Source organism: Rhodovulum steppense (genome assembly GCF_004339675.1).
GTDB lineage: Bacteria > Pseudomonadota > Alphaproteobacteria > Rhodobacterales > Rhodobacteraceae > Rhodovulum > Rhodovulum steppense.
On record NZ_SLVM01000005.1, the window covers coordinates 1 to 114,530 of the forward strand.

Here is a 114,530-nt window from a genome sequence, read left to right on the forward strand (position 1 = left end):
CGCCCTTCTCGCGCACGATCTGGCGGGCGGCGTGCAGAAGCTCGTCATGCGTCCGGTCGGCGCTGTAGCCGTCAGGAATGGTCTGGTCCTGACGGTGCCGCCCGCCGTCGAAGGGCACCTGCCCCAGATCCAGCGCGCCGAAGGACACGACCTTGGGTTGCCGTTTCAGGTAGGACAGGAACCAGTCCTTCCGGGTCGCGGTGGCGCCCTCGGAAAAGCTGACGGTCTCGGTATCGTCCAGGCTGGCCGCGAAGGCCACCAGCTCGTCCTTGAACACGGGCAGCACCCGGCCTTCGGCGATCAGCTCTTCCACCTCGCGTTCGCGCACCTGGCGCCGCAGCCGGGCCAGCTCGGTATCGGCCGCAGATGCCGGGGCGGCGAAGGCGTCCTGGTAGAAGGGCAGGCTGTCCCCGCCCGTGTCCGCGAACTTCACCGGCATGAGCCCCGGCACGGCGGGCGCCGCCGCACCGAGGAAGCCCACATGCTTGAGGTAGAACGATCCGGGCTTGGGATTCGCGGCCGCGTTGGGCACGAAGAGCGAGATCGAGACCTTCTTGAACCGTCCCGCCTGCACGGCGTCAGCGAACTCGGCCGCGGTCTGTTCCAGCGTGGCCTTCAGCACCCCGCGTTCCACATAGAGCGCTTCCACCCACCCGAAGGCCGGGGTATCGGTCTGCGGATGCCCGATCACGACCGGCGCCGGTGCCGTGTCGCGGTCATAGCCCGAGGCGATTTCCCGAAGGGTCGCCTCGGAGATCGTATGGCGCCCCCCGGTCATGTCGGTGAAGCTGCCCGCCCGGAACACCTCGACCGGGCCGAACTTGCCCGCGCCGCTCATCACGCAGGCTCCACGATGTTCTGGAACAGGAAGCCCGAGGCGATGCCCGTGAGCACCGGCTTGCGCTCGTAGGTCACGCCATAGACCCACGACCGGCGCCCGCCTTCCCAGCGCGGCGGCTCCACGAAGGGGTGGCCCTTGAGGGTGTAGGTGTAGCCGAACGAGGGCTGTTCCTGGGCGGCGTCCTGCGTCGGCACATAGGCCAGCACGGCGGCGTTGCCCCACGCCTCCTTGAACGGCGCGTCAGGCGCATCGCTGTCCACATAGGTGGCCTTGCCCACGGCCAGCTCGTCCAGCTCGAACAGGCCCGCCAGCATCTTGGTGGTGATGCTTTCGGACGTGGTGTACTTGAACCGTTCGATGATACGGGGGTGGTTCTTCAGCGCCCGGAATCCCGCGCTGCTGACCACCATGCGGTTCGGGTCGACGCCGCAGGTGGTGTGCACCCGCTCTTTCGCCTCTTCGATGTCCATGATCGGGTCGGTCGTCGCGCTGTTCCAGCAGCTCGACCCCGCCAGGGTGAGCTGGTTCTCGACCGGATAGTTTGCCGGATCGAGCGCAAGCTCGGCCTGTTCGATTTCCAGCGTCAGCGTCAGCGCATCCATCACGAGGTTGACGGCCCGCTTGCCCCCCGCGCCCGGCCCGTGCCAGATACTGGTCGATGAGACCGCATTCGTGCCGACGATGAATGCCCATGGCGGGGTGGTCTATTGCGGCGCCACGATGGCCTTTACCGCGGCCTACTGGGCGCTCTGGACCTGTCGGCCGCGGGTGATCGCGATGCTTGGTTGCGACATGGTCTACCCGCAGAGCGGCCCCACCCATTTCTACGGCACCGGCCGGGCCGATCCCTTGCGCGACGACATCACCCTGCAATCGCTGGAGGCGAAATCCGCGCGGCTGATGGTGCTGGCCGCAGCGGCGGGCTGTGCCATGGTCAACCTCTCGACCGGCAAGAGCCGACTGGTCTTTCCACATGCGACCCCGGCCAGCCTGCCCCGCGCGCCCGGCCGGTTCGACGCCCGCGCCGCGTTGGACCGCGAGGCGGCGCTTGGCTACCGGGCGCCGGAGGGGCTCGGCTGGAACGATCCCGCGCGCTTCGATCCGGCCGAGCTTCGCGCGCTTGACGCGCTGTGGCTGGCCGCGGCCGGGCAGGACGCCGATTGCATGGACATTCCCCCCGCAGCCGCCGATAGTCCGGCCGGGACCGGACGGCGGGCGGAGGGCTGATGCGGATTGCGACCTACAACATCAACGGGGTCAAGGCGCGGATCGAGACGGTGCTGGCCTGGCTCGACGACTCCGCGCCCGATGTGGCGCTGTTGCAGGAGATCAAGTCGGTTGACGAGGCGTTTCCGCGCGCGCCCTTCGAGGAGCGCGGCTATAACGTGGAAACCCATGGCCAGAAGGGGTTCAATGGCGTCGCGATCCTGTCGAAACGGCCGCTGGAGGACGTGACACGCGGCCTGCCGGGCGATGCGGGGGATGAACAGGCACGCTGGATCGAGGCCACCGTGATGGGGGCGCGGGCAGTCCGGATCTGCGGCCTCTACCTGCCCAATGGCAACCCGGCGCCGGGGCCGAAATACGATTACAAGCTGGCCTGGATGACACGGCTGGAGGCCCGCGCGAAGACTCTGCTGGCGAGCGAGGAGCCGGTGGTTCTGGCGGGCGATTACAACGTGATCCCGCAGGACGAGGACGCGGCGCGGCCCGAGGCCTGGGCAAGCGATGCGCTGGCCCTGCCGCAGACACGGGCGGCGTTCCGGCGGATCGTCAACCTGGGCTATACCGAGGCGTTCCGGGCGCGGGTGCAGGGGCCCGGGCATTATTCCTTCTGGGATTACCAGGCGGGCGCGTGGAGCCGCAATGACGGCATCCGCATCGATCACCTGCTGCTGAGCCCGCAGGCGGCCGATCTTATGACGGAATGCCGGATCGAGGCGGAGCAGCGCGGCCGCGAGAAGCCGTCGGACCATGTGCCGGTCTGGGTGACGCTGGACGCCTGAGCCGAAGCGGCGGGGTGCTCCCGCCCCCGGCCCGCGCGGGGCTTTCGCCCCGCTTGTCCGGGGTTGGGCGTGGCGCGGCCTTATGGCCGCGTGCCTCCGGCGGGGGTATTTCGGCCAAGAAGAAGGTGCCGGGGCAGGTTCTCAGGGCATCGGGGCGGCTGTCAGGGGGTAGCGGGCGGCGACGTCATGGGCATAGACCCAGTCGAAGCGCTTGAGCGCGCCGCCCGGGGCAAGCGCACCGCCCAGCCGCAGCGCGGTATGGGCAAGCGCGCGCAGGGGTGGCGAGCTGAGATGGTAGTTGCGCGCGTTCTTCGACGCCATGTCGACGATCTTCATCGTGCGCGGACGGCGTTCGGCCTGGTAGGCGGCGAAGGCGGTTTCGGTGTCGGGATGGCGTTCGAGGCAGGCGGCCAGCACCCAGGCATCCTCGAGCGCCATGTTCGCGCCCTGGGCGAGGAAGGGCAGCGTGGGATGCGCTGCATCGCCGAGGATCGCCGCGGGGCCCATATGCCAGCGCGCCGCCACGGGATGGCGGAACAGTCCCCAGAGGTTCACATGCGTGACCCGGGCGAGAAGCTCGGGCACCCCGGCGCCGAAATCGGCGAAGGCGCGGCGCAGGTTCACGGGAGCGTCATCATGGTTCCAGCCCTCGTCGGCCCAGGTTTCGCGTTCCTCGACGCCGACGATGTTGATCAACTCGCCACCGCGCAGCGGGTAATGCACAAGATGCCGCCCTGGCCCCATGAAGACCTGGGCCACCGGCGCGACCGGTCCGGTGGCGGGGACCAGCGCACGCCAGGCGACCTGCCCGGTGAAGTCGGGCGCGGCCATGCCGTTCAGGGCGCCGCGCACGACCGAATGCAGCCCGTCCGCGCCGATCAGCAGGTCTGCGCTCACCTGGGCACCATGGGCAGTCGTCAACTGGGCACGGCCCCGCTCGATCGCGACACCCATGACGTCGTGCAGCAGCCGGATCTGGACCCCGGCCGCCCGGGCCGCCCCGGCCAGCAATTCGACCAGGTCCGCCCGGTGGATGAAATGATAGGCGCCCGCGCCGGTCGAGAGATCGAGCCGGAGGACCTCGCGCCCCGCGCGGAAATCGCGCAGGTGGACCGCGCGCGCCCGCACGCCATGTTCGGCCAGCGCCGGGCCGAGGCCCAGCGCCTCGAGTACGGCCATGCCGTTGGGACTGATCTGCAGGCCCGCGCCGACTTCCCGGATCGCGTCGGCGCGTTCCAGAACCACGACCTCCGCCCCCCTTCGGGCCAGCGCTGCTGCCACCGCGAGGCCCGCAATCCCGGCCCCGAGGATCGTCACCTTCCGCCCAGTCAGGGGCATGCGCCCTCCCCCGTCGTCGTCTCAGTCGTCGCGATGCACCCGTTCGCGGCGTTCATGCCGTTCCTGCGCCTCCAGGCTCAGGGTGGCGATGGGGCGGGCATCCAGCCGTTTCAGCGAGATCGGCTCGCCCGTTTCCTCGCAATAGCCGTATTCGCCATTTTCGATCCGGCGCAGCGCCGCGTCGATCTTGGCGACCAGCTTGCGCTGGCGATCCCGCGTCCGCAGTTCCAGCGCGCGGTCGGTCTCCTCGCTGGCGCGGTCGGCGACATCGGGGATGTTGCGGCTGGAATCCTGAAGCCCTTCAAGGGTTTCGCGGCTTTCGTTGAGAAGATCGTTCTTCCAGGCAATCAATTTGCGGCGGAAATATTCGAGCTGGCGCTCGTTCATGAAGGGCTCGTCTTCCGCGGGACGGTAATCGTCGGGCAAGAACACTTCGGCTTTCATCCCTGCTCCCTTGTCTGGACCGGGCGAAAACTCATTCATCGCAATCTCTCCCCGGCACGTCACGGGGCTGGCTATAGCCCGATCGCCGCACCGTGTCACTAGCGTTGTGGCCTCATACATGGTGCTTGCCTGTTTTGGAAGGGGCGCTAAGGTCCGCCGGAATCGGTCCGATCTGGCGGGGGAGTGTCATGGCGTTCAACTCGACGGAGAGCTACATCGCCTCGGAAGATCTGCGCGTCGCGGTCAATGCCGCGGTCGCGCTGGAACGGCCGCTGCTGGTAAAGGGCGAGCCCGGCACCGGAAAGACCGAGCTAGCCCGGCAGGTTGCCCAATCCCTGGGCATGACTCTGATCGAATGGCACATAAAATCGACAACCCGCGCCCAGCAGGGGCTGTACGAATACGATGCGGTCAGTCGGCTGCGCGACAGCCAGCTTGGCGACGAAAGGGTGCATGACATCGCCAATTACATAAGGCGCGGCAAGCTGTGGCAAGCCTTCGAGGCGCCCGAGAGGGTCGTGTTGCTGATCGACGAGGTCGACAAGGCCGATATCGAGTTTCCCAACGACCTGTTGCAGGAACTCGACCGGATGGAATTCCACGTCTACGAGACCGGCGAGACGGTGAGCGCGCGCCATCGCCCGGTGGTGATTATCACCTCGAACAACGAGAAGGAACTGCCCGACGCCTTTCTGCGGCGCTGTTTCTTCCATTACATCCGGTTCCCCGATGTCGAGACGATGAAGAGAATCGTCGAGGTGCATCACCCCGGCATCAGGCAGGACCTGCTGCATGCCGCGCTGACCCGGTTCTACGAGATCCGCGAGATGGACGGGCTGAAGAAACGGCCCTCGACCTCCGAAGTGCTGGACTGGCTCAAGCTGCTGCTGGCCGAGGATCTGAAGCCCGAGGATCTGCGCCGCGACGGGCGCAGCGCCCTGCCCCGGCTGCATGGCGCGCTGCTGAAGAACGAGCAGGACGTACAACTGTTCGAGCGGCTGGCCTTCATGGCGCGGCGGGGCTGAGGCGAACCGCCACGACGCGGACACGGAACACGTTTCGGTTGCGGGCGCCCTTGTGCCGGGCCGCGCGCTCGCCCAAGATGGGGCGCGGGCGGCAGCCCGCCCTGCTTGCGAAAGGCCTCCCCTTGTCCGACGTCACCATCCGCCCGCTGCGCCCCGAGGACATGCCCGAATGGCGGCGCCTGTGGTCCGGCTATCTCGACTTCTACGAGTCGGCGGTGGCGCCCGATGTCTACGAGACGACCTTTGCGCGGCTGTTGCACGGGGGCGATCCGGATATGGGCTGCCGTCTGGCGCTGATCGGCGGGCGGCCCGCGGGGCTCGCGCATTTCATCTTTCACCGCCATTGCTGGAAACCCGAGGGGGTCTGCTATCTGCAGGATCTGTTCGTCGAGCCGCAATTGCGCGGCCGGGGCATCGGGCAGGCGCTGATCCGGGCGGTCTATGCGGTGGCGGATGCGCGCGACGTGCCGACCGTCTACTGGACGACGGCGGCCGACAACGCGGCCGCGCGCGCGCTGTATGACCGGATTGGACGCCTGACCCCCTTCATCAAATACGAGCGGGGCCCGCGGTGACGCGCCGCGCGGCGCTTCTGCTGGCCGCCTGCCTTGCGCTGGCGGCCTGTGCAACGCCGGTTGCGGAACTGCCCGACCGGGTGCCGCCGCTATCGGCCGCGCTGCCGCCAATGAAGAGCTTTCCGGTTCGACCGGCCGAGCCGCCGACGCGTTCGAACGCCCAGATCGCGCAGGATTTCCTGGACCTGTCCTTCCGCATGGAAAGCGGTCGGCCGCTGGCGGTGATGTCGCGTTTCGAGGGGCCGGTGCGGGTGCGGGTAACAGGGACGGCGCCGCCCAGCCTGGGCCCCGATCTTGCGGCGCTGATCGCACGACTGAGACGCGAGGCCGACATCGACATCACCCGCGTCGCCCCCGACCAGCCTGCCGAGATCACCATCGAGGTGCTGCCGCGCGCCCGATTGCAGCGCGCTGTGCCGCAAGCGGCCTGTTTCGTCGCGCCAAGGGTGTCGAGTTGGGAGGAATACCGCCGCGCCCGCCGCAGCGCGACCGTGGACTGGACCACACTGGTCACGCGCGACCGGGTGGCGATCTTCCTGCCCGGCGATGTCAGCCCGCAGGAGGTGCGCGACTGCCTGCACGAGGAACTGGCCCAGGCGCTGGGGCCGCTCAACGACATGTACCGGCTACCCGATTCGGTGTTCAACGACGACAATTTCCACACGGTCCTGACCGGGTTCGACATGCTGATCCTGCGGCTTTACTATGCGCCGGAACTGCGCTCGGGCATGACGCGCGCCCAGGTTGCGCAGATCCTGCCCGGGCTTCTGGCGCGGATGAACCCGCGCGGCGAAGGACGGCCGGGCGCGCCGCTGGCTCAGACCTCGCGCGACTGGATCGAGGCGATCGAGACCGCGCTTGGGGCGGGCACCTCGGCGCCGCGCCGACGCGCGGCCGCCGAGCGCGCCGTGGCCATCGCACGCGCCCGAGGCTGGCAGGACGGGCGGCTTGCGTTCAGCCTGTTCGCGCTGGGGCGGCTGTCGATCGGCGAGCGGCCCGAACTGGCGCTGGCGGCCTTTCTGCAGGCGGGCGAGATCTATGCCGCGCGCCCCGAGACGCGGATTCACCTGGCCCATGTCGGCATGCATCTGGCCGCCTTCGCGCTGTCGGCGGGCCAGCCGCGCGCCGCACTGGACATGGTCAACGCCAATCTCGCCGCGGCGACGCGCGGGCAGAACGCCGCCCTGCTGGCGACGATGCTGCTGATCAAGGCCGAGGCGCTGGAGGCGCTGGGCCGCACGGGCGAGGCGCGCACGGTGCGCCAGGACGCGCTGGGCTGGGGCCGCTACGGGTTCGGCAGCGACAACGAGGTGCGCAGCCGGATGGAGGAGATCGCGGCACTGAACCGCGCGCGGCGCAGCTGAGCCCCCTTCCCTGCGCGCCGCCGCCGCCCTATCCTGCATCCCATGTTCCTGCCGTTCTTCCAGTCGCTGCGCACCGCTGGCATCCCCGTTTCGCTGAGGGAGTATCTGGGCTTTCTCGAAGGGATGAAGGCGGGACTGGTGACCTATGACGTCGAGGGGTTCTATTACCTCGCCCGCACCGTGATGGTGAAGGACGAACGCCTTCTGGACCGCTTCGACCGCGCCTTTGCCGAAAGTTTTTCAGGGCTCGAGGAAATCGGCCCGGACGATGTGCTGGAGGCACTGGACCTGCCCGAGGACTGGCTGCGCAAGCTCGCCGAAAGGCACCTGTCCGAGGAGGAGCGCGCCGAGATCGAGGCGCTGGGCGGGTTCGACAAGCTGATGGAGGCGCTCAAGGAGCGGCTGAAGGAACAGCAGGGCCGCCACCAGGGCGGCAACAAGTGGATCGGCACCGCAGGCACCTCGCCCTTCGGCGCCTGGGGCTACAATCCCGAGGGCGTGCGCATCGGACAGGACGTCTCGCACCACCGCAAGGCGGTCAAGGTCTGGGACCGGCGCGAGTTCCGCAATCTGGACGACTCGGTGGAACTGGGCACGCGCAACATCAAGGTCGCGCTGAAACGGCTGCGCCGCTGGGCGCGCGCCGGGGCACATCACGAACTGGACCTAGAGGAAACGATCCGCGCCACCGCCGATCACGGCTATCTCGACGTGCGCACCCGGCCCGAGCGGCACAATGCGGTCAAGGTGGTCCTGTTTCTCGATGTCGGCGGGTCGATGGACGACCATGTGGGCGTGGTTGCGGAACTGTTCTCGGCCGCGCGCTCCGAGTTCAAGCACCTGGAGCATTACTATTTCCACAACTGCCTTTACGAAGGCGTCTGGCGCGACAACCGCCGCCGCTGGTCCGAGGTGATCCCCACCGCAGAGGTGCTGCGCACCTACGGGCCGGACTACAAGTGCATCTTCGTCGGCGACGCCAGCATGAGCCCCTACGAGATCGCCTTTGCCGGCGGCGCGAACGAGCACTGGAACGCAGAACCGGGCCGCGTCTGGCTGGAACGAGCCCGTGCGCAATGGCCGGACAACCTGTGGATCAACCCGGTGCCGGAACGCCACTGGCCCTATACCCAGTCGATCGAGATGATCCGCGGGATCTTCGAAGGGGCGATGGTGCCGATGACGCTGGACGGGATCGAACGCGGGATGAAGGCGCTGGGACGCTAGGCGCGTCCTCAGCCCGGGAAGATGCTGTCGATCTTGGCCGAGAACTGCGCCCAGGTCATGGTGGCCCGGTTGCCCGCATAGCCGTGGTAATGCGACTTGCCGCTGGAATTGGGAAAGCCCGCCCAGATCTTGGCGAGGTTGTTCATGAAGCTGCGCCGGTCGATGCTGCCCGCCAGGAACGCGCCCATCCCCGCCTCTTCAAGCAGCAGATCGGCCAGGCGGTCCTGCACCTCGGGCGAAAAGCGCGTGCGTTCGTCGATGCCAAGTTCATTGACCAGTCGGCGCAGGGTCGAGGGGATGAACTGATAGCGGCCGATGGCGTGGGGCTGGCGCGGGGTGGCCTTGATCCAGGCATAGATCTCGGCGATGGACATCTCGGTCGGGCGCCGGGGTGGCGGGATGCGCGCGCCATGCTGGACGGCATCATAGCCCTTGGACCCGGCCTCGGCCCGGGCGATCAGGTCGCGCACGCTGGCGGCAAAGAAGGCGCTGGTCCCCGAAAGCCGCAGCCCGGCCGGTCCATGGCCAAGCCCGTTCCGCCCCTCGCGCATGCGCATCCGCTCGGCCCGCGGGGTGCCGGGGGCGAACAGGCTTGCACCCTCGCGCCCGGCGAACAGGCTGGGACCAGCCCCCTCGTCCGTATCGGGCGCGTCCTGCATCACGGGCGGGGCATGTCGCACCGGCACGAGTGCGCTGCCCGCGCCGAAGATCCCCCCCTCGCCCAGAAGCGACACGGCCTGCGCGAGCGCCGCAGCGGGCAAGCCGGTGCAGACCGCCAGCAGGGCGAGTGCGAGTATCTGTCTGCGCAAGGGCGTGCGCCTCTCGTTCTGAGCGGGTGACATCGCGGCAAGGATCGGGGCAAGAGGTTCACATTTCGTTGCCGGTCGCGCGAAAGTCGTTGGCACCCCGGATTGCCAGCGCCCCCCGACTGCCCCATATCTGGCCCATGCTGAAGTTCACACCGATCCTTCTGGCGGTTCTCTACGCACTCGCGATGTATCATTTTTCGGTCTGGCGCACCGCGCGCGAACTGGATGCGCGGTCGTCCGAGCTGGCCGATGCGCGGCTCAAGCGGCTGACCGACCGGATGGCCGAGGCGCTCGATCTGCCGCGGGTCCGGGTGCATATCTACGAGATCGCGCCGGTGAACGGGCTGGCCGCCCCCGACGGACGAATCTTTCTGACGCGGGGATTCTACGACCGCTACCGGGCAGGCGAGGTCAGTGCCGAGGAACTGGCCAGCGTCATCGCGCACGAACTGGGCCATGTGGCGCTGGGGCATACGCGGCGGCGGATGATCGACTTCTCGGGGCAGAACGCGCTGCGCACGGCGCTGGCGATGGTGCTGGGCCGGTTCCTGCCCGGCATCGGGGTGATGATCGCGAACGCGCTGGCCTCGCTGCTGGCGGCACGGCTAAGCCGCCAGGACGAATACGAGGCCGATGCCTATGCCGCGGCGCTGCTGACCAAGGCGGGGATCGGGACCGGGCCGCAGAAATCGCTGTTTCACAAGCTCGACGAACTGACCGCGGGACGCGGCGGGATCATGCCCGCCTGGCTGATGAGCCATCCGAAGACCGAGGAGCGCATCAAGGCCATCGAGGCCCTTGAGGCGCGCTGGACAGCCGTCACCGGCCAGTGACGCCCGGCGCCAGGCGCGCGCTAGGCCAGCGCCTTGCCCAGACGCGGCAGCCGCGCGCGTTTCATCAGGGCGCGCAGGGGCAGCACATCGCCCGACAGCCGTTCGGCCTCTGCATGCACCCGCGCCACGACCGCCTCGACCGCGGCGGGCTGGGCCTGCCATAGCTCGCGCAGCATCTGGTCGGGGTCCACGCGCCGCAACCCTTCGTCGGCAAGGGTCTGGCGCGGGAAGTCCTGCGCGTTGAAGGTCACGATCAGGTCGGCCCCGCCGACGATGGCGGTGGCCAGAACGTGAATATCGTCCGGATCGGGCAGCCAGAGCCGTGCTTCGAGCCCCGGTTTCGGCGCGACCTCGGCCCCCGGCCAGGCGGCGCGCACCAGCGCGATCTCGGCGCGGGCCTGAATCTCGCCCGCCGGTCCCAGCTTGCGCGCGGCGCGTGCCCATTCCTCCAGGATGCGCGCCGACCAGAGCGGGGTGAACAGCCCCTCGGCCGCGACGCCCAGCAGGATTTCCCGCAGCACCGTGGGATAAAGCACGCAGGCGTCCAGCAGCGCCTTCATGGGGCCAGCCGGAACACCAGCGCCTTGAGATAACCCGACTCGGCCAGTTGCGGCAGCACAGGGTGATCCGGCCCGGCAAAGCCCGTGAAGACGATCTGCGAGCGCCGCCCCGCCTTGCCGATGCCGCGGGCAGACGCCGTGCGGAACCGCGTCAGGTCCGCCGCATGGGAACAGGAACACAGGCAAAGGAAACCGCCCGGCGCCACCAGCACCGCCGCCAGACGCGCCACCCGTTCATAGGCGCGCAACCCGGCCTCGAGCGCCTGTTTCGATGGCGCGAATGCGGGCGGGTCGCAGATCACCATATCGAACCGGGCACCTTCGGCCGCCAGCGCGGCCATCACGTCAAAGGCATCGCCCCGGCGGGTCTGGAACCGCTCGGCCGCACCCATCGCCGCCGCGCCCTGTTCGGCCAGGGCCAGCGCCGGGGCAGAACCATCCACCGCCAGCGCATGCACCGCCCCACCGGCCAGCGCCGCCAGCGCGAAGCCGCCGACATGGGAAAACACGTCCAGCACCCGCGCGCCCCGCGCCAGCCCCTGCACGAAGGCATGGTTGGGCCGCTGGTCATAGAACAGCCCCGTCTTCTGCCCGCCCATCAGATCGGCCATGTAGACCGCCCCGTTCATCGGCACCGGAACCGGACCCTCCAGCGTGCCGCGCAGCACTACGGTTTCCTCGGCCAGCCCTTCCAGACCACGGGCGCGGCCGGTGCCGTTCTTGACCACGGTCGCGACACCCGTGACCGAAACCAGCGCCTCGGCCAGCGCGTCCAGATGGGTTTCGGCCCAGGCGGCGTTGGGCTGGATCACCGCCGTCTCGCCGAAGCGGTCGATCACGACGCCGGGCAGCCCATCGGCCTCGGCATGGACCAGCCGGTAGAAGGGCGCGTCATACAGCCGCTCGCGCAGCGCCAGCGCGCACGACAGCCGCGCCGCCAGCCAGTCCGGCCCGATCACGGCCCCGGGATCGGGATCCATCACCCGCGCGATGATCTTCGAGGCCGGGTTGACGGTGACAAGTGCCAGCGGCTGACGCTCGGCATCCTCGATCCGGGCGAAACTGCCCGGCGCCAGCGCACGGGTGCGCCGGTCGGTCACCAGTTCGTCGGCATAGATCCAGGGAAAGCCGTGGCGAATGGCGCGGGCCTCGGCATTGGGGCGCAGGCGGACAGTGGGAAGCGTGTCGGTCATGCCCTCCCATACGCGCTTCGCCCGCGCGGGGAAAGAGGCGGCGCGGCCTTTCCATGTTAGCGCTAACCGGCTATATCCCCGGAACAGAGCGTTTCCCCAAGGAGTCAGGCCCATGGCGCTGAACCCCGTGCTGGCCGCGGTGACCGAGGCGATCGCCGCCCGCTCGCGCCCGACCCGCGCCGCCTATCTGGACCGGATCGCGCGCGCCGCCGAGCAGGGCCCGGCGCGCGCGCATCTGACCTGCGGCAACCAGGCCCATGCCTATGCCGCGATGGGCGCGGCCAAGGACCGGCTGGCCGAGGGGCGCGCGCCCAATCTGGGCATCGTGACGGCCTATAACGACATGCTGTCGGCGCATCAGCCGCTGGAAAGCTTCCCCGACCTGATCCGCGCCGCCGCAGCCGAGGCAGGCGCCACGGCGCAGGTCGCAGGCGGCGTGCCCGCCATGTGCGACGGCGTCACGCAGGGCCAGCCGGGGATGGAGCTGTCGCTGTTCTCGCGCGACGTGATCGCGCTGTCGGCGGCAGTGGCGCTGTCGCATGACTGCTTTGACGCGGCGGTGTTCCTGGGCGTCTGCGACAAGATCGTGCCGGGGCTGGTGATCGCGGCCGCCAGTTTCGGCCATATCCCGGCGGTGTTCCTGCCCGCGGGGCCGATGACCTCCGGCCTGCCGAATGACGAGAAGGCGAAGGTCCGCCAGCGCTTCGCCACCGGAGAGATCGGGCGCGAGGAATTGATGGCGGCCGAGATGGCGTCCTATCACGGGCCGGGCACCTGCACCTTCTACGGCACCGCGAATTCGAACCAGATGCTGATGGAGGTGATGGGCCTGCACCTGCCCGGCGCCAGTTTCGTCAACCCCAACACGCCCTTGCGCGATGCACTGACGGTGGCGGGGGCGAAACGTGCGCTGGAGATCACCGCGCTGGGCAACGCCTATACGCCTGCGGGCCATGTGCTGGATGAACGCGCCTTTGCCAACGGGATCGTGGGGCTGATGGCGACGGGCGGCTCGACCAACCTGGTGCTGCACCTGCCCGCGATGGCGCGGGCGGCAGGGATCGTGCTGGATCTTGACGATTTCGCCCGGCTGTCCGAGGTGACGCCGCTGATGGCGCGGGTCTATCCCAACGGGCTGGCGGATGTGAACCATTTCCACGCGGCCGGCGGGCTTGGCTACCTGATCGGCGAGTTGCTGGAGGCCGGGCTTCTGCACCCTGACACCCTGACCGTCGCGGGACCGGGCCTTGACCGCTATACGCAGGAACCGCGGCTGATCGACGGCGCGCTTCATTGGGTTGCGGGCGCGGGCATCAGCCTGAACAACGCGATCCTGCGCCCCGCCGCCGATCCCTTCCAACCCAGCGGCGGGCTCAAGGCGCTGTCGGGCAACCTTGGCCGCGGCATCGTCAAGACCTCGGCCGTCGCGCCCGAGCGCCACATCGTCGAGGCCCCCGCGCGGATCTTCGAAAGCCAGGAGGACGTCAAGGCCGCCTTCAAGCGCGGCGAGTTCACCCAGGATACCGTGGTCGTCGTCCGCTTCCAGGGGCCGCGCGCCAATGGCATGCCGGAACTCCATTCCCTGACCCCGACGCTCGCCGTCCTTCAGGATCGCGGGCTCAAGGTGGCGCTGGTCACCGATGGGCGGATGTCGGGGGCCAGCGGCAAGGTGCCCGCCGCCATCCACCTCACGCCCGAGGCGGCCGGGGGCGGCCCGCTTGCGCGGCTAAGGGATGGCGACGTGATCCGGCTGGATGCCGTGGCGGGCACGCTTGATGTCACGACACAAGGCGCGCTTGATCGCCCGCCCGCAACCCCCGACCTTTCGGCCAATGCGACAGGGATGGGGCGCGAGCTCTTCGCCGCCTTCCGCGCCCATGCCGGCCCCGCGACCGAGGGGGCAAGCCCGATCCTGTGACTTCTTCTTGGCACAAATACCCATGACCCGCCCCGCCATCCCACGAAAAGGCCCGCCATGACGCCCCACGCCGCCAGCGAGATCCTTGAAACCCTGTGCCGCCAGGCCCCGGTGATCCCGGTTCTCGTGATCGAGGATGCCGCCCAGGCCCGCCCGCTGGCCGAGGCGCTGGTCGCGGGCGGGCTGCCGGTTCTGGAGGTCACCCTGCGCACGCCCGCCGCGCTGGAGGCGATCCGCGCGATGACCCGCGTAGCGGGCGCGATCGTCGGCGCGGGCACGCTGATCACGCCCGAAGATGTCGAGGCCGCGCAAGGCGCCGGCGCGCGGTTCGGCGTGTCGCCCGGGGCGACGCCTATGCTGCTGGACGCGGCGCGGGCGGGCGCGCTGCCGCTGTTGCCGGGGGCGGCCACGGCGACCGAGGCGATGGCGCTGCTGGAACGCGGCTTCAGCGTGCAGAAATTCTTTCCCGCCGAGGCCGCGGGCGGCGTCGCGGCGCTGAGGGCGCTGGGCGGTCCCCTGCCCCGCATCCGGTTCTGCCCCACGGGGGGCATCGGTCCGGCAAATGCGGCCGACTACCTCGCCTTGCCGAACACGCTTTGCGTGGGCGGATCCTGGGTGGCGCCCGGGGCATTGGTGGCGGCGGGCGACTGGGCGGGGATCACGGCGCTGGCCCGCGCGGCCGCCGGGCTGGGGCGCTAGCCGCTGCGGTCGGGCTTTCGATCAGCTGCGCCGACCCCGGGCCCCGCCCCGCCGCCGCGCAATCGGACCGTCGTCGAGCCCGGCACGCAGCACAGCCGTCATCGGATGATCGGGCGCAGCCGCGCCATATTCCGCGATGAGCCGCTTCAATGCCTGCCCTGCGACGACCTCCGCGGGCAACGACAGCGCCCAGTCGAGAAAGATCGAGCGGCATTCCTCGGGCCCGATTCCCTCGATCCGGTAGGCCTCGCGGATCAGCCCCTTGGGGTCGGCCGCTTCAATCCGCATCGCGCGCTTCCACCGGGCCGCGTGCGATCACCGCCTCGATCACCTCTGCCGCCTTGGCGCGCCCCCGGTCAAGCAGCGCCTCGAGCGCTGCCGCATCCTCTGCCCCGGTGCCGCGCAAAAGGAAGGTCAGCCCGCCTTCGCCGAGCCGGGCCGGATCGAGCGGCGCCTCGGACATGAGCCGGGCCGCGCCCTGCACCTTTCGCGACAGCGTATAGGTGTCGCAAAGCGCCTGCGCCTCGTCCGCGCCCAGCCATCCGGACGCGACGCCGGCCTCCAGTTGCTCGGCCACCGAGGTCGCCGGGCTGGCCGCGATCAACGCCGCGGCCGAGGCGATCAGTTCGATATCCTGCCCCCGCCCCGGCCCCTGCTTGCCGTCCCAGGCGGATGTTGCGGGTCTGGCCTCGGCCAGCCTGCGGCGCATGTCGACCACACCGGCGAGCACCCGGCCCGGATCCGCCTTGTCGGCCAGAAGCTCGCGCCGGAACGCCTCGACCTCGTCGGCCAATGCAGGTTCGCCTGCCACGGGCCGCGCCCGCGTCAGCGCCAGATGTTCCCATGTCCAGGCCTCCTCGCGCTGGTAGTTGCGGAAGCTCTGGAGCGAGGTCGCCACCGGCCCCTGATTGCCCGAGGGGCGCAGGCGCATGTCCACCTCGTAAAGCTTGCCCTCGGCCATCGGCGCGGTCAGCGCGGTCACCAGCGCCTGGGTCAGCCGGGCGTAATAGGCCCGCGCGGCCAGCGGGCGACGGCCCTCGGACGCCTCGACCCCGTCGGCATCGTAGATCACGATCAGGTCCAGATCGGATTTCGCCGTCAGCGACCCCGCCCCCAGCGAGCCCATGCCCAGCACGACAGCCCCCTTGCCCGGCGGCGCCCCGTGCTTGGCCGCGAACCCCGCCACCACATGCGGCCAGAGGGCTGCCAGAACCGCCTGGGCCAGATCGGCATATTCGCGTCCCGCCTCGGCCGCGTCGATCAGCCCGCGCAGAAAATGCACGCCCACGCGGAAATGCCATTCCTTGGTCCAGGCGCGGGCGGCATCAAGCTGGCGTTCGTAATCCTTCAGCGCCGCCAGACGCGCGGACAGCGCCCCCTGCAATGCCGCGCGCCCCGGCCAGGGCTGGAAGAAATCGCCACCAATCACCGCGTCCAGCACGCCCGCATTGCGCGAAAGATACTGGGCAAGCTCGGGCGAGACGCTGGTGATGTCGATGATCAGGTCGATAAGCTGCGGATTGGCCTGGAACAGCGAGAAAAGCTGCACCCCAGCAGGCAGTCCCGACAGGAAACCGTCGAAGGCGGCGAACGCCTCGATGGGCCGGGGGGCGGCGGTCAGCCGGGTCAGAAGGTCGGGTTTCAGCCGGTTGAAGATCTCGCGCGCGCGGGCCGAGCGCAGACAGGGGTAATGCGGCCAGCGCTCGACAAACTCGCCTGCATTGTCGGGCAACTCGGGCAGGGACTGGTCCGTGCCGGGACGGCCGGGCTGAAAGAACCCCTCGGTCAGGCCCGAGACGCGGCCCAACCGGGCGGTCAGGTCGGCACGCCAGGCGGCAGGATCGCCCCAACCGCAGAAATGCGCGATCCGGTCCAGCCCCTCGGCCGTGGCGGGCAGTTTGTGGGTCTGGGCGTCGTTGACCATCTGCAAGCGGTGCTCGACCTCGCGATGGGCGCGGTAATCCGCGCTCAGCGTTTCGGCCACGCTCGGCGGCACCCAGCCCTTGGCCGACAGCCGCGCCAGCCCCTCGACCGTGCCGCGCACACGCAGGTCGGCATCGCGCCCGCCCGCGATCAACTGGCGGGTCTGGGTGAAGAATTCGATCTCGCGGATGCCGCCCTGGCCCAGCTTCATGTCATGGCCTTCCAGCGCAAGCGCGCCATGCAGCCCCTTGTGGTTGCGGATCTTCAGCCGCATGTCATGGGCGTCCTGGATCGCGGCGAAATCCAGATGCTTGCGCCAGACGAAGGGGCGCAACCGGTCGAGATAGGCCCAGCCCGCCGCGATATCGCCCGCGCAGGGCCGCGCCTTGATATGGGCCGCCCGCTCCCATGTCCGGCCAAGGCTTTCATAATAGCGTTCGGCGGCCTCCATCGACATGCAGACCGGCGTCACGCTGGCATCGGGGCGCAGCCGCAGATCGGTGCGAAAGACGTAACCCTCGCCGGTCATTTCGGACAGAAGGGCGGTCAGCCGCCGCGTGATCTTAACGAAACCGGCGCGAACCTCGTGGAAATCGGCCTCGTCGAAACGGTCCTGATCGAACAGCATGATCAGGTCGATATCCGAGGAATAGTTCAACTCATGCGCGCCCTGCTTGCCCATGGCCAGCGCAACCATGCCGCCCGCGGTTTCGGCATCGGCATCGGCCTCGGTCAGGCCGGGCAGCTTGCCGCGCGCGATCTCGGCCGCGACCAGGCGTTTCAGCGCGGTATCGACGCAGAGATCCGCCAGATCGGTCAGCGCGCCGGTGACACGTTCCAGCGGCCAGGCACCGCCCGCATCGGCCAGCGCGATCAGCAGCGCGGCGCGGCGCTTGGCCTGCCTGAGCCCCGATTTCAGCCCGTCGAGCGGCAGCGCGAGGATCTCGTCCAGCAGCGCGGTGAACATGGCATCCGGGTCGGCGGCCAGCGCCTCCTCCAGCCAGGCGGTTTCCTGCACCATCAGCCCCCACAGATAGGGGCTGCACCCGGCGGTTCCGGCCAGCAGCGCGCGGATCTCGGAGGGCTGCGCCGCAAAACGCTCGGCCGCCTCGGCGGCGCGGTCGGGCTCGTGCGGGAGGGGCGAACGGGTCAGGCGGGCGGCTAGGGTCATGGCGTCTTGATGCCGGGCGCAGGCGCGGGGGTCAACGGGGTTGCGCCCTGCCCTGCACGCGGCTAGTCCGGCCGCGAGAACGGAGGGCAGCGGATGAGCAAGAGCCTGAAACGGGTGCGCGCGGCGCTGGAGGCGGCGGGGCTGTCCGCCGATATCCGCGAGTTGGGCCAGACCCGCACCGCGCAGGAGGCCGCCGATGCAGTGGGCTGCGCGCTGGACCAGATCGCCAAGTCGATCATCTTTCGCGGCGAGCGCTCGGGCGAGGCGATCCTGTTCCTGACCGCGGGCGGCAACCGGGTGTGCGATGCCAAGGCGTCCGCGCTGGCGGGCGAACCGCTGGGCAAGGCCGATGCGGAACTCATCCGCGCCCAGACCGGCTTTGCCATCGGCGGCGTGGCGCCGGTGGGCCATCTGACCCCGATCCGCGCCTTCCTGGACCCAAGGCTGCTGGAGTTCGGCACGGTCTGGGCGGCGGCGGGCACGCCGCGCCATGTCTTTGCGCTGGACCCGCATGTTCTGCCCGCCCTGACCGGGGCAAGGCTGGCCGATTTCACGCTCTGACAGCGCCTATGTGAAAAAGGTTCACATGCCCCCTTGAACGGGCCGGGCGGGATACCGATCTGCGATCATGTGAAGGACATTCACATCGTGACCGAGGAGACCGCCCATGACCACATTCGCCACCTGGCCCGGACGGGCCGAAAGCTGGCTCGACGAGCGCGGCAAGGGGGCCTGGATCGCCGCCATGGTGATCGGGTTCATCCTGTTCTGGCCCGCGGGCCTTGCCCTTCTTGCCTACATGATCTGGAGCAAACGCATGTTCAACGGAAAGTGCCATTCCCGTCACCGCCAGTTCCGGCAAGCGCGCGATGCGTTCCGGTCCTCGGGCAATGCCGCGTTTGACGCCTACAAGGCCGATACGCTGCACCGCCTGGAAGAGGAACAGCGCGCCTTCGAGGAGTTCCTGCACCGGCTGCGCGAGGCCAAGGACAAGGCCGAGTTCGACCAGTTCATGGAAGACCGCGCCCGCCGCGCCCGCGAGACGCCCCCGGCGCCCGAAATGCCCGTGGGTGCCTGATTGCACCACCCGCGCGCCCGGCCAAGGGCGCGCGCCCCTTGCCCCGCCGGAAAGGTCCGCCCAAATGTTCGACATGACCGACCAGCCCGATCCCCTCTGGGGCCTGCCCGACCCCGTACTGCATGCCGAGTTCTACAGGAACGTGCCCGCCAAGCGCCTTGTCGCCTGGGTGGTGGACACGGTTCTGATCCTGCTGATCGCGCTGCTCGCGCTGCCCTTCACCGCCTTTGCTGCGGTCTTCGTGCTGCCGCTGTTCGTGGCGGTGGTGGGTTTCGCCTATCGCACGGTGACGCTGGCGCGCGGCTCGGCGACCTGGGGGATGCGGCTTGTGGCGATCGAGATCCGCAATGGCCGGGGCGAGCGGCTGGACCTGCCCACCGCGGCGCTGCACACGCTGTTCTATTCGCTCTCCATGGCCTTCGTGCTGCCGCAGGTGGCCTCGGTCGTGCTGATGCTGACCGGCGCGCGGGCGCAGGGGCTGCATGACCTGCTGCTGGGAACGGCCGCCATTAACCGTCCTGCAAGGTTCTGAGCCCGTTCCCCTTGGCAGCGCGCGCAATCGGGTGTTAGCTTTGTGACGAAACCACGACCGAATTTTGTCCGACCCCGAGCTTCATGCGCCACACTCTTCCGCTTGCGCCGCAATTCTATGTGACGGCTCCGCAGCCCTGCCCCTATCTGGCACGCCGGATGGAGCGGAAGCTGTTCACCGCGTTGCAGGGCGACAGCGCCGAGACGCTGAACGACGCGCTGTCCAAACAGGGGTTCCGGCGGTCGCAGAACGTGCTCTACCGCCCGGCCTGTGCCGATTGCTCGGCCTGCCTGTCGGCCCGCATCCGGGTTGCCGATTTCCAGCCCAATCGCAGCCAGCGCAAGGCGATGGCGCGCAATTCCGATCTGCGGCGGCAGTCAAGCGCGCCCTGGGCCACCGAAGATCAATACGCCCTATTCCGCCGCTATCTTGAAAGTCGGCATGCCAATGGTGGCATGGCCGACATGGACATCTTCGAATTCGCCGCGATGATCGAGGAGACCCCGATCCGCTCGCGCGTGGTGGAATACAGCGCGGCGCCCCTGCCCGGCAGCCGCCACCGTCCTCTTGCCGCGGTCAGCCTGACCGACATTCTCGATGACGGGCTGTCGATGGTCTATTCCTTCTACGAGCCCGACCGGATGCGCGCCTCGGTCGGCTCCTATGTGATCCTCGACCATATCGAGATCGCCCGGGAGGCGGGGCTTCCATATGTCTATCTCGGCTACTGGGTGCCGGGCAGCCCCAAGATGGGCTACAAGGCGAATTTCGACGCGCTCGAGATCTTCAAGAACGGCCAATGGCAGGATATCGGCGACCCGGCCTCGCACACGGGCGAGACCCATCCCCTTTCGGTGGCGCCCATCGCCGAACAGGTCGCGCGCATCACCCTGCCCGATACTCAGCCGATCGGGGGCTGAGCCCGGCCAACGGCGCCCCGGACGCGGTGCGACCTCCGGAATACCCGACCTGCAAACCTGCCCAAGGTAAGGAAAGACGGACCCCCGCGCCGCGCAATTCCGTGCTACAAGTGGAATTGTTCCAAACGAGTTTCAGACCGGTTCGTTCGACCGCAAGCACCTGATTTCAGGGGAGGATATTGCTGTGACCGTAGCTGTTAACCTGAATCCGCACCACGGCCGGGCCGGCCGCCACCCGACCCGCGCCCAGCTTGACCACCTGTCGGGGCATGACGATCCGGGCAGTTTCGGGCGCATGTTCCCCGGCCTGCCCGGGCTGCATGTCGATGACGACAAGCTGATGGCGCTGGCCGAGGCGATGATGGATGATGGCGGCCAGACCGACGACAACAAGGCGATCCCGACCGGGTTCACCTATCTGGGCCAGTTCGTCGACCATGACATCACGCTGGACCTGACCTCGCTGGGCGACAAGATGCGCGACCCGACCGCGGTGCGCAATTTCCGCAGCCCCGCGCTGGATCTCGACAGCGTCTACGGGCGGGGGCCGGACGGCAGCCCGCATCTTTATGCCCGCGACCCTGCCACCGGGCAGCCGACGCCGAAGCTGCTGATCGGGCACAACATCACCGTGGGCTTCGGCAATGTCACGGGCGAGTTCCGCAACGACCTGCCGCGCAGCCCCGAGGGGCAGGCACTGATCGGCGATCACCGCAATGACGAGAACCTGATCGTCGCCCAGACGCATCTGGCCTTCCTCAAGTTTCACAACAAGGTCGTGGACCTGCTGGCGGCGCAGGGCGTCGAGGGTCGCGCCCTGTTTCAGGAGGCCCGCCAGATCGTGACCTGGCATTACCAGTGGATCGTGCTGCATGATTACCTGGACCGGCTGGCCGGACCCGGCGCGGCCGAGCGCATCCTGCATGACGGACGCAAGTTCTACCGGTTCAAGAAGATGCCCTACATGCCGGTCGAGTTCTCGGGCGCGGCCTATCGGCTGGGTCATTCGATGGTGCGGCAGGATTACGACTACAACCGCGTCTTCCCGAACGCGACATTCGACCTGCTGTTCGGCTTTACCGGGCTGTCGGGCCGGATCCTCGGCGAGCTGGCCCCCGAACCGCCGCCCGCCGCGCCGCTGCCGGTCTCGCATCTGCCGTCGAACTGGATCATCGACTGGCGCCGGTTCTACGAGATCGAGGCAGGCCGCAGCCCGCAGGCCTCGCGCAAGCTCGATCCGATGCTGGCCGAGGAATTGCACCGGTTGCCCGGCGGTGGCGGCAACCTGGCCTTCCGCAATCTTCGGCGCGGGGTGCAGATGGGGCTGCCTTCGGGGCAGATGGTGGCCGAGGCCATGGGGATCGTGAACCGGATCACCGCCGACGAGATCGCGACCGGTCCCGATGGCGCGGTGGCGGCCCAGCACGGGCTGCACACGCAGACGCCGCTTTGGTACTACATCCTCAAGGAGGCCCAGGTGAAGAGCGGCGGCGCACGGCTGGGTCCGGTGGGCGCCACGATCGTCGCCGAAGTGCTGGTGGGCCTCGTGCATGGCGACCACCAATCCTACCTGTGGCAGCGCGGACCGGGCTGGAAACCCACCCTGCCCTCGGCGCAACCGGGCGATTTCACCATGGCCGACCTTCTGCGGCTGGTGGACGACATCAACCCCATCGGGGACGGCTGAGCGGCCCGCGCCCGGATCGGCCCCGGGCGCAAGGGCATGCCGTTCCCGGTCGGAGGGCAGCGCCAGCCTTTGGGGGTGGGCGGGTGCTGCCCGACGGCGCGGATCAGCCTGCGGGCAGCAGATTGGGCACGAGGGTCACGATCCCGGGGAAGGCCCAGAGGATCCCCAGCCCCACCACCTGGATGATGACGAAGGGAATGACGCCGCGATAGATATGCATCGTCGTGACCTCCCTGGGCGCCACGCCGCGCAGGTAGAACAGCGCAAAGCCGAAGGGCGGCGTCAGGAACGAGGTCTGAAGGTTAACCGCGATCATGATCGTGACCCAGGCCGGGTCGAAGCTGCCGCCATAGATCACCGGGCCGACGATCGGCACCACGATGTAGATGATTTCCAGGAAATCCAGCACGAAGCCCAGCACGAACAACACCAGCATGACGATCAGGAACACCTTGAACTCGTCATCGAAGCTGCGCAGGAATTGCTGGATGTAATGCTCACCCCCGAACGAGATCACCACCAGGTTCAGAAGCTGCGAGCCGATCAGGATGGCAAAGACCATCGTGGTGACCTTGGCCGTCTCGCGCACCACCGGCGGCAGGACCCCCGCGCGCAAAAGCACCCAGCAGGCATAAAGAATGCCGAACATCGCGAAGTGATAGGCGCCCTGCGCGACGAAGAAGGCCACCCAATCCTCGAAGGGCACGGTTGCGCGCCCCATCCGCAGGTCGAAATTCACGCCCACAAGGATCATGATGACGATGGCGAAGGACGCCCAGAGGATCAGGCGGCCCGAACGGTTCTCCTCGCGCAGCTTGCGATAGGCGGCCAGCATCAGCGCCCCGCCCGCCCCCAGCGCGGCGGCAGGCGTGGGGTTGGTGATGCCGCCCAGGATCGAGCCCAGCACCGCCACGATCAGCACCAGCGGCGGAAAGACCACGCGCAACAGATCCGACTGCGCCAACAGGCCGACCGCATGGCGCAGCCCGTAAAGCGCAATGCCGAGCGGGATCGCCAGCAGCAGGAACATCGCACCGGGCGAGGTGACGGGCGAGATCAGCACCGCATCGACCGCCAGCGCCAGCAAGAGCCCCCCCGCCCCAATCAGCAGCGGTCGGGGATCGGCCCCGGGCACCACCCCGCGCGCCGTGCTCAGTAGCAAACCCAGAAGCACCACGACCACCATCAGCGATGCGGACAGCGGTGCCGCGGCTGCGATCCTGGCCTCGCGCGCAAGGGCGCGTTCCTCGGGGCTCAGTTGATGGGCCTGCACCTCGCCGCCTGCCGCCTCGATGGCGCGTTGCTGTTCGACCGCGCGATCCCATTTTTCCTGCCCATGCAGCGCGATCATCGACGCCTTGCACTGGTCCGAGACATTGGTGCGCAGCACCGCGCCCTCGGTCTGCTCGGAAAAGCCGCTGACCGTGACATCCTGGCTGCCCACGATGCCCACCGCCCCCAGCAGGAAGGCGCCCCCGATCAGCGCCAAGGGCGCGGCCAGGAACCACCGAAATTTATCGCCGCGCGACTTGGCCGGGCCCGAGGCCGCTGCGAAGGACACCGGCGGCGCCTTGGAGGGGTAGAGCAGCGCGAAACCGAAGGCATAGGCGGCATACAGCACCGCCAGCAGGATGCCCGGCAGGATCGCCGCCTGGAACAGCGTGCCGACCGAAACCACCGCCGCCTTGCCCAGATAGGTCAGCGCATCGGTGCAACCCGCCACCTGCGCCCGGCTTTCCTGCGAGGTCGCATAAAGATCGCCCGCCAGCGTGCCCAGCAGCACGATCACGATCGAGGGCGGGATGATCTGGCCCAGCGTGCCGCTGGCCGCGATGACCCCGGTGGCCAGTTCCGGCGAATAGCGGTTGCGCAGCATCGTCGGCAGCGACAGCAGCCCCATCGTCACCACCGTCGCCCCCACGATGCCCGTAGAGGCGGCAAGGAAGGCACCCACCACCACCACCGCGACCGCCAGCCCGCCCGGCAGCGGGCCGAAGACCCGCGCCATGGTGGTCAGCAGGTCATTGGCGATCTTCGAGCGTTCCAGCGTGATGCCCATCATCACGAACATCAGCACCGCCAGCAGCGTCTCGATCGACTGGCCGGCCAGAACGCGCTCGTTGATGCGGTTGACGATGAAGCTGACATTGCGATCCATCGCCACTTCCCAGCCTTGCGGGAACAGCGCCGTCTCGTAGCGCGGCAGGTCTGGAAACCGGAACACGGATATGTCGTTGGGATGGATCCCCTGCGCGGTCAGCGCCGCATAGGCCGCGCTGCCGGTATCCACCGCCTGGTGGATCAACAGCCCCGCACTGTCCAGCGCGGCAATGATCCCGAACGAGATGACCGCCGCGCCGCCGATGGCAAAGGCCACCGGAAAGCCCGACAGGATCCCCGCGAACAGGCAGAGAAAGACGATGATCAGGCCGATCTCGATACCGTCAAGTCCGAACAACATGCGCCCGCCCTGCCCCCTTAATGTGTGGCTTCACGGGCGTCTTCGCCCGGGCCCAGACTGTCCCTGTCAAGGTATTTGCCCGCGCCCTCCTCGCCTTCCAGATATTCGAGCAGGGCCCGGTAGAAGACCGCGATGGCCTGAAGGAACACGAGCCCCGCAAAGGCCACCAGCAGCACCTTGAACAGGAAATAGCCGTTGAAGCCGTTGGGCGAGAAGCCGATCGTCTCGACATTCCAGCGCAGCGCCTGCGCCTTCGTCAGAAGCCGGTCGAGCGATTCCGAGGCCGAGGGCTTGGGCGTGATGAGGTGGCGCCAGAGGAAATACCAGGAATACAGCCAGACCAGCACCGCCATCGGCATCATGAAGACCAGCGCACCCGCCATGTCGATCAGCCGCCTGGTGCGGTGGCTGACATGGGCATAGACCAGATCGACCCGGACATGGCCCGACTGCACGAAGGTATAGCTGATGCACAGGCAGACGATCATCGCGTTGTAAAGCTTCAGCTCCTCGGACCACCAGCTCAGATCCTTGGAAAACGCATAGCCCAGCGGGCCAAGGCTGATCTCGGAGACGCGAAAGATGCGTTGCAGGAACACGATCATGATCTGTTGCAGCACCATCAGAAGCCCCGCCCAGGCAAAGAACCGCCCGATGGTGTTGGCAAAACCTTCCAGCACCCGCACCGATCCCCACATGATCGACCGCCGCCAAAGCCCCAGCCCGGTCAGCACCACAAAGGCGGCAAGCACGACGAAGAAGAACTCGGTCGAGGCGCCGTAATAGACCACGCGCATGATCGCCTGCGGGTTCGACCAGTCGAGCCACAACCCCGGATGGGCGATTGCATAGCCGAAATTGTAGAAGGCCAGCGCAAGGTTCTTGAAGAACCACAAGACCCCGCCACCAAGCGCGCCCAGCACCCCGGCCGATCCGGACCCGTCCATCTGCGCCCCCTATTGCCCAGCCGTCGCGGATCGACCCCCGGTCGGGGCGGATGCGGAAGGGCTGGCGCGGCGCCCCCGCTGCGAACGGGGGCGCCAGCCGGATTTCGGATCAGAGACCCATCACGCGGTTGCGCTGGGCGGTGAATTCCGCCTCGGCCCGGCCATTCCAGGCCGCCGAGCTTTTCAGCGACGCCATGTAGCTGTCATGGCATTTCTTGTAGAGCGGATCGCCCATCGGCTCGGCGATCACCTCGAGCGAGGCGGCGCCAAAGGCATCCCACACGCTGTCGGGATATTCGAGAACCCGCACCCCGCCCGCCTGAAGCCGGGTCAGCGCGGCGGCGTTGTTGGCCAGGAATTGCGACATCGACCAGATGTTGCAGGCCCCCGCCGCCTGTTCGATGGCCGCCCGGTGCGCCGGGGCCAGATCCTCGAACACGTCCAGATTGACCGTCAGGTTCAGGTTCGGCCCGGGTTCGTGGAAACCGGCGGTGTAGTAGATCTTGGTGATCTCCTGGAACCCGGCCTTCTCGTCCGCCCAGGGGCCGATCCACTCGGTCCCGTCGATGGCACCCGAGGCAAGGGCCTGATACACTTCGGATCCCGGCAGGTTCTGCACGCTCGCGCCCAGCTTGCCCAGCACCTGGCCGCCCTGGCCGGGCATGCGGAACTTCAGGCCCTGGAAATCCTCGGGGCTGTTGATCTCCTTGCGGAACCAGCCACCGGCCTGCGCCCCGGTATTGCCCGCCGAGAACGCCTTGAGCCCGAAGATGCTGTAAAGCTCGTCCGCCAGTTCGCGCCCGCCGGCATGGTGGATCCAGTTGTTGTATTCCTGAAACGTCATGCCGAACGGCACCTGGCTGAAGAAGGACAGCGCCGGGTGCTGGCCGAGGAAGTAGTAATCGACCCCGTGATACATGTCGGCCTGACCGGCCGAGACGGCGTCGAACACCTCGAATGCGCCGACCAGTTCGCCCGCGGCCTTGAGGTCGATGGTCAACTGCCCGTCGGTGATCGCAGTGATCGCGTCGGCGCAGTACTGCGCCGCGTCATGCACCCCCGCAAGGCCGCGGCCCCAGGTCGTGACCAGCGTCAGCGTCCGCCTGCCCTGGGCATAGGCGGGCGCGGCAAGGGTTCCGGCGGCGGCCGCGCCGCCCAGCGCGGAACTCCTCAGAAAAGAACGGCGATCCATCAATATTCCTCCCGGTAAGGCGCCCGCACCTTGGCGGGCGGATCGTTTGAGTGGCCGAAATCTAGCGGCAGGTTTGCCCCAGATAAATAGCCGCGAGCGGCTGACCGGTCTTTTTCGCGATGTCGAATGGCCGCGCCCCGACCACGCTCGCCCCGCCAGCGCCTGCAAAAATGCGGCTGCGACCGCCACTGTTTTCCGATCCATGCGCAAACGCCCCACTGCAAGCAACAAACGGAAAGTATTTCTTGCCGCGGGGCACGAAAATTCTGACCTTTGCGGGTTGACCCCCATCCGGCGCGCACCTAATGTCCCGCGCACGCAAGCAGGGGAACCCCGATGGCGGTCGTAGATGTAGCGGTGAAGGACAGGCGCATGGGCCGGTAGGGACCGACCCAGGGTAACCACATGCGCCCCCGCCTTGACCGGGGGTTTTTTTATGCGCTGCGGATGCACGGACGGACGCGGAAGGTACGGAGAGACAGATGACACAGATGACCGGCGCGAAGATGGTGGTTCAGGCGCTCAAGGATCAGGGCGTCGAGGTGATCTTCGGCTATCCGGGCGGCGCCGTGCTTCCGATCTATGACGAGTTGTTCATGCAGAACGACATCCAGCACATCCTGGTCCGTCACGAACAGGGCGCAGTCCACATGGCCGAGGGCTATGCCCGCTCGACCGGCAAGCCCGGCGTCGTGCTGGTCACCTCGGGGCCGGGCGCGACCAACGCGGTCACCGGCATCACAGACGCGCTGATGGATTCGATCCCGCTGGTCGTTCTGACCGGTCAGGTGCCCACCTTCATGGTCGGCAACGATGCCTTCCAGGAGGCCGACACGGTGGGCATCACGCGGCCCTGCACCAAGCATAACTGGCTGGTGAAGGAGACCGACCGTCTGGCGCACACGATCCACCAGGCGTTTCACGTCGCCACCAGCGGCCGGCCCGGCCCGGTTCTGGTCGACATCCCCAAGGACGTGCAATTCGCCACCGGCAGTTATGTCCCCCCGCGCGAGGCGGGCAACGCCCATTACCAGCCCCAGGTCAAGGGCGACCGCGAGATGATCACGCGCCTTGTCGAGGCGATGGAAACCGCCGAACGGCCGATCTTCTACACCGGCGGCGGCGTGATCAATTCGGGCGATGCAGCGACGCAATTGCTGCGCGAACTGGTCGAGGCCACGGGCTTTCCGATAACGTCCACGCTGATGGGTCTGGGCGCCTATCCCGCATCCGGCAAGAACTGGCTGGGCATGCTGGGGATGCACGGGCTTTACGAGGCCAATCTTGCGATGCATGATTGCGACCTGATGATCAATATCGGCGCGCGGTTCGATGACCGGATCACCGGGCGGGTGGCCGATTTCAGCCCCGGCTCGCGCAAGGCCCATATCGACATCGACCCCTCCTCGATCAACAAGACGATCCGTGTGGACATGCCGATCATCGGCGATGTCGCCCATGTGCTGGAGGACATGCTGCGGATCTGGAAATCGCGCGGACGCAAGATCAACAAGGAGGGCCTGGCGCGCTGGTGGGCGCAGATCGCCGAATGGCGGGCGGTCGAGTGCCTGCGCTACCGGAACTCGGACACGGTCATCAAGCCGCAATACGCCCTTCAGCGGCTGGAGGCGCTGACCAGGCACCGCGCCGACCGCTACATTTGCACAGAGGTCGGCCAGCACCAGATGTGGGCCGCGCAATTCCTGGGCTTCGAGGCGCCGAACCGCTGGATGACCTCGGGGGGGCTGGGCACCATGGGCTACGGGCTGCCCGCCTCCATCGGCGTGCAGATCGCGCATCCCGAGGCGCTGGTCATCAACGTGGCGGGCGAAGGCTCGTGGCTGATGAACATGCAGGAGATGGGCACCGCGATCCAGTATCGCACGCCGGTCAAGCAGTTCATCCTGAACAACGAACGCCTTGGCATGGTGCGGCAATGGCAGTCGCTGCTGCATGGCAACCGCTATTCGCACAGCTGGTCCGAGGCGCTGCCCGATTTCGTCAAGCTGGCCGAGGCGTTCGGCTGCAAGGGCATCCGCTGTTCGGACCCGGCCGATCTGGACGACGCCATCGCCGAGATGCTGGCCTATGACGGGCCGGTGATCTTCGATTGCCTGGTGGAAAAGCACGAGGACTGCTTCCCGATGATCCCCTCGGGCCGGGCGCATAACGACATGTTGCTCGCCGCCGATGCCGAAGCCTTCAAGCAGGGCGCAGCACTGGTCTGATGCGTGCGCAAGGGGGGCTTTCCGCCCCCCGTCCCCGCCTTGCGGGGACTCCCCCCGAGGATATTTGGAGCCAGAAGAAAAGACATGGCAGCAGCACTCAACATCCAGAAGGGCACGTCGAAGCATTCCGCCTACGACCTGCGCGACCCCAATTCGGACGTGATCGAGCGGCACACGCTGGCGGTGATCGTGGACAACGAGCCGGGCGTGCTGGCGCGCGTGATCGGGCTGTTCTCGGGGCGGGGCTACAATATCGACAGCCTGACCGTGGCCGAGGTCGACCATACCGGCCACACCAGCCGCATCACCATCGTCACCGTCGGCACGCCCGCCGTGATCGAGCAGATCAAGGCGCAGCTTGGCCGGATCGTGCCGGTCCACGAGGTGCATGACCTGACCGTCGAGGGCCCCTCGGTCGAGCGTGAACTGGCGCTGTTCAAGGTGGCGGGCGCGGGCGAGAAGCGGGTCGAGTCGCTGCGGCTGGCGGACATCTTCCGGGCGAATGTGGTGGATTCGACGCTGGAAAGCTTTGTCTTCGAGATCACCGGCACGCCGCAGAAGGTGGACGCCTTCGCCGAACTGATGCGCCCGCTGGGGTTGGTCGAGATGGCGCGAACGGGAATCGCGGCGCTCTCGCGCGGGGCCTGACGCCGACGCCCCCCCCCCCCGTCCGATGCATGAAAAGGGGCCCCCTCGGGGGCCCCAGTTTCGTGACCGGCACTCATCTTTTACCGCCCGTTTCTTGCCTGCGGCGCGGGCCACGTCTGGGGCGAGCGCACCCACCCCGGGATTTGTGCATTGAACTGATATCGCTAAGCCCCTCAGTTCTCCTGCAACTTTGAGAGCGCGATCCGTACAACCGGCTCAGTTACGCCGAAGTATTTAGCGAGTTTCTTGATATCCCCGCCAAGCAGCCCGTGTGCAGCAGCAAGCTGTCCTCCCCCGAAAAGGAGCGCCTCGGCGAAGGCATTGGCTTCCCGCTCTGCCTGGGTATCGACGTAGAAGGTTTGCCCGGTCGGATCAAAGTGCTCGTCCCAGCCCAGAGGATCCCTATGCTCTGTGTGCAGAAAATAGTGTGCGATTTCATGCAACACTGTGAACCGCTTGGCTTCAATGGAGAGGGAACTGTTCACTTCGATCACAAAGCCGTTTTCACTCCAGGGATCCCGCGCCAGTCGACCATTCATTCCACGCGGCAACCGGCGCTCCACAATGGCGAAACCCAAGTCCTCAGCAAAGGCTTTCACGGAACGCGCGCGCCCATCGACACGCGGGTTCAGGGTAAAGTTGCGGACCTTGTGCCGCAACTCCCCGTCTGCGGGAAGCGCTCGCATCGCTTCCCGCACGTCATACGGGAGGTATTCTCTCAGCTGCATCCGCTCGTCGCCCCGCAGGTGTTGCATTTCAGGCAGGTGCCGTTGCGGACCAGCGTGTAGTTGCCGCATTCGCCGCAGGGGTCGCCCTCGTAGCCCTGCATGCGGGCCTTGGCGCGGGGGTCGAGGGCGGCGACGGCGGTGGCGGTGCCGGTCTGGGGCGCGAAGCCCGCGACCGCGGCCAGCGGGTCGGAGGCATCCAGCGCGGTGGCGCCGACCCCGCCTTGCAGCACCACCAGTTCCTGCGGCAGCCGCTTGCGCAGATAGCCGGTCGAGCTGATCTGGCGCAGCACCTCGAGCGATTTCGAGGCCGCGCTTTCCGAAACCGGCTTCACGTTCGGCTTGCCCTCGGCATCGCCGCCGCCCAGATCGTCGAAGGCCGCGCCCAGCGGCTTGACATGGGCCAGATCAGTCCGGTCGAGATAGCTGACCGCCAGTTCGCGGAAGATGTAATCGAGGATCGAGGTCGCGTTCTTGATCGTCTCGTTGCCCTGCACGATGCCCGCGGGCTCGAACCGGGTGAAGGTGAAGGCCTCGACGAATTCCTCGAGCGGCACGCCGTATTGCAGGCCCACGCTGACGGCGATGGCGAAATTGTTCATCATCGCGCGGAAGCCCGCGCCTTCCTTGTGCATGTCGATGAAGATCTCGCCCAAGGATCCATCGGCATATTCGCCGGTGCGCAGATAGACCTTGTGGCCGCCGACAATGGCCTTTTGCGTGTAGCCCTTGCGCCGCTCGGGCAGCTTTTCGCGGTTCGAGCGGACGATCTCCTTGACGATCACCTTTTCGACGATCTTCTCGGCGATGACCTGGGCCTTTTCGGCGGGGGTGCCGGTGGCCAGGATTTCCTCGGCCTCCTCGTCATCCTCGACCAGCGATGCGGCCAGCGGTTGCGACAGTTTCGAACCGTCGCGGTAGAGCGCGTTGGCCTTCACCCCCAGCGACCAGGACAGTTCATAGGCGTTCAGGCAATCCTCGATGCTGGCATCGTTGGGCATGTTGATCGTCTTGGAGATCGCGCCAGAGATGAAGCTTTGCGCCGCCGCCATCATGTGGATGTGGCTTTCAACGGACAGGAAGCGCTTGCCCTTCTTGCCGCAGGGATTGGCGCAGTCGAAGACATGGTAATGCGCGGGGTCGAGATGCGGGGCGCCCTCAAGCGTCATGGTTCCGCAGACATGGTCGTTCGCGGCCTCGATCTCGGCCTTCGAGAAACCCAGATGGCGCAGCATGTCGAAGCCGGGATCGTTCAGCTTCTCGGCCGGGATGCCCAGCACCTCCTTGCAGAAGCCCTCGCCCAGGGTCCACTGGTTGAAGACGAAGCGGATGTCGAAGGCCGAAGGCAGCGCCGCCTCGATCTTGTCCAGTTCCGCCCGGCCGAAGCCATGGCCGATCAGCGCGGTGTGGTTGATGCCGGGGCAGTTGCCGAGCGAGCCGTGGCCGACCGCATGGGCGACGATTTCCTCGATCTGCGCCGGAGCGTAGCCCAGCGTTTCCAGCGCGGCGGGCACCGAGCGGTTGATGATCTTGAAATAGCCCCCGCCGGCCAGCTTCTTGAACTTGACCAGCGCGAAATCGGGCTCGATCCCGGTGGTGTCGCAATCCATCACCAGCCCGATCGTGCCGGTGGGCGCGATCACGCTGACCTGCGCGTTGCGGTAGCCGTGCTTCTCGCCCAGCGCCAGCGCCTCGTCCCAGGCGCCGCGGGCCAGCTCGATTAGCCGGGCATCGGGGCAATTGGCGTGATCAAGGGCGACCGGGCTGACGGCCAGCCCTTCGTAGCCCTCGGTCTGGCCATGGGCGGCGCGGCGGTGGTTGCGGATGACGCGCAGCATGTGACCCGCATTGCGCGCATGGCCTGGGAAGGAACCCAGTTCGCCGGCGATCTCTGCCGAGGTGGCATAGGCGATCCCGGTCAGGATCGCGGTCAACGCGCCGCACAGCGCCCGGCCCTCGGCCGAGTCATAGCCCAGCCCCATGTTCATCAGAAGCCCGCCAATATTGGCATAGCCAAGGCCCAACGTGCGGAAATCATAGGAAAGCTGGGCGATTTCCTTCGACGGGAACTGCGCCATCATCACGCTGATTTCCAGAGTCAGCGTCCACAGACGGGTGGCGTGGATGTAATCCTCGGCCCGGAACACGCCGTCGCCCTGGAAGGTCAGCAGGTTCATCGAGGCCAGGTTGCAGGCCGTGTCATCGAGGAACATGTATTCCGAACAGGGGTTCGAGGCGCGGATTGCACCATCCTCGGGGCAGGTGTGCCAGCCGTTGATCGTGTCGTGGAACTGGATGCCCGGATCGGCACAGGACCAGGCGGCATGGCCCACCTGCGCCCAGAGATCGCGCGCCTTGACGGTCTTGGCGACCTTGCCATCGGTGCGGCGGACCAGTTCCCAATCGGCATCCTCGCGCACGGCGCGCAGGAAGGCATCGGTCACGCGCACCGAGTTGTTCGAGTTCTGGCCCGACACGGTGGCATAGGCATCGCTGTCCCAGTCGGTGTCATAGGTCGGGAACTCGATCGAGGCATAGCCCTGACGTGCGTAATCCAGCACGCGCTTGACATAGGCTTCGGGGATCAGCGCCTTCTTGGCTGCGCGGATCGCGGCTTTCAGCCCCTCGTTCGCCGCGGGATCATAGGCGCTGGCCTCCTTGCCGTCCCAGGCCCGGATCGCGGCGAAGATCGCGTTCAGATGCTTTTCGTGCATCTTCGAACCGGCAACGAGGCTCGCGACCTTCTGTTCCTCGATGACCTTCCAGTTGATGAACTGCTCGATATCGGGGTGATCCATGTCGCAGATCACCATCTTGGCCGCGCGCCGCGTGGTGCCGCCCGACTTGATCGCGCCCGCCGCCCGGTCGCCGATGCGCAGGAAGCCCATCAGGCCCGAAGACTTGCCGCCGCCCGAGAGTTTCTCGCCCTCGGCGCGCAGGCTGGAGAAGTTGGTGCCGGTGCCCGAGCCGTACTTGAACAGCCGCGCCTCGCGCACCCACAGGTCCATGATGCCGCCCTCGTTCACCAGGTCGTCCTTGATCGACTGGATGAAGCAGGCATGCGGCTGCGGGTGTTCATAGGCCGAGGCCGACCGGGTCAGCTTGCCGGTCTTCCAGTCGACATAGAAATGCCCCTGCCCCGGACCGTCGATACCATAGGCCCAGTGCAGCCCCGTATTGAACCATTGCGGGCTGTTGGGCGCGGCCATCTGGGTGGCCAGCATGTAGCGCATTTCGTCGTAATAGGCGCGGGCGTCGGCCTCGGTGGTGAAATAGCCGCCCTTCCAGCCCCAATAGGCCCAAGCGCCCGCCATCCGGTCAAAGACCTGCTTGGCCGAGGTTTCGCCGCCGAAGCGGGCCTCCTCGGGCAGATCGGCCAGCGCCGCCTCGTCGGGGACCGAGCGCCAGAGGAACTCGGGCACATCCTTTTCGCGCACGCGCTTGAGCCGCGCAGGCACGCCCGCCTTGCGGAAGTATTTCTGCGCGATCACGTCGCTGGCCACCTGGCTCCAGCCCGCGGGCACCTCGACGGCATCCAGACGAAAGACCACGGTGCCATCGGGATTGCGGATCTCCGAGGTGGTGGTGGTGAACTCGATCGCGCCATAGGCGGCGGTCGCTTCGGTGGTGAATTTGCGTTCGATCTTCATCTGTCTGCCCCGTTCCTTCTGTCGCGAGCCGGAGGCAAGGGCGCCCCATCCGCGAATTCCGTGCCATCGGGAAAGGACATCCCGACCCCGGCCGTCCCTCGCCGCCGGGTCGCGCGCCCGCTGCCCGGGCTGCGCCATCTGTCTGCTGTCCTGTCCCGCTCTACGCTGACACTAGATATTGTGTTCCTGCGCTCAGCCAGCACAAATTGGCGTAGATCGCCATAATTGGTCAACGGAAATTTCATACTCGTCCCCAAGTTTTTCAGCTTGACCGCGCAAGCGAGTCCGGGTTGGGCGATTCACCGCCAGCGGGCGGCGTCGCCCCGGGTCGGGGGCAGTTGGGGAAAACCGCACGGATAGAGGGGCTTACACGCCAAGGCTGTATATCGCACTCGGGACAGGCCAATTGCCGGTAAGGAAAATTAACGCGGGCTCAAGGGGTTAACGCGGATGCCTTGGGCGGCATTTGCGCGGGAATCGGGCGTCCCGCGGACCCTGAAAGGGGCTGGTCGGGGCGGCGGGATTCGAACCCACGGCCTTCGGTACCCAAAACCGACGCGCTACCAGGCTGCGCTACGCCCCGTGCGCGCCTCAATAGCGTCCGCCGCGGCGCAAGGGAAGCGAATTAGGGACAGGGCCAGGCCGCATCCGGGCCAAAGGCGGGGTGGCGCAACTCGCTGCCCGGGCCGATCCCCAGCCGATCCGCCAGCCCGCCATTGATTTCCAGCACCGCCAGAACCCCCTCGCCCCCGTCGATCGGCGTGCGGTCGAGCGGGCGGGCGTTCTGATGCACCCTCAGCACCAGCCCCTCGGGGCCGACGAAGATCATGTCGAGCGGAATTAGCGTGTTCTCCATCCAGAACGCCACGCGCTGCGGCTGATCATAGACGAACAGCATCCCCGCCGAGGCGGGCATCGTCTCGCGATGCATAAGCCCACGGGCACGAGACATCTCGTCATCGGCGATCTCGACGGAGAAGCGCGCGCTGCCCCAGTCACCGCGAAGATCGACATGGTTCTCGGCACAATCCGCTGCCGCGGAGCCTGCCAGCGCAAGCGAAAGTCCAAGGATCAGCCCTGCGAATTGCCCGAGACTGCACTTTCCCATGGCCCCACCATCACCGCCAATTGTCCGCGCTGGCCTTCGGTCACACGGATCACGATCGCCTCGCCGGGCTGCAGATCGGCAAGACCTGATCGGCGCAGCACCTCTATATGGACAAAGACGTCCTGCTGACGGCCGAACACATTGGCAAAGCCGAAGCCCTTGGACTTGTCGAACCATTTGACCCGCGCAGGTTCCAACGGCAGCGCCGCGAGTTCCTCGGGTTCGAGCCGCAGCGCGTCCTCGAAGACCGGGCTGTCGCCATGCACGGGCGGGTCGATGCGCAAGACCTCAGTCGCCTGAAGCCCCCGCGCCGTCTCCTGTACCATCAGTTCCACGCCAGCCCCGTCGGTCACCGAACTTTGTCCGAAGTTCCGCAGGACATTGGCGTGAAGCAGGATGTCCGGCCCGCCGGTCTCGGCCACGACGAAGCCAAACCCCTTGGTCGGGTCGAACCATTTCACATGCCCCTCGACACGCCGGGGTGGCAGTTCGTTGTCCCTGGTCATGATCCCTTAACCGGATGCACCGATCCCCCCCGGGCACTCCCTTTTCACAGACCCGGACGACGATGCAAGTCGATTCCCGAGCCCCGCGCAGAAGCCTGCCATTCGCGAAGCGCGAATGTCAGGGGTAAAGCCGCGTAATCTGCCAAGCCGCATCGACCGTATCGCGTCGCCAACAAAATCGATCATGCAGACGGAACGCCCCGTCGGCCCAGAACTCGATTTCCAGCGGCCTGAGCCGGATACCGCCCCAGAAGGGCGGCCGACTTGGCGCCATTCCCTTCCGTGCCGTCACCCGCGCCACTTCGGCCATCAACGCACCCCGCGACTCCAGCGGCCGCGATTGCCGCGAAGCCCATGCGCCAAGACGACTTTGAAGCGCACGCGACGCAAAATAGGCATCCGCTTTCTCACCGTCTTCCCGTTCGGTCACGCCCCTCACCCGCACCTGACGTCTGAGCGTTTTCCAGTGTAGCACGAATGCGGCCTTGCCGGATGCGGAAATCTCGGAGCCCTTCGCGCTCTCGTAATTCGTGTAGAAGACGAAGGCATCCGCCTCGATCTCGCGGAGCAGGACCATGCGCACATTCGGCAGGCCATCGGCATCGACTGTCGCCAGCGCGATCGCGTCGGGGTCGTTCGGCTCGGTCTTCGCCGCCTCGGCCAGCCAGTCCCTTGCAATCCCGAAAGGGTCATCGCCGGCGAAAATCCCCTGCCTGTCGGTCATTTCCTATGCGCTCCTGCCCCGGGTCTGGCGGTCTTGATAGGTCGGGGCAATTGCCCTACACCCGCGTCAACTTCTTGCAAGGTGATCGAGGGACGCCGGATGTCAACGAAACTCTTGGAAGGCAAGCGTGGCCTTATCATGGGGCTTGCCAACGACAAGTCCATCGCCTGGGGCATCGCGCAGCATTGCGCCGCCCATGGGGCGGAACTGGCCTTTTCCTATCAGGGCGAGGCGCTGAAGAAGCGCGTTGGCCCGCTGGCCGAGAGCCTGGGCTCGGACATCGTGCTGGAATGCGACGTGTCGGAAGAAGCATCGCTGGACAACCTGTTCGACGGGCTCTCGGAACGCTGGGACCGGCTGGATTTCATCGTCCACGCCATCGGCTTTTCCGACAAGGAACAGCTGCGTGGCCGCTATGTCGACACCACGCGCGACAATTTCGCGATGACGATGGACATCTCGGTGTTCTCCTTCACCGCCGTCGTGCAACGCGCCGCGCGGATGATGACCGAGGGCGGGTCGGCGCTGACGCTGACCTATTACGGTGCGGAACGGGTGATGCCGCATTACAACGTGATGGGGGTGGCCAAGGCCGCACTGGAGGCCTCGGTGCGCTATCTGGCCGAGGATCTGGGCAAGGACGGCATCCGCGTGAACGCGATCAGCGCCGGGCCGATCAAGACGCTGGCGGCCAGCGGCATCGGGGATTTCCGCTACATCATGAAGTGGAACGAACTGAACTCGCCCTTGCGGCGCAATGTCAGCCAGGACGAGGTGGGCAAATCGGCGCTGTACTTGCTGTCCGATCTGGGCAGCGGCGTGACCGGCGAGGTGCACCATGTCGATGCGGGCTATCACGTCGTCGGCATGAAGGCCGTGGACGCGCCCGATATCGACGCGGTCACCGGGCGCAAGTGACGCGAGCCAGAGAGGAACGCCCATGTCGCCGTCCGACCGCCTGCCCCACGAGAAGGGCTTTCACGTCAGCTGGGACCAAATCCATCGCGACTCGCGCGCGCTTGCCTGGCGGCTGGACGGGCACGGGCCCGATTCCGGTGCCTGGCGAGCGGTGGTGGCGATCACGCGCGGAGGCATGGCGCCCGCGATGATCGTGGCGCGAGAGCTGGATATCCGGATCGTCGACACGATCAGCGTGAAATCCTACAATCACCAGACCCAGACCGCACCGCGCGTCATCAAGACCCCCGACATGGACGTAATTGGCGACGGTACAGGCGTTCTGATCGTCGACGATCTCGTCGATACCGGCCGCACGCTGGAGGTCGTGCGCCAGTTGATGCCCAAGGCACATGTGGCGACCGTCTATGCCAAGCCGATGGGCAAACCGATGGTCGACACATTCATCACCGAGGTCAGCCAGGACACCTGGATCTTCTTCCCTTGGGACATGGCGCTGCAATATGTGGAACCCTACCGGGGCACCTGAGCCATGCCGCGCCCGATGAACCCACGCATGGCAGCCACCTTTGCGCCCCCGGTGATGGAGGCGCGGCGCTGGTTGCAGGGGGTCGCCTTTCCCGCCCACCGACCGCTGATAAATGTCAGCCAGGCCGCCCCGATGGAGCCCCCACCCGAGCCGCTGCGCAAGGCCATTGCCGAGGCCGCACTGACCGATCCGGCGGCGCATCTTTACGGCCCGGTCCTTGGCCTGCCCGAACTGCGCGCGGAAGTCGCGGCGCAATGGTCGTCCGCCTATGGCGGCCGGATCGGTGCGGGACAGGTGGCGATCACCCAGGGCTGCAACCAGGCGTTCTGCGCGGCGATGGCGACGCTTGCGGGCGACGGGGACGAGGTCATCCTGCCAACTCCCTGGTATTTCAACCACAAGATGTGGCTGGACATGGCCGGGATCCGCACCGTGCCGCTGCCCACCGGCGACAGCCTGATCCCCGAGGTCCAACGCGCCGCGCAACTGATAACCGGGCGCACCCGCGCCATCGTGCTGGTGACGCCGAACAATCCCGCGGGTGTCGAATACCCGCGCGAACTGATCGCCGATTTCCTGGCGCTGTGCCGCCGCCACGGCATCGCGCTGATCCTTGACGAGACCTATCGCGACTTCCATTCCGGCACCGGCGCGCCGCATGATCTGTTCGCCGATCCCGACTGGTCCGATACGCTGATCCAGCTTTATTCCTTCTCCAAGGCGTATCGGCTGACCGGCCACCGCGTCGGCGCAATGGTGGCGCATGAGGACAGGCTGGCCGAGGCCGAGAAATTCCTCGACACCGTGGCGATCTGTCCGAACCAGTTGGGCCAGCGCGCGGCACTCTGGGGGATGCGCAATCTCGGGCAATGGCTGGCGGGGGAACGGGCCGAGATCCTTGAACGGCGCGCGGCGATCGAGGCAGGGTTTGCCGCGCTGGAGGGTTGGACCCTGATGGGGGCCGGTGCCTATTTCGCCTATGCCGCCCATCCCTGGCCGATTACGTCCGACGACCTTGCCCGTCGGCTGGTGGCCGAGGCGGGCGTTCTGCTGCTGCCCGGCACGATGTTCCTGCCCGAGGCTGATACGGGCGCACGCCAGCAGGTGCGGATCGCCTTCGCAAATATCGACCTGCAGGGCATCGGGCGGCTCTTCGAGCGGCTCTCGGCCTTCCGCCCCTGACGCTTGCGGGGATGGCCGCAAACCCCTACACAGCGTCGGAAACGCGCCAGCGCAGGGAGGCGAGACCCATGTCCAAATCCGTCGGAAAACAGGCATCCCGGGCCGCCGTCTGGGTCCTGATGGGGCTTCTGATCCTTGGGCTCGGCGGCTTCGGCATCTCGAATTTCGGCGGCTCGATCGACTCCATCGGCGAAGTCGGCGATGAGAAGATCGCCGTGGACTCCTATGCCCGCGCGCTTCGGCGCGAGTTGAACGCCCAGCAGGCGGAAACGGGGCGGGTCGTCACATTCGCCGAGGCCGAGGCGGGCGGGCTGCTCGAACAGGTGCGCGCGCGCCTGATCGGCGATGCCGCGCTGGACAACGAGACGCGCCGGATCGGCATCTCGGTCGGCGACGCGCGGATCGCCCGGGAGATCCTGGAGGTGCCTGCCTTTCAGGGGACCGATGGACAATTCAACCGCGAGACCTATCGTTTCGTGTTGCAGCAGAACGGGCTGACCGTCGCCCAGTTCGAGGAGCAGATCCGCAAGGATACCGCGCGCTCGCTGTTGCAGGCGGGCGTGATGGCGGGGCTTGGCGAGCCCGAGACCTATGCCGACACGCTTTACAATTTCATCGCCGAACGGCGCAGCGCTAGCCTGATCCGGCTGGACGCCGCCGCGCTGGACGCGCCCGTTCCCGACCCGACCGAGGCCGAGATCGCCGCCTATTACCAGACGAACCCCGCCGCCTATACCGCGCCCAGCATCCGCCAGATCACCTATGCCTGGCTGACGCCCGAGATGATGCTGGACCGGATCGAACCCGACGAGGCGCTGCTGCGCGAGCTTTACGAGGACCGGATCGACGAGTTCGTGCAGCCCGAGCGCCGTCTGGTGGAACGGCTGGTCTTCCCCACCGAGGAGGAGGCCGCTGCCGTCATGGCGGCGATCACGGCGGGGGAAAGCACGTTCGAGGCGGCGGTCGAGGCGCGCGGGCTGCGTCTGTCGGATGTCGATCTGGGCGATGCCACCGAGCTTGGCATCGGCGGCGCGGCGGGGGCGGCGGTCTTTGCGCTGGACGGCCCCGGCGTCACCGGCCCGCACCTGTCCGATATCGGCCCCGCGATCTTTCGCGTGAACGGCATCCTGGCCGCGCGCGAGACCAGCTTCGAGGATGCCCGCGAAGCGCTTGTCGACGAGTCGATCCGTGACCGCGCGGCCCGGATGATCGGCGATCTGGTCAACGATTACGACGACCGTCTGGCCGCCGGGGCGACGCTGGAGGATCTGGCCGCCGAGACAGAGATGGAGCTGGGCCGCATCGACTTTACCGGCGAACCCGCCGATGGCATCGCGGCCTATGAATCCTTCCGCGATGCGGCCGCCGATCTGGCCGCGGGCGATTTCCCCGAGCTTCTGGAACTTGAGGATGGCGGCATCTTTGCGCTGCGGCTCGATGCCGATCTGCCGCCCGCCCTGCGCCCGCTGGAACAGGTCCGCACCGAGGTCGCTGCCGACTGGCGCGCGGCCGAGACGCGCGCGCGGCTTGGCCGGCAGGCCGCCGCACTTGCGGGCCGCGTTGCAACGGGCGAGGCGTTCGACGCGCTGGGCCATCCGGTGGAGACCGAGGCGGCGCTGTCGCGGGGCGGGCTGACGCCTGCGGCACTGGGCGAGGCGCTGTTCGACATGGCCGCGCCGGGGGAAACCCGCGTCGTCACCGCGGGCGAAGGGGCTTGGCTGATCCGGCTGGACGCGATCCTGCCGCCCGATCCCGACGACCTGGCCGCGGGATTCCTGCGCGACACCATCGCCGCGCAGGCCGGTCAGGGCATGGCACAGGATCTGTATGGCTATTTCGCGCAGGAACTGGTGAACGCCGTCGGCCTGACGCTTGACCAATCGGCGCTTAACGCCGTTCACGCCCAGTTCCGGTAGGCCCATGGCGAAGATCGTTCCCGAATTCGCGGCATTCGAGGCCGCCTACGAGGCCGGCAAGGCGCAACTGGTCCATGCAAGGCTGGCCGCCGATCTGGACACGCCGGTATCGCTGATGCTGAAGCTTGCAGGCGCGCGGACCGACAGCTTCATGCTGGAATCGGTCACCGGCGGCGAGGTGCGCGGGCGCTATTCGGTCGTGGGCCTGAAACCCGACCTGATCTGGGAATGCCGGGGCGAAACCAGCCGCGTCAACCGCCACGCCCGGTTCGACGCGGCTGCGTGGGAACCGATGGCGGGCAGCCCGCTGGACACGCTGCGCGCGGTGCTGGCCGAAAGCGCGATCGAGATCCCCGACGATCTGCCGCCCATCGCGGCGGGGCTGTTCGGCTACCTGGGCTATGACATGATCCGGCTGGTCGAGCGGCTGCCCGATGTCAATCCCGACCCGCTGGGCCTGCCCGATGCGGTGATGCTGCGCCCTTCGGTCGTCGCGGTGCTGGACGGGGTCAAGGGCGAGGTGACGGTGGTCTCGCCCGCCCGGCCCGAACCAAGGCTGTCGGCGCGCGCGGCCTATGCCCAGGCCGCCGAGCGGGTGATGGACGCGCTGCGCGATCTTGACCGCGCGGTGCCCGCCGAGACCCGCGATTTCGGCGAGGCGCGCGAGGTGGGCGAGCCGGTCTCGAACTTCACCAAGGACGGCTACATGGCCGCCGTGGAAAAGGCCAAGGAATATATCCGCGCGGGCGACATCTTTCAGGTCGTGCCCGCCCAGCGCTGGACGCAGGATTTCCCGCTGCCGCCCTTTGCGTTGTACCGAAGCCTACGGCGCACGAACCCCTCGCCCTTCATGTTCTTCTTCAATTTCGGCGGCTTCCAGGTGATCGGCGCCAGCCCCGAGATCCTTGTGCGGCTGCGCGACGGGCAGGTGACGATCCGGCCCATCGCCGGAACCCGTCCGCGCGGCGCCACGCCCGAGGAAGACAAGGCCCATGAGGCCGACCTGCTGGCCGATCAGAAGGAACTGGCCGAACATCTTATGCTGCTGGATCTGGGTCGCAACGATGTGGGGCGCGTGGCCAGGATCGGCACCGTGCGGCCGACCGAGGAATTCGTGATCGAACGCTATTCGCATGTCATGCATATCGTCTCGAACGTGGTGGGCGAAATCCGCGAAGGCGAGGATGCGCTGTCGGCGCTGCTGGCCGGGTTGCCCGCGGGCACGGTGTCCGGCGCGCCCAAGGTCCGCGCGATGGAGATCATCGACGAGCTGGAGCCCGAAAAGCGCGGCGTCTATGGCGGCGGCGTGGGCTATTTCTCGGCCGGGGGCGAGATGGACATGTGCATCGCGCTGCGCACGGCTGTCGTCAAGGATGACAAGCTCTATATCCAGGCGGGCGGCGGCGTGGTCTATGACAGCGACCCCGAGGCCGAGTGGCAGGAGACGGTGAACAAGGCCCGCGCGCTGCGCACCGCCGCCGCCGAAGCCGCCCGTTTCGTGCGCAGGGGCAATGGCTGAGGCGCCGCGCTGTCAGGTCAGTAATCGCGTTCGTAGAAGATGCCGATGCCTGTATCGCCTTCGGCCCCCAGCCGTCCTCGCACCGTGACCTGGGGCGAAAGATCGAAATTCAGCTCGATCCGGGTCTGGCCCGCACCATCGACCGTCACCTCGGAGTAAAGATCGTCCGACAGATACTTGCCCACGCTGACCTCGGTTTCGCCATCGGCGGTCTGGCGCAGGTCTAGATCATCCAGCCCGGTGCCCTCGCGGACCCGGCCCAGCAGTCCGCCGCCATTTCCGCCCGCCAGCCCCGCGACCGCGGTGGCGAGTTGCACTGCCTGGAACGCCGAAAGCTGCTCGATGCCGCGCCCGAACAGAAGCCGCGCCAGCACCTCGTCCTCGGGCAGGTCGGGATCCGACAGGAAGCGGATTTCCGGCGCACTGGCCCGGCCGTCAAGCTGGATCCGAGCGGTGATGTCGCCGGTCTGCGTCGCCGCCACGAAGCGCAGATAGGGGTCGAGCGCGCCCTGGAGCGAGACCTGTCCCTCGGTCAGGTCGAAACGCCGCGACAGGATGTCGAGCCGCCCGCGGATCAGGTCGAACCGGCCATCGGGGATCATATCGGCCGTGGTGCCGCGCAGTCGCAGCGTGCCGCCCACCTCGGCATCAAGCCCGCGACCGCGCACGAAGACCTGCCCCGGCGCAAGGATCGTCAGGTCCAGCGGATAGGGCCGCCCGCCCCCTTCGCGCCCCGCCCCGCCCAGCAGCCCGGCACGCGCGCGGGTGGCGCGCGAGGCCGCGCTTTCGCCGATGTGGACGACGTCAGGAATCGGACCGCTCGCGGTGGCCCCGCCGGAGGGCACCGCGATCTCGGTGCGGCCAAGGTCGATCCGGCCCGCGATCCCCGCCCCGCCTGCAAGCGGCCCGCGCATGCTCAGCCGTGCATCAAGGCGGGTTTCGAAGAGCGTGTCATAGCTGATCCGGGCGCGGTCGAGCGCGATCGCCAGATCGCCGTCGAAGGGAGCGGCCAGTATCACCGGCCCCGCGACAGTCACGCGGCCCCGCCCGTCAAACGCCCCGCCAAGGTCGATCTGCGCTCTCCCGTCCGCAAGCGCGACCGAGCCGGCGATATCGGTCACGGCAAGGCCCAGCGTCGGCAGCGCCAGTCGCGCCCCCTCGGTCACCGCCCGGCCCGACAGCGAGGACAGCGCCAGCGGCCCGCGCAGCGCAAGATCATAGCGCGCCTGCCCGTCCAGGCTGCGCGGCGCGATGAAGCCGTTGGCCAGCGCAAGCGGCGCCGTGCCCGATGCGGTCAGATCGGCCCGCGCGCCGTCCAGCGCGAGCGACCCCGCCAGCCGCGCGGTTGTGCCGCCCGGCCCGGTCGCGTCAAGCGCAAGCCGCACATCGCCATTGCCGGGCTGCGCCCGGCCCGTGACCGTCAGCGGGCCGGGAAAGCCGGGGGCCAGCAGCGCAAGATCGGACAACCGCCCCGACAGGGTCAGCGCGCCGCCCCCGGCTTCGGTCGCGCTCACGCGCAGGACCGGCGTGGACAGATCCAGCGCCTCGATCATCGGCGCCCCGTCGCGGCGCGCGCCGCGGGCCGATATCCGGCTTTCGCCGCCGATCAGCCGGTCGATGGCGCCAAGCCCCAGCGCCAGCCCCTGCCCGCGCGCGTCAAGCTCGGCGCGCAGATCGCCGCGCAGCGCACCCGCCCCGGTCAGCGTGGCATCAAGCGACCCGCGCAACGGACGCCCGGCAAGCCCCGAGAAGGGTGCAAGATCGCGCGCGGCAAGCGTGACGCGCCCTTCGCCGGGCAGCGCCGGATCGTCGGGGCTGACCGCGCCCGTGGCCGTCAGCCGCGCGCCCGCGCCCGTCGCCTCCAGCCGGTCTATGCGGATGCGGCCGCCCTCCTCCCAGCCAAGGCCCGCCTCGATGCTGCCCGGCCCGGACAGCCGCCCATCGACCCGCGCCAGATCGCGGACCTCGCCCGACAGGCGCAGGCCCGCCGCGGCGGTGGACAACTCACCCTCGGCCGTCAGGCGCAGCGCGGACATTTCGATGGCCAGCGCGCGCAGCGCGGTCCCCGCAGGCCCCCGCGCGGCCGCAAGCGACAACCTGCCCACCCCGGCCAGCAGCGGATCGAGTCGCGGCGTCCCGGTCGTCAGATCGCGTGTGTCGGCCGCAAGGCGCAGGTCGAACACCCCGTCGAGCAGCCCATAGCGGCCCTGAACCCGCGCCTCGGCCGCGCCACCCAGCGCGGCGCCTGTCAGCGGCGCGATCCGGGCCAGATCGTCCAGCGCCAGTTCGGCCTGTCCATCCAGCGGCAGGCCCGCCCGCAGCGCGCCAAGCGTGCCGCTGGCCGTGGCGCGCAGCCCGCCTGCATCCAGCCGCAGCGCGTCGAGCCGCAGATCGGCCCCTTCGGCATGGACGATCCGCGCGGTGCCGCGCAGCGCATCGCCCAGCGCCCGGGCAAGGGCGGGATCATCATGGGCAAGGCCGGTCGCGACAAAGGTCAGATCGGCGGTCAGCGCGGTGGGGCTGACGGGCCGGATCGTGCCGCTGCCCGCAATCGCGGCCCGGCCAAGCGCCAGCCCCTCGCGCGCAAGCCCGTCCAGAACCGCCTCGGCCTGCCATTCCTCGCCCAGCGCGGCATCGAAACGGGCGGTCAGCTGCGCACCATCGACGCGGGTTTCAGGGCCCGCAAGCGGCAGCGCGACGGGGCCGGTCAGCGTGCCGTCCAGCGCCAGCCGCTCGGGCAGGCCCGACGGGGCCAGCGTCAGCGTGCCGCCCAGCGTCAGCGCGCCGGTTTCCAGATCGAGGCGCGAGAGTTCGGTGCCGCCATCGGCCCGCCTTGTGCCCGCAAGCTGCACGCGCGCGGCATCGCCAAAGAAGGGCCGGGCCTGTTCGGCCACCAGCGGCGCGACATCGCCCGCGATGTCCAGCGCGAAACGCGCGGTGCCGGGGCTGTCCGCGGGCTCGTCCAGCGTGAAGCGGCCGGTCACGCGCTGAACCCCGTCGGTCGCCAGCGCAAGATCGGCGCCGAAATTCGTCAGCGGCCCAGCCCCCGCCAGCGTCAGCGCAACCGGCGGGCCGCCCGGCAGCCCCAGAAGGCCCGAGACCAGCCCCCCCGCCCCCTCGGTCAGCGCGATGTCGAGCGCAAGGTCGCGGCTTTCGTTGGCATAGGAAGCCACCACCGCAAAGCGCCCCTCGGCATCGCTGCGCGTCGCGCTCAGATCGACCGCACCCGCCCCGCCCGCCAGCCGCAGCGCGGCCGTGATCGCAAGTTCGGCCGACTGGCCCAGCACTGCCTCGCCCAGTGCCAGCCGGGGCGTCGCGACCTCGCCGATCTGGATCGCAACGGGCAGGTCCGGCAACTGGAAGGGCTGCGCCTCGGCATCCTCGACCCGGGCGCCCTGATCGCCCACGGGGAGCCGGGTCAACTCGATCTCCTCGGCGCGCAGGCGGTTCACCTCGACCCGGCCGCGCAAGAGCGCAGCGCGCGACCAGTCAAGCTCGGCCCCGCGGATCGTCAGCCAGACCCCTTCGGCATCGGCAATGGTCAGCGTATCGAGCCTAGCCTGCGACGAGAGCGCGCCGCGAAAGCCGGTGATGTCGATCTCGCGCCCGGCCGAGGACAGCCGGTCGGCCAGGAACCGCTCCAGCAGGCTGCGGTCATCGTCTTGCGCGGCCAGCGGCTGGGCGGCGGCGATCATCAGGACAAGGGCAAGCCGCAATCGCATCAGAAGGCCTGCCCGATGCCGATATAGATCTGCACGCCATCCCCAGTGCCGCCGCCCACGGGTGCCGCGATATCCACCCGGATCGGGCCGATGCCGGTATCGTAGCGCAGCCCCAGCCCCGCGCCCGAATGCCAGTCGCCCTCGCCAAGCCACGACTCCGCGCCGACGAATCCCGCATCGGCAAAGGCCACCAGACCGATACTGCCGCGCACCGCCACCCGCGCCTCGGCCGACAGCCCGACGAAGGACCGCCCGCCGATCCGCTCGCCGCCGGGCAGATCGACCGCCAGCGACTGGTAGGGCTGGCCGCGCACCGTGCCGCCGCCGCCCGAGAAGAACAGCAGCGCGGGCGGCACGCCCTCGGCCCCCGCGCCGAGGATCGAGCCGAATTGCAGCCGCCCCGCCAGAACCACCCGTTCGCCCATGCCGCGATAGAGCCGTGCATCGGCCGTCAGCCGCGCGCCGCTTTCGGCCTCGCCCCCCAACGCGAGGAAGGGCATCACGCCAAGGCCCAGATAGCTCCCGCCCGTGGGGTTCAGCAGGTTGTCACGGTCGTCCCTTGTGGCCGAGACCGGCAGCATCGCATGGGTCATGCTGCGGCTGCCCAGACCGTCGCGCACGTCGGAATAGCTGAACAGCAGGGCCGCCTCGCCCGCCAGGCGTTTCGACAGCGTGCGCGTCAGCCCGATACCGAACCGGGCGGTATTCTCGCGGGAATCGGGCTCGTCCAGACGCTCGATGGCGGCCAGCGCAAAAAGTCCCGTATCGGGGCCGATGAAGGCCGGGCGGTCAAGGCGCAGGGCCAGCCGGTAATCCTCGCCGCCGCCTTCGGTGCCGCCGATCCCCGAGATCGCAGCGTCGAAGCGCAGCCGCTCGGCCCCGCCCATCAGGTTGCGATGCAGCCAGAAGGCCGACAGCGCGACACCTTCGAGCGAGGACAGCTCGGCGCCGAAACCCAGCCGACGCGGCTTGTCGTCGGTGACGTTCAGCGTGATGTCCATGCGCCCGTCCGGGTCCAGCGTCTCGGCCTCGGCCAGGCTGATCGAGCGGAAGGCGCCTGTGCGGCGCAGCCGGTCGGCGCTGCGCTCCAGCGCCTCGGGATCGAAGCGTTTTCCAGTGGGTAGCCCGGCAATCGCCCGCAGCCGTTCCGGCCTTACCGCCGTGCGCCCGGCGATCACCAGATCGCCGAACTGCACCACCGGCCCGGGCACCAGCCCCAGCCGCGCATCAAGCGTGGCACCGGGATGATGCGCGGTGATGCGCTGTTCGCCCACGCGTGCCTTGGCATGGCCTGTCGCGCGCCAGCCCGTGACGCCCGCCGTTGCGGCATCGCGAATCGCGGTGCTGCGCGCGCGCTTGCCTGGGGCGAAGCCCTCGGGCAATTCGGTGCCCCGCGCCAGTGGGGCGATCTGCGCCGTGGAAAAGGCGAAGGGGCGGCCGGTTTCGATGTCGATCTCGACGCGCGAAATCCTGTCGGGCAGCGACAGCGGCGAGATCTCGGTCGCCTCTCGCCCGTCGAGCCGAATGCGGATGATCGGTGCGTAATAGCCGCGCGCATAAAGCGCCCCGATCAGCCGGGCGTAATCGGCCCGGGCGGCGGCAAGGATGTCCTGCGCGCTGGCATCCGCCCCTTCGGCAGCCTCAAGGCTGAGCGCAGAAGCCCTGAGCGCGTCGCGCAACCCGTCCGATGCGCCGGGCGCGGACAGCCGCACCTCGGCCGCCAGCGCGGGCGGCGCGGCGAGCGCCAGCGCAAACAATGCTGCAAGCGTTGGGGATTTGTTCGATTCGGCCAAGTCGCGCCCCCTGTCGCCGCCCATACTGGTCCAAGCGGCGCAGGGATTGAAGGCCGAAGCGCGGAAACGTGATGCCGCTCAGGTCGAGCGACGCTCGGCACCGAAAACCTTTTGCGCAACAAGCGGGTAGGCCACCACGACCGTCACGACAAGAAACAGCAATTCGGCCCCATAGACGAAGAAATAGGGCGTTGCCGGGCCGAACAGCCCCGAGAAGGGCGACAACAGGATCAGGTCACGCGCGATCCCGCCCAGCGCGATCGCCACGCCTGCCGACGTGGCCTGCACTGCGCCCCAGGCGCCCAGCGCAAGGCCGACCTGCTCCTTCGGGGCGGCGCGCATGGTGGCGGTCAGGGTGCCGTGACTGAACAGCCCCGCCCCGAACCCGGCCAGCCCCGTGCCGATGATGAAGATGGCCGGGCTTTGCAGCGTGGCCGAGAAGGTGATCAGCGCAAAGGCCGGCACCCCCACCAGCGCCCCCGCACCCGCCATCACCATCGGATCGGCGCCGCGGCTGAGCACGCGCGAGGCCAGCGCAAAGCCGATCAGCCCGCCCATCGCCAGCGTTGCGGTCAGCCGCGTGGTCGAGGCGACGGACATTCCCAGCACCTCGCCGCCATAGGGCTCCAGCAGCACCTCGGCCAGACCGAAGCCCATCGTGCCAAGCCCGATGATCCACAGCAGCCGACGTGGATTGGCGCCGCGCATGAACAGCCCCCAGGCATCCGAGAAACTGGGGTCGGGCTCGGGATTGACGCGCTGGCGATAGGCCCGCTCGCGGTCGCGCGCCTCCATCTTCCAGATCGCAAGAACGTTGAAGACCAGCGTCATCACCGCCGCGCCCTGGATCACCTGGATCAGCTTGGGATGGCTGAAATCCTCCAGCAACCTGCCGAAGATAAGAGCACTCACGATCATGCCGACCAGCATCATCACATACATCAGCCCGACCACATTGGGCTGATCCTCGCGGGGTGCCAGATCGGTGGCCAGCGCAAGCCCGACGGTCTGGACGATATGCACGCCCGCCCCCACAAGCAGGAAGGCGAGCGCCGCGCTGACAAGACCGACCCAGAGCGGCGCATCGGCCGCGAATTGCTGTTGCGACAGCACGATCAAGGCCAGCGGCATGATCGCGAAGCCGCCCCATGCCAGCAGCGTGCCCTTCCAGATATAGGGCACGCGGCGCCAGCCAAGGGCAGATTTGTGGGTGTCGGACTTGAACCCGATCAGCGCCCGGAACGGCGCGAACAGCAGCGGCAGCGCGATCATCACGCCGACGATGGTGGCAGGCACCTCGAGTTCGACGATCATCACGCGGTTCAGCGTGCCGACCAGCAGCACCATGGCCATGCCGACCGACACCTGGAACAGGGCAAGGCGCAACAGACGCGACAGGGGCAGATCGTCGCTGGCCGCCTCGGCAAAGGGCATCACACGCATGCCTGCGTTAGCGATACCCTGGATCGCCATCCGGCTAAGTCGATTCATGCGGTCGCTCTCCGCACGGCGCGACGCGTCGCGGCCGTATTCCGATTGCCCGCGGGCGCGCGTTTCCACGTGTCAGGCCCTGACGGGAGGGCCGAGATGCGAAGGCCGAGGACTGATCCCCGGCCTTCGCCGTGTTCGTTACACGGATCGCAGACCCTTAGGCCGCGTCGGCTTCCGTGGTGGTGACCACGGCGGCGTCTTGCTTGTAGTAGTCGGCGAAGAAGCCGGACTGGGTCACGAGGCCCAGGTGGACCAGGAACGAGCTGATGGCAACGGCGCTCAGGAAGAGCGGGATGCCGACGGTCGGCTTAACGACGAGCCAGAGTTTCGCGTTGTTCATGAGTTGGTACTCCTCTTAGCCGAGCCACGGCGTGCCGACGGCAGCCAGGAAGTGCGCGACGAGCGCGATGGCGCCGAACACGCGGGTGCCATCGATCACTTGCTTGTGGACTTCTTCGGCTTCGGCCAGCGTCAGGCCGGTCGGCCAGACTTTGTTGGGATCGTCAGTCATATTGTCGTCTCCCCAATATGGTTTCGACTGCGTTGGCGTGCAGAACCTGCACCTCTTCGACAACACCAGACCGGTCAACCGCTTCCACTTTCATGTCCGCGACGCTGCCGGTCCAGCCTCGTCACTTAGAAACGATGTCACAAGCGATTGACGTTGGCAATGTCAACGTAGGCTTACAGAGGCCCCGGATCGTGCGGCATATTGAGCAGCCCTGACAGCCTGTCGCAGGAGTCGCAGCCCCACGGCCTGCGACCCTGCGGACCCTTGATCTTGGCGCCTGCGGATGGGGTAATCGGGGTGCCAAACTGCAACTGTCGTTCTTGTTGGACCGGAACCAAGCTTTCGCATCCGACGGCGACACAGACCCTGAAAAGAACTCTGGAGGAACGATGAACACCTATCCCTGGGACGCCTGGATGCCGAAACTCGCAGCCAACCAGCACATGACCGATGTCAAGATCGACCGCAGCAAGAGCACCACGATGTTCTCGGACGCGTTGGGCGTCGCGCTGCTGTCGGACAAGAAACCGAACATCGAGTTGAAGACGTCGAACCCGACGCCGCTGTCCAGCAAGATGGGCTGGGATCTTCTGGGCGGTAAGGGCGAAGGCAATGTCGTGCTGACCACCGCCGAGCCCTACCCGCTGTCCGCGCGCATGGGCTGGAAGCTGCTCAGCGAGCGCAAGTACTACGCCATCGCAGCGCACCAGCAATAAGCCTGAACGACGCCCCGACGCCCGCGCCGACCCAAGGTCTGCGCGGGCGTCTTGCATCTGGTCCCCCGGACAAGCCGCAAGAACCGGGGATTGACCATGGGAACGGGCCGACCCAGGCGGACCGGCCCTTCGAATTTTCTGGCCTGTTTCCGAAGGCGGCCGCGCCCTCAGCCGACCAGTTCGAGGCCCGAGAAGAAATAGGCGATCTCGACCGCGGCGGTGTCCTCGCCATCCGAGCCATGCACCGAATTCTCGCCGATCGACAGCGCGAATTCCTTGCGGATCGTGCCCTCGGCCGCCTCGGCGGGGTTGGTGGCGCCCATCACTTCGCGATTCTTCGCGACCGCATTCTCGCCTTCCAGCACCTGCACGACGATCGGTTCGGAGGCCATGAACTCGCACAGTTCGTCATAGAAGGGGCGCTCCTTGTGGACGGCATAGAACACGCCGGCCTGCGCCTTGGTCAGGTGGATGCGCTTCTGCGCGACGATGCGCAGGCCCGCTGCTTCGAGTTTCGCGTTGATCGCGCCGGTCAGGTTGCGGCGCGTCGCGTCGGGCTTGATGATCGAGAAGGTGCGCTGGATCGCCATGTCGGATGTCCTTGTGTGCTGCGGCACCCCCGCGCGGGGGTGCGGGAAAAATCGCGGCCCTGCTAGCATGGGGCCTGTCCGGTGAAAAGCCGCGATTGACGGCACGCGGCGGGGCTGGCACTGACCGCGCATGCTGCGCATCGACGAGATTTCCTTTGCCATCGAGGGCCGCCCGCTGTTCGAGCGCGCCTCGGCGGTGATTCCCGATGGCCACAAGGTCGGGCTGGTGGGCCGCAACGGGGCGGGCAAGACCACGCTGTTCCGGCTGATCCGCGGCGAGCTTGCGCTGGAATCGGGCGAGATCGCCCTCCCCGCCCGCGCCCGGATCGGGTCCGTTGCGCAAGAGGTACCCGGCAACGAGGTCTCGCTGCTCGATACGGTGCTGGCCGCCGATACCGAACGCGCCGCGCTGCTGGCCGAGACCGCGACCGACCCCCACCGCATCGCCGAGATCCAGACGCGGCTGGCCGATATCGACGCCTGGTCGGCCGAGGCCCGCGCCTCGGCGATTCTCAAGGGGCTGGGCTTTACCGAGGCCGAACAGGCGATGCCCTGCTCGGCCTTTTCGGGCGGCTGGCGGATGCGGGTCGCGCTGGCGGGGGTGCTGTTCGCGCGCCCCGACCTGCTGCTGCTGGACGAACCCACCAACTATCTCGACCTCGAAGGGGCGCTGTGGCTCGAATCCTATCTCGCGCGCTATCCCTATACGGTGATCCTGATCTCGCATGACCGCGGGCTGCTGAACCGAGCGGTGGGCCATATCCTGCATCTCGAGAATCGCAAGCTGACGCTTTACGCGGGCGGCTATGATGCCTTTGCCCGCGCCCGCGCCGCCGCCCGGGCCGTGCAGGCGGCCGAAGCCAAGAAACAGGAATTGCGCCGCGCCCATCTTCAGGGATTCGTCGACCGTTTCCGCTACAAGGCGTCCAAGGCGCGTCAGGCCCAGGCCCGGCTCAAGATGCTGGAGCGTCTGGAGCCCATCGCCGCCCCCGAGGATGCCGCGCGCACCGTCTTTACCTTTCCCGAGCCCGAGGAATTGTCGCCCCCCATCCTTGCGATGGAAGGCGCCGCGGTCGGCTATGACGGCAAGCCGGTGCTGTCGCGCCTGAGCCTGCGAATCGATCAGGACGACCGGATCGCGCTTCTGGGGCGCAATGGCGAAGGGAAATCGACCTTTTCCAAGCTGCTGGCGGGGAAACTGCCCGCGCTGTCGGGGCGGGTGACGCGGGCGGCCAGGCTGCGCGTGGGCTATTTCGCCCAGCATCAGGTGGACGAGCTGCATCTGGACGAGACACCGCTCGACCACCTGCGCCGCGCCCGGCCAGACGACGCACCCGCACGGCTGCGCGCGCGGCTGGCGGGATTCGGTCTGGGGGCCGATCAGGCCGAAACAGCGGTGGCGCGGCTGTCGGGCGGGCAGAAGGCGCGGCTGTCGTTGCTGCTGGCCACGCTGGATGCGCCGCAATTGCTGATTCTGGACGAGCCGACCAACCACCTGGACATCGAAAGCCGCGAGGCGCTGGTCGAGGCGCTGAGCGCCTATACCGGCGCGGTGATTCTGGTCAGCCATGATATGCACCTGCTGTCGCTGGTGGCGGACCGGCTGTGGCTGGTGAAGGATGGCCGGGTCAGCCCCTATGACGACGATCTGGACGCCTATCGCCGGATGCTGCTGGCAAGCGAGGCCCCCGAAACGGCGAAACCCGCGAAACCCGCGGCGAAGAAACCCTCGCGCGAGGCGGTGATGGCGGCCCGGGCCGAGGCGCGCAAATGCGAATCACGGGTCGAGACGCTGAGCGAGATGCGCGAGAAGCTGGCCGAGAAGCTGGCCGATCCTGCGCTGTACGATCCTGCGCGCCAGAACGACCGGATCCTGTGGCAACGCAAGTTCGCCGAGGTCGAGGAGGCGCTGGCCCGGGCCGAGGCGCTTTGGCTTGCCGCGATGGAAAGCCTTGAACAGGCCGAGGGCTGACTTGGACCCGACCTTCTACATATCGGCCTTTGTCACGCTGTTCGTGGTGATCGACCCGATCGGGCTGGCGCCGCTCTTCGTGGCGCTGACCCAGGGCATCGACTCGCGCGCGCGCCGTGCCATCGCGTTCCGCGCCGCCGCCATCGCCATCGGCCTGCTGACGCTGTTCGGCATCTTCGGCGAACAGGTGCTGGGATTCGTTGGCATCTCGATGCCCGCCTTCCGCATCGCGGGCGGGATCCTTCTGTTCCTGACCGCGCTTGACATGCTGTTCGAACGGCGCACGAAACGGCGCGAGGATCAGGCGCACGAGGATCGCCCCGATCCGTCGGTCTTTCCGCTGGCAACGCCGCTGATCGCGGGGCCCGGCGCAATGGCGACGATGATCCTGCTGATCGGCGCGGCCGGGCGCGAACCGGTCGCGATGGTGCTGATCCATCTGGTGATGCTGGCGGTGATCGGGGTCGTGCTGCTGATGTTCCTGGCGGCCGGGCTGATCGAACGCGCGCTGGGGCGGACCGGAATCAACGTGGTCACGCGGCTTCTGGGGATGCTGTTGGCGGCCTTGTCGGTGCAGTTCGTGCTGGACGGGTTGCGCGATTTCGGGCTTGCGCCGGTCTGACACCCTCGCGATTGCGGGGCCGGTCCCTATATCCGGAAAAGGAACCAGAAAGGAAGGCCATGGACGGCGACAGCCTTGCAAGACTGCTTTACCTCGTGCTGCTCGGCTCGGCGATTGCCGGGTATTTCTTCGTCGCGAACCGCCACCGTCTGGGCCAGGTCGCGCAACAGGCGGCGATCTGGGGGCTGATCTTCGTGGGCGTGATCGCGGGTTTCGGGCTGTGGTCGGACATCCGCCGCGACGTGGCCCCGCGTCAGGAGGTGTTCGCCGATCAGGCCCGTGTCGAGGTGCCCCGCGCGCCGGACGGGCATTACTACCTGACGGTCCGGATCAACGGCGCGCCGGTACGATTCGTGGTCGATACCGGCGCGACGGACGTGGTCCTGACCCGGCGCGATGCGCAGCGGGTGGGGCTTGACCCCGATGCGCTGGACTATATCGCCGAGGCGCGCACTGCGAACGGTGTGGTGCGCACCGCGCCGGTGCGGCTGGATCTGGTGGAACTGGGACCGATCGAGGATCGCGGCGTCCGCGCCTTCGTCAATTCGGGCGAGATGCGGGAATCGCTGCTGGGCATGGGCTATCTCAACCGCTTTGCACGGATCGAGCTTGTGCGCGACCGGATGATCCTGACCCGCTGAGGGTGCTTAGCCCCCGCTGTCGCGCCGAATCTCCCAGCGCCCCGAGTCCTCGGACCAGTATTGCGCGCGCAGCCCTGCCCCGGTCAGTGTCCGCCATTGGCCGCGCGCCGCCTCGACCGCGCCGGGATCGTTGCCGTCGAACAGGATGCAGACCCGTTCCATCGCCGCGGCCTCTTGCGGTGTGACCTGCGCGCCATCGACCGCCATCAGGCAGACCGCCCCGTTCGGGATGTCGGCGCCCGTGGTCAGCAGAACCGGCTGATCGGCGTCGAACGCGCCCCCCGCCCGGCCGTGCGGCAAGAACCCGTCGCCCTGCCACAGCCGTTCGTCCAGCCAGTCAAGCCGCCCGGCATCGCCCCCCCGCACCACGACACGCCAGCCCTGCGCCAGCGACTTGTCCAGAAGCGCGGGCAGCGTCGCCTCGATCGGGCGGCGGGTGAGGTGATAGAACATCGCGATGCCCATGCCCCGATGAAAGACCGGCCCGGACAACCGATTGCAAGCGGGAATCGCACGGGGCGCATCCCGCACTGGCCAGACACATTCAAATCTGTCTATGCTTGCGTCAAAAGGGAGGAGACAACCATGATCCGCAAGGCACTATTCTGCGCCCTGCTGGCCGCACCCGCCTTCGCCAGCGAGGACATCCCCGACAAATACCCGCAGTCGGTGCTCTATTCGAAGCCCGTCGAAGTGATCCCCAATGTCTTCTCGGCCATCGGCGCCACCGCGCCGCCCACCTACGAAAACGCGGGCCACAACAACAACCTGTCCTTCCTCGTCACCGGCGACGGGGTGATCGTCGTCAACGGGGGCGCCAACGCGAAACTCGCAGAGGCGCTGCATGCCGAGATCAGGGCCGTCACGGACCAGCCCGTGCGACTGGTCATCAACGAGAACGGCCAGGGCCATGCGATGCTGGGCAACAGCTACTGGGCGGCGCAAGGCGTCGACATCGTGGCTCATGTCGAGGCGAAGACCGTGTTCGAGGACAATTCCTTCCAGATCCTCGAAGGCATGAAGCGTTACGCCCTCGAAAACGCCGAAGGCACCGAAGCGGTGGGCCCCACCATCACCTTCGAAGACCGCTACGACATCGAGATGGGCGGCATGAAGATCGAGGTTCTCTATCTCGGCCCCGCCCATTCCGAGGGCGACGTCTCGGTCTGGTTGCCCGACGAACGGCTGGTGATCGCGGGCGACATCGCGTTCCACGAGCGCATGCCGCCGATTTTTGCCGAGACCTGCACAAGCTGCTGGATCGAGACCTGGGATACCGCCTTCGAACCCCTGGGCGCGCTTTACGTCATCCCCGGGCACGGCCATCCCACCAACATGGCCCAAGTCCGCCGCTATACCCGCGATTATCTGGTCTATCTGCGCGAGCAGATCGCCGAACATATCGATTCTGGCGGAACACTCGACGACGCCTATTATGTCGACCAGAGCCCGTTTGCGCATCTCGACACGTTCGAGGAACTGGCGACAAAGAATGCAGGCATCGTCTACACGGAAATGGAGTTCGAATGATGGCCGTCTCGACCCCCATCTGCGATTTCGGCTGGAAAGCTCCCGCTTTCTCGCTGCCCGGCACCGACGGGCGGACCTGGACGCTGGAGGATGTGCGCGGACCCAAGGGCACGCTGATAATGTTCATCTGCAATCACTGCCCCTATGTGATCGCGGTGCGCGACCGGATCATCCGCGATGCGCGCGATCTTCAGGCGCTGGGAATCGGGGTGGCCGCGATCAGTTCGAACGACGCCGCCACCTATCCTGCCGACAGCTTCGAGAACATGCAGCGGCTTGCGCAGGAACTGGCGCTTCCGTTTCCGTATCTCTATGACGAGGATCAGTCGGTCGCAAAGGCGTATGACGCCGTCTGCACCCCGGATTTCTTTGGCTTCGATGCCGGGCTGGGGCTGCAATATCGCGGGCGGCTGGATGCCTCGCGCAAGGAGGCGGGTCCGCCGGATCTGCGCCGCGACCTTTACGAGGCGATGAAACAGGTGGCCGAGACCGGCCAGGGACCGCAAGAGCAGATCCCGTCGATGGGCTGCTCGATCAAATGGAAGGACGCCGCGTGAAGGCCATCATCTTCGACCTCGACGGAACGCTGATCGACAGCGCGCCCGACATCCATGCAGCCGTCAACCGCACGCTGGCCGAGACCGGCGATGGCGAACTGCCGCTGGACACCATCCGCGGCTTCATCGGCAATGGCGTGCCCGTGCTGATCGAGCGGGTGATAGCAGCGCGCGGGCTGGACCCGGCGCGGCAGGCGGCGATGGTGGAAACCTTCATGCGCCATTACGAGGCCGACCCGGCCACGCTGACCACGCTGTTTCCCGGCGTCAAGGATGCGGTCGAACAGTTCCGCGACGAAGGCTGGGCGATGGGGGTCTGCACCAACAAGCCCGAGGCCGTCTCGCGCGCGATTCTCGACCGGCTGGGGATCGGCCCCTATTTCGGAACGGTGGTCGGCGGCGATACACTGGACGTGAAGAAACCCGATCCTGCCGTCGCGCTGGCTGTCAAGGAACGGTTGGGCGCGACGGTGGCGGTCTATGTCGGCGACAGCGAGATCGACGCGGAATGCGCATGGAAGGCGGGGATGCGCTTTGCCCTCTTCACCGAGGGCTATCACCGCGCCGATGACGTGGACGACATCCCGCAGGATGCGCGCTTCTCGGATTTCGACGTTGCGGTGGCCATCGTCGCCCGGCTGGCCGACGAGCTGCGATGAGCCTGCGGGCGCTGGTCTTCGACGTCGACGGAACGCTTGCCGAAACCGAAGAGGCGCATCGGCGGGCGTTCAATGACAGTTTCGCGGCCTGGGGCCTTGACTGGTCCTGGGACCGCGAGGCGTATCGCCGCCTGCTGCGCACCACCGGCGGCAAGGAACGGATGCTGGCCTTTCAGGCCGGCCTGCCCGACGGGGCGGCGCGGCTGAGCGACGATGAGATCGCGCAATTGCACCGCGAAAAGACCGCCCGCTATGGCGAGATACTGGCCGCGGGCGGTCTGGCGCTGCGCCCCGGCGTGGCCGAGTTGATCGCCACCGCGCGGGATGCGGGGCTGCGTCTGGCGGTTGCGACCACCACCAACCTGCCCAATGTCGAGGCGCTGGCGCGCTGCTGCTGGGGATGCGCGGCGCGCGAGGTGTTCGACGTGATCGCCGCGGGCGACGAGGTGGCGGCCAAGAAACCCGCGCCCGATGTGTTCGACCTGGCCCTTGCGCGGCTGGCGCTGGACCCCGATGCCTGCCTTGCCTTCGAGGACAGCCGCAATGGCCTGCTCTCGGCCATGGGCGCGGGGCTGCCGGTGATCGTCACCCCCAGCGCCTATACCGACCACGAGGATTTCACCGGCGCGGCGCATGTCCTGCCCACGCTCGAGCGCGCGCATTGGCCCGCCCCGCTGGCCGCCATCGCGGGCTGAGGGCTCAGCGCAGCGACAGGAACCGCTTGCCCGTCCTCAGCCGCATCCCCGATTTCCGGCGCGAGATCATCGGGAAATAGAAGAACGACGACAAGGGCGTGGGCCAGTCGGTGTTCAGCCGCGTTGTCGATGCCTTGCGCGACACCATCGGCAGCCCAAAGAAATCCGAGAACGGCGTGGCGCTGTTCCGGTCCAGGTGCCAAGTGTAATCGCTCATCACATAGTCGAAGGGGGCCACACTCTTGATGAAGGTGGAATCCTGCTTGCCTGCCATGGGGTTTCCTTTCGTCTGAACCCTGCCCGAGCGGGGATCAGACTACCTCAGCGTGCGCGTTCCCGAAAGATGCACGATCCGCACAGGCCCGGGTTCAGGCGGCAGGCAGCCGCGCCTCGACCATGCCTGCAAACCAGGACGATCCGAACGGGATCGCCGCGTCGGAAAACTCGTATTCGGGGTGATGCACCATCTGCGTGTCGCCATTGCCGACAAAGATATAGGCGCCGGGCCGTGCGTTCAGCATGTAGCTGAAATCCTCGCCCCCCATCATCGGCGCCACGTCGCGGCGCACCCGGCCCGAGACGGATTCGGCCACCTGCGCGGCAAACTCGGTCTGGTCGGGGGCATTGTCGGTCACCGGATAGCCGCGCCGCCAGGCAATGTCGGCCCGCGCGCCAAAACCAGCCGCAATATGCTCGACGATCCGGCGGAACTGCGCCTCGGCCCGGTCGCGTACCGCTTCCTCAAGGCTGCGCACCGTCCCGCGCATCCGCACATTCTGGGCGATCACGTTGCTGGCCTTGCTGTCGGTCTCGACCGTGCAGACCGAGACGACGACCTGTTTCAGCGGGTCGATGCCGCGCGAGGCGATGGATTGCAGCGCCACGACGATCTGGCTGGCCACCAGCACCGTGTCGATACATTCATGCGGCTTGGCGGCATGCCCGCCCTTGCCGGTGACGGCGATCTCGAAATCATCGGTCGCGGCCATGATCGGCCCGGTGCGGATCGCGAACTCGCCCACCGGCAGGCCGGGCATGTTGTGCATGCCGTAAACCTCGTGGATGCCGAACCGCTCCATCAGCCCGTCCTCGACCATCGCCTTGCCGCCCGCGCCGCCCTCCTCGGCGGGCTGGAAGATCACCACCGCATTCCCGTCGAAATTGCGCGTCTCGGCCAGATATTTCGCCGCCCCCAAGAGCATCGCGGTATGCCCGTCATGGCCGCAGGCATGCATCTTGCCCGGATGTTTCGAGGCATGCGGCAGCCCCGTCGCCTCGATGATGGGCAGCGCGTCCATGTCCGCGCGCAGCCCGATTGCCCGCCCCCGGCTGTCCGTGCGCCCCCGGATCACACCGACCACGCCCGAGCGGCCGATCCCCTCCACCACCTCGTCGCAGCCGAACGCGCGCAGCTTTGCCGCCACCAGTCCGGAGGTGCGCGGCAGGTCGTACATCAGTTCGGGATGGGCATGGATATCGCGCCGCCATTCGGCGATCTCGTCCTGCAATTCGGCGAGGCGGTTCTTGACGGGCATCTGTCTCTCCTGAGGGCGCGGCGTTTGCCGCATCACGGTCGACAAGGTGAGCCGCCCCCCGCCCAAGGTCAAGCCGGGCCGGTTTCGGGGCTGCGGGTGAAATAAGAACGCCCGTCCCGCCCCCGTCCCCCGTGCCGCACCCTGGTTCGCGCGCGGCACCGGCCCGCGACCGCCAGTTCCCGCCGGACCCGCAGGCGCGAACAGCGTTCCGGTCCCGCGCGGCCCGGGGCAGCGCCCGAGGCTTGATCGGCGCGAGCGCGCGGGGCATCTGCGGTCCCACACATCCGGAGTATCCGCCATGTTCGAGACCTTCGGCTTCGAGACCCTTACCGCCCCGCAGGCAGCCCCGTTCCTTGGCCTTGGGCTGGGGCTTATCTTCGGCGTTCTGGCCGAGGTGACGGGCTTCTGCTTTCGCCGCGCCGTCGCCGGCCCGGCCGAGACGCGCCGCCCGGCGCTGGGCATCTGGATGGCCGCGCTTGCCGTCGCGATCCTAGGCACGCAGGGGGCGGTCGCGGCCGGGCTGATCTCGTTTCAGGGCCATCGCTTCCTGTCGCCTGACCTGCCGGTGCTGGCGATCCTTGCGGGCGGGCTGATGTTCGGGGCGGGCATGGTGCTGACGCGGGGCTGCATCGGGCGACTGACGGTGCTGAGCGGCAGCGGCAACCTGCGCGCGGCGCTGGTGCTGGTGATCGTCGCGATTGCCGCGCATGCCACGATGAAGGGCGTTCTGGCGCCGCTGCGGGTTGCGGCGTCCGAGTTCACGCTGCCCGTGGGCGAGTGGGGCCTTGCCGCGTTGCCGGGCGGCGCGCTGCTCTGGGCGGCGATCCTTGCCGCCGGTGCCGGGGCGCTGGCCTGCTGCTCGGGCGCGCCGCGGGGCAAGCTGGCGCTGGCGGTGCTGCTGGGCCTTCTGGTTCCGGCGGGCTGGGTGGGCACGGGCTTCGTGCTGTTCGACGAATTCGACCCGATCCCGCTGGAAAGCCTGTCCTTTACCGCACCCGCGGCCGATGCGCTGTTCTGGTCGGTCGCGTCCACCGCCGTTGCGCCGGGCCTTGGCGTCGGGCTGATCGGCGGCGTTCTGGCCGGTGCGCTGGCATCCGCGCTGATCGCGGGCCGGTTCCGCTGGAAAAGCTTCGAGGGTCCGGCCCAGACCGGCCGCTATCTTGCGGGCGCGGCGCTGATGGGCGTGGGCGGCGTGCTGGCGGGCGGCTGCACGATCGGCGCGGGGCTTGCGGGCGTGCCCACGCTTGGCATGTCGGCCTTCATCGCGCTGGGCGCCATCGCGCTGGGGGCGCGCGCGGCCGAGGCCGCGCTCAGCGCTCCATCCCGCGACGGATCGAACGCACCATCGCCCACACGCCCACAACGACAAGGGGCGTGAGCAGAGCGGTCAGAAGCCCGGTCGAGACCTCCAGCGCATCGGCCAGCGGATAGACCATGTAGGACACAAGGCTGACGGCGTAATAGCTGATCGCCACGACCGACAGCCCCTCGACCGTGCGTTGCAGGCGCAGTTGCAGATCGGCCCGCTTGTCCATGCTTTCCAGAAGCTTCTGGTTCTGCGCCGAACGTTCCACATCGACCTGCGTCCGCAGCAGGTTCGCCGCCCGCACCGCGCGCCGTGTCATGTTGTTCAGCTGCGCCTCGGTCGCCTTGACGGTGCGCATCGAAGGTTCGTAGCGGCGCATCATGAATTCGCGGAAGGTCTGGCGATAGCCGAACCGTTCTTCGCGCAACACCTCGATGCGCTGGTTGACAAGCGCCTCGTAGGCGGTGGTGGCCGAGAACCGGAACGCGGTCTGCGCCAGCAGGCTTTCCAGTTCCGCCGAGACCGCCAGAAGGTTGCGCAGCGTCTCCTCGGGCTGGCGATGACCCTCACGCATCTCGCCCACCAACTCGGTCAGTTGCGGATCGAGTTCGGCCAGCCAAGCGGACAATTGCCGCGCGCGCGGCAGGCCAAGCATCGACATCGCCTTGTAGGTCTCGATCTCGGTCAGCCGCTGCACAATCCGGCCCACGCGCCGCTCGCCCGTGCCCGGCCGCGCGAAGACCGCGAAACGCATGTGCCCGCCCGGGTCGATGCGGAAATCGGTCGCCATGATCCCGGCATCGTCCAGGATCGACGAGGCACACAGGCTTTCGGCCACGAACCACTCCGACAGCCGCGCATCAACATCATCGCGTCCCTCGCGCAACTGTTCCACCCGGATCAGCGCCGAGGTCAGCCGCGCACCCGGCGCCCTTTCCAGCCAGTCCTCGGGAAACACTTCCCATGCGGCTGGGTCGAAGGGTCGCTCGGCCACGCCGGGGGCGAAGATCGTGTAGGTCACGAACTCCGCATGGCTTTCCCACTTGATCTTGTAGCGCCCCATCGCGCCGAAGAAATGCGTGTCGCCGGGCTTGGGATGCTGGGCGCCGAACCGGTCCAACAGGTCCAACAGGTGCGCACGGTCCGCATCCCGGTCACGGCTGACCGCATCCCGCGGCGGCTTGATCGCCAGGAAGGCCGCATGACAGGGCGGCTGAAGCGACGGGAACGGCCGCGCGTGCAGCTCGTTGGTCAGCATGTAGCGCAGCGGGTGGTCTTCGATCGGGGCCATGGCGGGCTCTCGGCTGACTCGGGGCTCACCCAAGCTCTAGCGCATGGATGGGGATTGTAAACGTGACAGGGACGCGCCCCGAAGACATGTCAGGGTCTTACGCCGGGACAGGACTGCTCTGCCTGCCCCTTCTTCTTGGTTCAAATACCCATAACCGCACGAAGTGCCGGAAGGCTTGCGCCGAAGGCGCTCAATTGGAAACGTCAGCGAGAATGCAAAACGCCCCGCCAACCGGGCGGGGCGTCCGGACCGCACTGCGCTCCCGTTCAGCGCAACTGTGAGAGCAGCTTGTCGAGGCTGTCCTTGGCATCGCCGTAGAACATCCGCGTATTCTCCTTGTAGAACAGCGGGTTCTCGATGCCCGAATAGCCGGTGCCCTGGCCGCGCTTCGAGACGAAGACCTGTTTGGCCTTCCAGACTTCCAGAACCGGCATCCCCGCGATGGGAGAGTTCGGGTCGTCCTGCGCTGCGGGGTTCACGATGTCGTTCGAGCCGATGACGATGACCACGTCCGTCGAGGGGAAATCGTCGTTGATCTCGTCCATCTCCAGCACGATGTCATAGGGCACCTTGGCCTCGGCCAGCAGCACGTTCATGTGCCCGGGCAGACGGCCCGCCACCGGGTGGATGGCGAAGCGGACGGTCTTGCCCTGCTTGCGCAGATGCTCGGTCAGCACCGACACCGCGTTCTGCGCCTGCGCCACGGCCATGCCATAGCCCGGCACGATGATGATGCTGTCGGCATCGTCCAGCGCAGCGGCCACGCCCTCGGCGTCGATGGCGATCATCTCGCCCTCGACCGCCGCCGCCGGCCCCCCGGTGCCGCCGAAGCCGCCCAGGATCACGCTGACGAAATGCCGGTTCATCGCGCGGCACATGATGTAGGACAGGATCGCACCGGACGAGCCCACCAGCGCGCCGACCACGATCAAGAGGTCATTGCCGAGGCTGAAGCCGATCGCCGCCGCCGCCCAGCCCGAATAGGAGTTCAGCATCGAGACGACCACCGGCATGTCGGCGCCGCCGATGCCCATGATCAGGTGATAGCCGATGAACAGCGCCAGCAGCGTCATCAGGAACAGCGCCAGGAAGCCGCCGCCCTGGAAGTACCAGACCGCCGTCACCACCGACAGGATCGCCGCGGTAGCGTTGAGCAGATGCCCGCCGGGCAGCTTCTTGGCCGCCGTGTTCACCTTGCCCGCCAGCTTGCCATAGGCAACGACCGACCCGGTGAAGGTCACCGCCCCGATCCAGATCCCCAGCACCAGTTCGACGCGCAGGATGTTGATCTCGACGGGCGTCTTCTTGGCCACAATCGCGGCGAAGCCGTTGACCAGCGCAGCGCGGCCCTCGTCGGTCATCGCCAGAACACGGGTCGTTTCGAAATCCGCGTTGAAACCGACGAACACCGCCGCAAGGCCGACCAGAGAGTGCATGATCGCCACAAGCTCGGGCATCTGGGTCATCTGGACCCTGGTGGCCAACTGGTAGCCAATCGCCGCGCCGCCCGCGATAAGGATCAGCGACATGAGCCAAAGCCCCTGCCCCGGCCCGACCAGCGTCGAGACGACCGCGATGGCCATGCCGACGATGCCGTACCAGATCGCGCGCTTGGCGCTTTCCTGTCCGCTCAGCCCGCCCAGCGCGAGGATGAAGAGGACAGCCGCGACCACATAGGCCGCTGTCGTGAAGCCGAAATCCATTGTCCCCATCCCTCTTTACGATTTCTGGAACATGGCGAGCATGCGCCGTGTCACGAGGAAGCCACCGAAGATGTTGATCGACGCCATAAAGATCGCGAGGATCGACAGCAGGATCACCAGATAGGAACCCGATCCGATCTGCATCAGTGCGCCCAGGATGATGATCGACGAGATCGCGTTGGTGATCGCCATCAGCGGCGTGTGCAGTGAGTGCGAGACGTTCCAGATCACCTGGAAGCCGACGAAGACCGCCAGCACGAAAACGATGAAATGCTGCATGAAACTCGCGGGCGCCACGAGGCCCACGGCCAGCAGCAGAGCCCCGCCCCCGGCCAACAGGCCGACCTGGGTCAGCGTCTGCTTCCTGAACGCGGCCACTTCCTTGGCCCGTTTCTCCTCGGGCGTCAGTTCCTTGGGCTTTTCCTTCTTCGGCGCGGCGGCAATCGCCTTCACCTTGGGCGGCGGCGGCGGGAAGGTGATCTCGCCCTCATAGGTCACCGTCGCGCCGCGGATCACGTCATCCTCCATGTTGTGAACGACCTTGCCATCCTTGCCGGGCGTCAGGTCGGTCATCATGTGACGGATGTTGTTGGAATAAAGCGTCGAGGATTGCGTCGCCATGCGGCTGGGGAAGTCGGTATAGCCGACGATGGTCACGCCGTTGCCGGACACGATCTTCTTGTCGGCCACCGTCAGGTCGCAGTTGCCACCCTTCTCGGCGGCAAGGTCGATCACGACAGAGCCGGGCTTCATCGCCGCGACCATGTCCTCGGTCCACAGCTTGGGCGCGGGACGGCCGGGGATCAGGGCGGTGGTGATGACGATATCCATGTCGGGGGCAAGCTCGCGGAACTTCTCGAGCTGCTTTTCCCGGAACTCGGGGCTCGACGGCGCGGCATAGCCACCGGTGGCGGCGCCGTCCTGGGTGGCGTCCTCGAAATCGAGATAGACGAACTCGGCGCCCATCGATTCGATCTGCTCGGCCACTTCGGGGCGCACGTCAAAGGCATGGACGATGGCGCCCAGCGAGGTCGCCGTACCGATCGCGGCAAGGCCAGCAACACCGGCGCCGACGATCAGCACCTTGGCCGGCGGTACCTTGCCCGCGGCGGTCACCTGGCCGGTGAAGAAGCGGCCGAAATTGTTGCCAGCTTCGATCACCGCGCGATAGCCCGCGATATTCGCCATCGAGGACAGCGCGTCCATCTTCTGGGCGCGGGAAATGCGCGGCACCATGTCCATCGCCAGGACATTCGCGCCCCGGTCCTTGCAGCGCTGCAACAGCGCCTCGTTCTGAGCCGGCCAGAAAAAGCTGATCAGCGTCTGGCCCTTGCGCAGGTTGTCGGCCTCGGCCTCGGACGGCTCGCGCACCTTGACCACGATATCGGCCGCCTGCCACAGCGCGGCGGCCGAATGAACGACCTCGACCCCGGCCTTCTGATAAGCGGAATCAGAGAATCCCGCCTTTTCGCCCGCGCCGGTCTCGATCAGACAGCTATAGCCCAGCTTTTGCAGCTGGAGCGCGCTGTCCGGGGTCATGGCCACGCGGGCCTCGCCCTCGAATATCTCCTTGGGTGCGCCGATCTTCACGTTGTCTGTCCCCTCTCTCAGGCGACGGGACCCGAAGGCCCCGCGTCAAGTCGCAGTCTCTTACCATCGCGCAATTAAGTTTCACAAGCGCATCGCCAAGGATTCCGGAACGCATCCTTTGGTCGCAACGCCGCATCACAGCCAGCGGCGCACCCGCGCGCAATAGGCATCGAAGGCGGGGCCGAAATGCGCGCGCAGCAGCGTCTCTTCATGGCGGATGAATCGCGCCTCGATCACCTTCACGAAAAGCGGCACCAGGATCAGGCTGGGCAGCGCATCCCAGATCAGGATCAGCCCCAGCAGGATCGCGACATCGGCCAGGTAGATCGGGTTGCGCGAGAACCGGTAAAGCCCGGTGGTGACCAGTGTATCGGGCCGCATGCGCGGGATCAGCGAGGTGCGCGCCAGCAGGAACTGGAGCGCCGCCCAGCCCATGACGGCCAGTCCCGCACCGACCAGCCCGGTGCCGATCACATCGCCCGCCCGCCCGGTGACCTCCATCGGGAAAAGCCGCGCCTGCAGCCAGGCCAGCGCGGCGAACAGGGCCAGCCAGACCGGCGGCAGTTCGACATGATGAATAAGATGAATAAGCCGTTTCATGGCAGCCTTCCGCCCATGCGGCGTCCCTGCAACAGTGCCGCGGTTTTCCGCCCTGCCGGACCGCGACAGGACGTGACCTGCCCCCTCTACCCGCCCCGCGCCGCACCGATCAAGGACAGATCGCCCCCTTGCGCGCCAGCCCGCCCGCGGGCAAGGCTGACCGCAAGGAGAGCCCGATGACCGGTTTCGCCGCCACACGCAAACTGTTCCACCTGCCCCGGGGTGTGATCTATCTCGACGGCAATTCGCTGGGTCCGATGCCCGTTGCCGCCGCCGACAGGGTCGCGCAGACCATGCGCGAGGAATGGGGCGAGATGCTGATCGGCGGCTGGAACAAGGCGGGCTGGATGGCGCAGCCGCGCGCGCTGGGCGACCGCCTGGGCCGGCTGATCGGGGCCGAACCGGGCAGCGTGGTGCTGGGCGACACGCTTTCGGTCAAGGTCTACCAGGCGCTTGCCGCGGCGCTTGAGATGCGGCCAGACCGGCGCGTGATCCTCAGCGATTCCGGTAACTTTCCGACCGATCTTTACATGGCCGAAGGGCTGGTCGCCGGGCTTGGCCGCGGCCATCAACTGGTCACCGTCGCGCCCGAGGCGGTCGAGGACCGGATCGGCCCGGATGTCGCGGTGCTGATGCTGACCGAGGTGGATTACCGCACCGGCCGACGCCACGACATGGCGCGGCTGACCCGCGCGGCACATGACGCGGGCGCGTTGGTGCTCTGGGATCTGGCACATTCCGCCGGGGCTTTTGCGGTCGATCTGGCGGGCACGGGGGCCGATTTCGCCGCCGGTTGCACCTACAAATACCTCAACGCAGGCCCCGGCGTGCCCGCCTTCATCTATGTCGCCCCCCGCCATCAGGACGCCGCGCGCCCCGCGCTGTCAGGCTGGCTGGGCCATGCCGCGCCCTTCGCCTTCGAACCGGCCTACCGCCCCGGCGCGGGCATCGAACGGATGCGCGTGGGCACGCCGCCGGTGTTGCAGATGGCCGCGCTCGAATCCGCGCTCGACATCTGGGACGGCGTCGACATGGCCGCGCTGCGCGCCCGCTCGGTCGAACTGACCGAGCTGTTCATCGTGCTGGTCGAGCCGCGCTGCCCCGATCTGCACCTTGCCACTCCGCGCGACCCGGACCAGCGCGGCAGCCAGGTTTCGTTCCGCTTCCCCGACGGATACGCGGCCATGCAGGCCCTGATCGCGCGCGGCGTGATCGGCGATTTCCGTGCGCCCGACATCATGCGCTTCGGCTTCGCCCCGCTCTATATCGGCGAGGACGAGGTGCGCCGCGCCGCCGATATCCTGGCCGATGTGATGGAGAACAGGCTGTGGGACGACCCCGCCTATCATGTCCGCGCGGCCGTGACCTGATCGCGCCCCGGCTGCGCATGCGCCCCGCCCGGCCAGGCGACGGGGTGGCCGCGCATGCGGTTTTCTATGCCGCTGTCCATCACGGCACATCCGCCGCCTATGGCCCCGAGGAACGCGCCGCCTGGGCCCCCTCGCCCGAGCCCGCCCCGGGCTGGGAGGAACAGCTGCTGGCCGGAACCACCCTTCTGGCCGAGGCCGGGCGAAAGATCGTGGGCTTCATGACGCTGGACGCCGACGGCCATCTGGAATTCGCCTATGTCGCGCCCGACCGGATGGGCCAGGGCATCGGCGCGGCGCTGCATGACGCGATCGTGGCGACCGCGCGCAAGGCCGGACTGGGGCTGTTGACCACCGAGGCCAGCCTGATCGCCCGGCCCTTCTACGCCCGCCACGGCTGGCGCGAGACCGGCCGCCAGAGCGTCATCCGCCACGGCATCGCCCTGACGAATTTCCGCATGGAACTGGCGCTTTGACGCCGCTCAATGGATGCCGTTCGCGCGCTGCACCTCGCGCACGAAGGCGATGATCGCGGCGATCTCATCATCTCTGACACCGGGCACCGAGGGCATGTCGCCGAACGGCCAATGATGCGCGACCACGCCGCGCCGCACGGCCATCCAGAACGCAATGTCGCCGTGATGCGAGGGTTCATAGACACGGTGAATCAGCGGCGGCCCGAGGCCCAGCCGCCCTCCGGCATCGGGGCCATGGCATTCGGCGCAATTCCGGCCAAAGGCCGCCTGACCGACCTGCGCCATGTCGCTTAGCCCGGGCAGGGCCACCTGAACCATCGCCCGGGGCTCGACCGGCGCGGGCGTCTGGCCGAAAGGCACCATCGACACCGCCGCCAGCGCGACCAACGCCACAGCCCCCATCCCCGCGATCCACCAGCGCCGCATCCGCCCACCCTTGTTCGGCTGAACAAGTCTGAGCCTTCCAGCAGGGGGAACCTCAAGTCACAGCGCCGTGTGCCCTGATCTTCTTCTTGGAAAAAATACCCGATGCACCGGCTCAGGCCAGGCGCCGCACCGAAGGGCAATGCCCTGCCGCCCAGGCCGCCACCGCCTGCCCGAACGCCTCGAACAGCGGGCGCGAAACCGGATCGCAGGCGGCCTTGTATTCGGGATGCCATTGCACCGCGAGGGCAAAGCCCGCCGCGCCCTCGACATGCAGCGCCTCGGGCGTGCCGTCGGGCGCCCAGCCCTCGATCACGATGCGCGCGCCGGGCGACTTGATCCCCTGCCCGTGCAGCGTGTTGGTCATCACCTCGGTCGCGCCCAGCAGCCGGTGAAAGATGCCGCCTTCGGTGAATGTCACCTTGTGGCGCAGGGCGAATTTCTCCTCCAGCGTGCCATCGGGCGGCATCCGGTGGTTCATCCGCCCCGGCAGATCGCGGATCTCGGGATGCAGAGAACCGCCCAGCGCCACGTTCACCTCCTGAAAGCCGCGGCAGATGCCGAAGAAGGGCTGCCCGCGCTCGACCAGCGCGCGGATCAGCGGCAGCGCGATCGCATCGCGCGCCCGGTCGAACGCGCCATGCGCCTCGGTCGCGGCCTCGCCATATTCCTCGGGATGCACGTTCGGCCGCCCGCCGGTGAACAAAAAGCCGTCGAAACTGTCCAGCAACTCGGGCACCGAGACGAAACGCGGATCGGCCGGGATCAGGAGCGGCAGCGCGCCCGCCACCTCGGCCACGGCCTCGGAATTCATCGTGCCGCCGGCATGGGCAGGATACTCATCGTTGATCAGATAGCTGTTGCCGATGATGCCGACCCGAGGGCGCGCCATGTTGTCCTCATGTACGGAAGCTACCTCACGATATAGGGCTTTTGGGGCGAGGTGAAGAGCCAGCGTCCCTGGCCCCCCTGGTCCTGCAGCGGTCCGAGCAATAGCGCACCTCCGCCCAGTCCTTCGCCCATTTGCGCCGCCAAGCGAAGGGCCGCCCGCAGGCGGCGCAGGTCTTGGTGGGCAGGTCGCCCTTGCGGCGCATCTTCCCGCTCACAGATCGAGGCTCAACTGCCGCGCGTCGCCCCGGAGCCGCGGGGCGCGGTCGTTGACGAAACGGCCCGCGCGATCCTTGCGCGAGGCGTGGCGTTCGACGATCAGCGCCGCCTCGTCGTGAAAGCCTACCCGCGCCCGCACCGCCCAGACCGCCATCCGCGCCGCCCGGCCCGCGGCGGTCACGTCCACGATCGGCGCCGGATAGCGGCGGCCCAGAAGCCGCCCCGCCCCCTCCCAGCGCCAGGGCTCCTGCAGGAACGCATCCGGCACCGCGGCAAGTTCCGGCAGCCATTCCCGGGTGAACACGCCTTCCGGATCCTGCTCTTGCCCCTGCTTCACAGGGTTGTAGATGCGGATCGTGTTGATCCCCGTGGTGCCCGCCTGCATCTGCATCTGCGGCCAGTGGATGCCGGGTTCGTAATCGGTGAACATCCGCGCCAGATGCGCCCCCGTCGCCCGCCAGTCCAGCCACAGGTGATGGGACGCGACAGAGACCAGCATCGCCCGCATCCGGAAGTTGAGCCATCCCGTCGCGATCAGCGACCGCATGCAGGCATCGACGAAAGGCAGCCCGGTTTCGCCCCGCGCCCACGCCGCCAGCCGCGCGGGGTCGGGATCGCGGGGGCGCAGCCCCTCGTAGGCCGGGTGCAGGCAAAGGCTTTCCAATCGGGGTTCGTCCTCGAGTTTCTGCATGAAATGATCCCGCCATGCCAGCCGCGACGCAAAGCTCCCGAGGCTGCCCGCCCAGCCGTCCCGGGTGCCCCGCGCCTCGGTCCGGCGCCGCGCCGCCGCCTGCTCGACCTCGCGCGCCGACAGCGTGCCCAGCGCCAGATGGGGCGACAGCCGCGAACAGGCGGTGGCACCCGACAGGGGCGAGGCCATGGCGCGGCGATAGTCCTGTCCGCGAACGTCCAGAAAGGTTTCCAGAAGGCCCAACCCCTCGGCCCGCCCGCCCTTTTGCCGCCCCGGGCAGGGATCGAAGCCGAGGCCCAAATCCCGCGCCTCGGGGATGGCGCCGGGCAGCATGCCGGGCAGACCGCGCAGCGCGGCCGGGGGCGGGACCGGCGGTGCGCGCATCCTGCGGTCCCGCGCCGCGGCCCAGCCGTCGCGCCCCTGCAACCGCCGCACCACGCCCGATTGCGGAACTTCCTCCCAGCGCAGGCCGCAGCCCCGTGCCCAGGCCGCCACGCGCCGGTCGCGGGCATAGGTCCAGCCGTTGCCGGTTTCCTCGTGGCTGACCAGCCGCGCCACGGGCAGGCTGCCGGCCAGCGCGTCGAACACCTGGACCGCGTCGCCCACCACCACCTGCAGGGACGCGCCAAGCCCCGACAGCGCCGCCGACAGGTCGCGGAGCGATTCCGCCGTGAAACGCCATTGCCGGGCCGAGACGTCGGGCTGGCGCCAATAGTCCGGCTCGACGATGTAAAGCGGCAGCACCGCGCCCTCGCCCGACGCGGCCAGCGCCAGGGCGGCGTGATCGGCAAGCCTGAGATCGCGCTTGAACCAGAGAATCGTCACGTCCATGGCGAGAACATAAATCGAACATTCGAGGCCGCAATGCGGGCATCTTGCACCCGCCGCGCCAAAGGATAGGTCTTGGGCAGCCCAAGTGGAGAGAGTGATGAAAGACGCAAGCCCCCAGGCGCTGTACCTCGCCGACTACACGCCCCCCGCCTATCTGGTCGACCGGGTGGAGCTGACCTTCCGCCTGCATCCGACCGCAACGCGGGTCGTCTCGCGCATCGCCTTCCGCCCGAACCCGGCCACGACCGACCGTCGGTTCTTCCTGCATGGCGAGGGGCTGACGCTGATCTCGGCGGCGATCGACGGCAGCCCCGTGACCCCGGACATCACCCAAGAGGGGCTGACCTGCGACGTGCCCGACGCTCCCTTCACCTGGGCGGCCGAGGTCGAGATCGCACCTCAGGAAAACACAGCCCTCGAAGGGCTCTACATGTCGAACGGCATGTATTGCACGCAATGCGAGGCCGAGGGCTTTCGCAAGATCACCTGGTATCCCGACCGCCCCGACGTGATGGCGCCGTTCCGCGTGCGGATCGAAAGCGACCTGCCCGTGCTGTTGTCGAACGGCAACCCGGTAGCGCAGGGGCCGGGCTGGGCCGAGTGGGACGATCCCTGGCCCAAGCCCGCCTATCTGTTCGCGCTGGTGGCGGGCGATCTGGTGGCGACATCGGACCGCTTCATCACCTGCGAGGGGCGCAATGTGGACCTGAACATCTGGGTCCGCCCCGCCGACCAGGGCAAGGCCGATTACGCGCTGGACGCGCTGATCCGCAGCATGCGCTGGGACGAAGAGGTCTATGGCCGCGCCTATGACCTCGACGTGTTCAACATCGTCGCGGTGGACGATTTCAACATGGGCGCGATGGAGAACAAGGGGCTGAACATCTTCAACTCGCGCTATGTTCTGGCCTCCCCCGAAACCGCCACCGACCGCGATTACGAGAACATCGAGCGGATCATCGCGCACGAGTATTTCCACAACTGGACCGGCAACCGCATCACCTGCCGCGACTGGTTCCAGCTCTGCCTGAAGGAAGGGCTGACGGTGTTCCGCGACCAGCAATTCGCGGGCGACGCGCGGTCCCACGCGGTCAAGCGGATCGAGGATGTCATCACGCTGCGCGCGCGCCAGTTCCGCGAGGATGGCGGGCCGCTGGCGCATCCCGTGAGGCCCGAAAGCTATAACGAGATCAACAACTTCTACACCGCGACCGTCTACGAGAAAGGGGCCGAGGTGATCGGCATGCTGCGCCGGCTGGTCGGCCCCGAGGGCTATGACACGGCGCTGGCGCTCTATTTCGACCGGCATGACGGGCAGGCCGCCACCATCGAGGACTGGCTGAAGGTGTTCGAGGACGCGACGGGGCGGGATCTGTCGCAGTTCAAGCGGTGGTATTCGCAGGCGGGCACGCCGCGGCTGACCGTGACGGACGACTTCAAGGACGGCACCTATACCCTTAACGTCGAACAGAAAACCCCGCCCACGCCCGGCCAGCCCGACAAGCACCCGCAGGTGATCCCGCTGGCGGTGGGCCTGCTGTCGCCCAATGGCGACGAGGTGGTGCCGACGACCGTGCTGGAGGTGACCGAAGCGCAGCAGTCCTTCACCTTCGAGGGGCTAGCCACGCGGCCGGTCCCCTCGCTGCTGCGCGGGTTATCGGCGCCGGTGATCCTCGACCGCGAGACTACGGCCGAAGAACGCGCCTTCCTGCTGGCGCACGACACCGACCCGTTCAACAAGTGGGAGGCGGGCCGGGCGCTGGCCCGCGATGTGCTGGTGGCGATGGTGACCGAGGGCGCCGCCCCCGCGCCCGCCTACCTTGACGCGCTGGCCGCCATGGCGCGGGACGAGGCGCTGGACCCTGCCTTCCGCGCACTGGCGCTCGGCCTGCCGGGCGAGGACCAGCTGGCCGAGGACCTGCACGGGCGCGGAATCACCCCCGACCCGCTGGCGATCCACGCCGCGCGCGAACGGCTGAGATCGGCGGTCGCGGCGCATCTGAAACCGCTCTGGGTTCCGCTCTACGACCAGATGACCTGCCCCGGCCCCTACAGCCCCGGCGCGGCCGATGCCGGGCGGCGGGCGCTGCGGCTGGCGGCGCTGGGCCACATGGCGCGGCTCGACGGCGGGGCGAAGGCGCGCGGCCACTTTGCGCAGGCCAACAACATGACCGACGAGATCGGCGCGCTGGCGATCCTGCTGGAGATCGGGACGGGCGAGGACGAACTGGCCCGCTTTGCCCGGCGCTGGACCCATGACCGGCTGGTGATGGACAAGTGGTTCGCGCTGCAGGCCTCGCTGGCCGCGCCCGACCGCGCCGTCGACCGCACGAAGATGCTGACGGAACATCCTGATTTCACGTGGAAGAATCCCAACCGCTTCCGCGCCGTGATCGGCGGGTTCACGATGAACGCGGCAGGCTTCCACGACCCATCGGGGGCGGGCTACGATCTGGTCGCGGACTGGCTGATCCGACTGGATGCGGTCAACCCGCAGACGGCGGCGCGCATGTCGACCGCCTTCGAGACCTGGACCCGCTACGACAAGGACCGGCAGGCGAGGATGCGCGCCGCGATGGAACGTATCGCCGGGCGCGAGGGGCTCAGCCGCGACATGGGCGAGATGCTGGGTCGACTGCTGGCCGCCGGGCCATAAGTCGCCGCACAAGGCCGAATCGTTTTGACCGCATGAGGGCGAATCGGCTCTGCTGTCACCGCGACGTCATGCGGGTATGGTGAGAAGCATCATGCAGGACCGAATCGACCCTCTCATCGAGGAACGGGCGCCGTGGCTCTTTGCCAGCCACCCGTGGAGCGCGCCCGCGCGCCGGATTCTCAACAACGTTCTGGGCTATGCGCGCACGGTGGCGCTGGGCGAGGTTCTGCAACACCACCCAGCCCCGGTCATCATGGACGAGATGGCCCGGCTTCTGGCGCGTGACCTGCGCGCCAGCGGTCTCGACAACATCCCCGCCTCGGGTCCGGCGCTGATCGTGGCGAACCACCCCACCGGCATCGCCGACGGCATCATGCTCTGGAGCCTGTTGCGCGAACGGCGGCCCGACCTGTTCTTCTACGCCAATCGCGACATCCTGCGCGTGCTTCCGCAGATGGGAGACATCATCGCCCCGGTCGAATGGCGCGAGGAAAAGCGCAGCCACGCCAAGATGCGCGAGACCATGGCCTATACGCGCGAGGCGATCGAAAAGGGCCGGATCGGCGTGATCTTCCCCTCGGGGCGGCTCGCGAAGCGGCGCGGGCTTTCGCTGCATGAACGGCCCTGGATGGCGTCGGCGGCGACGATCGCGCGAAAGTTCGACCTGCCGGTGATTCCGATCAACATCCGGTCGCGCAACTCGGCGGTGTTCTACCTGTTCGACCTGATCCACCCGACGCTTCGGGACATCACGCTGTTCCACGAGACGCTGAACAAAGACCGCCAGCCCTACCGGGTGACGGTCGGCGCGCCAATCTCGCCGGGCGCGCTGCCGATGCGGTCCGAGGACGGGATCGAGTTTTTGCGCGCCGCGACACTGGCGCTTGGCGGCCGCCACGCACCTCGGGTCAGCCTGTTGCAAGTCACCCGTCGTCCCCGTTGGGCGAAGTCTACGGCACTGGTCTGAACCGCTCCGCTCACACCAGGCCCGACAGGGGAGGCGCCAGGGCGTTGCAGCGCCTGCAGGGTTCCGACGCCATGCAGGCGGTACGGGTGTCGCCCTGGCGATGCAAGCTCCGCGCACAAGGCAAAGGCTACAGCGTCGCGTTCACCGCACCGCCATCGAGCAGGATGTTCTGCCCGACGATGAACCCCGCATACTGCGAGCAGAGGAAGGCGCAGGCCGCGCCGAACTCGGCCGGGGTGCCGTAGCGCCGGGCGGGGATCGTTGCGGCACGCCGGGCGCGGGCCTCGTCAAGCGTGATCGCCTCGGCCTCGGCCACCGCACGGTCCAGCGCATTGGCCCGGTCGGTGGCGTGAATGCCGGGCAGCAGGTTGTTGATCGTGATGCCATGGGGCGCAACCTGCCGGGCCGTGCCCGCGACATAGCCCGTCAGCCCGGCCCGCGCGGCATTCGACAGCCCCAGCACCGGGATCGGCGCCTTGACCGACTGACTGGTGATGTTGACGACCCGGCCCCAGCCGCGGGCGATCATGCCGGGCAATAGCGCCTTCATCAGCGCGATGGGCGTCAGCATGTTGGCGTCGAGCGCGGCGATGAAATCCGCCCGCTCCCAGTCGGTCCACATCCCCGGCGGCGGGCCACCGGCATTTGTTACGAGGATGTCGACCTCGCCCGCAGCCGCCAGCACCCGCGTGCGGCCCTCCTCGGTGGTGATGTCGGCAGCAACCGCGGTCACCGTCACGCCATGTGCGGCGCGGATCGCCGCCGCGGCCCGCTCCAGTGCCTGCGCGCCGCGGGCGTTCAGCACAAGGTCTGCCCCCGCAGCAGCCAGCGCCTCGGCGCAGCCCCGGCCAAGCCCCTTCGATGCGGCACAGACCAGAGCCCGCTTGCCCTCAATCCCGAGATCCATGAACACCCCTCCTTTCCCGCCCGTTCGGCAGAAACGACCCACCCGCGCGACCTATCAGGACGTCAGCGCCCCAAGCAACGGGGTCCATTGCGCGCGCATCGGCGCATAGACCTTCCGGTTGCTGTCGAACACCGTCAGCCCCGTCTCGGCCAGATCGCAATAGGCCACCCGCTCGTGGATCGTCGCCACGGGCACCTGTCCGATCTTCTCGGCAAAGGCGGCAATGCGCTTGGCATCACGCCCCCGCGGACGGACACGGTTGGCCACCAGTTCCACCCCCGCCTTGCCCTTGCGGATGCGCTTGATCCCCGCGATCTCGCGCAGAAAGCGCCGCGTCGCATCGGCATCGAAGAACGAGGGCAGGACAGGCACCACCACCGCCCGCGCCTCGGCCACCAGGGCCGCAGCGTCGTCCTCGTAGATCGAGCCGGGTGCATCCACGATCACCCAGTCCGCACCCTTGGTGCCGCTGCCCAGCGCCCCCGCCGCCGTCCAGTCAAGTGCCCTGATCGGCGCGGCATCCGCGGGGCGGCGACGAAGCCAGCGCCAGGCCGATTTCTGCGGATCGGCATCGGCCAGCGCCACCCGCCATCCGCCATCCGCCAGCGCCGCGGCCAGCGTCACCGCGATCGTGGTCTTGCCGCAGCCGCCCTTGCGGTTGGCGATCAGAACCGTCTTCATGGCGTGCCCCTCCACCCCGCGCGCAGCCGCCAGCATAACGCCTGCGCTCCGCTCCGCAATCGCGCGCCGCCGGTGCGCTTGACAGGTCCGCCCGCGCCGCCCGATCCTTTGACGGCACTCAGACGGAGACCACCGATGCCAAAAACCTTTCTCGTCGCCACCGATCTCAGTCCGCGCGCCGACCGCGCGGTGCAGCGGGCATTCCGGCTGGCGGGCTGGGTCGGGGCCGATCTGGTGCTGGTCTCGGTGATCGACGCCGACCTACCCGCCGAGATCGCGGGCCAGATGAACGCCGCGGCCGAACTGCGGCTGGCCCAGTTCGCCGCCTCGATCCCCTACTCGGGCGAGGTCAGCCACGACACCAGGATCGTCCTGGGCGATCCGTCCGAAGCGATCCCGACGCTGGCGGCGGAACTGGACGCGGCTCTGGTGATCCTCGGGCTGCACAGGCCCCGCGCCTTTCTGGACATCCTGCGCGAAACGACGATGGAGCGGATCGTGCGTCACTCGCCACGCCCCGTGTTGCTGGTCCGCGATCCGGTCGATCACGCCTATGCGACCGTGCTGGCCGCGCTCGACTTCGCGCCTGCCGCGACCGCGGCGCTGGGACTCGCCGCACAGCTTGCGCCAGAGGCCGACATCCATGGGCTGCATGCGCTGCATGTTCCCTATCGCGGCTTTCTCGCGCCCGAGCCCGCGCCCGGCACGCCCTCGCCCCTGCGTGCCGATGCCCTGACGCGGCTGGCCGCGTGGCGCGATAGCCACGTCCTGCCCGCCCACCTGCGCGAGGTCGAGATCGTCGAGGGACCGGCGCATCGGGTGCTGGCAGAGCGGATCGAGGCGCTGCAGCCCGATCTGATCGCAATGGGTGCTCATGGAAGGGCGGGTGCCGCGCCCTCGATCCTGGGCAGCCTTGCGAACGACACGATGCGCGACCCGCCCTGCGACCTGCTGATCGCGCGTTAGGGACGATTGCGCCCCCCTGCCCCCGCCGTTATATCCGCGCCCATGCTGGACGCCCCCAAGAACCGCCCCACCCTGCCCCCGGAAATCGCCCGGCGGCGTACCTTTGCCATCATCAGCCACCCCGATGCGGGCAAGACCACGCTGACCGAGAAGTTCCTGCTTTTCGGCGGCGCGATCCAGATGGCCGGACAGGTGCGCGCCAAGGGCGAGGCGCGTCGCACGCGGTCGGACTTCATGCAGATGGAAAAGGACCGGGGCATCTCGGTCTCGGCCTCGGCGATGTCCTTCGATTACGGGAAGTACCGCTTCAATCTGGTCGACACGCCCGGCCACAGCGACTTTTCCGAAGATACCTACCGCACGCTGACGGCGGTGGATGCCGCGATCATGGTGATCGACGGCGCGAAGGGCGTGGAAAGCCAGACCCAGAAGCTGTTCGAGGTGTGCCGCCTGCGCGATCTGCCAATCCTGACCTTCTGCAACAAGATGGACCGCGAGGCGCGCGACACGTTCGAGATCATCGACGAGATCCAGGAAATGCTGGCGATCCATGTGACGCCCGCAAGCTGGCCGATCGGGATGGGCCGCGATTTCCTGGGCTGCTACGACATGATCAACGAGCGGCTGGAACTTATGGACCGGGCCGACCGCAACCGCGTGGCGGAATCGATCCGGATCGAGGGGCTGGACGACCCGAAACTGGCCGAGCATGTCCCGGACGACCTGCGCGAGAAGCTGATCGAGGAGGTGGCGATGGCGCGCGAGCTTCTGCCCCCCCTCGATCCGCAACAGGTTCTCGAAGGGCACATGACGCCGATCTGGTTCGGCTCGGCGATCAATTCCTTCGGGGTCAAGGAGTTGATGGAGGGCATCGGCGCCTATGCGCCCGAACCCCAGGTCCAGCCCGCCGAACCCCGCCAGATCGCCCCCGAGGAATCCCGCGTCGCGGGTTTCGTGTTCAAGGTGCAGGCCAACATGGACCCCAAGCACCGCGACCGGGTGGCCTTCGTGCGGCTGGCCTCTGGGCATTTCCAGCGCGGGATGAAGCTGACCCATGTGCGGTCGGGCAAGCCGATCACGGTCTCAAGCCCGGTGCTGTTCCTGGCCGCCGACCGGGAACTGGCGGAAGAGGCCTGGGCGGGCGACATCATCGGCATCCCGAACCACGGGCAATTGCGCATCGGCGACACGCTGACCGAAGGCGAGGTGCTGCGCGTGACGGGCATTCCCAGCTTCGCGCCGGAACTGCTCAAGGTCTGCCGGGCGGGCGACCCGATGAAGGCCAAGCATCTGGACAAGGCGCTGATGCAATTCGCCGAGGAGGGCGCCGCCAAGGTGTTCAAGCCGATGATGGGTTCCGGCTTCATCGTGGGCGTGGTGGGCGCGCTGCAATTCGAGGTTCTGGCGAGCCGGATCGAGCTGGAATACGGTCTGCCCGTGCGGTTCGAGCCATCGCAATTTACCTCGGCGCGCTGGGTCCATGGCGACAAGGCCGCGGTCGAGGCGTTCACCCAGAAGAACAAGCAGCATATGGCCACGGACAACGATGGTGACGTGGTCTACATGACGCGGCTGCAATGGGATATCGACCGGGTGGCCCGCGACCACCCGGAATTGAGCCTGAGCGCGACCAAGGAAATGCAGGTCTGAACTCGGGCGCGGGGACCGCTCACGCGGCCCCTGCCGCCTCAGCGGGTCAGCAGCGCGGCGATGACGCGCGGGTTCATCACGCTGTCGGCGCAGCCCGACGTGTCGGGCAGCATGTGACAGGCTTGGAACATGGCCCGCAGCGTCTCGCGCGTGGCGACGCCGTCGAGCGGACCTGCATAAAGCCCCTCGTCGCGCATGCGCTTCTGCAGCAGGTAGATCGCGAAATTCGGGTTGGCGGCGTTGAGCTGCCCCGCGAACCATGTCGAACGCAGCGGCCCGACCATGCCCAGCGCCTCGGCCAGCGGTGCGAAATCCTGCGGCGTGCGCGCCTCGGCCACCCGCAGGCTCAGGCCCAACTGGGCCGCCTCGGTGGGGGTCAACAGTTCGCCGTAGCGGTCCAGCGCCTCGCGGGCCCCGGCCTGGTCGCGGCGCACGTTCATCCCGTTGCCGTCGCGCTTCAGCGCGACCAGCGCCTTAAGCGCCTCGGCATTGCCCCGCTCGACTGCCTCATCAAGCATCGCGAGCGCCGCGGGACCGTTCGCCCGCATGCTGATGCCCCACATCTGCCGCTCGGCCTCGAGCACGGCGACACGGTCCTGACCGACAGCCCGGGCGCGCTCGGCGAAGGCCGGGAACTTGGAGCGCGAGTCTGCGCCCAGGTAGCCATACATCGCTCCCTCCGCCAGCTTGGTCCAAGCCCCCGCCTGCCCCATCTCGGCCGCCCGCCGGAGATAGGCCTCGGCCCGGGAAGGACCCCGCCGAGTCCACATCAGCCATTCGCCATAGCTTTCCAACCCTGCGCCATTGCCGGCCTCGGCCGCCGCCTCGAACTGCACAAGGGCCGCTTCGGGGTCGGTGTCCAGGCCGATCCCGTAAAGCAGAAAACCACCCAGCGCGATCCGCGCATCGACATCGCCCGCCGCAATGGCGCGGTCCAGCCAGGCCCGGCCCGCCATGGCATCGCGCTCAAGTGTCCAGCCGCCGACGAGGTTATCGCCCAGCACCCGCATCGCATCGACATCGCCCGCCTCGGCGGCCGTAGTCAGCAGCGCCCTGGCCCGCGCCGGATCGGCAGGAACCACGATCCCGTCAAGCAACATCTTGCCCAGGCTCGCGCGGGCCGCCACATCGCCGCCCGCCGCCGCCTCCTCGAGCAGGCGCAGGCCCTCCGCAACGTCCTGCCTCAATCCGTCGGTTCCGGTGACAAGCGCCTCGCCGATGACCCGCGCCCCGGCCGCGTCACCCGGAACCGCGGCAACGTCGCCTTGCGCCAGCGCCCCCGGCCCCAAGGCAAAGCCCGCAAGCAGGCTGCCAGCCAGCGCCATCCCCCTGACCGACCGATACGCCATGATACTCCTCCCGGATTGGTGCCTCTTCGATTTCCAATGCCGGTGCGTTCAAACCCTTGTCAACACGCGAAGGTTACAGCGATACCGCACGATCCTTGATTTTGCGCCAAACCGGCGCGACATCGGAAATGGGGTGCCACCGGCCGCCCCGGCAACTGATACCGCAGTTCCCCGGCAGGGCGGCCGAACGCAATGCGTGCTGACGACGACTGGATCATCTCGTCCCTGCTGGAAGACCTCGGCGCGCTGGCGCTTGCCCGCGACCGGGTCAGCGTCCACGATCTGGTCGAGACCATCGGGCCACGCGGCTTCGGTCCGCTGCTTGTCCTGCTGGCGGGGATGCTGATCCTGCCGACGGGAATGATCCCCGGCGTGCCGAACGTGGTGGCACTGTTCCTGATCCTGATCGGCGGGCGCATGATGACCGGCGCCCAGGAGATCTGGGTGCCGGACCGGTTGGGAAGGGTCAGCTTTTCGGGGCACATGCTGGCCGTCTCGGTCGCCCGGGCCCAGCGCTGGGCGCTGTGGCTGCGCCCGCATCTGATGCCTCGCCTCGTCTTCCTGGTCGAAGGCGCGGTGGCGCGCCGTGCGATCGCGCTGATCCTGCTGCTGACCGGGGCGGTCATGACACTGGTCGGCCTGATCCCGGGCTTTCCCTTCGTGCTGTCGTTGCATGTGGTCGTTCTGGGGTTGGCGTTGTCGTCGCGCGACGGGCTGGCCGCGCTGGTCGGCTACACGCTGATACTGGCCGAAATTCTGTTCATCACGGCCTTCTTCCTCTGACGCGGTCAAGCGCCGTTCGGTCGCCGGGGGAGCGAACCTTGACGAAACCGTCCCCATGCCCTAATGACCCTGACACGAGAACGAGACCGGCAATCCGGCCGGTCGGGCCGCGCGGAACGGAGCGGCCATCGAAAGCCGCAACCACGCCAAGGACCCACATGACCACTTTCGCCGATCTGGGGCTTGACCCCAAGGTGCTTTCCGCAATCTCCGACGCCGGCTACACCGAGCCAACGCCGATCCAGGCAGGCGCAATACCTCCCGCTCTCCAGGGCCGCGACGTGCTGGGCATCGCCCAGACCGGCACCGGCAAGACCGCCAGTTTCGTGCTGCCGATGATCACGCTGCTGGGCCGTGGCCGAGCGCGGGCGCGCATGCCGCGCAGCCTGGTGCTGGCGCCGACCCGGGAACTGGCCGCGCAGGTGGCCGAGAATTTCGACACCTACGCCAAGAAGACGAAGCTGACCAAGGCTCTGCTGATCGGCGGTGTCAGCTTCAAGGAGCAGGACGCGCTGATCGACAAGGGCGTGGACGTGCTCATCGCGACGCCCGGCCGCCTGATCGATCATTTCGAGCGGGGCAAGCTTCTGCTGACCGGCGTCCAGATCATGGTGGTGGACGAGGCCGACCGGATGCTCGACATGGGCTTCATCCCCGATATCGAGCGCATCTTCCAACTGACGCCCTTTACCCGCCAGACGCTGTTCTTCTCGGCCACCATGGCGCCCGAGATCGAGCGGGTGACCAACACCTTCCTCTCGGCGCCCGAAAAGGTCGAGGTCGCGCGCCGCGCCACCACCGCGGAAAGCATCGAGCAAGGCGTCGTCCGCTACATCGCCACACGCAAGGACATGCAGGCAAAGGAAAAACGCGCCCTTCTGCGCGCGCTGATCGACCGCGAGGGCGAAGCCTGCACCAACGCGATCATCTTCTGCAACCGCAAGACCGAGGTCGATATCGTCGCCAAGTCGCTGACCAAATACGGCTATGACGCGGCGCCGATCCATGGGGATCTGGACCAGTCCCAGCGCACCCGCACGCTGGATGCGTTCCGTGCCGGAACACTTCGGCTGCTGGTCGCATCGGACGTTGCCGCGCGCGGCCTCGACGTTCCCGCCGTGTCCCACGTCTTCAACTACGACGTGCCCTCGCACGCCGAGGATTACGTCCACCGCATCGGTCGCACCGGCCGTGCCGGTCGGCTGGGCAAGGCGCTGACGATCTGCGTGCCGCATGACGAGAAATACCTCGCCGCGATCGAGGCGTTGGTCCAGAAGGAAATCCCCCGCGTCGAAAGTCCGCTCAAGGGCGGTGATGCAGTTGGTGACCGGCGCGAAAGGGAGGCCTCTCCCCCGACCGCCACCCCGCGGGAAAAGCAGCGCGATGTCCCTCGGCGCACGGCCGAACCCGGTCCCGCCGAGCCGAGACCCGACCGGCCGGACAGAACAGACCGCGCCGGACGCAGCGAGCGGACCGACCGAGACCGCCGCGCCCCCAAGCCCGGCCGGGACGGCCCGGTGATCGGCATGGGCGACCACATGCCCGCCTTCCTCACCCGCTCCTTCAAACCGAGTTCCGAGCCCGCCGACGAGTCGGCCGACTAGAATCCAACGTCGGCCGGATCCTGCGGCGGGACTCACATGACCCTCGCGGCGTTCTGTCTTCTTGTGGCTGGAAGTATCCTGGGGGTCCGGAGGCAATACCCCCCGGCCTCTTTCAGGGCGACCGGACCCGCAGCACCCAGTGGAAATGCCGACGCATTTTTTGGGGTAATGTGATACCTATTTTTCAATTAATTGATAACATTGATTTTTTCGAAGGTCGCCTCCCTTGACTGCACGGCCGAAATGCTTAGAACTCCGCTATCCCGACCGGGGCCGGGCCCTGCCCCGCCCCCTGGACCTCCCAGCAATAGGGCAAGAGAAATGAAGACCTTCACCGCTACCCCGGCGGATATCGAGAAGAAATGGATCGTGATCGACGCCGAGGGCGTCGTTCTCGGCCGTCTCGCCTCGATCATCGCCATGCGCTTGCGCGGCAAGCACAAGCCGACCTTCACCCCGCACATGGACATGGGCGACAACGTGATCGTCATCAACGCCGACAAGGTGCAGATGACCGGCAACAAGCGCGCGGACAAACGCTATTACTGGCATACCGGCCACCCCGGCGGGATCAAGCACCGCACCGCGGCGCAGATCCTCGAGGGCGCCCATCCCGAGCGCGTGGTGACCGCGGCGGTCAAGCGCATGCTGCCTGGCAACCGTCTGTCCCGCCAGCAGATGACCAACCTGCGCGTCTATGCCGGGGCCGAGCATCCGCATGTCGCGCAGAATCCCGAAGTGCTGGACGTCAAGTCCATGAACAAGAAAAACACCCGGAGCGCGTGATGGCCGAAGATCTCAAATCCCTCGACCAGTTGAAATCCGTTTCGGGCGACGCGACCGTGATGGCCGATGCCGAGGCACCTGCCGCTCCGGTCCGCGACGAGCTGGGACGGTCCTATGCCACGGGCAAGCGCAAGGATGCGGTCGCCCGCGTCTGGATCCGCCCGGGTTCGGGCAAGGTGTCGGTGAATGGCAAGGACATGAGCGCCTATTTCGCCCGCCCGGTGCTGCAGATGATCCTGCGCCAGCCGTTTCAGGTAGCCGGTGTGGTCGACCAGTTCGATGTGATGGCCACCGTAAAGGGCGGCGGGCTGTCGGGCCAGGCCGGTGCCGTCAAGCACGGCATCTCGAAGGCGCTTCAGCTTTACGATCCCACCCTGCGCACGCCGCTCAAGGCCGCGGGTTTCCTGACCCGCGACAGCCGTGTCGTGGAACGCAAGAAGTTTGGCCGCCGCAAGGCCCGCCGCAGCTTCCAGTTCTCGAAACGCTAGCACCAAAAGCGTCGCCTGGGTCAAGCAGGAATCGAGAAAGCGCAGATTCCACTGCGCTTTCTCCTTTTCCGGGGCCGGTTGCGTCTCGAATGCGATAGTGGCACACATCATGATGTGGCGCAGGACAAGGCGTGGCGCCTTGCTGACCGTCATGGAAGGTGGGATCCCACTCGAGCTCCGGGTTCACGACCAGAAAACGACATCTGCGGCGATACGGTGGTGGAGGCGAATAATTCGTCGCGTCTGTCATGGCTGGCGCACGCTGACTCTCGCACAGTTGCGCATGCCCGATCGCAACCTACTGAGCGACGCGACGCTTCGTCGATCACGCCGTCAGTCTCCGCCGACTTCGAGCCGCTCAAGAAGGGCACGCAGGGCGCGCTCCGCGGCCTCAAGTTCACCCAGAACCTCCTCGGGGTCGGGCTCGTCGGGACACAACGTTGCGAGCGCCCGCAGATCGCCGGTGACAACATCGCCAGGGTCTCGAGCAGAAAGGCGACAAGCGGCGGCCCGCTGCGGGTGACCGAGTCCCCGGTGTCGGTGGCGTGGTTATGGCTGAAATAGACCATGCCCTCGTCGCGGATACCGACCACCTTGCCGAAGACCAAGGCCGCATTGACCGCGTTCAGCATCGCCTGCGTCATCTCATAGGCCGCTTCGCTTTCGGCCCGAGCGGGAAACACCACTACCATCTGCCAGAGTTCGAGATCGCCATCGACCGAATCGAGCCGGTTGATGCGCAGCACCGGATCGCTGCCGACATCGCTGTCCGGAAACGGCACGGCGATGTGCAGTGCCTCGTCCGGTTCGTCGACCAGAACGGGTCGAAGCCCTACCCCGTTCAGCGCGGCCACGAAATCCCCGATGTCTGCCATCGTTCCCCGTTCCTGCGCCGTCATCGCGCCTTGAGACTGGCAACGATCAGCTTGAGGATCGCCTGCCGCTTGTTGGTCACTCCCGCGTCGTTCCAGACCTGCTGCACGTCGCGCTGAATTCCCAGCGCCTTGAAGAACCATTTCTGTTCGGCATCCGGCGCGCGAAGGATCTCCAGCGCCGCGTGGCGATAGCGGAACGCCTTGTTCGCGGTGCTCTTGTCCTTGTTGAAGGTGCCGCCCATGCGCTTTCCGGTCGCAATCCGGCCCTTCGTCTTTTCCAGGGTTCGGCTGACGAACTCTTCGCCATCAAGCGCGGCAGCCGCGGATTTCTGAGATTGGTGAGCTTGCCCGCCGCCTTGTCGCGGCGATGCTGCTTGAACTTGCGTGTGCCGATCTGCAACAGCTTGGCAATGCTGGACGCCATGCCCAGCCCCGCGCCCATGCCGCTGACGGTCAGCGCGCCCGCGGTCATCGAGGTGGCGGCATGGATCATTTCGATAATCGCGCGCTGGATCTGCTTAGCGAACTTCTCCTTGGTGACGGTGAACGCCTCGAGCAGCGCCTCGCTGCCCGAAACAACCAGTTCGGCCGCCTTCTGCCTGGCTTTCCTGGCCGCTACCGCGACCCGGCCGAGCTTGATCGCCTGCTGCAGAAAGTCGAGAACGCCCTTGATGAGGCCGATGACCGGGATAACGGGCACGCCATTCACCACGCCGCGTGCCATCTCGGTCGCGGCGCCCACCGACTCGGTGGCCACCTGCCCGCCCCCCGCGATCTGGTGGTAGATCTTGATCACGCTGGACACCGTGTCGGCCACCTTGTTGGTGGCGCCAGCGAGGTCATGCACCGTGTCGAACCCGGCCTGGGCGTTCTCGCTGGCGGTGCGGGAATTGCCCTCGACCTTCTTCCAGCGCTTGACCCCGTCGCGGACCATGTCGACCAACGCTGTGACCGAGTCGACTGCCGAAACGAGGATGCCGACACTGTCGCCGACCAGCTTGAAATCGGTGCCGACATCGATACAGCGCTCTGCGTCGCGACCGAAGAAGGCCGATGCGGGAACATTCCCGCTTTCGCCCCCGCGCAGGGCGGTCATGGCGCCGCCCTCTGCCTTGCCCAGCGTGGCCACGAAACCTGGTACGCCAAGTGTCGCAAGACGCATCCGGGCACCGGCGCGCTGCCGCTTGGCCTTCTTGTCGGTCCGGCCCCTGAGCGACTCGAGCAGCGCGATCTCCCTGGCGATCTTCGCGCCCAGATCGCCAGCCATCCACAGCCCCGCGGCGCTGTCCGCCCCGCCGCTCAGCCGGTCCATCGCCGCGGCGTCGTCTGTGTGCAGCCCGCTCATCATGGCGGCCGCGTTGCGCTGGTCGTCGCGTGTGGCTGTCTCGGATTTCCAGTAATCCTCAAGCCCCTCGTTGCCCTTGCCGCCGGTGCCCTGCATGCCCAGCGCATTCAGCGCCTCGCCAGCAAGGCCAATTCCCTCCCCATAGGCCTCGGGCATGCCGAAGTTCGGTCCTTCTGGATCCCTCGGCTCGGTCACGTCGAGGAAAACGTCAATATCCGTATCGGCGGTGTCGAGATAGTCCCTGGCCCTGGCACGAAACCTGTCGCTCTGGCGGCGGCCATAACTGCTTTCGTGGTCAAGACTCTTGCGCGCGGTCACGAGCGAGGTTTCGAAACGCGGAAGATATTTCCCCAACGCCCTGGCGGCGCTGCGATGATTGGCAGTCCAGACGCGAACGCCCAGATGCCGCTCGGCCAGCGCGATCATGACGCTGCAGGCGTCCCACAGGGCATCGACGGGATGATGATCCGGGTCGATGTCACGCACCATCTCGCGCAGGCGGCCGAGACCGTCCACCATCTGTTCCCTCACATCGAGGGGCGCTCGACCGCGAGGATCCGCTGCACCCGCCCCCGGACCCGCGTATAGACATCGTAAGTGAAGGTGGTGCGGGAGCCCCGGCTCTTGCCCTTGGATAGCGTGCGGTCGAGCTTCTCGATCTTCTTTCCGAGTTGGTCCTTCAGTTCCTCCACGGCCTTCGCGCGGCTGCTGTCGATCACCGCCGCCCCGTCCCTGGCCTTGTAGCCCTTGTCCCTGATCCAGTCTTCGATCGCGGTGCGCAGCGCCTCCGCGGCGGTCTTCTGGGTCTGCACATCCTTGTCAATGGTGCCATGATACTCCATCAGCGCCACATCTATCCGCAGCAGCGCATCCGACCGCTTGCGCCCTGCACGACTGCTGAGAGAATGCCACATCTCGGGCGTCATCACCGCCTGCCGCTGGAAGGGCGCACCCCCTTGCGCATCTGCCGCCCTTTGCAGACGGGCCTGGACGGCAACGGCCGCGCTCTGCTGCGCATCCTGTGCCAGAATGGCGAGACCCCGCGGCACGTTGCTCGCAGCGGAGGTTCTGTAGAAATCCGCAAGGCGCGGATCGAGCGCAGCCCGGAACGGGTCAACGCGCGCCGCGTTCCGTCCGGCGGTAGGCCGCGCGACAGACGGCAAGGCCCGGGTCATCTGTTCTCCTTCCTATCGGACCATTATCCCGACCTTCCGGTTGCCGCGGACACCCGTCCGGTCGCAGGCCGCCAGATGTCCGATCTCCCCGTCCCCGCGTCATGGCCTGGGCCCGTTCCGGGCACGTTGGATGACGTCGAAGACCAGGATCGCGCCCAGCAGGAACACCAGCATTCCCAGAAAGACCGGCGGCCAGACCGCCTTGTGGTCGCAAATGCTCAAGAGGACCAGCAGCGCCAGCAAGCCCGCCGTGCCGATCCCGACGACATGCCAGCGAAACGCGATCCGCTCGAAAAGACCGCTGTAATACGAGCGCCAGGTCAACAGCACGACCAGGGAGAAGACCGCCATCGCGACAAGCGTCAGATAGGCGCGGTTCGGACAGGCCCAGGTGCAGACCGCCTGCGCACGATTCTCGAAGACCCCCAGGCTCGATGGCAGGACACCCACGACCCATTGCTCGGAGATGAAGCGAAAGAGTTCGGCGGTCTCGGGAGCGTCCGGATGAGGCACCGGCCAGAAGCCGATCCCTGCGAAATTGTCCTCGAAATAGACCACGTCGTCGCGAAACTGTCCGAATTTCCCGGTCGCCGGGTCCGCCGCCTCGCCGTCGCGCAGACGCGGGAAGACGTTCTCGTGCCCGGCCGGCGGCAGCACGGGAATGATGCTGCGCAGTACCTCGAACCGCTCCGTGCCGCGGAACGCGCCATGATCCATCCGCGCCCGCAGGAGTTTCTTGGCATCGGATGTCGGCCGTTCAAGAAAGATCAGCACCTTGTCCACCGTCTTTTCGCCGTCGTCGCCCTCGATCAGGAGTTCCCTGAGATCGTCCATCAAGGGTTGGGCCCTGCATTGGGTACAAGACGTGTCCAGAAGGGCGAGGTCGAAGGCGATGTTGACGGTTTGACCGCGTGCTTCCAGCAAGTCCTGCACCCGCGAGACCAACCGGATCAGGTTGCCCACATTCGGGTCGGTCGCCGGATTGCCGCGGTAATCCTCGAAGACCAGGATCACCCCGTCGGGTTGCACATCGTCGAAAAGCGTGGGCAGCGCGTCCCCTATCGCCTCCCAGGACGCATTCTCGAAACGGGAAAAGCCCCGCGCGGCAAAGACGATCTGGTTGGTGGCATAGGCAATCTCTGCCTCGCTCCAGTCCGTCCAGTCTCGCAGATCGAAGGCCAGATGCGCCCTGGCCCGATGGCGGTGCGCCGAGGTCACGAAATCCCGCTTCGCGCTTGTCCAGAAGCCGAGGTTGCGCAGAAGGAGGTTGCGTTCGTCGGCAGGCTGACCGGGGAACTCGAACGCGAATTCGAGCCCGTAGAAGGCTATGTCGCTGAAGATCCCGAAATCGACCGGCACCGGTCGGGAGGCGTTCTCGGCCTCCCCTCCGTCCGCCGCTGCGTTCTGATCGCCTCCGGCGGCATCGGGCGCGACCGGGGCAAGCCAGAACGGGTAGAAGCCGAAGACGTGCTGGAAATCTCCGTATTCCCGTTTGGCGACGCAGCCGCAATCCCCGGCGATCGGCGCCGTAACGCGTGGCTTGTCGAGATCGGTCACCTGACGGAAGGCGAGTGCCGTTATCCGGCTGGTCAGTTCCGGTGAGAGCGGGCGGTCGTCCACCCTCTGGCCCGGCTGCCCTGGCACATTACGCAGCGCCGCTTCGAACAGGCGCCTCGTCGGGTATTCCACGCCGACCAGAGGCCGCATACGCTCTGCCAGGTTCGCCGCGCTGGGATCCTCAGCGTCGCTCGCGAACGGTCCGAGCGTTCGGAGCGCCTCCTCGAGTTCAGGCGTTAGCGTCCATGAATCGCGAATGGCCTCGGCGACCAGCGGCAGGCGGTTCTCCACCACCTTGCGTACCTCCGGCTCCACCAGCGGATTCAGCAGTGCCCGGACCCTGCCCCTTATCAATTCCTTGTTGGTCGCCTGCGCGATCAGTTCCTCGTTCAGCTTCTGCACGAAAGCCTCATTGGTGATCGTGTCGAAGACCGCACCAACGGTCGCGTCGGTCACCCCAATCAGCGGCGGCAGATCCAGCGGGTCGAACTGTTCCTCATCGACTCGCGGTTGGTCGAAGACGCCTTCGACCGGCTCGGCGGCCTCCGCGGCTGTGTCGGCGGCCAGCGCCACTTCCTGCTGAAGCACAGTTCGGATCGGATCGGCAAGCGCCGTCTCCAGCCCGGCAAGAAGATCCTCCCGCCGCTTGGCCTGGATCCCCAGCAGGGGCACGACCAGCGGCTCGAGTTCAGCGCGTTCGGGATCGAGCTTGAACTGCGCCACTGCATCCGCGTCCAGCGCAAAGCGGCGGCCAAGCCGGTTGGTCCCGAAGACGACCGCGCGCGCCTGTCCAAGTGTACAATCGTCGATCACCCCTTCCAGCGGCACGCGCAGCGCCCTCCACAGGTCTTCGACGCTTGCAAAGCTCTGCTCACGGAACGGATCGAGGATCTTGTCGTCTGTCCTGCCCGTGAGCACGTCGAGTTGCACCTGGCCGAAGCTGAAATAAGTCAGGGTCCGATCGGTATCCTCGACCAAGCAGTCGGCGAGTGGGGGGCTGGCCGGAATCTGGGGTATGACCAGGGGTGTCACGCCTGCGGGTTCCGGGCGCTGCGCGCGATAGACGTCGATGAGGTGGAGAACCGAATCGCGGGTTCCGATCAGACCCAGCAGACGCTGACGCGGCGCCTCGGCAAGCCAGGTGGCAAAGCGGGGATCCGCCAGGTCGGCCAGCGCACCCGGCCTGAGAGCCTCGATCTCGCCCAGCGATTCGAGTCCGGCGGCGAACGCGGACAGGTCGCCGAGGACCGGCAGCGCGAGACACAGAGCCGACAGCGGCGCCGCACCGTTGGAACGCTGCAGCAACCCGGCTGCCGTGGCGGCTGCCGTACCCAGTTCGACCCTGTCGGCAGACCCGCAATCGGGCGCGACGCCCACCGGCCCCAGCGCCGCCACGCTCATCGGAGGCGTCGCGGCCAGACGCAGGGCGAGCGGCGCCGCCGTCTCGCCCTCGCGCGACACCAGCGTCGCGGCGAAATCCGGCGAGAGGAGGAGCGCAGGCCAGTCCTCCGAAAGCTCGGACAGACGGGCGTATTCGAGGGTCAGTTCCAACGTGCCGATGACATCGGGCACCGACCCCGCCCGTGGTACCATCTGGCAAAGCCGCTGTAATGCATTGCGGGTGTAGCTTCCGATCCTGTCATCCTGCAGTAGTTCATTCCGGTCCTGCAGGGCAGCGCCCACCCCCTTCTGAATCGAACGCACATCATATCCGCGGGGTTCGGCCGACAATTGCAGAAGGTCGGAACAGGCCGCCGCAGCCCGGCCCGCCGACAGCAGCGACAGCATCACGGCCAGGGCAAGGGCACAAAGGGTCGGCAGGAACCGGAGACTGGACTTTGTCATGAGGTCCGTCCTTCCTTGCGCATCTCGCTGGCAATCGCCTGACGCAGGTCGTCGACGCCGATCGAAGCCGCGCCACGCCGCATCGCCGTGATCGCCGCATGGCGCGCGACATTGATGATCGCGCCGCCCACCAGATCGTGACTGCGGGCCAGTTCGGTCATGTCGACATCCTCCGCCAGCGGCACCTGCGCCATAAGCCCGCGCCAGATCCGCTCACGCTGGGCTGCATCCGGCCGGGTGAAGCCGATGGCCATCTGGAACCTGCGGAAGAAGGCGTCATCGATATTGCTACGCAGGTTCGTGGCCAGGATCACCAGGCTGCGACATTCCTCGATCCGCTGCAGCAGATAGGACACCTCCTGATTGGCATAGCGGTCATGGGCGTTCGTCGTCGCGGTGCGCGCCCCGAACAGAGCGTCCGCCTCGTCGAAGAACAGGATCCATTCCCGCTCGGCGGCCATGTCGAAGACCAGCCCGAGATTCTTTTCGGTCTCGCCGATATATTTCGACACAATCATCGACAGGTCGATGCGGTAGACATCAAGCCCCGTGCGCTTTCCCAGAAGCGAGGCGGTGAGCGTCTTGCCGGTGCCGGGCGGGCCGTAGAACAGCGCCTTGAACCCATGGCCGAGATGGCGCGCGAGACCCCAATCGCCGAGGATGCGCTCGCGATTCTCTAGCCAGGCCACGATGTGTCCCAGGCTGTTCTGGATGTCGGGTGGCAGCACGAGATCATTCCATCCCAGACCCGTCGTCAGCCTCTGCGCTGGAAAGTTCGGCGCGAAATCCGGTTTCGGCGCGCCTCCCTCGCACAGCGCCACGACCCGATGCACCGGAATCGTCAGAACCGCGCCATAGGTCGGCCCGGCGGTGCCGACGGCGCCCAGCATGACCCCCGCCCGGCGGCGTAGGGGATGATCGGGATCGAAGACCGCCATGGCCGTGATCCGCGCCGTGGTTTCGGCCCCGGCCAGGAGGAACAGCGCGGTCTCGGCGGTGGGCTGGAATGCGCCTGTTTCGACATGGATCCCTCCGAACTGCGAGAAGATCCGGTCGATCGCCTTGTTTCGCACGAAGAACGGGTCGAGGATCGCCGAATTCACATGAGCCGCGACGGCCAGCGCCAGCACCAGCCGGGCCTCGGTCGTGAGTGACCCCGCTTCGATCAGGGCGCCGAGCGCCGAGCCAGTGATTGGCGCCGGTGCGGGCGGCAAGCGCAGAGGCGTCCCCTGCCCTGCGAAGAAGTGCTTGAGCCGCGCCTCGATGACCTCGCCGAGCCAGGCGAGTTCCGCCGCGATCGCGCGAGCGTGGGGCGAGGTCTGCGGCTCGGCGAGGTCGAGTTGCGGAACGGCCATGACTACCTCCAGTCCACGCGGCAGGGCTGCGCCATCCATGGCAATGCTACGAAACCGATGCTCCAGGGCAGACGGTCCAGCAGCATGTCGAACGGCCCCGGATCGACCGCGAGGCGTGGGCCGTCCTCGGCATGGCGCAGGATGCCGCTGCGGCGGATGAAGGTCTCACGCAACCCTTCGGGCGAGGTATTTCCCAGCGCGCTCCAGCGGTCGGTCAGAGATCGAGTCAGCCCCTCGACAAGGTCCGGATCAGGCCGGTCTTCCGGTTCGGTGCCCGGATGCGTCCAGTCCGGCGGCAGGCCGAGCAACAGCCGTTCGACGGGATCGGTCGGGCGCGGCTCCGATGATGCGCCATCGCCCAGCATCTGCAATGCCGCGCGCGCCAGCAGCAGGCGTTCGGGGCAGATGGCACGGGAGGCGTCCAGCAGTTCGAGCCGCTCGAAGAGCAGCGGCAAGAACGGATGGAACAGGATCAGCCCGGCCCGGATGCTGAACTCTTCCAGGCCGAATTCGCCGCGCGACCGTGGCGCTGGCGCGGTCGGCCTCAGCTGCCCGCCATCGCCCGGTCCGACCTCCAGCGCGACCCGGTCAAGCGCCTCCAGCACCTTCATCCTGAGGGCGGGTGACGTTCCCGGCGCGGGATAGCCCAGCCGTGCAAGGAGATGACGCAGGGCGAAGCGTCGTCTGGCCGGGTCGGGCTCGATGATCCGAAATGCGTCCCGAAGAAAAGCCCGGAGATCGTGATCCGGTCCTCTCGGCGCCAATCCGAGGCGAAGAACCAGTCGCCAGTAACGCGGATCGTCCCAGGCGAGCACAAGGGCATCGCGCGACGGTGCGACCGGTGGACGGACCGCCGCCTCCATGTCGGCGCCATCACCGTCCTGGAACTTCCGGACAGCAGCATTGCTCTCGCCCGAAACGGTTTCGTCGCAGGCCGCCCGTGCCTCTTCCGGCAAAGCCGACCAAACGAGCGCCAGTGCCTCCTGCCAGTCGATCAGGATCGGCGCCGGAAGCGCCCGAAGGACGGCTGCGAAGGTCGGGCGCAACTCGGCAAGAGCGGCGGCAGGCTGCCCGGCCACAGAAACGGCGGGACTGGACGCCCCCGAAAACGGCGTGACCTCCCGCGCTCTGGCGCGCGCATCAGCCTCCGAACCGTCGGGCCGGTCGGGATCGCAGCCGATTACAGGCGCCGCTGCTGCACCCGATCCGGTTGCCGGAATCGTGCGACCACCGTCCCGGCGATCGGGCGAGGCCGCAGTCGGCCGCCCGTTCGGCGCATCACTCGGATCCACGCCCGGAGCTTCGACCGGGTTCCGGACCGACTCGCGCTCGGTAGTTCGCGCGCCGCGCATCGGATCGCTGCCCGGTCCGGGAACCGCCATCGGCGGCTGCGCTTCGAACTCCCTGCCTGAAGACCCGCTATTGGCCTGCGGAATGGACACCCCACCGGAAACCGGCTGTCCGAAGGGTGTAGTCCGCTCCGACGATGGTCCCCCATCGCCGTCATGACGCAAAACATCCTGCGGGCGCCGATCCTTGCCCAGGGGACCGGGCGGACCCGAACTGGCATTACCGAAACCAGGCAGCGCCAGATCCTCGTTCAGCCCGAAAACCGCGTCCAACACCATCGAAGAATGGCCAAGGGACAGGAAGATGCCGCGCCAGGCCCGCATCATATCCTTCGGCTCCGGTGCCGAATATCCGGACGAGCCGTCCCCGCCCTGGTTCGCGGCGCCCTGCTCGGGCGGTTCCCTGCCGGTGCCCGCATGACGCGCAGCCTCGATGTCTACATCGCGACCGTCCAGCAGCGCGGTCAGAACATGACGCAGGGCCAGCACAGGCTTGTCGGCTGTCGCTCGCAAGGCCCGAACGGACTCGACGAACTCCGACGAGTCGGCGGGCGCCAGCGCACCGACCCAGTCCGCGAGCGCACCCGCGGGAAGGCGCCCCATCTCGGCGAGCACCGCCGCGCGGTCGCGAACCCAGGCGCCTCGCAAATCGGCGGTCTTCGTGGTCGAAACAGCAAGGGTTCCGTTCCAGACAACGTCCGACGCCGGGCGTCCGAGTTCAGCGAGCAGGCGGGGAATGATGCGGTCCGGCAACCGTATCGCGGCTTCGTGCCCGTAGCCTACCCCCTGCAGCAGAGCGGCCAATCCGTCCGCCAAGGAGCCCCACCGCTCGGGCGTCATCGGTGGTACGGAAATACGGCGGGCAAGACGGTTGATCCGCACGGCCCGGTCACCAACGGGTTTGCCGAACCGGGGATTGTCCGGGAAGATCTGACGCTCGAGATCCGAAAGCGCGGCATCGGACAAGCCGCTGAAGGCGGCGCGGAACTGACCCGCGAGGGTCATGGCCGTCCTTTCGACTTCCCGTCCCGATCTCTCTTCTGTCGCCAAACGCGCGGCTTGCTCTTCCCGATTTGTCCTGGCCGACGCATCCCCCGTCCTGGTCGCGTCCAGATCGAAACTCTCCGCTGGACGGTACAGCGACCGGCCCTCGAAACGCGAGGCGACCTGCGCCACAACCTCCGGGCCAAGACGCTGGACAAGGAAGGCCGCGCACGCGGGATCCCCCAGGATCGCCTCGCGCAAAGGCGCCCGGTGGTCCGGGTGCGCCCGCAGCGCTTCTGCGACTTCGTCGGGCAGGCATGCACCATCGCCCTGCATCGCGCGCAACAACCTTTCGAGGAGGGCTTCGGGATCCACCTCGGCCCGTTCTGCGGCGGGCGGGTCTTCTGCCGGTAGCAACGCTGCGCGTCCGGGCCAGCCTGACCCGCGCCTGCCCGCCCCTGCCAGCGCCTCGGTCAATCGGTCACGGAATGCGGCATCCGGGTCGGGCCACGAATCCGCATGCCCGGACGGGCCGCCCGTCGCAGCGGCTCTGCCGGTGTCCGAACCTGTCCCGTGCATCTGGTGCGGTTTGCCGGCTCCATCCGGCGCCCCGCCCGGTTTGACCGCGGCACCGTCACGTCGCAGGCCCGTCGGCGCCAGAATGGCCCCTGCTGGCGCTGCGGGGAATTGCTGCTCGGGGTTCTCCTTTGACCTTCGGAGATAGGGTGCAAGCGCGGTTTCCAGTGCCTCACGGAAGGCCGCACGCACCTCGTTCCAGTCCGGATCCGCGGGAAAGGAGCCGAGATCGAGCTCCAGACGCTCCACCTCTGCGGACAGGCCCACCGCCCCAAGCCGGTGCAGGCTCTCATCAAGCGCGGGCAACAATTCGCGGCGGATCGCTGCCAGAAGCGCCTCGGGCGTGGATAGCGGGCCGCGGGCCGAGGTTGCGGCAAATTCGACGACGACCTCGCCGATCCGGTGACGCGGCCCGGCCGCCGCCGCCCGGCCGCCGAACCGTGCCGCGCTCATGACGCAATTCCGGCTGTCGCGCCGATCCCCGGGATCCGTCCCTCCACGGCCGCCAGCCGCGCCACGGCAGCTTCAAGCCGTGTCCGATGCCCCGCGAGGGTCAGAAGCGACCGGATTGCCGCGCCGCGCGCGCGATCGACAGGTCGACCGGTGACATGCAATTCCTCGAAGCGCACCATTTCCCCGAAGGACAACCACAGCGGCCGGATCAGCAGATGGGCCGGGGCAAGGCGTTCGACCAGATTCCCGACATAGGCACGGTAATCTTGCCCGCGGCTGCGACTGGTCCAGCCGGTCAGCACCAGCGTCGCGCCATGCGGTGCGAAGGCCTGCGTGTCGCCGCGCAACAGGATATCCTCGACAAGGTAGACGCCTTCCGCGGCCGCGTGCAGCGCGCGCCAGCCATTGCGGATCCGGTTGGCCATCTCCTGCGCCCGACGCCTGTTGCGGTCTGCGCCGCAGACATATAGTCCCTCCGGATTTCCTGCGTCGAACAAGACGCGCCAGCCCTCGGCCGTAGCACCGGGAGCGACAAGCCAGGCGTCGGGATCGGCGGTCCGGTGGAACAGATCGGGATGAATCCGCCCGTCCGCGACCCAGGGCGCGGCATCCAGAAGCGACCCCGCCTCCAACGGCCGGGCCGCGGGGTCGCGTGGCACGCGCATCTCCAGCGGATTGGCGAGGCGAGGAAGATCTTCACGTCGCAGGCCCGGCGGCGGGATGACGGCCCCGGGATCCGGGTTCAGGTCGGCGCGGCACATCGGCGCGGTCAGCGCGTCGAGGCCTCCGAGGCGCAGATCGGCCAGGATCGACAACTTGGCGAGAAAGCCGCCGGGCTCGGTCCCGTTCGGTCCCGTCCCTCGCGCTGCATTCGCGCGCGACAAGGCCCGAAGATAGCGGATGCGCCATTCGAGTTCGAACCGCTCGCGTTCGTCGCGGCTGCGATAACGGTGCAATCCCGCATGGCGGGTGGGCGGCATCTCCTCACCCTGCAGCGCGATCAGGTAGTCGAGAACCTTGATCCGCTGGCGCCGCTCTGCCGGATCCCGGGTGTCGCGCGCCGTTTCTGCCGCTAGCAGGCGCGGCAGCCCGGCGAGCGTGCCGGACATCCCGGCGAGGTATTCATCGATCGCAACCCGATAGGCTGCAAGGTCAGTCTGCGCAGGAGCGCCGCGCCCCGGCATCTGGCGACGCGCATCCGCTGTGGCGGGCGTCAGTCCGGCATGTCGGCCGCGATAGAGGGCGGGCAGCAGCGAATCCACCGGCACATGGGCGAAGTTGCGTCGGCGACCATCGCGGCGCACCGCCCAGTCCCGTGCATCAAGATGATGCCGCGCCCGGGCCATGTGCTCGGTGGCCACGCGGATATACTCCTCCCGGACCCCCACCGCATCGAGTGGCAGCGCCACCCCATCAAGCCGCAGGATCACCAGCACCGGTTCGCCTTCGTCGGGAAGGACGAGCTCGCGATATTGGCTGCCGTCGGCGGCAGGGCTGCGATCATGGTGGCCCGGTTGCGGATCGAAATCCTCCAGCGAGATCGGGCCGATCTCGGCAATGCCCGGTATGGCGCGCAGCACCGACAAGTGGCTATCGAGACCCGGCTCGGATTCACCCGGCACCGCAGGAGCGTGCAGAAACACCTCGGGTCGTTCGTAGACCTTGGCCCTTGTCGCCGACTGCTCGGTTTCAGTAACATCAGCCTGCCCGCGCAGGATCGCTCCGACATGGAAGTAGAGTTCCGCCGCAACGCGCCCGGGCAGGGCGGTGGGCGCGATGGCGACCTCGGCCACAAGGCGCACCGGACGGCGCCGACTGACGCGGATACGGTCGATATCGCAGCAAAGAGGGCGATGGGCGTAGAACGCCCGCCTCGCCGCATCGAGCGCAACGGCATCGGCGACCTGTGGATCCGGATCGAGCGGATCGGGTTCGGGGATCACGTCGACCTCGTACAACCCGTTCCGACCAGAACGGCGCACATACGCCCGCGCGACGCCTTCGGCCTCGGAGATCAAAGCCGCAAGGTCGCGCCCGGTCACGGGGTCGGTCGGCAGCATCTCGGCCGGGTCGAACAGGGCCAGTGCGTCGTGATCCAGCACGCCGTCCGTGCCGGTCAGCAGGTCGCGGGTCGCATGGGCGTTGCGGTAGCCGACCTCGGTCAGCGCAAAGACCGTCTGCTCCAGCAGCGTCACGCCCGGGTCATGAAGGTTGAAATCCGTCCAGAGCTTACCCGACGCGGCCTGTGCTGCCATGATCGCCCGCTCGCGCAGTTTCTCGAAATCGGGAGGGCTTGGTACGGAATCGGTCACAGCAGCCCCTCGTCACGATCGACATCTGATCTGCGTGAACCCTCCATCCTCGTGTCGAACCACAGTCGCATGAGGTAGTAGCGAATCCGAATGCCCTCGCCGTAATCGGCGTTAGAGCGCAGTTGCAGCTTGAAATGGTGCCGTTCGCCGTCGGCGATCCAGCGCAGCCGCAGGCGGTCGGCATAGCTGCCATAGACCGCTGTCTGGGCCCTGATACGCCGCCGCCCGAACAGCCAGTTCAGGATCGGGTTACGCGGATGGTAGGCGTTCATCGCGATCGCGTGCAGCAGCGCATAGCGCCCTTCCTGCACCGGGCCACCGGCGCCGGCCATCACCTCGAAGGCCTGGCAACCGGTCAGCGATGGCGTGATGTCGTGCCAGTCGCCATCGGCAGGCACGTCCGGATCGGCCTTCAGGGTAACGCCGATCCGCCCGGTCATGCGTACCACACCGGCCACGTCGAGCCGCCAGCGGGGGTCGCCGACATCGACACCAGCCCGCCCGTCGCGGGTCAGACACAGTCCGGCGGCCGCGGGCGCGCCGGGTTTCGCATCGGGCGGCGGCGGCTCAGCCCCCCACATCGGTCGGAAATGCAGCGCACCGGGGTCCTGCCCTTCGGCAGTATTGCCATGCTCGACCACCCAGGACGGCGCTGGGCTCGACAGGCCCTGATAAAGGCTCATCACTCTCAGCGAAGACCCCACCGAGTTGAGCTCGAGCCCACCGGTCGGAGTCTTCAGGAATCCGTCCTCCACCTGGTTGACGGAACTGTCGATCAGGTCCCGGAAATGCTCGGCCGTCGGCAGAGCGCCATCTCGGAAAAAGGACTTGAGGGTGGTGCGATCCTGCTTTGTCACGAATTCGTCCTCTGCCGCACGATGAACATGTCGCCGATGGCAAGTCGGCCGATGCCGCTCTGGACCGGATCTTCCTGCGCCCTTTCCGAGACCGTGCTCAGCGCGTGATCGCGCACCGAAATCGGCAGCCCCCACGGCCTGAGCGGCCGGATGGTCGGCCCATGCGCGCCCCGTTCGTCCTCCTGCGCCGTATCCAGAAGCGCATAGGTCCGGTCGTCATGGGCGGCGAGATGCAGCACCGAGAAATCGCTGACACCACGAACGTAATCCAGCGACTCGATACGCGCCCGCAGTGCCTCGCGATTCAGCGACCAGCCGAACCGCGCAAGCTCGGGCGGCGCCGTCCACACGTTGAGATAACACCCGATCTCGGCATTCACCCGCCGGGCCATTGCGCCATCGTCTCGGAAATGGTCGAAGGCGAGCCGCGCGCGGACCTGAAGCCGTTCGAAGGCCGGATTGACAACCTCGATCTGCGCGAAGGTCGGGGCATGGGCGAGCAGGAACTCTCGCATCCGGCGCAGGCTGCTGACGTCGAAGAGTTGTGGGCCGGACGCCCCTTCGTCCTCCAAGGTCGACGCCTGCCGGACCGCGACCAGCGTGACCTCGCCCGGTGCGGGACGGGGCGTGGCGCGGCTCAGGTGAGCCAGGCATTTCACCATCCAGACTTCGGGAAATTCCTCGAGCACCATCCGTTCCATATCCCGTGGGGTTACAGCCCGCTTCCGGTGCGCCAGCCGTTCGGCCACCCGGGCGACGAAGTGCCGCTCTGTCTCGGGCGGGCGCAGCGCCACCGGAGCGATGACCTCGCGCATTGCACCCAGCCCGGGCTGAGGCGGCTCGAACCGCCATGCTCTCCGCGCCTGCCCCCCGAAACCGTCATCGTCGCGCAATACGCGCAAACCGTTCGTCTCAACCCGCGACAGGGCCGGAAAGATGTCGAGTTCGGACCCCGTCGCCACAGCGGCGAGCCAGACTCCCTTGCCCGGCATCTCGGGCGAGTCCCAGGCCGCATCTTCGGGCAGGTCGACCATCACCAGTCCCGAACGCATCAGCCCCGCCGTATCGTCCGACAGCACGGCCGTTGCCGGCAGCGCGGTCCAGCCGGTTTGCGTGAGGTAGAACCAAGCGATGGGGTTCGGCTTCGGCTCCAGCCGCAGATGCCCGCTTTCGGCCACCTCGAACAGCAGCGCCAGCGGCCCGGTGGCATGGGGGCCGTCGAGTTCGATGAACAGGTGGCCATGGCCGAGACGCGGCGGCAGCAACGTCACCTCACGCCGCAAGCGACTGGGAAAGACCTCGATCCGGCCGAAGGGCGAAACCTGCACCACGCTTGTGCCCGGCCGCGCGGAATCGGGCGCATTCAGCGCGACCGTCTCGGAGGCCGCGTAGTCCAGGACAAGGTCTGCCGACCTGGGAACATAGGGGGCGGGCGGCATCTTTCGTTCGACGAAGGGCAGCCGAAGGGGGCGCATCGCCGCCATCAGCGCCAGGGGGTAGCGGTCGGCATGGAAGCCGTCCGCCGTCCCCGACAGCGTCAGCCGAACAGCGCCCGCACGCATGTTTTGCCGCGCTTGGAAATCCTGCGAAGCGGGCGGGGCGGCGGCCGGGACCGCCTGCCCCGGAATCGTCGCCTCGAACCGCCAGTCAGGCACCAGTTCGCCCGTGACCGGCACGCGATGGAACAGTGGTACCGGTGCGTCGGTCACAGTTTTCCAGCCATCCCCGCCCAGATAGGTCACCGCAACCTTCGGGTCGGGGGTTTCCTCGGCCTGCGGATAGTGCCGGTAATGCGCCGCGAAACCGCCGATCGGGTCGGGCAGTTCGGCCCATTTCAGGGCGAGACCGACCGCGGTGACGGGTTTGAGCGCAAGTTCCGGGCAGCCCACGGTAAAACTGGCACCATCGCCCGGGCGGTGGCCGAAGGGCATGAAGGTCTGGTCCGTCGCCACCGGACCGGTGTCGGAAAACGCCGCGACGCGGCGCAACCCCTCCGCCCGCACATCGAAGCGCAGCGCGGTCACCCTGTAGCGTTCGAAGATCGAGGCCGGGCAGATGCGTACTGTGTCGGCTGCGCGGATCGAGAGCACCGGCGCCTCGGCGCCTTCGGGTGCGGTCACGGCAGGGAGCGATGCGTCGAGCTTTAGCCAGATGCGCATGCCCCCTTCGTCCGGCGCGCGGTGGGGAAGCAGCTTGGTCCAGGTCGCGGCGCGAGGGCCGCCCTTGGTGCTGAGCCGCACCGTGAACGCGTCGCCAAGCAGCTTCTGAAAGATGTCATCGAGGCTGAAGACCAGCGTCCCGTCCGGGTTGCGGGCGAAGGTCTCGAAGATCATGGAGGGTCCGGCATCGTCCCGCCCGGCCGGGGACTGCCCGCTCAGTTGGTCCCGGCAGGCATCGATCTTGGACTGTAGCATCTGCCAATAAGCACCTTCGGGCAGCGGTTGCCCCTCCACCAGCGCCAGCGTCACGATCCGTCCCAGCAGCACCCGCAGCGGCTGCAATTCCAGCACATAATGCGCCAGAACCTCGTAGATCAGCGCCAGAGAGGGTGTCACCGCACGGGCGCGCGCGGTCCGGGCCACCTCCTGCGCGATGGCGCGAAGCCGCGTCTCGGCCGTGTCGAGTCCGAAGGACCGCAACAGTTCGGTATCCGAGCGGAGCGCCAGCAGAATCTCGGGATCGGCCGCTTCGCCGGGATCCGCGTCCGGCGCGCAGGGCGCAGACCCAGCCGCAAGTCCGGAGGATCGCCGCATGCTCAGCGTCAACTCGATCCAGCGCTCGCCTTCGGCCAGAGCCAGCATTGGCGAGCAGATGTCCAGACCCATATCGACCGCCGCGGTCGCGGAGGCGGCGAAGACGCCCTCGCGTACCGATCGAGGACCGGGCGGATAGAGGGCGGCACGAATGTCGGTGATGCCGGCAAGCGCGGCATTGAAGGAAATCCGCGGATCCGCATCGTAGACCAGAACCGCGGTCGAGGCCACATGGGCGGGACTGACGCTGACCGGCCCAGCGGTTACAAAGCGCTGCTCTGTCCCGTCGTCGGCGCGCGCGCGCAGCTCGCTGCCCTCGGGCAGATAGGTCGGCCTGGCACTCGGCGGCAGATGCAATAGCACGCTTTCGCGCGTGGCAGGCCGGGGTCGCTGGCCGATGATCTCTCCGTAATAGAACGCCATGTGTCGCGCGACAAAACCGTTGATGATCGCATCGACATCGGCGCCCGCCTGCAGTTCGGCGATGAGCAGACCGAGTGCAGGATCAATCTCACCAGAGGTGATCCGGGTCTGGAATGCGACAGCGGCGGCGGGCTGAAGGCTCGCGACGGCATTTCGCAAGAGCGCATGCGTCGCCCGAAGCTGTGCCTCGATGCGGATCAGCCGCGCGATCTGGTCCTCCGGCCCGGCCTCGGCCCGCGGCGCACGCCCGGCGTCGACCGCCTGCACCGCCGTCATCACGCCCTCCGTCATCGGCACGGCAAGTCCCGGCAAGCGGGCTTCGAGCGCGCCTTCGACATTGAGACGCTGCAATTGCTTTGAGAAGGCTTCCGGAAGCTGCGTGCGAATTCTCGCAATCCAGTCACGCAGCCGCCGGGCGAGCGCGCCGACACGCGCCACGGCGCCTTCGGGATCGTCCTCGAGTGCGATGGAGAAGAGTTGTTCCTCATCCTCTGCGCGAAACGCCAGAAGCTCGGCAAGAAGATAGGCGGGCTCGTTCAGGAACAGCCGCGCGAGCGTTGAAATCTCGGCCTCGGGCCGCAGGTTCGTCCCCTCTGCCCCCAGCCGCCGACCGGCGGCACAGAACGTCTCGGCAAGCGTTTCGGGCCGCGGACCGAGATCGATCGGATCGAGCGGCCCGGGCAGGCGTTCATCGCTCAGCGACCCGGGGGGCACGCGGATATCCTGCCAGCGCTCAATCACGGCTGACGCCCCCGACGACAATTGCGGTCTGGAACCGGCTCCATCCGGCCGCGAGTGCAGGGCATTTGCACGCAGGGAACAAGCCGGGCATCGCGCTACGCTCCCCCGTCCGAGAGGAAGACGCCAATCAGGCTTCCGGCATCGGCCTCGATCAGGAACACGCCTCCGAACCTGGAGGGCGGGCCGCCCTCGGGCGCGGCGAACTGCGCGGCTTCGAAGCTGGCGCGCAGCTTCGGAACCGTCCGCCCTTCGGCGAAGGGGCTGGTCGCGCGGCCGTCGGCAGTCACCACCCTGATCGAACCCTGGCCGCTGCTGATCACGCGCGGACCGCAATGACCGAGATTGCTCCAATCCAGCGCCGAGAACGGCAACGCGCCGCCTTCGGTCGCTCGAAGTCCGGAAAGCGTTACGGCGGATCGCCCGGCGCCATAGCCGATCTCGACCTCGAAACGGCCATGGGCGGTTGTTGTCGCGATCCCGCCCTGACCATCCGCGAGATGCAGCGTCACCTCTGCCCGGCCAGAAAAGCTTCGGTTTCCAGTGGTCGGCAGATCCCGGCCCGCCGGGCTTGGCCCCGTCACGATCGGCCCGGCATAGTCCACGCCATCGTTAAGATAGGCGAAGTCGTGGATCGCGGGCAGCGGATCGCCAGAAGGAAAGCCCGGCCATGCCGCTGCCGAAGACCGGCGCAAGAAGGACGGCGCGCCGCCGTCGCGAGCCTCGAACCAAGGCACGGTGCGGTTGTCGAAGAACAGATCGCGCGGCACCCCGCTCCGCCGCAGCCGTCCTTCGACAGCAAAGAGCGAGTAAGTGGGGGTGCCCTCGACCTGGCGCAGATAGGCGCCGACGAGGCCCGAGCCCTCATAGCGGCTGATCAGGCAATCCTCGACCTTTCCCTGCGACAGATCCTGCTGCACGGTGTCGAGCAGCACGCACCCCCCCAATGTCCCGCAAAGCGCCAGAAGGGTCGCCCGGGCCGCCAGCACGAGATATGTCCCCTGCGCTGGTAGCATCAGTCCGCGGGCTCCGGCGGCCCCGAGATCAGCGTGCCCTCGGTGCGGTAGAACGGAAACACCCGGTTGTGCCGGGCATTGGTGGCGCGCAGCTTGTAGTCGAGCCGAATGCGGATCGTCCCTTCGAGCCACCCATCGGCGCTGACCTCGACGCCGAGCAACGTGATGCGCGGCTCGAAGAACAGGATCGCGCGCGAGATCGCCACCTCGATCCCGGCCTCTGTCTCGGAGTCGAGCGGCTCGAACACGAGATCGTGCAGTCGGCAGCCATAGCCGGGCTGCATCACCCGCTCGCCCGGTCGCGTTGCCATCAGGATCCGCAGGCTCTCGGCGATGTCGTCCTCGGCCTCGACCAGCATCGCGGCACCGTTCTGCGGATCGAAGGACGGCGGAAAGGCCCAGCCGCGCCCGAGGAAGGAGGGATCGTCCTGCCGCATCGCCTAGCCCCCGATCATCACGTTCGGCGCACCGATGACGATGATCCCGCCATGGGCGGTGCTGTCGCCCATGCGCGCGGCAGGCTTGCCGCCGATCATCACCGTGGATGACCCCTTCACGATGCTCGTCGGCGGGCCGACGCAGGTGCAATTGTCACCCAGAACAGCGGCCGGCCGCCCCGCGATCAGAACGGTCGGCACACCCGGCCCGACGATCGGCCCACCGACATGGGGCACGATTCCGGTCACCATGGGGCAGGTATGCATGTCGGTCAGGCGTGCGGCGGGGGGCATTTTCGTCATCCTCTCAATTGATCATCACCATGGCGCCTTTGACGGTGGTCTGACCGCCCGCCGAAAGCTCGGCCGAGGCCCCGCCCTTGGTCGTTAGCTGGGTCTGCGCGTTGGCCGTGACGTTCATCCCCGACAGCGTGGCGTCGCCGGTGGCAGTGACGTCGATCTTGCCGGTGGCCTTGATCGCGATGTCCTTGGGACTGTCGATCACGATGCCGCCGGAGGACATCTCGATGCTGTTTCCATTGGAATCCTTCAGCGTGATCGACTGCGCATCATCGTCCATGACCATGCTGTGGCCGCCGGGCGTCGAGACGGTGATGATTTTCCTGTCATCGTCGAATTCGATCTTCAACGCCTCACGGGTCTGGATCGTCTTGAGCTTGTTCTCGGCCTCGGGCGTGATGGGTTGTGCCGCCTGGCCGTTATGCAACGCTCCGATCACAACCGGCGCATTCGGGTCGGAATTCATGAAGGCCACCACGACCTCGTCATTCACCTCGGGCATGAACTGGATGCCAGCGCTGCCGGAGGCATAGGGCTGGGCAAAGCGCGCCCAGATCTGGGCAGGCTCGGCCCCGATCAGGGGCAGCTTCAGCTTGATGCGCTGGCGGCCGTCCGGATCCTCGTGGATCTGCACGACCTTTCCGATGTGAAGGCCGTGGATCGGCGCGGTAAGCCCTGCCGCGAAACCTCCCGCAAAACCGTCGCCGTCCGAAAGCCAGTTGGCAGGCTGGCCCAACTGCGCGCGGGTCGTCCAGCTTCCGGCAACGATCTCGTGGACGACACCCGAAACGAAGGCGTTTCCGCCGAAATGGGCGCCAATCCCCTTGAGTTCGATCATCTTGCCCGGCTCCGCGACCCCGCTGCCAGGGAATGTCACGCTGCCTTGGATCGAACAGAGCACCGAACGCGCCAAGCGGCTGTCGGCGAAGGTCTTGATGTCGGACGGCTCCAGCTTGACGGGCGATGTGAAGATATGCGCTCGATCGCTCGGAACCCCTGCGAGTTCGGTGCTGGACCGATCGCCCCAGGTCATGGTCGGAAGCGCGCCGCCCTTACCCTCGACGGCGTCCTGGGCCGCGTCGTCCCATCCGAGTCCACCGGCCGTCTTGTACAATCCTTCCGTGTTCGCCTCTGCGTCGAACGCGACGATATCCTCACCCAGCGTCAGCGTCAGAACAGCAGCGGCGGACATGTCCGGCGGGGCCGACGTCACCTTGCCCGCATCGACCGTGATCAGATGGCCATTGCGGTCGGCCAGCAGGCGCATGAAATCCCAGCCGGTCGCATCGTGGCGCAACTGGTCGCGGGCGCTGTCGGTGGTCGCGGTCACCTCGACCGTCAGCCCCGCATCGCTGACGATCCTCGAGAAAATGTCGCTGTCCTTGCTGGCCGCGTAAAGTGCGGACTTCCGGCCGCGGGTCAGCGCGATTGCCTTGTCCCGGCACAGAAGTTCCAACCGCGGGCCGCGGCTTTCGGCGATCCTCAGCCGCTGCGAGACGATCACGCCGGAAAAGATCTGCTGATCCTCGCCGCTGCCGTAATGGGCGGCGATGGTGATTGCCTTGCCCAGCCCATAGGTGGCAGCGTCCACCTCGGGAAAGGACTGCTCGGGGATCGAGCCCGCCTCGATCACCACCTGCGCCTCGGGGATGCGGTTCACCTCGCGCCGCACCCGGACCGAGACGACCATCGTAGCGTCGGGGATCGCCGAACCCTCGGTCCTGATCGTCACCCCGACGGGGCCGTCCGCGTTCGTGAGGGGACTTTCGGCCATGCGCTATCTCATCGGCGGAAAGCGGAGGAGCGTGTTCGGTTCAAGAACCCGGAAACAGTCCAGATCGTTGAGCCGCGCGATTTCGAGATACCTGCCCGCATCGTTGTAGATCTGCTGGCAAAGAAGCGGCAGCGTATCGCCCTCGCGCACGCGCACGACATGGGTCAGGTCGGGCGAGTTGCGGGCAGCATCCCGCGCTTCCTCGGCGGCCGTGGTGGCGCCGAGGAAGGACAGCGCCGCCTTCGCCCGCAGCGCGGTGCCATCGGGATGGAACAGCGTATAGTCCACAGACATAGAGGTGAGACGGCCGAAGAATGCCTCCAGCCCGCGGCCCCAGACCACCTTTACCGGATTGGGTTCATGTGTGTCGCCGTCATAGTCGTAGACGATCTCGCGCAACTTCTGAAGCTGGGCACCCACGGTCGTCTTGTCGGTGTCGGGCACAACTCCGGTGCCGTCGAGATGGATGGTGAAGTCCATCCTTTCGGACTCGGCATTCTCGAATTTTGGCACCGGAGCCGCCTTGCCGACGGGGCGGCTGCCGCGGGTTGTGCCGGAATAGTTGATCCCGAACTTGTGGGAATAGGATTCAGGGTTGATCGTGGCCTCGAAGGTGTTGGCCGCGCCGCGCTGCTCGCGGATCTGGTCGTTCTGGATCTTGCACCGGATGATCTTGAGCTTCGCCATCGCCTAGCGCTCCCTCGCCCGTCGCTCTGCCTCGACCATCATGTCCTGCAGTTCGGCAACCAGTTCCTCGCGAAAGAGCCGCAGGCGCTCCTCCAGTGCCTCGTCGTCCGCAGCGGCCCGTGGGCGCGGCTGTCCGAAGCTTCCCCGCACAACGAGGCTGCCGATCTCGATGGTCATCAGAGTTTCCTTTTCAGCGTCGCATACGCCAGTTCGATCGTCTCGAGGGCCAGTTCGTTCTTCATCGCGTCGAACGTGCCCACACTCCACTTGACCGGGTAGGCACGGCCGACCGACCAGCTTGCGACAGCCTCGCCCTCGCCGTCCAGCAGGGACACGATCACATCCTTGGGCATGATCGGCTCGGCCAGGTCGTTCTCGATGCTCGCCTTGCACCACGCGACCAGGCCGCTCGCCGCCGGGGTGAGCCCCCGCTTGAGCCTGAGCGGTGAGGGCCGCGCCGGTTTCGGCAAGAGATGGACGAACCGATTCTCGCCACCCTCGACCACCGCCTCCGTATCGATCCCGCTTTCCAGCCCCGACACTTCCTGGAAGGCAGCGTCGGAAACGGACGGCCCGGCACCCGCGAAGGACACCGCGAACTGGAATGCGACGGGTCGGTCTGCAAAGTCCGTCATGTCTAGGCGGGTTTCAACGTGACGCCCTCATGCGCGATCTCGATCGTCTCGACGGCGACCTCGTTGCCCTCGGCCTTGAGATCGGTGCCGGCGACCTTTACCGGAAAGGCCCGCTCGACCGTCCAGACGAAGACCGCGTTATGCTCCTCGTTCAACAGCGAGATTGTCAGGCCCTTGCGTTCGGCCGCACTGCCGACATTGGTCGTGAACCAGTCGAACAGCGCATTGTCGCCGCGGAACATTCCCTTCTTCATGGTGATGTTCGAGAACTTCTTGAGACCGGGCATCTTCTGCACCGAGAAGCTCTGGTCGTTGCCGGCGCGGTATTCGATGGCGGTGGTTTCCATGTCGAGGCCGGAAACCTCCTGAAAGGCCAGTTCGCTGCCCTCCCACTCGACCTTGAAATGGAATTTCGGAAGCGGCCAGGGTGTCTGGTCTGCCATGTCTTGTCTCCCTTTCTACCCGGCTCAGGATTTCTGCATCTGCTGCTGGAATGTGATCTCGATGAACTCGGCAGGCCGGGTCACGGCGACCAGGACAGTGATCCGCAGGATGCCCTCCAGAATGTCGACGGGCGTCATGGTCTCGCCGAGGCCGACATGCACGCTGAACGCATCGTCGGGAACCGCGCCGGCCAGCCCGCCCTGCTTCCACACGCTGGTCAGGAAGTTCTCGATCAGCGAGCGCATGGTGACCCAGGTGGCCGAGGTGTTCGGCTCGAAGACATAGGCCTTGGCGGCCAGCCGGATCGATTCCTCGATCATGATCATGGTCCGGCGCACGTTGATATAGCGCCAGTCGAGGCTGTTGCCGTCCAGCGTGCGCGCGCCCCAGACCAGCGTGCCCTCGCCCACGAAGGGTCGGATCGCGTTGATCGACTTGCCGGTTGTCGAGACGTTCAGGTTCTCCTGCTCGGCATGGTCGATATTGACCATGGGCGCGACCACGGAATTCATCGACACATTGGCCGGGGCCTTCCAGACGCCGCGGGTATTGTCGACCATCGTGTAGATGCCCGCCAGCGCGGCGGCTGGCGGCATCGCGTTCATGTAGGACGCGATCTCGTTCATCACCTCGGTGTAAAGCGGCACGACCGCCCTCAGGGTCTTGTCGATGGTCGCGGGAGACGGTCCGGCAAGCCCCGTGCCGGTGGCCTCCCCGGCCATTAGCACGCGCAACTCCTGGGGTGCGGTCGGCGTGCCTCCGACCTCGATGGTGTAGCTTGCCAGCGCTGCGGGTCCGGCAAAGGCGGTTTCCGGCGTGAACTTGACCTTGCCGTTCTTCGCCACCGACCAGATGCCCGCGCCGGAAACGGTACGGGTCTTGCCGCTTTCGTCATCGGCGTCCAGCAGCTTGACGCTGGCCGCATCGCCGTCCGGATGATCGGAGGAAACGTCGATCTCCACCGCGGTCTGCGCCGCGATCGCGGTCGCGTCCAGAAGCCCGCCCACCACCTCGACACCGAGGGTCAGCGCATCGGTCGCGATCTCGTTCTCGTCGGTCACGACAAGGTCGAACCGTCCCGAACGGCTCTCGCCATCATGGACGAAAGCGATCTTTCCGGCTTCAAGATCGGCCTGGGTAAAGCTTGTGGCGTCCTTTCCGTCGAGTTGCAGCTTGCCGGCCATGGCGCCGGTATCCGACTCGACCGTATAGGTCAGCCCCTCCGCCGCGCTGTCGTCATCCTTGGCCGAGATATCTGCCGTGGTCAGCGCGACGGTGCCGCCCTTGGGCACCGAGATCGTGAAATCCCCGCTGACCACGGGGGCACTGATCCGCCGGATCTCGTCGGCCAGTTCGGCCACCCGGCCTACGCTGCGCTTCATAAGGCCGATCAGCGCCTGTCGGCTTGGAGGATCTATGTTCTCATAGGTGAAGTCGCGCGACTGGAAGATCGACGTATTGACCCAGGGGTAGTAGGCCGCGCCGAAATCAAGGTCGTTGATGCCGATGTCGTTGCGGAAGGTGGCCACCGGATTGCCCAGAGGATCCTGCTGCGGCAGATGCCCGCCCGAGATGTCGAGGATCGCGAAGCGGTTCTTCATGGCGGTGCCACAATGCATCAGCATCGCCTGCTGCACCTTGACCGCGTTCTGTCGCACCAGCCGTGTGGTCTCGGGGATCACGACCATGGTGGGCTCGGGCTCCTTCTTGAGCCGGTCAATGGCGGCCATCATCCTCTCGGCGTCGATATCCTCGCCGTAGCCCCCGATCGAGGTGACGTAACATGCCCCGCCGCCATTCTGGAAGAACAGCCGCATCGCCCCGTAAAGCGCATAGGCTGGGTTGATCTGGATCAGCTCGTACTTTTCCTCGCCGCGCGGGCCGCGGGTGATGAAGCTGGCCCGCGGCAGCGCGGGCGGCTTGTCCGCGCCCTCGGCCGAAAGCGGCGAGATGCCGTCGAAAGCCTTCCACGGCTCGATCTTGAAAAGCGGCTGCGGCGGGCCGCCGAAATAGCTGTGGAACTCGGACATCGACGAGATGCGCCATGGCGTCATCTGCAGCGACACGTTGCCGTTGCGCGCCATTTCCGTATAGCCAATGAAGGCCGGTACGGCTGTGGCCACCTGCACGACGGAATTGGGGAAGGCGTTCTTCTCGACGATGTAGACGCCGGGCGTTTTCATGACCATTGGCGGCTCTCCTCTACCATACGGTGACGAAGATGTCGGATTGCAGGCAGGCAGCGCCGCCCGGTTCGTCCGGATTTCTGAAACCTGTCCCCGCTGCGGGAAGCACTGGTATGACGGTCTCCGGGCCGAAGGGGCCGGGTCTTTGGAGCGCAAACCTCTCGGGCGGCCGAGCGCGCGCGGCAATCGGCACAGCCGAGCGCAGGACATGCGCGGCGGTGCCGTCGGGAAGCGTGCGCGGCCCGAGAGCGTCGAATTCCACCTTGCCCGTGGGATCGAAGACGCTGAACCCCGACCCGGACTCGCCCCCCGTCACGACATAAGCCCACAGGGCATCCACCGCATCGAAACGCAGGGTCACCTCGCGCCCGCCCTCCTGGGGAAGTGCAATCTCGGCCCGCGCCAGCCGCTTCGAAACCATCTGGGAGATCTTGCCCGCCCGAAACAGGTCAACATAGGCTACGTCGTCGATGCCTGCCGGGATCTCAAGCAGCGACACCTCGTTCCAGTCGGCCCCTCGGGTCACGGCAAACAACTGGGGCGCCTCGGCCACCAGGTCGAGCGTCACCGAGGCGGGGCGATCATCGGCCCGATCGGCCAGAACAACAGCCTCCACACCTCGCCACCGCAACAGCAGGCCCGCCCGGTCGAACCCCGCCGGATCGGCAGGCATCACGGCGACGGGAACCCGATCCACACCGTAATAGGTATGCGCCAGCTTCAGAGACAGGATCGGTGCATAGGTCGTCACGCCACATCCTCCCGCGGTTCGACCCGGCTGCCCGGCCGGGTGACCAGCGGCGCCACACCGCCCACCGCGGCTGCGTCTATGATCACCGAACGCATCTTGAACATCACCGAGGGCACATAACGGCCACCGAGATTGCCCCAAAGCTGACCGAGTTCCTCGATCCGAAGATTCGATATCTCGATGCTGAGCTGTTCCAGACCCGGAGGCATGTCGGGCGTGGTCTGGGGATTCATGACCGGGCAGGTCTGGAAGAACATCATCGCCGCGGACATCAGCTTGAGCCCTTCGAGATAGGTTTCGGGATCGTGGCCCGAGGCCAGCATGAAATAAATGTCGAGATGCAGCGGGTGCGCGCGCGTCACTTGCCCGCCTTCCGGCTTCAACGGTCGGCGGGGGGTCGCGTCATGGGCGATGTTCACGAGAAAGAGAACCAACCGGTTGCGTGCCTCCGCAGCCGGCTTGCCCTCGGCGTCGGATAGCGGCGACAGGACAACCAGATCGTCGGACACCCGGTATCGGGCGGCCAGATGCGCGTTCAACCGAGCGGTGACAAGGCCGAGCGCGCCGTCGATCATGGGACACGCGGACAGGGAGGCGCCTGCGACCGCCAGATCGGAGGTTCGTTCCTGCGGTGGTACACCTGTCCCTCCCTTAAACCGTTCTGGTTTTGCAACCAGAGTAAGAGAAGCCATTAGAAAAGCAAGAATTCGTTAGGCTCGCCCTCACGCCCCCGCCGCGCGCCTCCGGAACAACCACAGCATCAGACCGGAGATGGCAAGGCCGACGAGGATGAACCAGGCCGAGACGTAGAGATAGGTCGCCAGCATGAAGACCGGGCTGTCGTCGCGCGCGAGGATCAGGTTCGCGCGCCCGACGATCTCGTCGACGCCGATCACCGAGGCGGTGGCGGAGGCCATGATGATGATGAGGAAATACTGGATCCAGGCGATGACGAAGGTCTCTCCGGCGCCCGCCGTGCCGGTCTCTCGCTGCTGGAGATAGCCCAGCGTCTGGTCCGAGGCGAAACCGACCACCGGCAAGGTCAGTGCCAGCGCCGCCTTGAGCCAAACCGGCACTGCGACGATGCTGTCGCCGATCTCGATCTCGCTCGGCAGCATGAAGGCCATGTAGTAGAGAAGCACGAAGCTCGGCACATTGCGGCAGACATTGGTCAGCACATGTTCGGCACGCAGAGTCGCCCGGAACCGCCGGAAACGCAGCAGGCCCAGCGCGGCCCCGACCAACGTGCCCAGTCCCATCGACACCGCCGAGATCAGCAGGTTCCTCGCGAACCCACCGGCGAGAAAGGGTGTGCGCTCGATAAGGATCTCGATCATCGCCGCGCCTCCCCGCCCGGGGCCAGTCGGTTCCTTGCCAGGCGGAACAGCCAGATCACGCACAGCACGAAGACGAAGTAGAAGACAAGCAACCCGTTCATCAACGTGCCCTTGTCACCGCCCTCGGCGACCAGCAGGTTCACGGTCGAGACCAGTTCCGTCAGCGCGATGGCACTGGCCATGCCGGCGGCCTTGATGATATTCACGCAGGTCGCGACCAGTCCGTCGAAGCACCGCCGGATCGCCTCCGGCAGCAGTGCAAGGAGTTCGGCGTCGGGCGCTCGCAGGCGCTCGTGCTCCAGCGCGTGCGACAGCAGGACCGCGTTGGTGGCGCCGGCATAGGAGGACAGGATGATACCAGCGGTGACGAAGCTGCCGGGTGTCACGATCCCGGCATTGGCCATCAAACCGCCAAGGGCGAAGAAGACAATGTAAAGCTGGAGGATCGGCGGCGTCATGCGTGCCAGCACGATGAAACCGCGCAGCGGAAGCCGCACGACCTGCCCGATCGGACCCATCCGGCGCGCGCGCGCGTCGATCAGGCCAAAGCCGATCCCAACCGCGAGCCCCCCCAGGATCGCCACAGAACCAAGCGCGAGCGTCAGGCCCAGGCCGCGGACCAGCCGGGCGCGGTCATAGGCATCGTAGAGCACCCGGAGGTCAATGCCCGCCCGCTCGCGCAGCGCCGCGGCCCATTCGGGCAGATCGACGGGCGCGCCAGTCGCAACGGGTTCCATCTCGAAGAGGCAATCTGCCGGAAAGCGGCCCGTGTGCGGATCCCGGGTGCAGAACGGCATCCCGTTCTCGACCCGTGACCACGTCTTGTGCAGATCACGCAGGAATTCGGTCTCGCCCACCCACCATTTGCGCTGCAGTTCCAGGATACGCCCAGTCGCATGCCATTCGCCCACCATGTCCGCCACGAAGCGTCCCCATTGGCCGTCGCCCTCGCCACTGGCAACCGCGACGGCCCAGGGCACGTCGAGGATGGTGGGGACGATCACGCCGAAACCAGGCTCGTGCTCGGTATGTACGAGTTGCGCCAGCGCCGTGTCGTCAAAGGCCCAGCCGACGCAGCGGCCGTACTTCAACGCCAGGCGCGCCTCGCGGTTGCCGGGGAAATACTGGCCCTTTAGCCCGAAATCGCGCTCCAGCGTCCGGTTGAAATAGGCCCCCTGGGTCAGGCAGACCGGCGCATCCCTCAACGCCTCCCAGCCCGAGAGGCCAAGATCGGTGCGACCATAGACCACGACCCCGCTGGAATAGTAGTTCGGTTGGATCAGGTCGGCCTGGTGCCGCCGCACCTCGGTATCGCCCATGGTCGCGATGATCAGGTCGACCGAGCCATCGTTCACGCGCCCGATCCGGTTCTGCGCGCTGACGACTTCGAGTTGAAGCCCGACGCCCAACCGGTCGGCAATGTCGCGTGCCAGATCGGGCTCGATCCCGACGATGGCATCGGAATCCGGATCGGGATTCACCATTCCCCACGGCGGGTAATCGGCCTTTACCCCCACGATCAATGTGCCACGCTTCAGGATATGGGCCAGTCGGCCATCCGGATTTTCCGGCGCCACCGCACGGAGCGCATCAAGCGGCTGGGCTGCGGCGAATCCGGCCCAAGCGATCACGAGCAGCAGGAGCAGCACGAACCGGCTCATGGCGCTGCCACCGCGAGGATTCCGTAGCCCAGCCGGGCCGGACAGACCGGCGTGAGAAACCGCTCGACCCCGCGCAGGACCGGATGGTGCAGAAGCCAGCTCTCGGGCAGCACGCTCTCGGGGCGCATCTCGCATAGCGTGAACCCGGCCCGCCCCAGTTCGTCGGCCAACCCAGCCGGGTCGTAGAGTTGGTAGGGCAGAATCACGCTGGTTCCGCCCAGAACCCGCCTGTAATGGATCAGTCCACGGGCTGCGATCCCGGCGCGGGCCTGCTCGCGTCGGAAACGGCGCAGGCGGTTGGGCACAGAAACGATCAGGCGCCCGCTCCCGGGGCGCAGCAGCACGCGCATCTGCATCAGCGCCCGCTGCCGTGCCGCCGCCTCCTCGATATGGCCAAGCACGCCGAAGAGGCACAGGATCACATCGGCCGGGCCGAACTCGGCCATATGACGATCAAGATCGGCAGGATCGGGTCCAAGAATGGCGAGATCGTCCCAGCCGAACGCAGCAGCTTTCCGGCGCAACAGCGAAATCGCGGCCGGGCTGATGTCATAGCCTGCCGCCGTACCGACCCGGTCGCGCAGAGCCAGCAGGTAACGCCCGCTGCCGCAGCCATAGTCGATCACATGTCCAGAGGGCGGCAAATGGTCCATGACCAGGCGCTGCGTAGCGCGGTTCGGCCCAGGATAGCGCCGGTCATAGCAGCCGGAGTCGTAATAGAGCTCGTAGGATCGGGTTACCGTGTCGGTGGGGGGAAGGCGCGACGCGTCCATCAGTTGGGCGCCACGGCACCAGGTCCAAGGTAGGCCTCGATCCGCCTGCGCCAACCCGGATCGCGCATGTCCTCGATCAGCGCGCGGTCGATCGCAGCGCGCAGCTCGGGGCGGTCACGCGCGATGGCCCAGCCATAGGGTTCGTTGAGGTAGACGCCGGACTGCACCTCGACGCGGCCCCTGTACCGGTCGAGCCGGGAGAGATAGCTGAGCGCGATCCAGTCGCCCAGCACAGCCTCGACCCGGCCCTCGTCCAGTGCCCTGACCGCCTGCGGCCAGC

Annotated in this window: 100 protein-coding genes, 1 tRNA gene and 1 pseudogene (1 of these 102 running past the window's edge); 40 read left to right on the forward strand and 62 right to left on the reverse strand. The window is 67.3% G+C overall.

The window, feature by feature from the left end:
- Positions 1 to 838: pseudogene (locus EV216_RS04305) on the reverse strand (hypothetical protein); the annotation flags it as partial.
- Positions 838 to 1,443: a major capsid protein gene (locus EV216_RS04310; RefSeq protein ID WP_132693836.1), complete on the reverse strand. Its 606-nt coding sequence runs from the start codon at positions 1,441 to 1,443 to the stop codon at positions 838 to 840. The gene EV216_RS04310 and the pseudogene EV216_RS04305, both read right to left, overlap by 1 nt.
- 7 nt (positions 1,444 to 1,450) lie before the next feature.
- Between EV216_RS04310 and EV216_RS04315 the strand changes: the two genes are divergently transcribed.
- Both EV216_RS04315 and xth read left to right on the forward strand, forming a co-directional pair.
- The gene (locus tag EV216_RS04315; RefSeq protein WP_132693837.1) at positions 1,451 to 2,068 is read left to right on the forward strand and encodes a hypothetical protein; all 618 of its coding nucleotides are present in this window, start codon (positions 1,451 to 1,453) and stop codon (positions 2,066 to 2,068) included.
- Positions 2,068 to 2,847 (forward strand): exodeoxyribonuclease III, encoded by a 780-nt coding sequence (xth, locus tag EV216_RS04320; protein ID WP_132693838.1) that lies wholly within the window; start codon positions 2,068 to 2,070, stop codon positions 2,845 to 2,847. The genes EV216_RS04315 and xth overlap by 1 nt, the downstream gene beginning before the upstream one ends.
- 141 nt (positions 2,848 to 2,988) lie before the next feature.
- Here the strand turns inward: xth and EV216_RS04325 are convergent, their stop codons facing one another.
- Both EV216_RS04325 and dksA read right to left on the reverse strand, forming a co-directional pair.
- The gene (locus EV216_RS04325; protein WP_132693839.1) at positions 2,989 to 4,185 is read right to left on the reverse strand and encodes an FAD-dependent monooxygenase; all 1,197 of its coding nucleotides are present in this window, start codon (positions 4,183 to 4,185) and stop codon (positions 2,989 to 2,991) included.
- 21 nt (positions 4,186 to 4,206) lie between these two features.
- Positions 4,207 to 4,629 carry an RNA polymerase-binding protein DksA gene (dksA, locus tag EV216_RS04330; RefSeq protein ID WP_132693840.1) on the reverse strand — a complete coding sequence of 141 codons (423 nt, stop codon included), beginning with the start codon at positions 4,627 to 4,629 and terminating at the stop codon, positions 4,207 to 4,209.
- 188 nt (positions 4,630 to 4,817) lie between these two features.
- Between dksA and EV216_RS04335 the strand changes: the two genes are divergently transcribed.
- The 4 genes from EV216_RS04335 to EV216_RS04350 all read left to right on the forward strand — a co-directional run bounded on the left by EV216_RS04335 (position 4,818) and on the right by EV216_RS04350 (position 8,820).
- Complete coding sequence (locus tag EV216_RS04335) at positions 4,818 to 5,654, forward strand: AAA family ATPase (protein WP_132693841.1); 837 nt, start codon at positions 4,818 to 4,820, stop codon at positions 5,652 to 5,654.
- Positions 5,655 to 5,776: 122 nt separating this feature from the next.
- Complete coding sequence (locus EV216_RS04340; RefSeq protein ID WP_243641961.1) at positions 5,777 to 6,229, forward strand: GNAT family N-acetyltransferase; 453 nt, start codon at positions 5,777 to 5,779, stop codon at positions 6,227 to 6,229.
- Positions 6,226 to 7,593, forward strand: a complete 1,368-nt coding sequence (locus EV216_RS04345; protein WP_243641962.1) for a DUF2927 domain-containing protein — start codon at positions 6,226 to 6,228, stop codon at positions 7,591 to 7,593. Before EV216_RS04340 ends, EV216_RS04345 begins: the two co-directional genes overlap by 4 nt.
- Positions 7,594 to 7,635: 42 nt before the next feature.
- Positions 7,636 to 8,820: a vWA domain-containing protein gene (locus tag EV216_RS04350; RefSeq protein WP_132693844.1), complete on the forward strand. Its 1,185-nt coding sequence runs from the start codon at positions 7,636 to 7,638 to the stop codon at positions 8,818 to 8,820.
- Between the two features lie 8 nt (positions 8,821 to 8,828).
- On the opposite strand, the gene EV216_RS04355 is transcribed toward EV216_RS04350, so the two are convergent.
- Entirely contained in the window at positions 8,829 to 9,629 is an 801-nt protein-coding gene (locus EV216_RS04355; RefSeq protein WP_243641963.1) for a lysozyme family protein, read from the reverse strand.
- A gap of 137 nt (positions 9,630 to 9,766) precedes the next feature.
- On the opposite strand from EV216_RS04355, the gene EV216_RS04360 reads away from it, so the two are divergent.
- Complete coding sequence (locus tag EV216_RS04360; protein ID WP_132693846.1) at positions 9,767 to 10,462, forward strand: M48 family metalloprotease; 696 nt, start codon at positions 9,767 to 9,769, stop codon at positions 10,460 to 10,462.
- A 20-nt stretch (positions 10,463 to 10,482) separates the two neighbouring features.
- On the opposite strand, the gene EV216_RS04365 is transcribed toward EV216_RS04360, so the two are convergent.
- Both EV216_RS04365 and EV216_RS04370 read right to left on the reverse strand, forming a co-directional pair.
- Positions 10,483 to 11,022, reverse strand: coding sequence for an RSP_2648 family PIN domain-containing protein (locus tag EV216_RS04365; protein ID WP_132693847.1), 540 nt, complete (start codon positions 11,020 to 11,022; stop codon positions 10,483 to 10,485).
- The gene (locus EV216_RS04370; RefSeq protein WP_132693848.1) at positions 11,019 to 12,215 is read right to left on the reverse strand and encodes an RSP_2647 family RNA methyltransferase; all 1,197 of its coding nucleotides are present in this window, start codon (positions 12,213 to 12,215) and stop codon (positions 11,019 to 11,021) included. The genes EV216_RS04365 and EV216_RS04370 overlap by 4 nt, the downstream gene beginning before the upstream one ends.
- 112 nt (positions 12,216 to 12,327) lie before the next feature.
- On the opposite strand from EV216_RS04370, the gene edd reads away from it, so the two are divergent.
- Positions 12,328 to 14,133 (forward strand): phosphogluconate dehydratase, encoded by a 1,806-nt coding sequence (gene edd / locus EV216_RS04375; protein ID WP_132693849.1) that lies wholly within the window; start codon positions 12,328 to 12,330, stop codon positions 14,131 to 14,133.
- Positions 14,134 to 14,190: 57 nt separating this feature from the next.
- Positions 14,191 to 14,832 carry a bifunctional 4-hydroxy-2-oxoglutarate aldolase/2-dehydro-3-deoxy-phosphogluconate aldolase gene (gene eda / locus EV216_RS04380; protein ID WP_132693850.1) on the forward strand — a complete coding sequence of 214 codons (642 nt, stop codon included), beginning with the start codon at positions 14,191 to 14,193 and terminating at the stop codon, positions 14,830 to 14,832.
- A 21-nt stretch (positions 14,833 to 14,853) separates the two neighbouring features.
- Here eda and EV216_RS04385 read toward each other — a convergent pair whose 3' ends face one another.
- The gene (locus EV216_RS04385) at positions 14,854 to 15,120 is read right to left on the reverse strand and encodes a hypothetical protein (RefSeq protein WP_132693851.1); all 267 of its coding nucleotides are present in this window, start codon (positions 15,118 to 15,120) and stop codon (positions 14,854 to 14,856) included.
- Complete coding sequence (locus EV216_RS04390) at positions 15,110 to 17,926, reverse strand: [protein-PII] uridylyltransferase family protein (RefSeq protein ID WP_132693852.1); 2,817 nt, start codon at positions 17,924 to 17,926, stop codon at positions 15,110 to 15,112. The genes EV216_RS04385 and EV216_RS04390 overlap by 11 nt, the downstream gene beginning before the upstream one ends.
- Before the next feature lie 93 nt (positions 17,927 to 18,019).
- On the opposite strand from EV216_RS04390, the gene EV216_RS04395 reads away from it, so the two are divergent.
- The 5 genes from EV216_RS04395 to EV216_RS04415 all read left to right on the forward strand — a co-directional run bounded on the left by EV216_RS04395 (position 18,020) and on the right by EV216_RS04415 (position 22,143).
- Entirely contained in the window at positions 18,020 to 18,487 is a 468-nt protein-coding gene (locus EV216_RS04395) for a YbaK/EbsC family protein (RefSeq protein WP_132693853.1), read from the forward strand.
- Positions 18,488 to 18,593: 106 nt separating this feature from the next.
- Positions 18,594 to 19,004, forward strand: coding sequence for a DUF2852 domain-containing protein (locus EV216_RS04400; RefSeq protein WP_132693854.1), 411 nt, complete (start codon positions 18,594 to 18,596; stop codon positions 19,002 to 19,004).
- Between the two features lie 73 nt (positions 19,005 to 19,077).
- Entirely contained in the window at positions 19,078 to 19,536 is a 459-nt protein-coding gene (locus EV216_RS04405) for an RDD family protein (RefSeq protein WP_132693855.1), read from the forward strand.
- Between the two features lie 83 nt (positions 19,537 to 19,619).
- Entirely contained in the window at positions 19,620 to 20,456 is an 837-nt protein-coding gene (locus EV216_RS04410) for an arginyltransferase (protein WP_132693856.1), read from the forward strand.
- A gap of 184 nt (positions 20,457 to 20,640) precedes the next feature.
- A complete protein-coding gene (locus EV216_RS04415; protein WP_132693857.1) occupies positions 20,641 to 22,143 on the forward strand; it encodes a peroxidase family protein in 1,503 nt (500 codons plus the stop codon).
- A gap of 103 nt (positions 22,144 to 22,246) precedes the next feature.
- Here EV216_RS04415 and EV216_RS04420 read toward each other — a convergent pair whose 3' ends face one another.
- The 3 genes from EV216_RS04420 to EV216_RS04430 form a co-directional block, all read right to left on the reverse strand.
- Entirely contained in the window at positions 22,247 to 24,604 is a 2,358-nt protein-coding gene (locus tag EV216_RS04420; RefSeq protein ID WP_132693858.1) for a TRAP transporter large permease, read from the reverse strand.
- Between the two features lie 17 nt (positions 24,605 to 24,621).
- Entirely contained in the window at positions 24,622 to 25,551 is a 930-nt protein-coding gene (locus EV216_RS04425) for a TRAP transporter small permease subunit (protein WP_132693859.1), read from the reverse strand.
- 109 nt (positions 25,552 to 25,660) lie between these two features.
- Complete coding sequence (locus EV216_RS04430; protein ID WP_132693860.1) at positions 25,661 to 26,743, reverse strand: TRAP transporter substrate-binding protein; 1,083 nt, start codon at positions 26,741 to 26,743, stop codon at positions 25,661 to 25,663.
- 482 nt (positions 26,744 to 27,225) lie between these two features.
- On the opposite strand from EV216_RS04430, the gene EV216_RS04435 reads away from it, so the two are divergent.
- Both EV216_RS04435 and ilvN read left to right on the forward strand, forming a co-directional pair.
- The gene (locus tag EV216_RS04435) at positions 27,226 to 28,971 is read left to right on the forward strand and encodes an acetolactate synthase 3 large subunit (protein ID WP_132693861.1); all 1,746 of its coding nucleotides are present in this window, start codon (positions 27,226 to 27,228) and stop codon (positions 28,969 to 28,971) included.
- Positions 28,972 to 29,055: 84 nt separating this feature from the next.
- On the forward strand, positions 29,056 to 29,619 hold the full coding sequence (gene ilvN, locus EV216_RS04440; RefSeq protein WP_132693862.1) for an acetolactate synthase small subunit: 564 nt from the start codon (positions 29,056 to 29,058) through the stop codon (positions 29,617 to 29,619).
- A 173-nt stretch (positions 29,620 to 29,792) separates the two neighbouring features.
- Here ilvN and EV216_RS04445 read toward each other — a convergent pair whose 3' ends face one another.
- The 6 genes from EV216_RS04445 to pdxH all read right to left on the reverse strand — a co-directional run bounded on the left by EV216_RS04445 (position 29,793) and on the right by pdxH (position 36,332).
- Positions 29,793 to 30,347: an ImmA/IrrE family metallo-endopeptidase gene (locus EV216_RS04445; RefSeq protein ID WP_165899145.1), complete on the reverse strand. Its 555-nt coding sequence runs from the start codon at positions 30,345 to 30,347 to the stop codon at positions 29,793 to 29,795.
- Positions 30,338 to 33,994, reverse strand: coding sequence for a vitamin B12-dependent ribonucleotide reductase (locus tag EV216_RS04450; RefSeq protein ID WP_132693864.1), 3,657 nt, complete (start codon positions 33,992 to 33,994; stop codon positions 30,338 to 30,340). The genes EV216_RS04445 and EV216_RS04450 overlap by 10 nt, the downstream gene beginning before the upstream one ends.
- Positions 33,995 to 34,500: 506 nt before the next feature.
- Positions 34,501 to 34,577, reverse strand: a tRNA-Pro gene (locus EV216_RS04455).
- Between the two features lie 42 nt (positions 34,578 to 34,619).
- Positions 34,620 to 35,102 carry a DUF192 domain-containing protein gene (locus EV216_RS04460; protein WP_132693865.1) on the reverse strand — a complete coding sequence of 161 codons (483 nt, stop codon included), beginning with the start codon at positions 35,100 to 35,102 and terminating at the stop codon, positions 34,620 to 34,622.
- Positions 35,066 to 35,608: a cold-shock protein gene (locus EV216_RS04465; RefSeq protein WP_132693866.1), complete on the reverse strand. Its 543-nt coding sequence runs from the start codon at positions 35,606 to 35,608 to the stop codon at positions 35,066 to 35,068. The genes EV216_RS04460 and EV216_RS04465 overlap by 37 nt, the downstream gene beginning before the upstream one ends.
- Positions 35,609 to 35,726: 118 nt before the next feature.
- Positions 35,727 to 36,332, reverse strand: a complete 606-nt coding sequence (gene pdxH / locus EV216_RS04470; RefSeq protein WP_132693867.1) for a pyridoxamine 5'-phosphate oxidase — start codon at positions 36,330 to 36,332, stop codon at positions 35,727 to 35,729.
- A gap of 99 nt (positions 36,333 to 36,431) precedes the next feature.
- Here pdxH and fabI point away from each other — a divergent pair, with 99 nt between their 5' ends.
- The 5 genes from fabI to trpE all read left to right on the forward strand — a co-directional run bounded on the left by fabI (position 36,432) and on the right by trpE (position 42,396).
- Positions 36,432 to 37,250 carry an enoyl-ACP reductase FabI gene (fabI, locus tag EV216_RS04475; RefSeq protein ID WP_132693868.1) on the forward strand — a complete coding sequence of 273 codons (819 nt, stop codon included), beginning with the start codon at positions 36,432 to 36,434 and terminating at the stop codon, positions 37,248 to 37,250.
- A gap of 22 nt (positions 37,251 to 37,272) precedes the next feature.
- Complete coding sequence (gene gpt, locus EV216_RS04480; RefSeq protein ID WP_132693869.1) at positions 37,273 to 37,779, forward strand: xanthine phosphoribosyltransferase; 507 nt, start codon at positions 37,273 to 37,275, stop codon at positions 37,777 to 37,779.
- Positions 37,780 to 37,782: 3 nt separating this feature from the next.
- The gene (locus EV216_RS04485) at positions 37,783 to 38,961 is read left to right on the forward strand and encodes an aminotransferase (RefSeq protein WP_132693870.1); all 1,179 of its coding nucleotides are present in this window, start codon (positions 37,783 to 37,785) and stop codon (positions 38,959 to 38,961) included.
- Positions 38,962 to 39,029: 68 nt separating this feature from the next.
- A complete protein-coding gene (locus tag EV216_RS04490) occupies positions 39,030 to 40,877 on the forward strand; it encodes a peptidylprolyl isomerase (RefSeq protein WP_165899146.1) in 1,848 nt (615 codons plus the stop codon).
- A 4-nt stretch (positions 40,878 to 40,881) separates the two neighbouring features.
- The gene (trpE, locus tag EV216_RS04495) at positions 40,882 to 42,396 is read left to right on the forward strand and encodes an anthranilate synthase component I (protein ID WP_132693872.1); all 1,515 of its coding nucleotides are present in this window, start codon (positions 40,882 to 40,884) and stop codon (positions 42,394 to 42,396) included.
- 17 nt (positions 42,397 to 42,413) lie between these two features.
- Here trpE and EV216_RS04500 read toward each other — a convergent pair whose 3' ends face one another.
- From EV216_RS04500 to pufB, 5 genes are all read right to left on the reverse strand, one after another.
- On the reverse strand, positions 42,414 to 46,118 hold the full coding sequence (locus tag EV216_RS04500; protein WP_132693873.1) for a translocation/assembly module TamB domain-containing protein: 3,705 nt from the start codon (positions 46,116 to 46,118) through the stop codon (positions 42,414 to 42,416).
- Positions 46,118 to 47,911 (reverse strand): autotransporter assembly complex protein TamA, encoded by a 1,794-nt coding sequence (locus tag EV216_RS04505; RefSeq protein WP_243641964.1) that lies wholly within the window; start codon positions 47,909 to 47,911, stop codon positions 46,118 to 46,120. The genes EV216_RS04500 and EV216_RS04505 overlap by 1 nt, the downstream gene beginning before the upstream one ends.
- Before the next feature lie 78 nt (positions 47,912 to 47,989).
- Positions 47,990 to 49,354: a PucC family protein gene (locus EV216_RS04510; protein ID WP_279388189.1), complete on the reverse strand. Its 1,365-nt coding sequence runs from the start codon at positions 49,352 to 49,354 to the stop codon at positions 47,990 to 47,992.
- Between the two features lie 205 nt (positions 49,355 to 49,559).
- Positions 49,560 to 49,742 (reverse strand): light-harvesting protein, encoded by a 183-nt coding sequence (locus EV216_RS04515; RefSeq protein ID WP_132693876.1) that lies wholly within the window; start codon positions 49,740 to 49,742, stop codon positions 49,560 to 49,562.
- A 15-nt stretch (positions 49,743 to 49,757) separates the two neighbouring features.
- Positions 49,758 to 49,913 (reverse strand): light-harvesting antenna LH1, beta subunit, encoded by a 156-nt coding sequence (pufB, locus tag EV216_RS04520; protein WP_132693877.1) that lies wholly within the window; start codon positions 49,911 to 49,913, stop codon positions 49,758 to 49,760.
- A gap of 389 nt (positions 49,914 to 50,302) precedes the next feature.
- On the opposite strand from pufB, the gene EV216_RS04525 reads away from it, so the two are divergent.
- Positions 50,303 to 50,629 carry a hypothetical protein gene (locus tag EV216_RS04525; protein ID WP_132693878.1) on the forward strand — a complete coding sequence of 109 codons (327 nt, stop codon included), beginning with the start codon at positions 50,303 to 50,305 and terminating at the stop codon, positions 50,627 to 50,629.
- Between the two features lie 167 nt (positions 50,630 to 50,796).
- Here EV216_RS04525 and ndk read toward each other — a convergent pair whose 3' ends face one another.
- The gene (gene ndk / locus EV216_RS04530) at positions 50,797 to 51,219 is read right to left on the reverse strand and encodes a nucleoside-diphosphate kinase (protein ID WP_132693879.1); all 423 of its coding nucleotides are present in this window, start codon (positions 51,217 to 51,219) and stop codon (positions 50,797 to 50,799) included.
- A gap of 130 nt (positions 51,220 to 51,349) precedes the next feature.
- Between ndk and EV216_RS04535 the strand changes: the two genes are divergently transcribed.
- The 3 genes from EV216_RS04535 to EV216_RS04545 are packed head-to-tail and all read left to right on the forward strand — an operon-like array spanning position 51,350 to position 54,454.
- Positions 51,350 to 53,191 (forward strand): ABC-F family ATP-binding cassette domain-containing protein, encoded by a 1,842-nt coding sequence (locus tag EV216_RS04535; RefSeq protein WP_132693880.1) that lies wholly within the window; start codon positions 51,350 to 51,352, stop codon positions 53,189 to 53,191.
- Between the two features lies 1 nt (position 53,192).
- Entirely contained in the window at positions 53,193 to 53,813 is a 621-nt protein-coding gene (locus EV216_RS04540; RefSeq protein ID WP_132693881.1) for a MarC family protein, read from the forward strand.
- A gap of 59 nt (positions 53,814 to 53,872) precedes the next feature.
- Entirely contained in the window at positions 53,873 to 54,454 is a 582-nt protein-coding gene (locus EV216_RS04545; protein ID WP_132693882.1) for a retropepsin-like aspartic protease family protein, read from the forward strand.
- 6 nt (positions 54,455 to 54,460) lie between these two features.
- On the opposite strand, the gene EV216_RS04550 is transcribed toward EV216_RS04545, so the two are convergent.
- Positions 54,461 to 54,919 (reverse strand): DNA polymerase III subunit chi, encoded by a 459-nt coding sequence (locus tag EV216_RS04550; RefSeq protein WP_132693883.1) that lies wholly within the window; start codon positions 54,917 to 54,919, stop codon positions 54,461 to 54,463.
- Between the two features lie 120 nt (positions 54,920 to 55,039).
- Between EV216_RS04550 and EV216_RS04555 the strand changes: the two genes are divergently transcribed.
- From EV216_RS04555 to EV216_RS04570, 4 genes are read left to right on the forward strand one after another with little or no spacing between them, the layout of a single operon-like run.
- Complete coding sequence (locus EV216_RS04555; protein WP_132693884.1) at positions 55,040 to 55,984, forward strand: MBL fold metallo-hydrolase; 945 nt, start codon at positions 55,040 to 55,042, stop codon at positions 55,982 to 55,984.
- The gene (locus tag EV216_RS04560; protein WP_132693885.1) at positions 55,984 to 56,541 is read left to right on the forward strand and encodes a thioredoxin family protein; all 558 of its coding nucleotides are present in this window, start codon (positions 55,984 to 55,986) and stop codon (positions 56,539 to 56,541) included. The genes EV216_RS04555 and EV216_RS04560 overlap by 1 nt, the downstream gene beginning before the upstream one ends.
- Complete coding sequence (gene gph / locus EV216_RS04565) at positions 56,538 to 57,200, forward strand: phosphoglycolate phosphatase (protein ID WP_243641965.1); 663 nt, start codon at positions 56,538 to 56,540, stop codon at positions 57,198 to 57,200. Before EV216_RS04560 ends, gph begins: the two co-directional genes overlap by 4 nt.
- Complete coding sequence (locus EV216_RS04570; protein ID WP_132693887.1) at positions 57,197 to 57,895, forward strand: HAD family hydrolase; 699 nt, start codon at positions 57,197 to 57,199, stop codon at positions 57,893 to 57,895. Before gph ends, EV216_RS04570 begins: the two co-directional genes overlap by 4 nt.
- 4 nt (positions 57,896 to 57,899) lie before the next feature.
- Here EV216_RS04570 and EV216_RS04575 read toward each other — a convergent pair whose 3' ends face one another.
- Both EV216_RS04575 and EV216_RS04580 read right to left on the reverse strand, forming a co-directional pair.
- Positions 57,900 to 58,169, reverse strand: a complete 270-nt coding sequence (locus tag EV216_RS04575) for a hypothetical protein (RefSeq protein ID WP_132693888.1) — start codon at positions 58,167 to 58,169, stop codon at positions 57,900 to 57,902.
- A 94-nt stretch (positions 58,170 to 58,263) separates the two neighbouring features.
- Positions 58,264 to 59,430, reverse strand: a complete 1,167-nt coding sequence (locus tag EV216_RS04580) for a M20 aminoacylase family protein (RefSeq protein WP_132693889.1) — start codon at positions 59,428 to 59,430, stop codon at positions 58,264 to 58,266.
- Positions 59,431 to 59,728: 298 nt separating this feature from the next.
- Between EV216_RS04580 and EV216_RS04585 the strand changes: the two genes are divergently transcribed.
- The gene (locus EV216_RS04585) at positions 59,729 to 60,808 is read left to right on the forward strand and encodes a YeeE/YedE family protein (protein WP_132693890.1); all 1,080 of its coding nucleotides are present in this window, start codon (positions 59,729 to 59,731) and stop codon (positions 60,806 to 60,808) included.
- Here EV216_RS04585 and EV216_RS04590 read toward each other — a convergent pair.
- From EV216_RS04590 to EV216_RS04605, 4 genes are all read right to left on the reverse strand, one after another.
- A complete protein-coding gene (locus EV216_RS04590) occupies positions 60,741 to 62,027 on the reverse strand; it encodes a DUF3422 family protein (RefSeq protein WP_132693891.1) in 1,287 nt (428 codons plus the stop codon). The genes EV216_RS04585 and EV216_RS04590 overlap by 68 nt on opposite strands.
- 266 nt (positions 62,028 to 62,293) lie before the next feature.
- The gene (locus EV216_RS04595; protein ID WP_132693892.1) at positions 62,294 to 63,730 is read right to left on the reverse strand and encodes an NAD(P)(+) transhydrogenase (Re/Si-specific) subunit beta; all 1,437 of its coding nucleotides are present in this window, start codon (positions 63,728 to 63,730) and stop codon (positions 62,294 to 62,296) included.
- 15 nt (positions 63,731 to 63,745) lie between these two features.
- On the reverse strand, positions 63,746 to 65,320 hold the full coding sequence (locus EV216_RS04600) for a Re/Si-specific NAD(P)(+) transhydrogenase subunit alpha (protein ID WP_132693893.1): 1,575 nt from the start codon (positions 65,318 to 65,320) through the stop codon (positions 63,746 to 63,748).
- A gap of 135 nt (positions 65,321 to 65,455) precedes the next feature.
- Complete coding sequence (locus EV216_RS04605; RefSeq protein WP_243641966.1) at positions 65,456 to 65,920, reverse strand: methyltransferase family protein; 465 nt, start codon at positions 65,918 to 65,920, stop codon at positions 65,456 to 65,458.
- Between the two features lie 176 nt (positions 65,921 to 66,096).
- Here EV216_RS04605 and kynU point away from each other — a divergent pair, with 176 nt between their 5' ends.
- A complete protein-coding gene (gene kynU / locus EV216_RS04610; RefSeq protein ID WP_132693894.1) occupies positions 66,097 to 67,290 on the forward strand; it encodes a kynureninase in 1,194 nt (397 codons plus the stop codon).
- Complete coding sequence (locus tag EV216_RS04615) at positions 67,248 to 67,763, forward strand: GNAT family N-acetyltransferase (RefSeq protein WP_132693895.1); 516 nt, start codon at positions 67,248 to 67,250, stop codon at positions 67,761 to 67,763. The genes kynU and EV216_RS04615 overlap by 43 nt, the downstream gene beginning before the upstream one ends.
- 6 nt (positions 67,764 to 67,769) lie before the next feature.
- On the opposite strand, the gene EV216_RS04620 is transcribed toward EV216_RS04615, so the two are convergent.
- From EV216_RS04620 to EV216_RS04635, 4 genes are all read right to left on the reverse strand, one after another.
- Complete coding sequence (locus EV216_RS04620) at positions 67,770 to 68,189, reverse strand: c-type cytochrome (RefSeq protein ID WP_132693896.1); 420 nt, start codon at positions 68,187 to 68,189, stop codon at positions 67,770 to 67,772.
- A gap of 112 nt (positions 68,190 to 68,301) precedes the next feature.
- Entirely contained in the window at positions 68,302 to 69,078 is a 777-nt protein-coding gene (locus EV216_RS04625; protein WP_132693897.1) for a gamma-glutamyl-gamma-aminobutyrate hydrolase family protein, read from the reverse strand.
- A 25-nt stretch (positions 69,079 to 69,103) separates the two neighbouring features.
- Positions 69,104 to 69,280 (reverse strand): DUF2256 domain-containing protein, encoded by a 177-nt coding sequence (locus EV216_RS04630; RefSeq protein ID WP_132693898.1) that lies wholly within the window; start codon positions 69,278 to 69,280, stop codon positions 69,104 to 69,106.
- A gap of 8 nt (positions 69,281 to 69,288) precedes the next feature.
- Positions 69,289 to 70,815 (reverse strand): cryptochrome/deoxyribodipyrimidine photo-lyase family protein, encoded by a 1,527-nt coding sequence (locus EV216_RS04635; RefSeq protein ID WP_132693899.1) that lies wholly within the window; start codon positions 70,813 to 70,815, stop codon positions 69,289 to 69,291.
- 97 nt (positions 70,816 to 70,912) lie between these two features.
- Between EV216_RS04635 and pepN the strand changes: the two genes are divergently transcribed.
- Together pepN and EV216_RS04645 are read left to right on the forward strand one after the other, a co-directional pair.
- Positions 70,913 to 73,471: an aminopeptidase N gene (gene pepN / locus EV216_RS04640; RefSeq protein ID WP_132693900.1), complete on the forward strand. Its 2,559-nt coding sequence runs from the start codon at positions 70,913 to 70,915 to the stop codon at positions 73,469 to 73,471.
- Between the two features lie 91 nt (positions 73,472 to 73,562).
- Positions 73,563 to 74,438, forward strand: coding sequence for a 1-acyl-sn-glycerol-3-phosphate acyltransferase (locus EV216_RS04645; protein ID WP_132693901.1), 876 nt, complete (start codon positions 73,563 to 73,565; stop codon positions 74,436 to 74,438).
- Between the two features lie 127 nt (positions 74,439 to 74,565).
- Here EV216_RS04645 and EV216_RS04650 read toward each other — a convergent pair whose 3' ends face one another.
- The gene (locus tag EV216_RS04650) at positions 74,566 to 75,345 is read right to left on the reverse strand and encodes an SDR family oxidoreductase (protein ID WP_132693902.1); all 780 of its coding nucleotides are present in this window, start codon (positions 75,343 to 75,345) and stop codon (positions 74,566 to 74,568) included.
- Positions 75,346 to 75,399: 54 nt separating this feature from the next.
- Positions 75,400 to 76,026, reverse strand: a complete 627-nt coding sequence (locus EV216_RS04655) for a ParA family protein (protein WP_132693903.1) — start codon at positions 76,024 to 76,026, stop codon at positions 75,400 to 75,402.
- A gap of 135 nt (positions 76,027 to 76,161) precedes the next feature.
- On the opposite strand from EV216_RS04655, the gene EV216_RS04660 reads away from it, so the two are divergent.
- Positions 76,162 to 76,992, forward strand: coding sequence for a universal stress protein (locus EV216_RS04660; RefSeq protein WP_132693904.1), 831 nt, complete (start codon positions 76,162 to 76,164; stop codon positions 76,990 to 76,992).
- Between the two features lie 42 nt (positions 76,993 to 77,034).
- Positions 77,035 to 78,642 carry a peptide chain release factor 3 gene (locus EV216_RS04665; RefSeq protein WP_132693905.1) on the forward strand — a complete coding sequence of 536 codons (1,608 nt, stop codon included), beginning with the start codon at positions 77,035 to 77,037 and terminating at the stop codon, positions 78,640 to 78,642.
- A gap of 38 nt (positions 78,643 to 78,680) precedes the next feature.
- On the opposite strand, the gene EV216_RS04670 is transcribed toward EV216_RS04665, so the two are convergent.
- Complete coding sequence (locus EV216_RS04670; RefSeq protein WP_132693906.1) at positions 78,681 to 79,991, reverse strand: tetratricopeptide repeat protein; 1,311 nt, start codon at positions 79,989 to 79,991, stop codon at positions 78,681 to 78,683.
- A 192-nt stretch (positions 79,992 to 80,183) separates the two neighbouring features.
- On the opposite strand from EV216_RS04670, the gene EV216_RS04675 reads away from it, so the two are divergent.
- From EV216_RS04675 to rpsI, 4 genes are all read left to right on the forward strand, one after another.
- On the forward strand, positions 80,184 to 80,774 hold the full coding sequence (locus tag EV216_RS04675; protein WP_132693907.1) for an exopolysaccharide biosynthesis protein: 591 nt from the start codon (positions 80,184 to 80,186) through the stop codon (positions 80,772 to 80,774).
- A gap of 158 nt (positions 80,775 to 80,932) precedes the next feature.
- A complete protein-coding gene (locus EV216_RS04680) occupies positions 80,933 to 82,378 on the forward strand; it encodes a DEAD/DEAH box helicase (RefSeq protein ID WP_132693908.1) in 1,446 nt (481 codons plus the stop codon).
- Positions 82,379 to 82,699: 321 nt separating this feature from the next.
- Entirely contained in the window at positions 82,700 to 83,164 is a 465-nt protein-coding gene (gene rplM, locus EV216_RS04685) for a 50S ribosomal protein L13 (RefSeq protein WP_132693909.1), read from the forward strand.
- A complete protein-coding gene (gene rpsI / locus EV216_RS04690) occupies positions 83,164 to 83,652 on the forward strand; it encodes a 30S ribosomal protein S9 (protein ID WP_132693910.1) in 489 nt (162 codons plus the stop codon). Before rplM ends, rpsI begins: the two co-directional genes overlap by 1 nt.
- 149 nt (positions 83,653 to 83,801) lie before the next feature.
- On the opposite strand, the gene EV216_RS04695 is transcribed toward rpsI, so the two are convergent.
- The 24 genes from EV216_RS04695 to EV216_RS04805 all read right to left on the reverse strand — a co-directional run.
- Complete coding sequence (locus EV216_RS04695) at positions 83,802 to 84,527, reverse strand: hypothetical protein (protein ID WP_132693911.1); 726 nt, start codon at positions 84,525 to 84,527, stop codon at positions 83,802 to 83,804.
- A gap of 76 nt (positions 84,528 to 84,603) precedes the next feature.
- Positions 84,604 to 86,391: a hypothetical protein gene (locus EV216_RS04700; RefSeq protein ID WP_165899147.1), complete on the reverse strand. Its 1,788-nt coding sequence runs from the start codon at positions 86,389 to 86,391 to the stop codon at positions 84,604 to 84,606.
- Between the two features lie 8 nt (positions 86,392 to 86,399).
- Complete coding sequence (locus tag EV216_RS04705) at positions 86,400 to 87,047, reverse strand: hypothetical protein (RefSeq protein ID WP_132693913.1); 648 nt, start codon at positions 87,045 to 87,047, stop codon at positions 86,400 to 86,402.
- Positions 87,048 to 87,146: 99 nt separating this feature from the next.
- Positions 87,147 to 90,449, reverse strand: coding sequence for a hypothetical protein (locus EV216_RS04710; protein ID WP_132693914.1), 3,303 nt, complete (start codon positions 90,447 to 90,449; stop codon positions 87,147 to 87,149).
- Positions 90,446 to 91,804 (reverse strand): ATP-binding protein, encoded by a 1,359-nt coding sequence (locus EV216_RS04715; RefSeq protein WP_132693915.1) that lies wholly within the window; start codon positions 91,802 to 91,804, stop codon positions 90,446 to 90,448. Before EV216_RS04715 ends, EV216_RS04710 begins: the two co-directional genes overlap by 4 nt.
- Before the next feature lie 2 nt (positions 91,805 to 91,806).
- Entirely contained in the window at positions 91,807 to 95,166 is a 3,360-nt protein-coding gene (locus EV216_RS04720) for a contractile injection system tape measure protein (RefSeq protein ID WP_132693916.1), read from the reverse strand.
- The gene (locus EV216_RS04725; RefSeq protein WP_132693917.1) at positions 95,163 to 97,478 is read right to left on the reverse strand and encodes a hypothetical protein; all 2,316 of its coding nucleotides are present in this window, start codon (positions 97,476 to 97,478) and stop codon (positions 95,163 to 95,165) included. Before EV216_RS04725 ends, EV216_RS04720 begins: the two co-directional genes overlap by 4 nt.
- Complete coding sequence (locus EV216_RS04730; RefSeq protein ID WP_132693918.1) at positions 97,475 to 98,335, reverse strand: hypothetical protein; 861 nt, start codon at positions 98,333 to 98,335, stop codon at positions 97,475 to 97,477. Before EV216_RS04730 ends, EV216_RS04725 begins: the two co-directional genes overlap by 4 nt.
- Entirely contained in the window at positions 98,332 to 102,252 is a 3,921-nt protein-coding gene (locus tag EV216_RS04735; protein ID WP_132693919.1) for a hypothetical protein, read from the reverse strand. The genes EV216_RS04730 and EV216_RS04735 overlap by 4 nt, the downstream gene beginning before the upstream one ends.
- A 95-nt stretch (positions 102,253 to 102,347) precedes the next feature.
- The gene (locus EV216_RS04740) at positions 102,348 to 103,265 is read right to left on the reverse strand and encodes a hypothetical protein (protein ID WP_132693920.1); all 918 of its coding nucleotides are present in this window, start codon (positions 103,263 to 103,265) and stop codon (positions 102,348 to 102,350) included.
- A complete protein-coding gene (locus EV216_RS04745) occupies positions 103,265 to 103,702 on the reverse strand; it encodes a GPW/gp25 family protein (protein WP_132693921.1) in 438 nt (145 codons plus the stop codon). Before EV216_RS04745 ends, EV216_RS04740 begins: the two co-directional genes overlap by 1 nt.
- Positions 103,703 to 103,705: 3 nt before the next feature.
- Entirely contained in the window at positions 103,706 to 103,996 is a 291-nt protein-coding gene (locus tag EV216_RS04750; protein WP_132693922.1) for a PAAR domain-containing protein, read from the reverse strand.
- Positions 103,997 to 104,009: 13 nt separating this feature from the next.
- Positions 104,010 to 105,776, reverse strand: a complete 1,767-nt coding sequence (locus EV216_RS04755) for a phage baseplate assembly protein V (protein ID WP_132693923.1) — start codon at positions 105,774 to 105,776, stop codon at positions 104,010 to 104,012.
- A gap of 3 nt (positions 105,777 to 105,779) precedes the next feature.
- A complete protein-coding gene (locus EV216_RS04760; protein ID WP_132693924.1) occupies positions 105,780 to 106,463 on the reverse strand; it encodes a CIS tube protein in 684 nt (227 codons plus the stop codon).
- 3 nt (positions 106,464 to 106,466) lie between these two features.
- The gene (locus EV216_RS18150) at positions 106,467 to 106,640 is read right to left on the reverse strand and encodes a hypothetical protein (protein ID WP_165899148.1); all 174 of its coding nucleotides are present in this window, start codon (positions 106,638 to 106,640) and stop codon (positions 106,467 to 106,469) included.
- A complete protein-coding gene (locus EV216_RS04765; protein WP_132693925.1) occupies positions 106,640 to 107,098 on the reverse strand; it encodes a phage tail protein in 459 nt (152 codons plus the stop codon). Before EV216_RS04765 ends, EV216_RS18150 begins: the two co-directional genes overlap by 1 nt.
- Positions 107,099 to 107,100: 2 nt before the next feature.
- Positions 107,101 to 107,541: a phage tail protein gene (locus EV216_RS04770; protein ID WP_132693926.1), complete on the reverse strand. Its 441-nt coding sequence runs from the start codon at positions 107,539 to 107,541 to the stop codon at positions 107,101 to 107,103.
- A gap of 24 nt (positions 107,542 to 107,565) precedes the next feature.
- Complete coding sequence (locus EV216_RS04775) at positions 107,566 to 109,731, reverse strand: cadherin-like domain-containing protein (RefSeq protein WP_132693927.1); 2,166 nt, start codon at positions 109,729 to 109,731, stop codon at positions 107,566 to 107,568.
- 13 nt (positions 109,732 to 109,744) lie between these two features.
- A complete protein-coding gene (locus EV216_RS04780) occupies positions 109,745 to 110,479 on the reverse strand; it encodes a hypothetical protein (RefSeq protein ID WP_132693928.1) in 735 nt (244 codons plus the stop codon).
- Complete coding sequence (locus tag EV216_RS04785; protein ID WP_132693929.1) at positions 110,476 to 111,054, reverse strand: Pvc16 family protein; 579 nt, start codon at positions 111,052 to 111,054, stop codon at positions 110,476 to 110,478. The genes EV216_RS04780 and EV216_RS04785 overlap by 4 nt, the downstream gene beginning before the upstream one ends.
- A 147-nt stretch (positions 111,055 to 111,201) precedes the next feature.
- On the reverse strand, positions 111,202 to 111,816 hold the full coding sequence (locus EV216_RS04790) for an ABC transporter permease (RefSeq protein ID WP_132693930.1): 615 nt from the start codon (positions 111,814 to 111,816) through the stop codon (positions 111,202 to 111,204).
- Positions 111,813 to 113,477: a transporter substrate-binding domain-containing protein gene (locus EV216_RS04795; RefSeq protein WP_132693931.1), complete on the reverse strand. Its 1,665-nt coding sequence runs from the start codon at positions 113,475 to 113,477 to the stop codon at positions 111,813 to 111,815. The genes EV216_RS04790 and EV216_RS04795 overlap by 4 nt, the downstream gene beginning before the upstream one ends.
- On the reverse strand, positions 113,474 to 114,250 hold the full coding sequence (locus EV216_RS04800) for a class I SAM-dependent methyltransferase (protein WP_132693932.1): 777 nt from the start codon (positions 114,248 to 114,250) through the stop codon (positions 113,474 to 113,476). The genes EV216_RS04795 and EV216_RS04800 overlap by 4 nt, the downstream gene beginning before the upstream one ends.
- Positions 114,250 to 114,530, reverse strand: the final stretch of a protein-coding gene (locus EV216_RS04805) for a transporter substrate-binding domain-containing protein (protein ID WP_132693933.1). The gene runs 880 nt beyond the window's last position; only the last 281 of its 1,161 coding nucleotides appear in the window; its start codon lies beyond the right edge, outside the window; it ends in the stop codon at positions 114,250 to 114,252. Before EV216_RS04805 ends, EV216_RS04800 begins: the two co-directional genes overlap by 1 nt.

Excerpts from the sequence above, each read along its gene's own strand:
- EV216_RS04310 (WP_132693836.1), bottom strand. The coding sequence starts at position 1,443 with ATGGATGCGCTGACGCTGACGCTGGAAATCGAACAGGCCGAGCTTGCG.
- xth (WP_132693838.1), top strand. The coding sequence starts at position 2,068 with ATGCGGATTGCGACCTACAACATCAACGGGGTCAAGGCGCGGATCGAG.
- EV216_RS04325 (WP_132693839.1), bottom strand. The coding sequence starts at position 4,185 with ATGCCCCTGACTGGGCGGAAGGTGACGATCCTCGGGGCCGGGATTGCG.
- dksA (WP_132693840.1), bottom strand. The coding sequence starts at position 4,629 with ATGAAAGCCGAAGTGTTCTTGCCCGACGATTACCGTCCCGCGGAAGAC.
- EV216_RS04335 (WP_132693841.1), top strand. The coding sequence starts at position 4,818 with ATGGCGTTCAACTCGACGGAGAGCTACATCGCCTCGGAAGATCTGCGC.
- EV216_RS04350 (WP_132693844.1), top strand. The coding sequence starts at position 7,636 with ATGTTCCTGCCGTTCTTCCAGTCGCTGCGCACCGCTGGCATCCCCGTT.
- EV216_RS04360 (WP_132693846.1), top strand. The coding sequence starts at position 9,767 with ATGCTGAAGTTCACACCGATCCTTCTGGCGGTTCTCTACGCACTCGCG.
- EV216_RS04365 (WP_132693847.1), bottom strand. The coding sequence starts at position 11,022 with ATGAAGGCGCTGCTGGACGCCTGCGTGCTTTATCCCACGGTGCTGCGG.
- EV216_RS04370 (WP_132693848.1), bottom strand. The coding sequence starts at position 12,215 with ATGACCGACACGCTTCCCACTGTCCGCCTGCGCCCCAATGCCGAGGCC.
- edd (WP_132693849.1), top strand. The coding sequence starts at position 12,328 with ATGGCGCTGAACCCCGTGCTGGCCGCGGTGACCGAGGCGATCGCCGCC.
- eda (WP_132693850.1), top strand. The coding sequence starts at position 14,191 with ATGACGCCCCACGCCGCCAGCGAGATCCTTGAAACCCTGTGCCGCCAG.
- EV216_RS04385 (WP_132693851.1), bottom strand. The coding sequence starts at position 15,120 with ATGCGGATTGAAGCGGCCGACCCCAAGGGGCTGATCCGCGAGGCCTAC.
- EV216_RS04390 (WP_132693852.1), bottom strand. The coding sequence starts at position 17,926 with ATGACCCTAGCCGCCCGCCTGACCCGTTCGCCCCTCCCGCACGAGCCC.
- EV216_RS04395 (WP_132693853.1), top strand. The coding sequence starts at position 18,020 with ATGAGCAAGAGCCTGAAACGGGTGCGCGCGGCGCTGGAGGCGGCGGGG.
- EV216_RS04400 (WP_132693854.1), top strand. The coding sequence starts at position 18,594 with ATGACCACATTCGCCACCTGGCCCGGACGGGCCGAAAGCTGGCTCGAC.
- EV216_RS04405 (WP_132693855.1), top strand. The coding sequence starts at position 19,078 with ATGACCGACCAGCCCGATCCCCTCTGGGGCCTGCCCGACCCCGTACTG.
- EV216_RS04410 (WP_132693856.1), top strand. The coding sequence starts at position 19,620 with ATGCGCCACACTCTTCCGCTTGCGCCGCAATTCTATGTGACGGCTCCG.
- EV216_RS04420 (WP_132693858.1), bottom strand. The coding sequence starts at position 24,604 with ATGTTGTTCGGACTTGACGGTATCGAGATCGGCCTGATCATCGTCTTT.
- EV216_RS04425 (WP_132693859.1), bottom strand. The coding sequence starts at position 25,551 with ATGGACGGGTCCGGATCGGCCGGGGTGCTGGGCGCGCTTGGTGGCGGG.
- EV216_RS04430 (WP_132693860.1), bottom strand. The coding sequence starts at position 26,743 with ATGGATCGCCGTTCTTTTCTGAGGAGTTCCGCGCTGGGCGGCGCGGCC.
- EV216_RS04435 (WP_132693861.1), top strand. The coding sequence starts at position 27,226 with ATGACACAGATGACCGGCGCGAAGATGGTGGTTCAGGCGCTCAAGGAT.
- ilvN (WP_132693862.1), top strand. The coding sequence starts at position 29,056 with ATGGCAGCAGCACTCAACATCCAGAAGGGCACGTCGAAGCATTCCGCC.
- EV216_RS04445 (WP_165899145.1), bottom strand. The coding sequence starts at position 30,347 with ATGCAGCTGAGAGAATACCTCCCGTATGACGTGCGGGAAGCGATGCGA.
- EV216_RS04450 (WP_132693864.1), bottom strand. The coding sequence starts at position 33,994 with ATGAAGATCGAACGCAAATTCACCACCGAAGCGACCGCCGCCTATGGC.
- EV216_RS04460 (WP_132693865.1), bottom strand. The coding sequence starts at position 35,102 with ATGGGAAAGTGCAGTCTCGGGCAATTCGCAGGGCTGATCCTTGGACTT.
- EV216_RS04465 (WP_132693866.1), bottom strand. The coding sequence starts at position 35,608 with ATGACCAGGGACAACGAACTGCCACCCCGGCGTGTCGAGGGGCATGTG.
- pdxH (WP_132693867.1), bottom strand. The coding sequence starts at position 36,332 with ATGACCGACAGGCAGGGGATTTTCGCCGGCGATGACCCTTTCGGGATT.
- fabI (WP_132693868.1), top strand. The coding sequence starts at position 36,432 with ATGTCAACGAAACTCTTGGAAGGCAAGCGTGGCCTTATCATGGGGCTT.
- gpt (WP_132693869.1), top strand. The coding sequence starts at position 37,273 with ATGTCGCCGTCCGACCGCCTGCCCCACGAGAAGGGCTTTCACGTCAGC.
- EV216_RS04485 (WP_132693870.1), top strand. The coding sequence starts at position 37,783 with ATGCCGCGCCCGATGAACCCACGCATGGCAGCCACCTTTGCGCCCCCG.
- EV216_RS04490 (WP_165899146.1), top strand. The coding sequence starts at position 39,030 with ATGTCCAAATCCGTCGGAAAACAGGCATCCCGGGCCGCCGTCTGGGTC.
- trpE (WP_132693872.1), top strand. The coding sequence starts at position 40,882 with ATGGCGAAGATCGTTCCCGAATTCGCGGCATTCGAGGCCGCCTACGAG.
- EV216_RS04500 (WP_132693873.1), bottom strand. The coding sequence starts at position 46,118 with ATGCGATTGCGGCTTGCCCTTGTCCTGATGATCGCCGCCGCCCAGCCG.
- EV216_RS04510 (WP_279388189.1), bottom strand. The coding sequence starts at position 49,354 with ATGCGTGTGATGCCCTTTGCCGAGGCGGCCAGCGACGATCTGCCCCTG.
- EV216_RS04515 (WP_132693876.1), bottom strand. The coding sequence starts at position 49,742 with ATGAACAACGCGAAACTCTGGCTCGTCGTTAAGCCGACCGTCGGCATC.
- pufB (WP_132693877.1), bottom strand. The coding sequence starts at position 49,913 with ATGACTGACGATCCCAACAAAGTCTGGCCGACCGGCCTGACGCTGGCC.
- EV216_RS04525 (WP_132693878.1), top strand. The coding sequence starts at position 50,303 with ATGAACACCTATCCCTGGGACGCCTGGATGCCGAAACTCGCAGCCAAC.
- ndk (WP_132693879.1), bottom strand. The coding sequence starts at position 51,219 with ATGGCGATCCAGCGCACCTTCTCGATCATCAAGCCCGACGCGACGCGC.
- EV216_RS04535 (WP_132693880.1), top strand. The coding sequence starts at position 51,350 with ATGCTGCGCATCGACGAGATTTCCTTTGCCATCGAGGGCCGCCCGCTG.
- EV216_RS04545 (WP_132693882.1), top strand. The coding sequence starts at position 53,873 with ATGGACGGCGACAGCCTTGCAAGACTGCTTTACCTCGTGCTGCTCGGC.
- EV216_RS04550 (WP_132693883.1), bottom strand. The coding sequence starts at position 54,919 with ATGGGCATCGCGATGTTCTATCACCTCACCCGCCGCCCGATCGAGGCG.
- EV216_RS04555 (WP_132693884.1), top strand. The coding sequence starts at position 55,040 with ATGATCCGCAAGGCACTATTCTGCGCCCTGCTGGCCGCACCCGCCTTC.
- EV216_RS04560 (WP_132693885.1), top strand. The coding sequence starts at position 55,984 with ATGGCCGTCTCGACCCCCATCTGCGATTTCGGCTGGAAAGCTCCCGCT.
- EV216_RS04570 (WP_132693887.1), top strand. The coding sequence starts at position 57,197 with ATGAGCCTGCGGGCGCTGGTCTTCGACGTCGACGGAACGCTTGCCGAA.
- EV216_RS04575 (WP_132693888.1), bottom strand. The coding sequence starts at position 58,169 with ATGGCAGGCAAGCAGGATTCCACCTTCATCAAGAGTGTGGCCCCCTTC.
- EV216_RS04580 (WP_132693889.1), bottom strand. The coding sequence starts at position 59,430 with ATGCCCGTCAAGAACCGCCTCGCCGAATTGCAGGACGAGATCGCCGAA.
- EV216_RS04585 (WP_132693890.1), top strand. The coding sequence starts at position 59,729 with ATGTTCGAGACCTTCGGCTTCGAGACCCTTACCGCCCCGCAGGCAGCC.
- EV216_RS04590 (WP_132693891.1), bottom strand. The coding sequence starts at position 62,027 with ATGGCCCCGATCGAAGACCACCCGCTGCGCTACATGCTGACCAACGAG.
- EV216_RS04595 (WP_132693892.1), bottom strand. The coding sequence starts at position 63,730 with ATGGATTTCGGCTTCACGACAGCGGCCTATGTGGTCGCGGCTGTCCTC.
- EV216_RS04605 (WP_243641966.1), bottom strand. The coding sequence starts at position 65,920 with ATGAAACGGCTTATTCATCTTATTCATCATGTCGAACTGCCGCCGGTC.
- kynU (WP_132693894.1), top strand. The coding sequence starts at position 66,097 with ATGACCGGTTTCGCCGCCACACGCAAACTGTTCCACCTGCCCCGGGGT.
- EV216_RS04620 (WP_132693896.1), bottom strand. The coding sequence starts at position 68,189 with ATGCGGCGCTGGTGGATCGCGGGGATGGGGGCTGTGGCGTTGGTCGCG.
- EV216_RS04625 (WP_132693897.1), bottom strand. The coding sequence starts at position 69,078 with ATGGCGCGCCCTCGGGTCGGCATCATCGGCAACAGCTATCTGATCAAC.
- EV216_RS04630 (WP_132693898.1), bottom strand. The coding sequence starts at position 69,280 with ATGCGCCGCAAGGGCGACCTGCCCACCAAGACCTGCGCCGCCTGCGGG.
- EV216_RS04635 (WP_132693899.1), bottom strand. The coding sequence starts at position 70,815 with ATGGACGTGACGATTCTCTGGTTCAAGCGCGATCTCAGGCTTGCCGAT.
- pepN (WP_132693900.1), top strand. The coding sequence starts at position 70,913 with ATGAAAGACGCAAGCCCCCAGGCGCTGTACCTCGCCGACTACACGCCC.
- EV216_RS04645 (WP_132693901.1), top strand. The coding sequence starts at position 73,563 with ATGCAGGACCGAATCGACCCTCTCATCGAGGAACGGGCGCCGTGGCTC.
- EV216_RS04650 (WP_132693902.1), bottom strand. The coding sequence starts at position 75,345 with ATGGATCTCGGGATTGAGGGCAAGCGGGCTCTGGTCTGTGCCGCATCG.
- EV216_RS04655 (WP_132693903.1), bottom strand. The coding sequence starts at position 76,026 with ATGAAGACGGTTCTGATCGCCAACCGCAAGGGCGGCTGCGGCAAGACC.
- EV216_RS04660 (WP_132693904.1), top strand. The coding sequence starts at position 76,162 with ATGCCAAAAACCTTTCTCGTCGCCACCGATCTCAGTCCGCGCGCCGAC.
- EV216_RS04665 (WP_132693905.1), top strand. The coding sequence starts at position 77,035 with ATGCTGGACGCCCCCAAGAACCGCCCCACCCTGCCCCCGGAAATCGCC.
- EV216_RS04670 (WP_132693906.1), bottom strand. The coding sequence starts at position 79,991 with ATGGCGTATCGGTCGGTCAGGGGGATGGCGCTGGCTGGCAGCCTGCTT.
- EV216_RS04675 (WP_132693907.1), top strand. The coding sequence starts at position 80,184 with ATGCGTGCTGACGACGACTGGATCATCTCGTCCCTGCTGGAAGACCTC.
- EV216_RS04680 (WP_132693908.1), top strand. The coding sequence starts at position 80,933 with ATGACCACTTTCGCCGATCTGGGGCTTGACCCCAAGGTGCTTTCCGCA.
- rplM (WP_132693909.1), top strand. The coding sequence starts at position 82,700 with ATGAAGACCTTCACCGCTACCCCGGCGGATATCGAGAAGAAATGGATC.
- rpsI (WP_132693910.1), top strand. The coding sequence starts at position 83,164 with ATGGCCGAAGATCTCAAATCCCTCGACCAGTTGAAATCCGTTTCGGGC.
- EV216_RS04695 (WP_132693911.1), bottom strand. The coding sequence starts at position 84,527 with ATGGCAGACATCGGGGATTTCGTGGCCGCGCTGAACGGGGTAGGGCTT.
- EV216_RS04700 (WP_165899147.1), bottom strand. The coding sequence starts at position 86,391 with ATGGTGGACGGTCTCGGCCGCCTGCGCGAGATGGTGCGTGACATCGAC.
- EV216_RS04705 (WP_132693913.1), bottom strand. The coding sequence starts at position 87,047 with ATGACCCGGGCCTTGCCGTCTGTCGCGCGGCCTACCGCCGGACGGAAC.
- EV216_RS04710 (WP_132693914.1), bottom strand. The coding sequence starts at position 90,449 with ATGACAAAGTCCAGTCTCCGGTTCCTGCCGACCCTTTGTGCCCTTGCC.
- EV216_RS04715 (WP_132693915.1), bottom strand. The coding sequence starts at position 91,804 with ATGGCCGTTCCGCAACTCGACCTCGCCGAGCCGCAGACCTCGCCCCAC.
- EV216_RS04720 (WP_132693916.1), bottom strand. The coding sequence starts at position 95,166 with ATGAGCGCGGCACGGTTCGGCGGCCGGGCGGCGGCGGCCGGGCCGCGT.
- EV216_RS04740 (WP_132693920.1), bottom strand. The coding sequence starts at position 103,265 with ATGCTACCAGCGCAGGGGACATATCTCGTGCTGGCGGCCCGGGCGACC.
- EV216_RS04745 (WP_132693921.1), bottom strand. The coding sequence starts at position 103,702 with ATGCGGCAGGACGATCCCTCCTTCCTCGGGCGCGGCTGGGCCTTTCCG.
- EV216_RS04750 (WP_132693922.1), bottom strand. The coding sequence starts at position 103,996 with ATGCCCCCCGCCGCACGCCTGACCGACATGCATACCTGCCCCATGGTG.
- EV216_RS04755 (WP_132693923.1), bottom strand. The coding sequence starts at position 105,776 with ATGGCCGAAAGTCCCCTCACGAACGCGGACGGCCCCGTCGGGGTGACG.
- EV216_RS04760 (WP_132693924.1), bottom strand. The coding sequence starts at position 106,463 with ATGGCGAAGCTCAAGATCATCCGGTGCAAGATCCAGAACGACCAGATC.
- EV216_RS18150 (WP_165899148.1), bottom strand. The coding sequence starts at position 106,640 with ATGACCATCGAGATCGGCAGCCTCGTTGTGCGGGGAAGCTTCGGACAG.
- EV216_RS04765 (WP_132693925.1), bottom strand. The coding sequence starts at position 107,098 with ATGACGGACTTTGCAGACCGACCCGTCGCATTCCAGTTCGCGGTGTCC.
- EV216_RS04770 (WP_132693926.1), bottom strand. The coding sequence starts at position 107,541 with ATGGCAGACCAGACACCCTGGCCGCTTCCGAAATTCCATTTCAAGGTC.
- EV216_RS04775 (WP_132693927.1), bottom strand. The coding sequence starts at position 109,731 with ATGGTCATGAAAACGCCCGGCGTCTACATCGTCGAGAAGAACGCCTTC.
- EV216_RS04785 (WP_132693929.1), bottom strand. The coding sequence starts at position 111,054 with ATGATCGACGGCGCGCTCGGCCTTGTCACCGCTCGGTTGAACGCGCAT.
- EV216_RS04790 (WP_132693930.1), bottom strand. The coding sequence starts at position 111,816 with ATGATCGAGATCCTTATCGAGCGCACACCCTTTCTCGCCGGTGGGTTC.
- EV216_RS04795 (WP_132693931.1), bottom strand. The coding sequence starts at position 113,477 with ATGAGCCGGTTCGTGCTGCTCCTGCTGCTCGTGATCGCTTGGGCCGGA.
- EV216_RS04800 (WP_132693932.1), bottom strand. The coding sequence starts at position 114,250 with ATGGACGCGTCGCGCCTTCCCCCCACCGACACGGTAACCCGATCCTAC.